Here is a 114034-nt window from a genome sequence, read left to right as displayed (position 1 = left end):
GTTCTCGTTCTCGTTCTCGTTCTCGTTCTCGTTCTCGTTCTCGTTCTCGTTCTCGTTCTCGTTCTCGTTCTCGTTCTCGTTCTCGTTCTCGTTCTCGTTCTCGTTCTCGTTCTCGTTCTCGTTCTCGGACTCGGGCTCGGACTCGGGCTCGGACTCGTTCTCGGGCTCGTTTTCCGGCCTGGGTTCGGAAGTCGATTCGGGGGCGCCGTTGCCTTTGCCCTCGGGGGACTCGGCGTCCTTTTCGGTGAGGTAGGTGTCGAGATCGGGGTCGGTGTCGACCTGTTTGGAGCGAGCGTCTGCGTACGGGGTGTCGGTGGTGTTGCCCTCCTCCAGGGAGGTGTGGGCGGTGCTGGGATCGATCATCGGGGCGGGCGTGGGCTCGTCGTCGTCAAAGGCGGAGCCGGCCGCGAGGACACCGGGGGCGCGACGTTTCTTAAGGGTGTATTGGGTAGAGACGATGGTGTTGTCGGCGCTATGACGCTGGACTGCAGGTAGTGATTCTTCGTCGGTTTTGTCTTTGTTTTCAATGGCTTGCGGGGCTTCGTTTTCGTCGCTTTGCGGCCCGTAGAGAGGCTCGGGCTCGGACATCTCGTCGAGGTTGACCTCGGGGGCGAAGTCCGGGTTGGCGAAGGCGTCGTCAGGTGCGTCGCTGCTCTCGGAGGAGAGGACACCGGTGTCTTCGGATGCGTTGTCTTCGAGCGCGCCGGTATGTTCCAGGTCGGCGTCTTCGAGGGGGTCTTCGGATGCGTTGTCTTCGAGCGCGCCGGTAGTTTCCAGGTCGGCGTCTTCGAGGGGGGCTCCGGCCGCTTCGTCTTCGCGAGCGTCGGTAGTTTCCAGAGCGGCGTCTTCGCTGGCCTGGCGGGCTTCTTCGCGAGCGCGTTTGATCTCGTCAGGGATGCGGATTCTGGCCGTCTCCCGCTCGCTGCGATCGGTGGTGTGGGGAGCGGTGGGTGTACGCTCCCCGCCGACGCCGGGCAGAGTGCCTTCGGGCTCGTCGTCGAAGAGGCCGAAGGCATCGTCATCTTCGGTGTCGCGATAGGCGTTATCGTCGCCAAAGAGGTCGTCGTCGCTTAAGGGGTCGCCGGTGGGGTCGGGGGCAAAAGCGTCAGCGCCGGAGGCGTTAGGCAGAGGCTCATCGGCCGCCAGTGCCTGGGCCGGCGAGGCGCTGGGGGTGGGGATGCGCTGGCGTCCGACCGGGGGCTTGCGGGCGAGCAGATCGGCGACGTAGAGCTCGCCAGTGGCATCGCTGGCGGGAATGTCGCGATCGTCGAGAGGTTCGGGCGGGAGTTCTTCGGAGGGGAGCTCGTCGGCGGGCGCGTCAAACTCGGCGGTGGGCACCGGTTCGCTGGCCTGGGCGGCCTCCATGGCTTCTTTTTGTTGGGCGAGGTGCCGGGCTTCGGCCTCGCGCCGCCGTCGTTCTTGATCTTCGAGCTCGCGAAGTCCCTCGGCCTGGGCCTCGTCGGCCTCATCGTTGGAGAGGGGAGCGTTGAGTGCGGTCGCCGGGAGCTCTTCGGTGTTGGGGCGCTCGTCGTCGTCATCCCAGTGGAACTTCCAGTGACCGCCGCCGGAGCTCTGACGCGTTTCGTTGCCCTCGTCGGCCTGACGGGGGAGCTCTTCGGTGTCGATCTCGTCGCCGGCGGCGGCCATGGCCCGCTCTATATCGCCGACGGCCGGTTTGCTGATGCGGTCGGTGGAGTCGGAGAATTCCTCCTCGGTGCTATGGGAGGGATCGTCGGCCGGGGCGACCACGCGACCCGAGGGAGTGCGCAGCCAGTCGTCGAGATTCGAGGGGGAAGGGTCGGCGGGTGCGGGTTGGCCAGCAGCCGGAATCACTTCGTGGAGAATGTCTTCGTCGACGAGCTTTAAGATGATTTGCAGAGTGGTGACATCGTCGAGCGGGCTGTCATCGATGACATCGCGCATGCGGCGGTAGCCGTCGAAGAGACGTACCAGGCGCTCGACCTCAGCGGGGAGCAGGGAGAGCATCGCCGGCAAACGCTGGTAATCAGCCTCATAAACCCGCTCCAGCGGCGGCATCGTGCCCATCAACTCGCCGAAGAGATCGACGCGCTTGAGCCCTTCGAGCAAAAGCTCGGAGGCGTCTTTTTCGATATGGTCGGTGCGCTGGTCGGTGTCGTGGTAGCGCACCACGAAGTCACCTTCGGGCCAGAGCATGATGCGGTAGATGGCGTGTTCGCCCTGGAGTTTTCCGCAGACCGCGTCGAGGAGGTTGCCCTTGCGGAAAAAGACCGCCGCCAGGCGCGAGCCGCGGCGGATGCGCACCGAGCCCGAGCGCTGCTCCTGCTCAATGAGCTGGAGCAGGTCGATCATGGTGATGTCGCGCAGGTTGCCCTGCATCTCGTCGCGCTCCGCGCCGCTGAGCTGCTCTTTGGCTCGGCGCTGAATCAGAAGCTCGGCGCGGGTGGTGATCTCTTTGATGTAGACCGGCTTGGTCAGATAGTCGTCGGCGCCCAGCTCAAAGGAGCGCATCTTCTCGGTGATGGAGCGCTCTTCGGTCAGAAAGATAAAGGGGATCTGCTCGGTCTCGGGCGTGATCTTTAAGTCAGCGCAGAATTCCAGGCCGTCGCCGTCAGGAAGCGTCGTCTCGCTGATGATCAGCGCGGGGGGCTCGGCCTCGATGAGCTCGTGGGCGCGGGCAATGGCGTCGCTCAGGACGACGCGATAGCCGGCCTTCTTGAAGCTGACCTCCAGGACCTTCTGGGACTTGGTGTCCGCATCGACAATGAGGATGGTATCGTTCGCCACGCGAACTCCTTGACCGTGCGCTGAGGAGAGGGTCTGAATGCGCCGAAGAGGAGACAGACCGCAGTCGTAAAAGATCGAGATTTAGGGCTGCCGGGAAGCTCAGAAAATGTCACGGCTGCGCGGGAATCTTAGACTCTGCGCGGCTGCCACACAAGGCTGCCCGGCTGGCCCGCCGGTGAGCTTAAGCCGGGTGGTGGACCTGGTTGGAAGCGAAGTGGTGGACCGGCTCAACGAAGTTCTGCTCGGCGTCGTAGAACTCGACGCTGACGTGATTGTGGGGGTTGGCCGGATCGACAAAGACATCGAACTCGGTGCCGGCGTGGTCATGAAGTCGGCTCATGCGCTCAAGAACTTTAGTATTCTGGAAATAGGGGTTGGCGTTGGTGATGGCCAGAGTGATCTTTTTTTCGAAGGGCTGCCCGCGGTGTTCAAAGGTGTAGTTGAGGTAGTAGCAGACCTGGGTGCCCTCGCCATAAGGTTCACGGGTGATGCCGGTGAATGTGGCTTTGAGGTTGAGCCAGTTCGCCGGAGGGGGCTGCCAGGCGTCGCGAATGTAGCGGGTAGCGAGAATACCCAGGGGCACCAGCAGCCCGACGATGCTCACGGCCATCGCCACGATGATGGGGAGTTCCAGGTTGGTGATCAGCTCACGGAGCACGAGAATAGCGCCGACAAAGCCCGCCCCCAGGATCACAAAACCAATCAATCCGGCCAGAAATGTCACCGCGGTGCCGGTGGCGTTGACGAGAGCTTTCTCGCGCTCGCGTTGGCGGCGGGCGATGTCGCGCTCAAGCCGGTCGATATGAATGAGCGTCTGGGCGCTTTTGAGCTGCTTGAGATCCTGGAGAAGATTTCCGGCCGAGGGGTAGCGCTCGTCGATGCGTGGAGCGCAGAGTCTGCGTAGGACGCGCTTGAGGTCGGTGGAGACGCCGTTGAGCTCCTCGATCATGGCCGCGGCGTCTTCGCCGTGCAGATCGGAAGGGGTGCGCCGGGTCAAACACTCCAATGAGGTGATGCCCAGCGCGTAGAGGTCGCTTGCGGGGAGCGCGCGGCCCATCAGCTGCTCGGGGGGCATGTAGCCAAAGGTTCCGATGATGGTGGAGCCGCCACCCATGGTCAGGCGCACCACCTCGCGCACCGCGCCGAAGTCGACCAGGGTCGGGGTCTTGCCCTCATCGCACATGATGATGTTGGCCGGCTTTAAGTCGCGGTGGACCACCGCCGGCTCCTGAGTGTGGAGGTAGTCGAGGATCTCGGCCAGGGCGATCATCAGATCCAGGAGGCGCTCCTCATCAAAGCGGACGTCGCTGTCGAGAAGCGCGCGCAGATCGCCCCCGCCGGCATACGCCTGCACGATGTAGTAGCAGACGGCGTCGCCCTCCCCCTCACAAAACGCGTCGATGTAGGCGGGCACCCGCGGGTGGTCGAGCTGCTGGAGGATGCGGGCCTCGCGCTCAAAGAGCTCAAAATCTTTGAGGGTGGCCAGGCGAGAGGGGTAGAGCGCTTTGAGCGCAACCTGCTGGCCGCTTTCGTGGTCGGTGGCCAGGTAGGTGCGGCCCATCGAGCCTTCGCCCAGGATCTCGCTGCAGTGGTAGCGACCGTCTTTGAGAGTGAGCATCGCGCGCAACTCCGCCGTTGGCAGGGGTGTGGAGGAGGCGCGATTGTAGGGGGAGCGTGTGGCCCGGGGCAAGAACCAAAGGAGGCCTCGAACGCCGCGAACCCCCGCGGCGTGTCAGCCTCGCAAGAATGCGGCCAGGGGGCGAAGATCGTCGATGTTCTCCGAGACCGATTTGAGCGTGGCCACAATCGGGATCGCCAGGAGCAGCCCCGGGGCTCCCCAGATCCAGCCCCAGAAGATTGCCGAGAGCAGCACCGCAAGGCTGTTGAGTTTGAGATGTCGGCCGATGGTAAAGGGGGTGACCAGGTTGCCCTCAAGTCCGGTGATGCTGCCGTAAATGAGCACGCACCAGAACACATCGGTGAGGTCACCAAACTGCATGTAGGCCACCGTGGCCGGGAAGACCGTGCCGATGATCGGGCCGACGTAGGGGATGAAGTTGAAAAGGCCGGCGAAGATGCCCAGCAAGAAGGCGAAATCCAGCCCGTAGATGTAGAGGGAGACGCCGGTGATGATGGCCACGCAGGTGTTGGTGGCGAAGCGGTTAAAGAGGTAGCGCTGTACGTCTTCGTTGACGTTGCGCAGGATCACGTCGATGGCGTGGCGGCTGCGCGGGCCGTTTCCGGCTGCTTCCAGCACCCGCTGGCGCATGCCCGGGCCCTGGGCCAGCACGAAGACGAGCACGAAGATGCACATCAGGGCCTGGGCCATAAAGCCCAGAAAACCGGTGATGCCGCCGGCGATAAAGGAGGAGGTTGTGCCCCAGAAGTCGCCGCTGCCCTGGTCGAGGAAGACCTGAACGCGCTCGGCGGTGTCGAGGCGATCGTCATCGCCGAGGGGGGCGGCGGTGGGGGAGATGGCCTCGTCTTCTCGGCGCAGGGGCTCCAGCGCGCTCTCCACGCGCAGCTGCAACTCGGTGATGTTGCCGCGCAGCTCGGTGAGGTTGTCGACCAGGCGATCCTGGTAGTTAGGCACCTCCAGCGCCAGACGTCGAACCTGGTCGCCGATGAAGGTGCCCACCACTCCGGTCAGCCCCACTGCCAGCACGACGATGATTAAGGCGGCCGCCCCGCGCGGCAAAAAGAGGCGCGTTCCCGGCAGGCGCACCCGCATCAGCGCGTTAACAAAGGGGGCGAGCACGTAGCTCAGGAAGAAGGCAAGGACGACCGGGATGAGGATGGTTTTGGCAAAGCTCAAGACCGCGATGGTGGCGGCCAGAGCGATGAGCACCAGCGCGATGCGCATCACGTGCACGTCGTGAAGCGCGGCGAAGGTGCCCGTGCGCAGCTCGTCGGAGCTGGCGGAGGCGTCGGGCGTGCCCGCGCTCGAATCACGGGGCTCGGTCTGGGGAGATTCGGGGGTCATGGCCAGGGGATGCGCCGAGAGAGGACGCAAAAAAGAGGATAAGACAAGGGGCGGCAACATGCCTGCCCCCAGGGCACGCTAGCATAGCCGGGGCGAAGGCGAAGTAAATACGCGCTCAGATCAGAAAATCACAGGGGAGTTTTCAGGCGGTGCGCATCTCCATGGGCTGCGAGAGCAACCAGAGGGCTGCCACGCTGAGCAAGAGCGCGAAGATCGCCACCGGGATCAGCGCCTTGATGGCCTGACGGCGGTTGCCGAACATGCGGTGCGTGGCGCGATTGACCAGCCAGAGCGTGGCCAGGTTGCCCAGGAGCACCAGCGTGAGCTGGGCACCCCAGAGCCACTCCAGGGGAACGACCATCGAGAGCGGGCTGCGCGCGGTGCCAAAAAGATCCCAGCCCCAGCCGAAGGGATCGCTGATAAGTCGCAGAAGTTTGCTGCCCTCGTAGAAGAAGTGCAGCGCATTGTGGGCCAGGTGGTAGGCCAGCGCCACAGGAAGCAGGGGGTAGGCATACGCGATGAAGAAGTCGCGCAGGCGGTAGAAGACGTTGCCGCTGGCCCATTTGGAGAGCTGGCATACTCCCAGGTAGAGCAACGTGGAGGCTCCGAAGAAGCCTGCCATGCCCAGGGTGAACGTGGTCAGGTAGCCCGGGTCTACTCCCAGCGTGGCTTCGAGCCAGTCGCGCAGCGGCGGGACGGTCTGGCGGGTCCAGACAGGGATCATCGCCAGGCCATGGAAGATCGTGACCAGGAAGATCGCCAGCAGCAGCCATGCTTCATCGAGGCGTTTGCGGTGCGGGCCTAAGAGGTCGGCAATGGGCGCGCGCACGTTGATGCCGATGTTGTCATGAGGGCAGGTTTTCAGGCACTCGGTGCACATGGTGCAGTAGCTGTTCTCATTCATCGCCCCCATAAATTCGCCGGTCGGGCAGGGCAGGCCGCGCTCGTTGCCGTGAAAGCAATCTTTGGTCTGGCAGGATTTGCAGATCTGGGCGTCGCGCCGGCGGATCTCCAGCATGCCGGTGGTGCCGTAGGCGCCGGTGACGCGCCCCACCGGGCAGACGTAACGGCAGAAGCCCTTGCGCTCGAAGATAAAGAGGGAGGCCGCCGCCATCGCCACCATCGCCAGCCCCATGATCGAGGTCAGCGCCGGGCGGTAGGGGGCCTCGTAGGCCAGCTCCAGCCAGGTCAGCGCCATGAACATGAGGATGGCCGGGTAGAGGTTGCGAAGCGCTTTCGGCCAGGTGCGCTCCAGGCCGATGGCGCGGTCGCGGCCCGGGAGTTTTGCGCTCAGCCGCTTAATCCAGTCCGGCACCGCCATCCAGGGGCAGACCGTGCACCAGATCTCGCCGGCAAAAAACGCAAAGAAGATCAGGCCCATCCACCAGATGTTCCAGGTGAGCACCGGCGCGATGTTGCGGGAGGGATCCTGGGAGCCGATGAGCCCGGCGACAATCACCAGGATGAAGAGCGCGACGACCGGCAGCTGCACCAGAGGTTGGAAGCCTCGCCAGGTCACAAAGGCCTTAAAGAAGGCCAGTCGCGTGAGCTCAAAGCGGGGGTAATCCCAGCGTTTGGAGGTCTTTTGCATGTTGCGCGTGGGTTTGCCCAGCGCGAGCAAGAGCGCAAAGGAGAGGGCGATGAGCAGGGCACAGCCCAGATAAAAGATCCAGTTGGGGACGCCGGGCATCAGCGCGCGCTCGGGGCGCTCGGCGATGACCTCGGCCTCGCTCATCAGCGCCTCACTGTCGAAAAATCCCCCCTCATCCAGCTCGCCGAACATGGCCTCATCACCCGGGGCGACGCGCCGCACGCGGTGGGGAACCACATCCATGCCGCAGATCGGGCAGCTGGTGAACTCCTCAAAACGAAGATCGTTGCACTCCATCGGGCAGATCCACTCCAGGACCTCCGCGGAGGCTCCGCCCTGCGGATCGGCAGGCGCATGCTCGCTGTGATCGTGGGCGGCATGCTCGTTGCTGGCGTGCGCCTGATCGGCGCCCTGGGCCCACGACGCCAGGGGAAAGACGCCCACGATCAGGGTGATGAGAAAAAGGCTGGCGAGCCGCAACAATGGGAGACGCATGGAAGGGACCTACGGCATACGGCTTGGGAGCGGTGGTGCTTGACGTCGAGTGCTGCGCTTGGAAAAGAGGGAAAGAGGTGCGTTGGATTCCCGGCGCGATCGCTATCAGGAGAAGTCGATGTCTGCACTCGAGATCCGCGACTATGTCGCCCGCGCCCGTCGCGAACCTACCACAGAGAACATCGAGGCGCTCTGGCGCGCGGTGTTTTTGCTCAAGGGTTGGTACTTTTTGCCCACCGAACGCCAGGACGGCCCATCAACGCCGATGGTAACCCTGCTGGAGGGGGAGCCCTGGCTTGTGGCCTTTACCAACGTGCGGCGTATCAAGGAGTTCAGCCGCCAGGTCGGGCGCGCCGCCCCCGATGGCTCGGTGCAATTATTGGTCCTCGACCCGCGCGAGTCGATGGAGCGAATCGTCGCAGTTCAGGAGCAGATCGTGGGCGTGGTCTTTAACATCGGCAGCGAAGAGACCTTTCGGGCGCCGGTGGCCGCCATCAAAGCCTACGCGGCCCGGATGGGGCTTGATGATCTGGAGTGAGGCCGGGGGGAGCGCGGTGCGACGCGATGCCGCACCGCGCGTTTGACGCGTCGGATCAGATGGAGATGTCGTGATGCAGTGCGGCCCTGAAGGGGGCCAGCTCGGCTTCAGCGGCAGGCTCACGGGCGCCGAAGTGGCTCCAAACCTCTTCGGTCTTCTGGCGGGTGCCGTTGCTGAGTTTGAGGCCCATCATGTCGATTTTTGTGCCTTCGAACTGGGTGCTGGAGCGGGTGATTTTGACCTCCAGATGTTCGGCGGGTTTGCCGACGATGTTGAAGAGCTCGGCCAGGGTGGTTGAGCCCTCGTTGAGGGCGCGGGCCAGATCGTCCGGGGTGCGGTCGAGGGCTTTTGCGAGCTCGGGCAGATCGTGAAGCGTGACCTTGAGGTGAAGCTCATGTTCGGGGCCGGCCAGATCGCCGGTGAGCTTGAGGTCCACCTCCAGGGTCTGGGGGGTGATGTTGTGGAACTCCACCGCCATCGTGGCCTCGGCGGAGAGGCCAGCCTTGAGCCCCACCTGCCCGCCGGTCTGGGAGGCGAAGATTTCGGCGAGTGTGCCGGAGACGGCGTCGGGTGCATTCTGGGAGAGGGAGGCGAAGACCTCGGGGGGAAGTTGGAAAAGATCTTTGCCCAGGGAGAGCTCCGGCTTGATGCCCATCTCGAAGCGGTGGATGGAGGTGTCGTTATCGCGGCGGTGCTCATGTGCGACGGTGGTGGTGGAGCCGATGTCGATGCCCAGGGGGAGGGTGAGGAGGGAGGCGGAGCCGGAGATGGAGGTGGCTAACTCCTGGCGAGTGGCGACGTAGTGATCTTTAAAGACATTGGCGAGGGTGTCGGGATCGACCGAGAAGAAGGCGGCGGTGGTGGACATGCGCGCGCGGTTGAGCTGGGCGGGCTCGCGGGTGTCGAAGCGCAGGGTGGCGCTGTCGGTGCGTTTGAGTCCAACGTCAAGCGAGGCGCCCTGGCCCTGCACGCTTTTGCCTAAAACCAGCGCTCCGGCGTCGGCGTCTTTGAAGGTGATCTCGATGAAGTTGGGGTTTTTGGCGTCGCGGGTGATCTCGATGGTGCGAGACGAGCTGACGCTGGCCCCGAAGCCGATGGAGAGCTTGGCGAGGAGCTCACCGCTGATCTCGCGGGTTTCGCCGGGCCGAATATCATCGAGCATCGCGTTGAAGTTTTCTTTCGAGGGGAGCGCTTTGGCGGCTTTAAGAAGGGCCTCTGCGGCGTCGGGCGCCACTTCGAGCGCATCGAGGACGACGCTGGCTGCGAAGGCTACGCGAGAGTCGCCGACGATGAGCTTTGCGGCGATCTGCGCAAGGCTGTCGTCGCTGAGGTTGACAGGGCCGGTGGCCCAGTCGTGGGCGGCTTCAAGGTGCCCGAGGGCGTCTTCGTAGGCCTCGCGCTCTTTGACGATGGTTTCGCCAACGCCGGTGACGATGCCGACGACGGCGTTACTCACCGCGTCGCCGGCCATCGAGGCGACCCCGACGATGGCGGAGTCGACGACGCGGTTGACCAGCTCGTAGGACTTGTAGGCCGCCACCGCGTCTTGCACGCCCTCTTTGATGCCTTCTTTGATGGCGGTTTTGGCCTCGGTGATCTCCTGATCGATCTTTTGGTCGATGGCGTCGGAGATGGCGTCGTGGGCCTGGCCGAGGGTTTTGGCGGCGTCGTTAATGTTAGTTTGGACTTCTTTGAGGTTGGTTTTGGCCTCATCGACCTTGTCGTCGAAGCGCTGCTCGACGGTGGTGGCGAAGGTGCTGAGGGCGTCTTTGCCCAGACTGCGGGCGGCGTCGACGGTGGCCTGGGCCTGGTCGATGGAGCTTTCGATGGCCTGCACGAAGAGCTCGGGGTTCTCGGCCAGGGTTTGCGCGGTCTTCTCGAGGGTCTCGGGATCGAGGTTTTCGGTGACGCGGGTGACGGTCTCTTCGACGGCCTGGCGAGCCTTGCTGATGGCCTCGGTGGTGGAGGGGGAGGGCTCAAAGAAGTCGACCACGGGCGCAAAAGCCTCACGGGTCAACGAGCCCGGGTCGCCCAGGGCATTGCGGGCGCGCTCCAGGCCGCCGGTGGCGGCGCTTTTAGCGCGCTCGAAGAGGGAGGGTTTTGAGGGCTCCTCCCAGGCGTCGGTCTGCGGAGATGTTTCGCTCACCGATGATGCGCCCGAAGCGCCGGCGCTTTGCGCTGGCGAGGAGGTGCAGGTGGGGGGAAGCGGGCCGACAAACTCCTCGTCGGTGGGAAGGGGGGCGGGGGCGTTGGAGCCGTCGATACGGGTCATGGGTTCTCCGGGAGGGCTGGGACGAGGGCAGGCGCACCTCGGCTTCGGTTCGGGTCAGGGTCACCCTCTTATTGTCGAGCGCCGGCGGAGAAAGTTGCGTGGCGAGGTGAATATTTTCGATGGTGGTCGCTGAGATCCGCATTAAGTCGTTGATCTTACTTGCATATTTCCAGTGGCGCGTCGGGGTTGAATAAATCATACCTCGCCGCTATGTTTTGTCGTGTTCGTAAATCCTAGTTTGCGGATAGGGATTGTATAAAACTGACGTCCGACGCGTAGTCGGGCCTTTTTGACGCAGGAAGGGTGAGCGATGAGCATGAGCGAAGCGACGAGAGCAGCAGGTCAGTGGTCGATGTGGGCCGTGGCAGCGGCGATGGCATTCTCGGTGGGCTGTGGTCAGGACGCCGCGCAGTTGGAGACGCCTGAGCGTTGCTCCGAAGAGACGGGGACCTGTGAGGCGGAGGTTTTTGTCAGCGCCGAGGAGTTTGAGTTCTTGCGTCGCCAGGGCGCGCTGGTGCTCGATACTCGCCAGGACACCACCTACGCCACCGGGCATGTGCCCGGCGCGATCAACATCGATTGGAAGGTCTTTGCGAAGCCGGAGTTCAACGGCATCATTCACGACGATTCTGAATTTCTGCAGAATGAAGCGCGCAAGCACGGCATCAACGACGATCAGCCGGTGCTGATTTACGGCGGTGGCGGAAGCTCGGAGTCGGCCTCGGGCCGCGTCTTCTGGACGCTGGAGTACCTGGGCCACGACAAGGTCTACCTGCTCGACGGGGGCTTTGATCAGTGGACGCAGGCGCGCTTTGACGCGATTGAGGCCGGGGTGAATGCGTCGGAGGCGGGCGACTTCACCGTGGAGCTGCAGCCCCAGCGCCGCGCCACGCTCGAGGAGGTTGAGGCCGCGATTGAGGATGAGACGATTCGCCTGGTGGACACGCGCACCATCGAGGAGTGGTTTGGCGAGAACCTCCGCAACAACGACTACGGCGGTCACATCCCCGAAGCCGTGCACTACCACTGGGAGAACGTGTTGTCGGAAGACGGCACGCTGCGCCCGGCCGATGAGATCCGCGCCGAGCTCGAAGCGCTGGGCATTGTGGATGGCACGCTGGCCATTCCCTACTGCCAGAGCGGCGTGCGCAGCGGGTTCTTTTACGCGGTACTCAAGTACCTGGACTACCCCGAGCCCAGGAACTACGACGGGTCGTGGTGGGAGTGGTCGCGTGACGAAGACACCGTGAAGGTGGTGGAAGAGCGCGACTAAGGCTCAGCGCCCGGTTTGTGGCTCCCGGTGAGCCGCGCACGGCGTATGAAGATCAAATAAAGCGCGCCGCTGAGACGTCCTACGTTAAGGCGGCGCGTTTTTTTTGTTCGGGATGTTGCGACGTTCAGAGTGAGCAGAGTGATGCGATCATGGCGCACCCTGCTGACGAGCGTCCATGAGGGAAGCGCGAAGGTTGAAGGTAGAAGGAGCGGTTTTGGCGACACAATACGGAAGATTTCGAGGTGTGGGCGGGGCGCTGGCAACGCTTCTCATGGGGGCATGGATACTCTGCGCAAGCGGAGCGATCTGCCCGGTGCAGGCGCAGGAATCGGCCCCCCGCGGGGACCTCTCGGGCTTCGGGGAGCAGGCCGTTGAGGTTTTCGTCGATGTGGAACGCGCCCGCACGCTGATCGCCGAGGGGGCGGCGGTGCTGGACGCGCGGGAGGCGTCGGATTTTCGCCGGGGCCATCTTCCGGGGGCGGCGAATGTGCCGTGGACGACCCTTGTGAGCGGGGAGCAGCAGGGGGCGTTGGCGGGCGATGCACATCTGGAAGTGCGGCTGCGCGAGGCCGGGGTGTCGAATGGGCGGCCGGTGGTGGTCTACGGAGGCTGGCGCGGGCCGGGGACCTGGGGTGAGGAGGGGAGGTTGCATTGGACTTTGGAGTATCTGGGGCATGAGCGTGTGTATGTGCTCTGGGGGGGCATCCAGGCCTGGGAGGGAGCCGGCCACGAGCTCGAATCCGGAGCGCAGGCCGACCGCAGCGCCGGACATTTCGAGGTGCGACGGCGCGAGGCCTACCGGGCCACAACGGCCGAGGTTCAGGCGGCGCTCTCCCGTGACGATGTGGCGCTGCTCGATACGCGCGAGGCCGAGGAGTACGGCGGCAAGGTCAAGTACGGGGAGTCGCGCGCCGGGCACATCCCGGGGGCGCAGCATCTCTGGTGGGAAGAGCTCTTTGAGGGGCGGAAGCTGAAGTCTCGTCGGGCGATTGAGGCGATGCTCAAAGCGCGCGGGATCGAGCGCACGGATGAGGTGATCGCGTACTGTACCGGCGGCATTCGTTCCGGCTTTGTGTATTCGGTGCTGCGGGCGCTCGGCTACGGGCAGGTCGCCAACTACGACGCCTCGATGTGGGAGTGGACCCGGCAGAGCGATCGGCCGGTGCGGGCACCTTAAGCTCATAGCAGGGGGGGAGGGCGATCGCCGGGGAACATTCGGGCGGTGATCTGCCGATGAGGGCGCCGGCTGACGGGTTTAGGGGCGTTCTGAGGGCTAAGTCACCGGAAAAAACCGAAAAGATCTGAAATTGAAACTGATTTTCATTGTTAGGGTGGAGTGATTACGCTATGGAAGGAACGTGGTTTGACGTCCACCGACGCGATGAGAGCAGCGATGACGCTTGGCGAATTGATGACAAATGGGGGATGGGCGATGGCCCCGATCTACGCCTGTTCGGCGTTGATGGTGGCCATTTTTGTCAAAAAAGCGCTGGAGTTTCGGGCGCAACGCTTAAGCCAGTTGCAGTGGCTGGGCGGCGTGCTTGAGGCCATCGACGAGGGGGATGTGTCCGGGGCGCGCGAGCGTGCCCGGGGCAGCGTGCACCCGGTGGGGCGCGTGATCGACGCGATGCTGGACACCTTTGAGCGCCGCCCGGATCGCGTGGAAGCCGAAGCCGCGCGCTGCGGCAGCCTGGAATTGCAGCGTCTGGAAAAACACGTCGGCGCCCTCTCGTTCATCGCGCAGGTCGCTCCGCTCCTGGGGCTTCTGGGCACGGTGGTAGGGATGGTGGAACTTTTCATCGGCCTGCAGGGCGCCGGCGCGGCGATGGTCGACGCCCAGCTCCTGGCCTCGGGCATCTGGAAGGCGCTTCTGACCACGGCCGCCGGTCTGATGGTGGCCGTGCCCTCCCTTGCCGCCTACACCTTCCTGAACGCGCGCACCGACGGCTTTCGGCTGACCTTAAGCGATGCGATCTCGCAGGTGCTCACCGCCCTCCCCCTGCCCCAGACCGAGCCCGGCCAGAAGCGCCCGGTCCCCACGCTGGTGCGTGAGGCCGCCGATGCAGTTTGAGAGTTTTGAGCGGGAGTCGCCCACGATCAACGTCTCGGCGCTGATCGATGTGGTTTTCATTCTGCTGATCTTCGTGGTGCTGGCGGCGAACTTCGATCGGGTGCGCGAGATGGGGGTGGTGCTTCCTCAGGCCGACTCGACGAGCGCGGCCTCCCCAGAGGCGCAGACGCTTACGTTGAAGGCCGATGGCACGATGCTGCTGGGCGATGCCCCGGTGACCCGCGAGGGGCTGGGTCAGGCGCTGCTGAAGAGCCGCGAGAGCTTCGAGGTGCTCGTGCTCGTCGGCGACAGCAAGGTGGCGCTCGAAGAAGCTGTGTTTGTCTTTGATGAGGCGTCGAAGGCCGGCTTTGAGTCCGTGTCGATCGCCACGCGCAAGGCCGACTGAGCGCGCGATGAACGAACCTTCGCAAAGGGTGGGGTGGGGCAGGCCGCTGGGCGTGGTGCTGGCGCTGCATCTGGGGCTTTTTGCGCTGCCGCTGAGCTTTGACTCCGCCGAAGAGGTCGATCCAGAGCCGATCACGCTCACTTTAAAAGCGCCCGAGCCGGTGGCCGAACCGGTGGAGCCCGAGCCGCTGCCCGAACCCGAGGTGGTGCCCGAGCCGCCGCCGGAGCCCGTCAAACCACCGCCGCGCAAGCAGGTGGAGGCGCCGAAGGTGGCCAGCTCGGAGGTGGTGGTGCCCGAGCCCGAGCCCGAGATCGTGCCGCCACCCGAGGATGCGCCGGTGAGTCTGGAGGCGCCGACCGACGTGGACCCCGAGGCCACAGAGCCTGTGGAAGAGACGCCTGTGGTCGATGAGCCCACTCCCGATCCGGTGCCCGCTGAGCCGCCGGCTCCCCTGGTCGATCCGGTGGATTGGGGCGCCTACGAGTCCCGCATCACCGGCGCGCTGGAGGCCGAGAAGCGCTACCCGCGCATGGCCCGGCGCATGGGCGTGGAGGGCGAAGCGGTGGTGCGCATCATCATCCGCCGCGATGGCACGCTGGCGCAGCCTCCTCGGCTGTTGCGCTCCAGCGGTAACAACCTCCTCGATAAGGAAGTACTGCGCATGGTGGAGGCCGCCGAGCCCTATGCGGGACTTCCCGAAGACGCGGTGATCGATGAGTTTGAGCTCGTCGTGCCCGTGAAATTTTTGCTCGAATAAGCCTGCGCCACGTCGGGCGCTGGCCGCGGCGAGGGGGCCGAGGCTCAGGCGCGAAGATCGCGGTGGATCTTGGCCACCGCACGCTCCACAAAGGTGGTGGGGGCGTGGTTGACCGGGGGCGCACCGAAGACGAGCTCCACGCAGTCAAAGCGGTTGGGGCCGCGCAGATACCATCCCGGCAGGTAGGCCACCGTGCGAAAGCCGATGGCGCAGAGCTCGTGGTAGGCCTGCTCGTGGTTAACCGGCAGGGTCAGGCGAACATCACGCACGCCTTTTTTACGCACCTTCTCGGTGAACTCTTTGATGATCTCGACGGGGAAGGCGCCGGCGGCGTTCTCGATGTAGATGTAGTTTCCGCGGGAGTGGTAGGTCGGCCAGATGCGCCCGGAGATCACCGGCGCACCCGTGCCCCGCGGGCAGCCCACCGGAAAACTTTTGGGGTAGGGCACGTTGCGCTCCGCCTCTTCGAGAAGATCGATGATGCGCATGGCAAAGGGCGTCGAGGTCAGCGCGTTATGCGGGGGCTCCGCGCGGCGATGCTGGCCTGCGGGGTTGATAAAGCCCATCAAGAGTTCGGCCTGGTCGATATCCTGGGAGCCGGGTGCCGGTCGGTAGCCCCAGCAGGTTGCGCCCATGTCGCGACCGCGGCGAAAACTCGACTCGGTGGAGGCCCGAAAAAACGCGATCCCGTACGACTTAATCCCCAGCCGGCGCAGGGCCTCAAAAAGCGCCTTCGCGATCTCCCCGCGCCTGGGATGGGCGGCCACGCTTAAGGTGCTGATCTCCAGGGACTGGTTCCAGCTGCGCACAAAGGCAAGCCCGCAGCCCAGAAGTTCACGCTCATGAGTCGCGACCACAATGGCGATCTCGCCATCGTTAAGCAGCTGCGCCAGCGTCTCGGCCTTGAAGAGCTCCTGGTGGGCGAACTCCGGACCGTGAATCGAGCGGTAAAACTGGCTGAGGCGCGGGGCCTGGTCGGGGCGCGCAAGTGAGAGTCGCATAGGCGATGGGGGGTGGCCTTAAGGGGGTGCCAGGGGCGTTGCCGGGAGCTCGTTTAAGGGTGGCTCCAGATCGGCCCGGCATTCTCGGCATCCCTTCAAAAGATGTCAATCGGGGGTGTAACTGGTTGTAGGGGCGTTGGGGGTACGCGGTGTGGGGAGGTTCGTGTGGGCGGCCGGGGGTTCGCTTTGTGGTTGGGGGGTACGCGGTGTGGGGAGGTTCGTGTGGGCGTGGGGTGGGGCGCGTTTTGTGGTCAGGTGGTTGAGTGGTTGGGTGGTTGAGGGCGTTGGGGGGTACGCGGTGTGGGGAGGTTCGTGTGGGCGGCCGGGGGTTCGCTTTGTGGTTGGGGTACGCGGTGTGGGGAGGTTCGTGTGGGTGCCTGGGGGGGCGCATTGTCTGAACATGTGGTGGTTGGGTGCGGCGCTGCCCATGTGGTCGTCGTGGGAAGTTGTTGCTAGGGTGCCGGGGAGGTTGCCGGTTGAAAACGTCAGTGTGGGAGTAGGCACGATGGCATCACCAGTCAGAGCGGCGGTTCAGGACATCAAGCGCCTGCGTACCATCTCCAGTGTGCTCACCCGGCACGGGTTCTCGGCGGTGGCGCGGCGCGCCGGGCTGGGCAGGTTTGTGGGCGACGGGGGGCTGCGCCAGGAGAGCGAGGGTTTTGAGGGCGAGGAGGGCGTGGAGGCGCTGATCGGACCGGATCGCTCGGAGGCGGCGGTGCGTTTTCGGCGCGTGCTCGAAGATCTGGGGCCGACCTTTGTCAAACTCGGGCAGGTGCTCTCCACGCGCCCCGACCTCGTGCCAAAGGAGTTCCTCGACGAGCTGCGCAAACTTCAGGACGCGGTCAGCCCGATGCCCATGGAGACGATCCGCCGGCAGGTGGAGTCCAGTCTGGGCATGACGCTCGAAGATGCCTACGCGAGCTTTGAAGAGAGGCCTCTGGCCGCAGCGAGCATCGGGCAGGTTCACCGCGCCACCCTCCATGATGGCACAAAGGTGGTCGTCAAGGTGCAGCGCCTGGGCATTGGCGAGCAGATTCGCGCCGATCTCGACCTCCTCTACTACCTGGCCCGCTTTCTGGAGGCGACCGTCGAGGAGATCGAGCTCTACTCGCCGACGGCCATTGTCCAGGAGTTTGAGCGCGCGATCCTGGCCGAGCTGGACTTTCGCCAGGAGGCCAGAAATGTGCAGGAGTTCGGCAAAAACTTCGCGGACGTCGACGCCGTCAGCGTGCCTTTTGTCTACGACGAGCTGACCCGCGCTGAAGTCATGACCATGGAGTTTGTGCAGGCCGGCAAACTCTCCAGCATCGAGGGGGGCAGCGAGCTGGCGGAGACGGTGCTGCACAACCTGCTCGATGCCATGGTCAAGATGGTGCTCTACGACGGGTTTTTTCATGGCGATCCGCACCCGGGCAACATCATGGTGCGCGAGGATGGCTCGCTGATCTTTATCGATTTCGGGCTTGTGGGGCGCCTCTCCGCCCGCCAGCAGGACGACCTGATCGGGCTGATTCTCAACGTGCTCACCGGCGATGTCGACGCGATCGCCCGCGCCCTCCTGGAGATGGGCGATCCGGTGGGGCGTGTGAACCTGCGGGAGTTTCGCACCGATGTGGAGCGGGTGCGCGATAAGTACATCAGCGCCACCGTCGGTGATTTTGATGTGAGCCAGTTCATCCAGGAGGTGATGGACGCGGCGCAGTACCACCGCATTCGCCTCAACCCCAACTACGCGGTGCTGGTGAAGACGGCGGCCACCATCGAGGGCATCATGCGCCGGCTTAAGCCGGATATGGACGTGATGGCCATCGGGCTTCCCTACGCCCGCGATCTGGCGCTGAAGAAATATTCGGCCAAAAAGCTCGCGCAGTCCGCGCTGAGCGCGGCGGTCGGGGTCTCGAGCTTTGTGACCAAGGTGCCCCAGCAGCTCGACCAGGTGCTGATGGATCTGGAGGGGGGCAACCTCACAGTGACGGTGCGCAACGAGTCGCTCGACCAGCTCGGGGAGGTGCTCAACACCCTGGGCACGCGTCTCTTCTTAGGGGTGATTGCCTCGGGGCTGGCGGTGGTGGCGGCGATGCTCTTGCGCCCCTTTGACCGGGAGATCTTCGGGGTGTCGGTGCTCCTGATCGTGGGGCTTCTGGCGGCGCTCTCGGCCACGACGCTCTTCTGGTGGTCGCTGGGCTGGCATGTGGCGGCCAGTCGCAAGGGTAAGAAACTGCGCCTGGGGCCGCTGATGCGGCTGATGCGGCGAGACTGAGGTGCGCGGGGGGCGAACGCGTGTTTTGGGAACTCAAAGGGTGATGTCCACGGTCGACCACGCGACGCGCTCGCCAGAAGCATACAAACGAGGGCCGCTGACGAGTTTTTGCGAGTGTTGAAAGCCCCAAAACGCGAAGTCGACGGTCGCTCTGGCGATGTCTTAGCCCAAACACATGAGATCGAGCGCCGATCACGCGTTTTGGAAACCCAAAACGCGAAGTCGACGGTCGCTCTGGCGATGCCCCGGCCCAGAACATGAGATCGAGCGCCGATCACGCGTTTTGGAAACCCAAAACGCGAAGTCGACGGTCGCTCTGGCGATGTCCCGGCCCAAAACATGAGATCGAGCGCCGATCACGCGTTTTGGAAACCTAAAACGCGAAGTCGACGGTCGATCGCGTGTTTTGGAAATCCAAAACGCGAAGTCGACGGTCGCTCTGGCGTTTTAAGCTGAAACGCGACCATCGCGTCGCTCGCGCAGGTGTTTTGAGCGTTGGGAGTCGACCGAGGCCCGGGCGGCGTTTTCTGCGCTTTGCTCCAAAACGCCGACGCTGATATGGCGAGTACGAGAAGTCGAGGGGCCGGCCGTGAGCGCGGGCCCGAAGCCGTACGAGCGAGTGAGCAGGGCATGAGCAAGACGATCGACGACGTGGTGATCGCGGGGATCGACGCGAACTTTGAGGGGTGGGTCGACCATGAGGGCCGGCGCGTGCTGGCGCCGGGCGTGGTGCCAGGCGACCGGGTGGATCTGGAGGTCGTGGCGTCGAGCCAGCACCATCCCCGCGATTTTGCGCGTGTGGCCCGGGTACACGCGCGCGGGGAGGGGTTTGAGCAGCCGGTATGCGCGCACGCCGGCCCGGTGCGGGGTCGCTGTGGGGGATGTCCGGGGATGCATGTGCGCGCCCCACTCCGAGCGCAGATCTTACAGGATCGCGTCACCGAGCTGCTCGGCGAACGCCGGCTTCGCTGGAGCTGGCACGAGGCCCCGCAACAACTCGGGTATCGCAACCGCTCCAACTTCGTGGTCACTCGCCGCGCCGGGCGACTCTTGCTGGGCTCGTATGCCCCGCGCAGTCAGGATGTGGCGGCGATGTCGGGCTGTCAGGTGGTGCGTCCGATGCTCTCCAGGGTGCAGGCGGAGCTGGAGGTGCGCCTGGGCGCGCTGAATGTGCCGGTGGGCGATGAGGAGCAGGGGCTGCGCTGGATCTCGGTGCGGGCTGCCGGGCTGCCGGGGGCTGGCGAGTCGGTGGTGGTCGAGCTTGTGGTGCGCGAGCCACAGGCCGCCTGGCTTGGCGCGGCCACCGAGGCGATCATGGCCATTGAGGGGGTGCAGGGTGTGGCGTTGACGGTCAACGATCGCGACACCAACGCCATCCGCGTCGACGCCTCCGGTACCCTGGCCGGGGAGTGCCAGCTGATCGAGCGTTACGGGGAGGTGGAGCTGGCCATCGACCCGGGGGCCTTTGCGCAGCTCAACGTGGAGGTGGCCTCGGCGATGTATCGTCAGGCCGCGCGCTGGGTGGAGGGAGCGCAGGTGATCTGGGATCTCTACTGCGGCATCGGCGGGCTGGGGCTCAACGCGGCGGTGGGGCGCACCAACGTGCATCTTTTTGGCGCGGAAAGCGTGGCCTCGGCCATCGAGAGCGCGCGCCAGAATGCGGCGCGCGCCGGCGTGACGGCGCGCTACCGCGTGGTGGACCTGGGCTCGGCAAACTGGCGCGCGGCCTGCCCCGATGAGGGCGTGCTGGCCCGGCCGGAGGCGATTCTGATCAACCCGCCGCGAAAGGGGCTCTCTCGCCCGATGCGCGAGGTGTTGAGCAAACCGGCCTCGCTGGGCGCGAAGATGCTCGTCTACATGAGCTGCGACGTCGCGAGCTTTGTCCGTGATGCCGACGCACTTGAGCAGGGAGGCTGGCACCTTGTCGAGCTTCAGGCCCATGACATGCTCCCGCAGACCACCCATGTGGAGCTTCTGGGGCGTTTTGAGAGGGCCTGATTTTTTGAACTCGCCGAATGCTTATAAGGAGCCGGTGCCAGGGGGGCTGATATGGCGAGTTCAGTCGGCCGACCAGGTGCGCTCTAAGAAGCCCTTTCGGCCGCTTCCCTGGTAGTAGCGCTGATAGGGCGTGGGGTTCGTTTTGTAATAATCCTGGTGGTACGCCTCGGCGATCCAGAAGGGCTGGGCGGGCTTAATCGGCGTGACGATGGGCTTATCAAAAGGCCCCTCGGCTTCGAGCGCCGCTTTGGAGGCCTCGGCCTGCTCGCGTTGCAGCTCGGTGTGGGTGTAGATGCCCGGGCGGTACTGCGAGCCGCGGTCGGCGAACTGCCCCCCGAGGTCGGTCGGATCGTGGGCGCGCCAGAAGACGGTGAGCAGCTCGTCGTAGCTGACCACGTCGGGGTTGTAGAGGATCTCCACGGCCTCGGTGTGGCCGGTCTGACCTGAGGAGACCTCGTTGTAGGTAGGCGCTTCTTCGGGGCCATCGGTGTAGCCGGAGGTCACCGAGACGACGCCCTCAAGGCGCTCAAAGGGGGGCTCCATGCACCAGAAGCAGCCCCCGGCGAAGGTCGCCCGTGCCAGCCCCTCGCTCTCAAGGTCGGGGGTGGAGAGCTCGGTGCCGCCCGGGCGCGCCCCGGCCTGGGCCCGGGTGTCGGAGGAGGCACCGGGTTGCTCGGTCTGGGCCACGTCGCCGTTTCGGTTGGCCTCGGAGGGCTGGCAGCCGATGAGCAGCCCGGCGAAGAGCAGGACCAGGGTAAGCAGTGCGGTCGGGAGGAGTTGGCGAGACATCAGGACCTCATGAATGTGAGAGTGTGGGGGACCATGACCATTCTCGAGCTGGGGGTAGCGCGCGGACGCGCATCATGGATGCGTCGCAGCGAGCGGCGCGCTACCCTGAGACTGAACACCGGTTGCGCTATGGCGAGTGGGTCTGGCGAGAACATCGAACTTCGATGGGAGTCCTATGAGAGCAGAGCGGATGATCGCGGCGATCGACCTGGGGTCGAACTCCTTTCATATGGTGATCGCGCGTAAGCAGGATGGCCAGCTTCAGGTCGTCGACCGTCTCAAAGAGATGGTGCGCCTGGCAGCGGGTCTGCGCGACGATAAGACCCTGAGCACCGAGGCCCGCGCCCGGGCGCTGGGATGTTTGCGCCGCTTCGGGGAGCGTCTTCAGGGCATCGATCCCGGCGATATTCGCGCGGTGGGCACCAACACCCTGCGTAAGACCCGCGATCCCCGCGCCTTTATGGAAGAGATTCAGGAGGCGCTGGGCGGGGTGCCCGTCGAGATCATCAGTGGTCTGGAGGAGGCTCGTCTGGTCTACCAGGGCGTGGCCCACGCCATGGAGCCGGGCCCGGGGCATCGTCTGGTCATCGATATCGGCGGGGGCAGCACCGAGTTTGTGATCGGCCAGGGCTTCGAGCCCCTGGAGCGCGAGTCGAAGTATATGGGGTGTGTGGAGTGGACGCGGCGCTACTTTCCCGACGGCAAGGTCAGCGAGGCGGCGATGGCCGAGGCGATTCTGGCCGCCAAGCAGGAAGTGGAGATGCTGGCCACGCGCTACCGCCAGGTGGGGTGGAGCGAGGTGGTGGGCTCTTCGGGGACCAATAAGGCGGTGGCCCAGGTGCTCGACGAGAAGGGCTGGAGCCGCGGCGCCATCACCACGCGTGGGCTTCAGAGGTTGCGGCGACGGCTGATCAAAGATGGGGAGGCCAGGCCCGATCAACTCCCCGGGGTGAGCGAGGACCGCGCTCCGGTGTTTGCCGGAGGCGTGGCGATCTTGAGCGCCGCCTTTGAGATCCTTCAGATCGAGCGGATGGTCCCCAGCGACGGCGCGCTGCGTGAGGGCTTGATGGTCGACCTTGCGGGGCGTTTAAGGCGAGAGGATATTCGCGAGCAGACCGTGGCCACCCTCTGCGCGCGCTACGGGGTGGACATGCCGCATGCCGCGCGGGTGGAGGCCACCGCGCTGGCCTTATGGGAGCAGGTCGCCACGGGCTGGAAGATCGACGATCCCTACCTGGCCACGGTGCTGGGGTGGTCGGCGAAGTTGCATGAGATCGGGCTGGCGATCGCGCATGCGCGCTACCATAAGCATGGCTCGTATCTGGTAGAAAACTCGGATATGCCCGGGTTTTCACGTCAGGATCAGCATATGCTCTGGGCGCTGGTCCGCACGCACCGCCGGGAGTTTAAGCCGCATCGTTTTGACGGCATGGCCGGTAAACTTCCGCGAGCGGGCAGGCGTCTGGCGGTGCTTCTGCGCCTGGCGGTGCTGCTCAACCGCAGCCGTGTCGATCAGGCCGTTCCCGAGATTCAGGCCGAGGTGCAGGGGCGAGTGCTGGTGTTGAGCTTTCCGAAGGGCTGGTTGCGGGAGATGCCGCTGACCCGCGCGGTGCTGCGCGAGGAGGCCGAGCGGCTGGAGGCGGCGCGCATTCGGCTAAAGATCCATTAGGTCTTTGGAGAGGCCTCGGCGGCGTGGTTTGCACGATCGCCGCCGGGCTGCGATAGATGGGGGGCTGGAGAAGAACTTTTCACCTGCGAGGCTTTGACCTCGGGCGCCGGGCGCACACACTTGCCCGGGCAGCGTGAAAGGCCTGCAAAAGTGTCTGGTGATGATGATGGTTTATTGCGTGAGGTTGGGATGAGAGGCAGTTGGCGTGGAGCGCTCCTGTCAGGGCTGCTCCTTGTGGCGATGGTGCTCTCGGGCTGCGGCCGGGAGTTTGCGCCCTACTGGAAGATCGACAAGCTGCGGCTGATGGCGATCAAGGCCGATCCGGTGGTGGTGGCCGGTCAGGGGCAGACCACGCTCTCGGCGGCGGTGTATGCGCCGGAGGGCCAGCAGGTGAGCTACGCCTGGTCGTGGTGTCCGCTGGAGAGCTCGGCGGCCGACGGCTATACCTGCCCCATCGGCGATGAGGAGCTGGCGGAGCTGGGGGTGCAGGGCGTCGACTTTGAGCTGGGGACTGAGGCGGAGGTGGTTTTTGAGAACCCCTTCACCGAAGCCCAGGTGCTGGGGTTCTGCGAGGCGATTCAGGAGGCGATCGCCGAGCGTTTCGACGATCCGGAGCTCGCGCGCTTCTTGCCGGTGACCGACTGCAGCCGGGGCTATGAGATCTCGGTGCGTCTGGAGGTGTCGGCCGGTGGCGAATCGATCGTCTCCTCGAAGTCGCTCACGCTCTCGACCGGAGGGGAGAACCCGAACACCAACCCGGTGATGATGGCGTTGGAGGTGCGGCCTGAGGAGCCGGGCGATCTCTCGGAGCTGCGCGATCGGGCGGGCTGGGAGGTGGCGGCCGATGCGGCGCATGACGACCAGTGGGTGGCCATCCCCGAAGACGCGGATCTTCGTGTGGCCAGCGGTATCACGATGGAGCTGCGCGCGGTGGTAAGCCCCGAGAGCGTGGAAACCTACCAGCCCCCGATCCCTGAGGGGGCCGAGGAGGCCCCGCCGGCACGGCAGGAAGCCTTTGTGTTCCGCTACTTCACGACCTCCGGCACCCTCGACGGCTCTCGCCGACTTTTTGTGCTGCCGGATACCACGCTGGAGGAGGCGCCGATCACCACGCTGGTGGTCTCGTCGAGCCAGGCCGAAGTGGAGTGCCAGGAGCCCGAGGCCGAGGGCTGCGGGGTGCGCCTGTGGTCGGTGGTGCGCGACGCGCGCCTGGGGGTGGACTTTATTGAGCGGCGCCTGCTGGTGGTGGAGTAAAGGATGATGCTGATGAAAACGCGATGGATGATGTGGGTGCTGGCGCTCTCGATGGTTGCGATGACGCCGGCGACCCTTCTGGCTCAACAGCCTCCAACCGGGGAGGCGCCGTCGGAGGCGCCTCAAGAGGAGGGGGGCGCGCCTGGCGAGGCGCCCGAAGAGGCGCCGGCGCCTCCGCCCACACAACGCACCGCCCGCGGAGAGCTTCAACCTCCGCAGCTCCTGCGCGAGGTTGCGGCGGACTACACCGATGAGGCGGTTGACGCGCGGGTGGAAGGCGCGGTGATCCTGGAGCTGACCATCAACACCGCCGGCGATGTCTCGAAGGTCGAGGTGGTGGAGGGCCTTGGGTACGGCCTGGATGAAGCGGCCGCCGAGGCCGCGCGCCAGTTTAAGTTTGAGCCGGCTCGCCTCAACGGGGAGCCGATCCCGGTGTCGTTGAACTTCACGGTGCGCTTTAGCCTGCCGATCTTGCCGGCGGAGTTTACCGGCGTGGTGCTCGACCCGGAGAGTGGCGAGGGCATTGAGGGGGCTGAGGTGCGCATCGTCTACACCGGCGATGACTATGAGCCCAAACCCGAGGCCAGCGCGCTCAGTGAGGCCGATGGCAGCTTCTACTTTGGCAACGTGCCTCCGGGTGAGTACCAGGTCTTCTTGCAGGTCGATGCCTACCTCGATTTTGAGACCGACATTGAGCTTCTGGCCGGTCAGCTGGTCGAGGTCGAGTATCGGGTGCCCCGCGCTCAGGACAACGTCATTGGCGAGATCCGCGAGGCGGGCTCGCGCGCTCCGCTGGCCGGGGCGGAGTTGCAGCTGCTCGACGCGCAGACCCAGCAGGAGGTTCGCCAGGGCTTCAGTGAAGGTGGTGGGCGCTTTGGTTTTGCCGGAGTAGAGCCCGGTCAGTACATCCTGCGGGCGGCCTCCTCGGGATATGTCACCTCGACCTTCGAGGTGGAGGTGGCCGCCGGAGAGGTGACCAGCGGTAATTACTATGTGCCCGCCGACGATGAGGGGACGTTTCGTGGCCGCACCGTGACGCGACGCCAGCGTCAGGAGGTCAACCGCCAGACCATTGAACTCGATGAAGTACGACGCATCCCGGGGACCGGTGGCGACGTGGTGCGCGTCGTGCAGAACCTCCCCGGTGTGGCGCGGGCGCAGTTCATCAGCGGCCAGATCATTGTGCGCGGCTCGTCGCCCAACGACACCAAGATCTTTTTGGAGGGTGACTCCATCCCGCTGGTGTATCACTTCTTTGGCGGCCCGGCGGTCATCAACACCGAGATGGTTGAGGCGATCGACTTTTATCCGGGCAACTTCTCCACCTACTACGGCCGGGCCACCGCCGGGGTGATCGACCTGCGCACGCGTTCGCCGCGTAACGATCGTTTTCATGGCATGGTCGAGGTCGATCTGCTCGACACCTCCGCGATCGTGGAGGGGCCGATCAACGAGCGGTGGAGTTTTGCGCTGGCCGGTCGCCGAAGCTACTACGACTTCTTCTTGCCCACGGTGTTGCGGGCGCTGGAGATCGATACGGTCGTCGCACCGCGCTACTTCGACTACCAGAGCTGGGTGACTTACCGCAGCGAGAGCGGCGCCCATAAGGTGGAGTTCTTCGTCTACGGCTCCGATGACCAGATCGATGTGATTCTTCCCGATGGGGAGCCGCAGGGGGATCAGAACATCCAGATTCGCGACGCGGGCTTTGGCAACTCCTTTCACCGCGGGCAGATTCGCTGGGAGTGGAAGCCCGAGGGCGGGGCGATTGAGAACACCCTGATGACCTCCTTTGGTCTGAACACCGTGGCGCTGGAGGCTGGCGAAGACATCTTCTTCGACCTGGACTATTACCAGTCGGCGATCCGCAACGATCTGCGCTGGAAGCTCTCCGAGAACCTGCGCCTGCGTACCGGTGTGGACGCGCAACTCTCCAACGTCGTGTACTCCTACGCGGTGCCCGCCTTTGATAGCTCCCCGGACGACGGTGTGTCGCCTGACGGGCAGGGCGACGCGCCGAATATCGGAAGTGATGGGCTTGTGGGCTCGCGCTCGACCCCCGAGATCCTTCCGGCAGTCTATGCCGAGGCGCAGTACAAGGCTTTTGATCGCTGGACGCTCACCCCCGGCGTGCGCGCCGACTATTTCGGGCCCGTCAACGCCGTTTCGATCTCGCCGCGCTTCTCCTCGCGCTTTGAGATCAACAAGGCGGTGGTGCTCAAAGGTGGGGTCGGACTCTTTACTCAGCCGCCGATTCCGGGGCAGACCGAAGAGGACTTTGGCAACCCCGATCTGACCTTCGAGAAGGCGATGCATTACGCGGTGGGGGCCGAGTGGCAGCCTCGCGCCCATCTGGAGGTAGACGCGACGCTTTATTATCGGGACGCCTTCGATCTGGTGAATGACACCCCGGCGCAGACCATCAACGAGCAGACCGGGGAGTCGGAGCCGTTGATCTACGAAAACGAGGGTCAGGGGCGCTCCTACGGCGTGGAGCTCTTGCTGCGTCATTATCCCAAAGACAAGTTCTTCGGGTGGCTGAGCTACACCCTTTCGAAGTCGGAGCGGCTTAACCTGCGCACCGGGGAGTGGGACCCGTACAGCTTTGACCAGACCCATATTCTGACGATGGTCGCCGGGTATAATTTGCCCTGGAACCTCGATCTTTCGGCGCGTTTCCGGGTGGTCACCGGCAACCCTCAGACGCCGGTGATCGGCGCGTCCTTCGATGCGGATAGCGACAGCTACCGACCCCGCTACGGGGAGCCTAACTCGGTGCGCTCGAAGACCTTCCACCAGCTTGATCTGCGCCTGGATCGTCGCTTTGTCTTCGATACCTGGACCCTGGCGGTGTTCCTGGATGTCACCAACGTCTACAACGCGAAGAATGAAGAGGGCACCCGCTACAACTACGACTACACCGACTCCGAGCCGCTGACGGGGTTGCCGATTTTGCCCACCTTCGGGGTGATGGCCCGTTTCTGAGTTTTTGGCTAAATGCGGGCCGCGGCATCGCGTTCCATGTCATAGAGCGTGGAGCGCGCGCCCGGGCGGGGTGCTGGCGTGTTTCAATCTTTTGCGATGACTATTTCCTCGCGCGAGCCGTCTCAGTTCTCGGGAGCGGATAGCACCCGGGCTCGATGCCGCTTCTGTTAGAGTGTTCGAGATGAACGCCCTGACCCAACCCCTTCACAGGCAGGAAGATCCTTATGACGACATTCAAACACCACGCTGGAGTCTACCTCGCGATGTGCGCGCTGCTGGTTGCGCTGCTGGCCGGGTGCGCCCACAAAAACACGTCCGAGCCCACCTCCACCTCCGAGCAGGCCAGCTCGCCGGAGCAGGATGCCTCCACTCCGAAGACGCCGCCGGAAGACTGCATCTGCCCGATGAACTACATGCCGGTCTGCGGTGAGGATGGCACCACCTTCAGTAATGCCTGCCAGGCGGCCTGCATGGAGGTCGCGGTGGCCTACGAAGGTGAGTGCGAGCAGAATCGTAAGGAGGTTTGCATGTGCCCGCGAATCTTCGCGCCGGTCTGTGGCGAAGATGGTGAGACCTATGCCAACGCCTGTCTGGCGGAGTGCGCCGAAGTGGACGTGGCCTCGGAGGGTGAGTGCGAGAAGCCGAGCGAGAAGGTCTGCGCGTGCCCGCGCATCTTTGCGCCGGTCTGCGGTGAGAATGGCGAGACGTACGCCAACGCCTGCCTGGCGGAGTGCGCCGAGGTGACTGTGGCCTCGGAAGGTGAGTGCGAGGCCACGAGCGAAGAGGAGCCGAGCGAGAAGGTCTGCGCATGCCCGCGCATCTTCCGGCCGGTCTGTGGGGTGGACGGGGAAACCTACGCCAACGTCTGTCTGGCGGAGTGCGCCGAGGTCTCGGTGGCCGCTGAAGGTCCGTGTGGCCAGGCGCAGCCCGGTCAGGAAGACTGAGTCTGAGGTCAGCTCGTCGTAGAGGAGGCTCCCCGAGAAGGGGGGCCTTTTTTTATGCGTTGATCCGATGCGTTCATCGCGAAGGCGCCGCAGCGCGTCCTCAGGCGGTGCGGGCCGGACAGGGTCGGCGTTTCGTTTTGTTTCACAGATCTTTGAGCGCGCGCTGTGGTTCGATGCCGAAATTTTGAGGGAGTGAGGGACGCGCGCGATCGGTGTGATGGGCCTTAGATGGCGCGTTTACTGACGATCCAACAGGTGTCGCGTGTCTGGCACAGGCATTGCTTTGATGGATGGGACGTTCGCAACATCAACCGATAACTGACCAGGGAGGTCAACATGATGACTAAAATGATGCATGGATTTGGACTTCGAGGCGCGTTATGCGCGCTGCTGATGATGGCTCTTGTGGGCTGTGGCGGCGAGGTCGTCCCCGACGACGCGGCCAGCGCTCAGGGGGCGGTGGAGAACGATCATATCGACAACCCCGATCCGAATGGGGAGTCGCCGGCCGACGAGCCTCCGCCCGGTGAGCAGCCCGAGGATTATTATGAGAATGAAGACATCGACGAGGACGCGTATCCGGCGGAGCCTCCGCCCGGTGAGCAGCCCGAGGATTATTATGAGAATGAAGACATCGACGAGGACGCGTATCCGGCGGAGCCTCCGCCCGGGGAGACGCCTCCGGCCCACTGCATCTGCCCGATGATTCATGCGCCGGTCTGTGGCGAAGATGGCACCACCTACGGCAACTCCTGCCATGCGGCCTGCGTCGATGTGGCGGTCGCCTACGATGGCGAGTGCCGCGATGACGGCCCGGGCGACTGCGTCTGCACCGAAGAGTATAGGCCGGTGTGTGGTGCCGATGGTCAGACCTATTCCAACGGCTGCAAAGCCGGCTGCGCCGGGGTCGATATCGCCTATGAAGGCGCCTGCCGACGGCTCCCTCCTGCGGACTGCATCTGCCCGATGATTCACGCGCCGGTCTGCGGCGAAGATGGCCACACCTACGGCAACTCCTGCCAGGCGGCCTGCGTCGATGTGGCCGTGGCTTACGAAGGGGCGTGTGGCGGGTTTTAAGATGTGCTGAGGGCAATTCGCCCCGCTGAGGTTGCGAACGACGCGTATGACGAAAAGCGGCGCTCCGAGAGGGGCGCCGCTTTTTTTGTGTGGCCCCGCTGAGGGGATGCACCGCTCTCGCGCAACATCTACACACCATGCTTAACAATGCGACACCTCACATCGATGAGGGGCACGGTTATAGTCTACCCACTTTGAGCGACCAGGGGCCCTTGCAGGGCACCCCATCGCCAGGGACGCGAGGGGCCCGGGCACAACGACGTCGGCGCAGCGAGTGAGGGCGCAACGACCGACGTCAGCCCGAGCCCCCGGCGCCCGTGTGCAGCACGCGTCTGCGGGCGCGTCTCTCTGGCGAGGGGGGGCACTGCAAGGGAATGCTCGCTCACGGCGTTGGACGCCTGCCCCGGGGGGCGTCTTTATCGGTTTTTGTGAATGGATAAAGGAGAGACGATGCGAATGATGTGGAAGTCATGGTGTGGCTCGCTGGTCATGGGGGCGTTGGTGGCGGCGGTGGCGGTGGGGTGTGGAAGCACCGAAACCGAAGAGCCCGCCGCCTCCCAGGGGGCGCTGGGCGGAGACTCGCTGAAGGAGGTCATTGATCTCGGGGATCGCTGCATGTGCCCGGCGGTGGTTGCTCCGGTCTGCGGCAAAGATGGTCAGACCTACGGGAACAGCTGCAAGGCCAGCTGTGCCGGTGTTCCGGTCGCCTATGAGGGGGAGTGTGAGCCCGAGGGGTGCTATTGCCCTCAGGTCTACGATCCGGTCTGTGGTGAAGACGGTCAGACCTACGGCAACAGCTGCGAGGCCGGCTGCGCCGATGTGGGTGTGGCCTACGAGGGTGAGTGTGAGCCCGAGGGATGTTATTGCCCTCGAATCTACGATCCGGTCTGTGGTGAAGACGGTCAGACCTACGGCAACAGCTGTGAGGCCGGCTGCGCCGATGTGGGTGTGGCCTACGAGGGTGAGTGCCGGTCTGAGGGGTGTTTCTGTCCTCAGATCTACGATCCGGTCTGCGGTGAAGACGGTCAGACCTACGGCAACAGCTGTGAGGCCGGCTGCGCCGGTGTGGCTGTGGCCTACGAGGGTGAGTGCCGTGCCGAGAAGCCGGAGTGTCGCAGCGCTCTCGACTGTAAAGTGGGCGGTTGCTCCGGTCAGCTCTGCGGATCGATCACCGACGATCTGATCACCACCTGTGAGTACCTGCCGGAGTACGCCTGTTATGATCAGGAGTACACCAGCTGCGGCTGCTTTGATGGCAAATGCGGCTGGGAGCAGACCGAGGCGCTGGATAGCTGCCTGGCCTCGGGCGGTGGCTTGACTCTCTAAAGCTGGCGAGCAGCCTGAGCGCGTCTCAGGCCCTTTAAACACGCTGCGAACGCCCTCACGCCGGCGCTCCGATCGGAGCGCCGGCGTTTTTTTCGTCCACGCAGTCCCACAGACCTGCCTTCGGATCCTGGTCCTCCGGCGATGCCCGGGAGCCGACGCCCTGTGGCATGCGAGTGTGCTCCCGGGGGGTGGAGAGCTCCCGACGACTTTTTCCCTGCGCCGCTGACGTTGTTATATTCGAGAGAAGGCTCTCGGGTGGTCATCCTACGATCGGACGCAACGATGAACGCATGGCGTACCAGGCAATGCGCGGTGGTCGCGACACTACCGGCAGCGGGGGGGGCTCCGAGCTCGGCTTCAGCGTGGCTTCTGGCCGCGGCGGCGGTGCTGCTGGTGATGACGGGTATCTGGCTTCGGCGTCGCGCGCGCGCTGCGGCGGGGCCCTCGACGCCTGATGCCTCCTCGGCGACCGCTCTGGACGTGGCGCGCACCCTTCAGCTCGAAGGTTCGCCGGCGCCTCATCATGCCCCGTCGGCGCGTCTGGAGGGCGGGGGCGCGGCCACCTCGGGTGAGGCCACCCGCGCCGCGCTCAAAGAAAACCTCCAGGAGCTTCTGGCCACTGGCGAGCCGACGCCTCATACGCGCGAATGCCCCGGCTGCGGACGCACGTTTCCTGCGCTCATGGAGCGCTGCCCCTACGATGGATGCGCGCTCAGGGTTGCGGCGGTGGACTCGCCGCAAGGCCCGCAGCGCGCCTGCGCGCGCTGCGGGCGACGCTATGAGACCGACGCGCGCTATTGCCCGCACGATGGCCTGGTGCTCAGCGATGAGCTCGTGGGGAGAGCCGCCCAGGCCACGTTTCGGGTCTGTCGCACCTGCGGCTACGAGGGGCCGCCCGATCAGACGCGCTGCCCCCACGACGACGAGGCGCTGGTGCCCCTGGAGAGCGTCGAGATGGCCGGGGTGATGCCCACCGTCCCGCTGCTTCGCTGCCGGCGTTGCGGGCGCTACGGGGCGATGGGGCAGGTGCGCTGCCCGGTCGACGGTACCCTGATGCTGCCCGAGCTCAACGTGCGCCTCACCGCGCTGCCGCCCACCGGGTTCGGGCCGCGCCGCAAGATCTGCACCCGTTGCGGGGAGGCGTTTTCGGCCCATTGCGACTTCTGCTGCTTCGATGGCGAGGCGCTCGTCGGGCTGAACTGAAAGGGCTCGTGCCTGCGCGCTGAGCATCTGCGTTGAAGTTCGGGGGGGAGATCAGGTAGCGTCGGCGCCGATGACTTCTCACCCGAGACAGATGGCTTGAAGCAGGGAGTGTGACGATGCGAAAACGCGTGGTGATGTGTGCCTCGATGATCGGCACGGGGATGATGCTTGTGGGCGGGGCGGCCTGGGCCTGTTCGGTGGTCTGCCCGGGAGGGGAGCAGGGCTTTTCGCTGGCCGGTGCCACCGTGCCTGCCAACATCAGCGCGGGCATCTACGCGGCCAGCTACGATGGAACGGCCCCGACCAACATGCAGCTCTTTAACGCTACGAGTGGCGAAGAGGTGCCCATCGCCATTCAGTCGGTGGCGCTGCCCGGTCGTGACGAGCGCTGGTTTTACGTCTACTTCAACGGGGAGCTGGAGCCGGGGCAGAGCTACCGCCTGGATCCCGGCCCGGAGTGCGACTTTTCGGAGCTCCCGGAGTTTGTCTTTAACGTGGTGGATGAGGCGCCGCTGCCCACCACGCTCGGCACCCTGCGCCTCTCGGAGCCTCAGACGGGCGATCTTCAGGTCGCGGTCGACGATGCGTGCAGCATCGAGATCGGCGCGAGCTGGGTGGAGGTCGAGGTGGAGCTGAGCGCGGAGGCCGAGCCCTGGGCCGACGCCCTCTTTTTTGAGACCCGCGTCGACGGGGAGCGCTGGTCGCCGCTGAGCACCGTTGGCGAGGAGCGCGTGCCGGGCTCAAGCTGGGTGGGGCGTGGCTTTGACCGCGTGTACACCGGCTGCGAGAGCGAAGGCACCGGCGTCAACGGCGGCGTGGAGGGCGGGGAGGTCAACGTCATGGTCGCCGCCTTCTTGCCCGGGGAAGAGTTTCAGGCCGTCGCCGGCGATGAAGACGTGGTGCTTGAGTGTGAAGCGCCCACCCCCGGTACCCCCGATACCCCCGGCGGTGGTGATACCACTGATGGCGAGCGGGTCGATGAGCCGAGCGAAGGCAGCCTTGATGAGGAGGGCGGCTGCGCTCAGGCACCTTTGACGGGCGGCCCGAGCCTTCCCTTCCTGCTCGGAGCGCTGGGGCTGGCCGCGTTTCGGGCGCGGCGAGAGATCGTGCTGCACTGAATCGAGTCGCCGGGACCTCGGGAGGCTCCACGCTCGGGGGGCATGAGGCGTATTAAGGCTTTTGAGTGTTCGTTTCTCTCCTTGATGGGAGGACCGAGGGCTCAAAAGCCTTTTTTTCGGGGTTCGATGATCGGGAAAAGTGTTCGTGAGCCCGCAACGCGTTCATCGATGATCGGAAAAGGTGTTCGCGAGCCCGCAACGCGTTCATCGATGATCAGAAAAGGTGTTCGCGAACCCAGAAATCGTTCATCGATGAAGGCGGAAGGTGTTCGCGAACCCAGAAATCGTTCATCGATGAAGGCGGAAGGTGTTCGCGAACCTTCCGACGCTTCATCGGATCGCGATGGAAGTGTTCAGGAACACTTTTCTCATCATAAATCTTGAAAGCCTGTTCAGTGCGTCGAGCTTTGAGCGGGTCGGAGGGATGGTTTTAGACCCCCAGCATCGCCTCCACGTTGAAGCCGTGGACGTAGAAGACATAACCCGAAGCCAGCGCCTGCGCGGCGGCCAGCGCCCAGACTTTGGGGGGCAGGGCGCGGCGGTCGAGCAGGGCGCGCAGGACGATGAAGAAGAAGAGCGCCAGCCCCCCCGAGGCAAAGCCGATGGCCAGGGTGGGCGCGCCCAGGGAGGCGGCGATGGTGATGGCCGGCAGCATCGCCGCGCCCTGCAAAAAGCGCTGCGGGGGGATCAGGCCGAGGATCAGCTCGTCGGGGTTATCGGCCTTCGCGGCGTTGTCGGGCGTTGTGGCGTTTTCGGCGTCGGGCGTCTCGTGCATTGCGCGCTCCATAAAGTCCGGGATGGGGTGCCTGCTAAGCCCTTATCGTCGTTGCATTATTTCCACCATCGTCACCGCTCTCCCTGATTAAAAAAATCACCGCTCTCCCTGATTAAAAAAATCACCGCTCTCCCTGAACGAAAAAATTAGAATAACGTGGGGAGGGTGTCGGTGTAGGGGGGGTAGACGACGCCGGCTTCGGTGATGATGGCGGTGACGAGCTCGGCGGGGGTGACGTCGAAGGCGGGGTGGGCGACGCCGACGCCTTCGGGGGCCATCTGGCGGCCACCGATGTGGGTGACCTCGGTGGGGTCGCGTTGTTCGATCTCGATGTCGTCGCCGTTGGCGGTGTTCAGATCGATGGTGGAGAGGGGGGTGGCGACGTAGAAGGGGATGTTGTGGTGTTTGCAGAGCACGGCCAGGCCGTAGGTGCCGATCTTGTTGGCGACGTCGCCGTTACGGGCGATGCGGTCGGTGCCGAGGATGACGGCGTCGACCTGGCCGAGCTTCATGAAGTGGGCGGCCATCGAGTCGGTGATGAGCGTGGCGTCGATGCCCTCTTTGACGCATTCCCAGGCGGTGAGGCGAGCGCCCTGGAGGTAGGGGCGCGTCTCGTCGATGAAGACGTGGTTGAGTTTGCCTGAGGCGTGCAGGGCGCGGATGACGCCGAGGGCTGTGCCGTAGCCGCCCGTGGCGAGCGCGCCGGTGTTGCAGTGGGTGAGGATGCGGGTGGGGCCCTCAAAAAGGGCGGCACCGTAGTTGCCCAGTCGCAGGTTGTTGTCGCGGTCGTCCTGGAAGATCTGGTCGGCCTCGTCAAAGAGGGCGTCGGTGAGCGAGGCGTTGTCGGCGTCGCGCAGGCGTTCAGCGACGCGAGCGCAGCGCTCCAGGGCCCAGAAGAGGTTGACGGCGGTGGGGCGAGTGCTGGCGAGGAGGGTGTGCAGGCGACCGAACTCGGAGGGGCGCTCGTGCAGGGGGCCCTCAAAGGCGCGCATGCCCATGGCCATGCCGAAGGCCGCGGCGATACCGATGGCCGGGGCACCGCGGATGACCATCTCGCGGATGCCGCGGGCGACGTCTTCGGCGCTGTGCATCTTCAGCCAGACTTCCTCGGTGGGGAGCAGGCGCTGGTCGAGCATCAGGAGGCGGCCGGTGGCGCGGTCGCCCTCCCAGCTCAAGGGGACGACGTTGGAAGCGATGGCGTCAGTCATGAGAGTCGCTCGCGAAAGATGGAGGTTAGCAGTTGAGGGTCGGGTTCAACCTTAGCGCGGCGCATGGCCTGGCCAATAAAGAAGCCCAGGAGTTTGGTTTTGCCCCGGCGGTAGGCTTCGAGCTGGTCGGGGTGGTCGCGTAGGACCTCGTCGACCAGGCGCCCCAGGAGCTCCGGGTCGCGACATTGCCGCAAAGCGCGCGCTTCGACAATGCGTAAGGGGTCGACTCCGGTGCGGGCGACCTCCTCACAGAGCGCGGCGGCGACCGTGGCGCTGAGCTCACCCTCGGCCAGCAGGGTGGCGATGCTGGCGAGGTGGGCGGGGGTGATGGCGAGCGCGTTTAGATCGGGGTGGTCGGTGTCGAGCAGGCCTAAGAGCGTGTTGATGAGGAGGTTGGCGGCTGCCTGGGCGCGGGCGTGGCGGGCCTGGTCGGGGAGGTCGGGCGGAAACTCTGCGGTGGCGTTTTCGAAGAAGGTGGCGCGGGCGCGGGACTCCGAGAGGGTGCGGGCGATGGTGGCGGGGAGGTTGAAGGTCGTGGCCAGGCGGCGCTCAAGGGCGTCGGGGTGCTCGGGGTGGCGCTCGCGCAGGCGCTTTATGCGGGCGGCGTCGAGCTGAAGGGGCGGAAGATCGGGATCGCGCAAAAATCGGTAGTCCGGCAGGGCGTCGCGCTCGCGCAGGAGCAGGGTCTGGCGCGCGCGATCGTCGTAGGCGCGGGTCTGGGAGCGGACCGGCTGACCCTTTTGGAGGAGCGCGATGTGGCGGTCGATCTCGGCGGTGAGCGCCTCGCGCACAAAACGAAAGGAGTTGAGGTTTTTGAGCTCGCAGCGCACCCCGGGCTCAGCGGAACCTGCGGGGCGTACGGAGATGTTGGCGTCAAAACGCATCGAGCCTTCCTGGAGGTTGCCATCGCAGATCTTGAGCCAGACCATCAGGCGGTGCAGGGCGCGCAGCGCGGCCTCGGTGGCCAGGGGGCAGTGCAGCTCGGGAGCGGTGACGATCTCGATGAGCGGGGTGCCGGCGCGGTTTAAGTCCACGAGCGTGTGGCCCGGGAGCTTCTCGTGCAGGGAGCGACCGGCGTCTTCCTCCAGGTGAATGCGTTGCAGGGGCAGGGTGTGGGGCTGGCCCTCATGCTCAAAGAGGATGCGCCCCTTCTGGCAGATGGGGCGCTCCTGCTGGGTGATCTGATAGCCCCTGGGGAGGTCGGGGTAGAGGTAGTGCTTGCGGTCAAAATGGCTGAGGGGGGCGATGTCACACCCGAGCGCGATGCCGGCGACGATCGCCAGATCGACGGCGCGCTCATTGAGCTGCGGCAGCGTGCCGGGGAGCCCCAGATCAAAGGGGGTGAGCAGGCTGTTGGGGGCTGTCTCGGTGGTGGTCGGGAGCGGCCCGGGGCTGAAGAGCCGGGTGCGGGTTTGAAGCTGGCAGTGGATCTCCAGGCCGATGTCGGCCTGCCAGCGGCGAGTGTCGTAGGTGGTGGTCGTCATGGTCAGGGGCGCGATTTATGCGGTGGTGAGGAAGGCTTCCAGGGCGCGGGCGATGGCAAGCAGGTGGGCGTCGTGGCCGCGGCGGCCGATGAGCTGGAGGCCGAAGGGGAGGCCGTCGGCGTCGTGGCCCAGGGGCAGGGAGATCGCCGGCAGCCCGGCCAGGTTGGCAGGCAGGGTGAAGCGGTCGCGGTGGTGCTCCGGATCGTCGGGGGCGTCGCGACGCGGGGCGGTGTCGGGGGTGGTGGGGGTGAGCAAAGCGTCGACGTGGGTCAGCGCCTCGTCGAGGTTTTTTCGGATGTGGGCGCGGGCGTTTTGCGCGTGGGCCAGGGTGGTCTGGCCGCTGAGCAGGCTGTGGCCCAGAAGCAGGCGGCGTTGCACCTCCGCGCCCAGAAGCGCGCTGCGGCTGTGGGTGGCGAGGGCCTCAACGGTGCTCGGGGCGCCGGAGGGGCCTGACGCGCGTTGGCCAAAACGAAGGCCCTCGTAGCGCGCCAGGTTGGAGGCGGCCTCCGCCGAGCTGATGGCGGTGTAGGCGGGACCGGCCAGCTCCAGGTGCGCGGGGGAGAGGTCAGGGAGGGTGGCACCGGCCGAGCGCAGGCCTTCGATAAGCGCGCTGAAGGCCCGGGAGATGGCGGGGTGTATCGGAGTATCTTCGATCAGGGCGGGGAGAAGGCCCAGTCGGAGTGCGGGGATGCGGGGTGTGGGCTGTGCGCTTGCTCGAAGGGGCGCGTCGCGCAGCGCGCTCGGGTCGCGGGGGTCGGGGCCGGCCAGCACGTCGAAAAGAAGCGCGGCGTCAGCGACGCTTCGGGTGAGCCAGCCGATGTGGTCGAGGCTTGAGGCGAAGGCGATCAGCCCGTGGCGGCTCACGCGTCCGTAGGTCGGTTTAAAGCCCACGAGCCCGCAGGTAGCTGCGGGCTGGCGCAGGCTTCCGCCGGTGTCACTGCCGAGGGCGGCCGGTAGCCAGCCGGCCGCCACCGCGGCGGCCGAGCCGCTGGAGGAGCCCCCGGGGCTGTGCGTCGGGCTCAAGGGGTGGAGGGTGGGCTTAAACGCCGAGTGCTGGCCGGTGGAGCCCATCGCGAATTCGTCGAGATTGGTTTTTGCGACGATGAGCGCGCCGGCAGCGCGCAGGCGCTCGACCACCGTGGCGTCGAATGGCGAGCGGTAGCCTTCGAGGATGCGGGAGGCGGCGGTGGTGGGCAGATCGCGGGTGCAGAGGTTGTCTTTGATGCCGATGGGCAGGCCGGCCAGGGGGCCTTCGGCCGAGAGCGCGGCGGTGGCGATGTCGCCGGGCGTGGCGCGGGTCAGGAGCGCGCCGAGGGGATCGCCCTGGCTCGTTTCAAAGACATGCGCGGCGGGATCGGGCAGCGCCCTGAAAGCGTCGAAGGTGCCGGGCTGGCTCATGGCGTGGGCTCCGACGAGGGGGAGGGGAGGGCAGCGGGCATGGCCAGAAAGCCCTGGTGGGTGTGCGCGGCGTTGTGCAGCGCCTCCTCGGTGCTCAGGGGAGCTTCGGGGATGTCGGGTCGCTCCACGATGGCGGGGGCGCCGGTGGGTCGGAGCTCCAGGGGCTCAAGGTCGGCCGCAGGTAAAAGGGCCGCATCAAGGCGCTGAAGGTGCGCCCGGAGCTGTGTTTCGGCGGTGGGTCGGAGCGCCAGAGTGGCGAGTTTTTCGGGGGGAAGGTGGGTCATGGCAGGGCGTCGGGCGAAGGGGAAGAGGGCAGCGTGCTCACTTTAGTGATGCCCGTATCCTTGTCGAGGGAGAGCCGGGCGCTTAGAACGTAGGGCAGCGATCCCGTAGACGCGCAGTTTTTCACCCTGGCTGAGGAGATGAGATGAACACACGACCTGTAAAGCTGACGATGAGCGCGCTGGCGGCGATCACCCTGGTGAGCGCCTGTGGCCCCTCCACAACACGTGCCTTCGACGCGATGAGCGCCACCGAAGTGCAGAACCTGCGTCGTGCCGGCGAGTCCAGCGGGTCGCTGAAGGTGGAGGTGAAGGTGGAAGCGGAGGCCCGCCATGCCAACGCCTCCTCGGCGCAGGATTATGAGACCGAGATCGAGGTCCGTGTCAGCCGCCAGGGGGTTCCGGTGACCGATGCCCGGGTGGTGATCGCGGCCTACGAGCTTGGCGAGTGGACCCTGGAGCACGATGAGGACGGGGAGTACGAGCACGAGATCGACGGCTACCACCGCGCCTACCGCGTCGACGTGATCGCCGGTGCCGATCGTGTGGAGGGGGTCTATCTGGCGGGGCCGGCCCTTCACACCTTTGATGCCCCCACCCAGGGCGCGCAGGTGCCCGGGGATCAGCCCCTGGATGTGAGCTGGCAGGCTGAGAGCGGCGCTGACGAGGTCTGGATCGAAGGCGAAGGGTTTGAGGATGTGCGCCTCGACGCGGCGGCCAGCTCGTATCAGGTGGCCCCCGAGCAGCTCGATCGCGAGCCTCATGAGCGGGAAGATAATGAGATTGAGGTGCTTCGCCTCAACCGCATGAGCATCGAGGGGGCCGAGGCGGGCTCTCAGATGAGCGTCAGCGTCAGCAATGAGATTGAGGTGTGGGTGGCACCCACCGCGCCCTGACCCGGGGCAGGACATCCCGATGACGAAAAAGCCCCCGGATCCCGGGGGCTTTTTTGATCAGCAAAGCCGGCGCGCTTCAACCTCGGCGTCGAGGTCAAAAAGGAGGGAGACGGGCCAGGGCGCGGTGGGTGCGGGGAGGGCCCATGATCCAACGTGAAGCGTGGCGAGCGTGGTTCATCCTGCGGAGGGCGTCGGGAGGGTTGTAGAGTGATTGACACTAGTGGCCAGGGGCCGGGGCGCGGCCGGTGAGCAGTTGCAGGGCGCGGTAGAGGTCGGTGCGGGTGATGATGCCGAGCACGGGGCCTTTCTCGGGCATGACGAGCACGCGGGGCTCGTCCTGGCGGCCCATCATCTCGAGCAGATCGGCGGCGGAGGCCTGCGGGTCAATGCGCTCGGGGAGTTCTGAGAGGTAGTCGCCGATGGGGGCGTCAGGTTCGGCGTTCTGCAGGCCTTTCAGGGTGATCATGCCGATGAATTCGCCGCCTTCATCGTGGACGGGGTAGGCATGGCGAGCGTCGCGCAGCATTCTGGCCAGCAGGTCGCCGACGCTCATCGTAGCGGGCATCGCGATCACCGGGCTGCTCATCAGCTCCTGAACGCGAAGGCCGCTGAGGAGCTCGTCGGCCAGCTCAAAGCGGGCCTCGGCGGCCACGGCGATGTAGATGAAGAGGGCGATGAGAATCAAAAAGATGTTCAGGCTTACGATGCCCACCACGCCCAGGGCAATGGCCAGCACGCGGCTGATGGTGGCGGCGATCTGCGTGGCGCGCATCCTCGGCATACGCATCGCCAGCAGCGAGCGCAGCACGCGACCGCCGTCCAGGGGAAGGGCCGGAATCAGGTTAAAGAGGGCCAGCGCGATGTTCATAAAGGTGGTGTAGGCGACCACAAAGAGCAGGGCTGGCCAGCGCTCCGGGACCACCCAGAGCAGCAGCCCGCCCAGGGCCGCGAGCAGCCCGCTTGTGATGGGACCGGCGATGGCGACGACGGCCTCGGCGCCGCGCTGGGTCGGCATCTTTTTAAACTGCGCCATGCCCCCCAGAAGCCACAGGGTGATGCGCTCGGTCTCAACGCCGTAGCGGCGCGCCACGATGGCGTGACCCAACTCGTGGATCACGACGCTGATAAAGAGGGCCAGCGCCGCGGCCAGCCCCAGCGCGTAGGGCAAGAGCCCTTCGTTTAAGGCTCCTGGCGAGACCGGCAGATGAAAGAGGGTGATAAAGGGCTCGATCTGTCGGGCGATGAGCCAGGCCAAAAGCGGCAAAATGATCAAAAAGGTCAGATCGAGGTAGAGCGGGATGCCCAGCAGGCGAAAGGGCAGGCGCAGGGCGTGCTTAAACATCGTCGACTCCCGGGCCGAGGTGGAACGCTAAGGATAAGGCGAAGATCGGCACGGGCGGCGATCCCCCAATGGATTCGGCTCAGGGATGAAAGGGGGCGGATCGTCGATCGGGCAGCGTTTATGCGCCTGATTGCGCGTGCTTCGGATTGAAATAAGCGTGATCAGGTGCGGAACACGTGTGTTTCAGCCGGGGAGGGTTTCGATCGGGTGCTGATTGCGTGTGTTTCAGCCGGAGAGGGTTTCGATCGGGTGCCAGGCCTCCGTACATGTTCATTCGAGGGTTTCGATCGGGTGCCAGGCCTCCGTACATGTCCTGGAGAGGGTTTTGATCGGGTGCCAGGCCTCCGTACATGTCCTGGAGAGGGTTTCGATCGGGTGCCAGGCCTCTGTACATGTGCATTCGAGGGTTTCGATCGGGTGCCAGGCCTCCGTACATGTTCATTCGAGGGTTTCGATCGGGTGCCAGGCCTCCGTACATGTCCTGGAGAGGGTTTCGATCGGGTGCCAGGCCTCCGTACATGTTCCTTCGAGGGGGGGATCGGGTGATGGGGAGGTCGTCTTTAGAACTGGCCGATGACGCCGGCACCGGCGCTGGCCGGGATACGAAAGCTCAGCCCGATGCTGATCGCGCTGTAGCCCGGCTGCGTTAGCCCGCGGGTGGCCTCCACAAAAACTCCAAAAGAATCTTCGCCATAGTTCAGGGAGCTGCCGCAGAAGAAAGACCCATCGGAGCGGGCCTCGCATTCCGAATTCACCGCGTCCGTAAAACTCGCCGACTCCAGGGTCAGGCGCAGGCCGAGCGAGGGGCCGCGCCCGACCCCCTCGCCGGCGAAGCGGTAGGCGGGCCGCGCGCTCACGATCAAACGCAGCGCGCGGCTGCCCCCGAAGGTGCCGCCCCCCTCGGTGCGCACAAGGGGGAGGTAGCTTAAGTCAAGATGCGGGCCGTGGACGGCCAGCGGATCGGCAAACAGAATATGCGCGCTGTAGCCCACGCCCGCATCAAAGCGGCGCGCCCCCTGGCCGTGAATCATCTGCAAGGGGTTGGCCGTGAGGGCCAGGGGCATGGAGATGCGGGCGTCGCGCTCGGGGAGCCCGGCGCTGGCGCCCACGCCGATCTCCATCTGCATGGGAGGGGTGACCCAGGCCACGGGCAGGCAGCCCGCGCTGAAGGTCAGGAGGGTGGCAAGGGCGAGTAGGCTGGCGAGTTGGTGGGGGCGCAAAGACAGCTCGGGGCGATGCGAAAGGGATGACGGGGTTACGAGGGGGAGCCTGCCCGCAACTCGCCAGATTGTCACGCGGTAGCTCGCTTTGTTATGCGTCAGCTCCACGGAGGCGTGGGTGATGAATTTAAACCCGAGGGTGAACGATGTTTGAGCGACGACTGGACGAACGCGTGGCGCTGAGGCTGCTGCAGATCGGCGATAAAGAGGAGCTCTTCGAGGTGGTCGACCGGGAGCGCGAGGAGCTGCGGCGCTGGCTTCCCTGGGTCGACGCCATCACAAGCGTCGATGATTACGACGGGTACATTCGCTCCACCCTCACGCAGCTGGCCGAGGGCAATGGTTTTCAGGCGGCGATCACCGTGGAGGGGCAGATCGCGGGGATGATCGGGGTGCACGGCGTCGATCGCGCCAACCAGAGCACCTCGATCGGCTACTGGCTCAGCTCGGCCTACCGCGGGGAGGGCATCATGACGCGGGCCACCGCCGAGGTGCTGCGCTGGGCGTTTGAGGATGAGGGGCTGGAGCGGGTGGAGGTGCGCTGCGGGCGCGAGAACCTGGCGAGCCGCAAGGTGGTCGAGCGCCTGGGGCTTGTGGAGGAGGGGGTGCTGCGGCGCGCCGAGCGTCTGGTCGATGGGTGGACCGATCTGGTGGTCTATTCGATGCTGCGCGATGCGTGGCAAGGCCAGACGCAGGGCGCGCAGGCTTAAAGGGGTTGGCGAGTAAGCCAGAGATCGGAGCCCTGGCGCTCGACGACCATGGCGAAGGGGGCGTCGGCGCGGCGCGCGCAGAAGGGGATGTCGTCGGAGAGGTACTCGGGGCGTGTGGGGTCGGCGAACTTCCGGGCGGCGCGGCACTCCCAGACCCGGCGGATGGCCCGGGTGTCGTCGGGCTGAGCGAGGCCGTGGAGCCGGGCTTCAAGCCACTGGGCGGTCGCCAGATCTTCATCGCCCTCGGGGTGGCTGGCCAGAATCTGCACCGTGGGGGAGGGCTCGGGGTGGGCGTTGAGATAAGCCCGGGTGGCCGCCACGGTGCTGCCGGCGTTGGCCAGGCCGGTGACGAGCAAAAGGCCCTCGAAGTCGTGGGCGGCGTGGGCCACGGCCTGCACGCCGTTGGAGGTCGTTAAGACCAGCGTGCGCCCCTGGAGCTGAGCGCGGGCGGTGAGCGCCGGGGAGTTTCCCAGGTCGAAGTCGGCGGGTTTTACGGCGTTGCGCTCCCCGGCCAGGAGCCAGCCGGGGTGCTGGCGCGCCCGCCGGCGCGCCTCGTCGATGGAGGCCACCAGCAAAATACGCTCGGCGCCGCCCTCAAACGCAACCTGGGTGTGGGTGAAGGCGCGGATGGTGTCGATGACGATGCGCACCGCCGCCGGCTTAAGCTCGGGGCGATGCCCCTGAAAGATGGCGACCTCGGGGGGCCGGCGAGCCTGGCTCATAGACCAAAAAGCCCGTAGAAGAGCATGGAGTCGTGGTTGCCGCTGGTTATCGCGCCCATGGCCGAGGAGACGGCCATATGCTCGGAGTTGAGCTGATCCTGGATGGCTTTTCGCTCCGCAGCAGGGAGCGCCTTCCAGGTCTCCAGCGTTTTGCGGTTGATGGCCCCGGTGATCAGCAAGAACTGGTTGGCGACCGCGTCGCTGTAGGTCTTGCGCTCCTCTTCGCTGAGGGAGGCCGGGTCGAAGTTTTCGTCCTGGGTGGCGTCGATAAGGATCTGGCGAACCTCTAAAAATTCGTCGCGCTGCGCGTCGTGATCGTCGAGCAGGGCCTGGGCGACGGCGTCGCTCCAGGGCTCGCTGCCTGCTTTGTTGCGGTTGCCGGCGGTGGTGACGCGGTTGATCAGGCGGAACTGTAAGAGTCGCTCTTCGAAGTCACGGCCGCCGTGCTCCTCGACATACGCATTGAAGGCGTTACCCAGCGACTGGGAGCGGTCCATGGTGCCCTTGATCGCGCGCAGCTTCTTAAGGCCGGCCAGCGCGCCGCCTTCGTTCTCGTCGAGTATTTTGTTGGTTTCAAACTGCTCGCTCATCTCGCGCACTTCGCGGGAGTTGCCCCATGCTTCGATGGCCTCTTTGAAGTCGCGGGCCTGGGCCCGGGAGATGGGTTGGTCGAGGGCGTCGAAGAGCTGATCGAGGCTCGCGGTGTCGCGCGAGCTGCGGCTGTTTTTCCCGGCGCTTGTGCCAGGGGAATCCTCGCCAGCGGAGGCGGACTCGCCCTCGCCAGGGGTGCCGCCGCCTTGTTGCATCGCGCCGAGGCCCTCGAGGGTCCCCATGACGCCGGCGAAGAATCCCTGAGGCTCTTCGGACTCAGAGGGGGAGCTGGCCTCCTCGCTGATCCGGGAGTAGGCCACGTAGCCCACGCCACCCAGGCCGAGGACGCCCACGAGCATCAGGCAGCCGCAGCCGGCAAAGACTTTAAACCAGGGAAACCCACCGCCGGAGGCGGTGGCGGTGACCGAAGCGGTGGGATCGACGCTGATGTGGGGTCGCATAGGAACTCCGCGGGTAGTCATAGAGATCGTCGCCGGAGCGTCCACCGGACCTCGCCACGTCGCTTTTAAGCGAGAATTGCGAGCCCGGGACGCGGGCATACCATGGTGAAGAGGCCGGGAGGTTAGCGCTTAATGACGTAGCTTTCCAGCGCCTGATCGATAGCTGCGCTGGCTTCTTCGTAGCGATCCTGGCGGCCGCCGGCTTCGATGAGGTGAATGCGCTCCCCGGTGATAAAAAGGGCCACGGTGTAGCGGTAGGGCGCGCCGTTCTGGTCGCGGCCAAACTCAAAGCGCAGGCCCTCTTCGCCGCTGGCCGCCTGCACCTCGGAGGTCGAAAGCAGCGCGTAGCCGCCGCGGGTGCGCATACGCTCCATCACCGCCTGCTCCCAGAACTCCAGCGATGCCGGGGGCGCATCAGCGCTGCGTGATTCGCCGACCTCGAAGGTCTGCGCGCGCATGACCACGCCGTGGTGGGTCATGGCCACGTAATCGGCGGCGGTGACTTTGGTTTTGGAGACCTCCACCATCTGATCGGGGGTGGTGATCTGGAAGTCGGCGCAGGCCATCGTGCTCAGGGAGATGGCGAGCAGGCTGCCGAGGAGCGCACGTTTAAGCAGAGTACAGGAACGAACGATCATCGCGTGGCCTCCGGGGCGCGCAGCAGCGACTCCAGGCCGAGCTCGTTGAGCCAGGGGAAGGGCAAGAGGTAGTCGTCGGCCGGAAGTTGGGTGTGGTGACGTTGCTGAAAGTGCACGTCGATGGTCGAGAAGGCGATCTGCTGGGAGAGGTTCTCGATCTGCGAGCGCAGCTGCTCGATTTCTTGCGTCAGGCGCGCGAGCTGGGCTTCGACTTTAAGGGTGTCTTCGACGCTCTGGGCGCGCTCGAGGATCGCGCTCATACGGGCGTGGACTTCCAGGGCGTTTTGCAGGCGGATGTTCAGGTCGCGAAAGCTCTCGGAGACGTCGTGGGCCTGCCACTGGGTGTGGGTGACATCACCGAGCTTCGAGAGGGCGTCGAGGGCCTGACGGAAGTACTCAGCGGGCACGCGCAGCGTGAGCTGGTTGGTGGTGCGGCGAGAGGCGTAGCCGCCGAGGTCTTCGACAATGTTGAGGGCGGCCTCCTGGGTGGGGTTCACCTCGAAGATCGCCATATGCAGAGACGCCGTATAGACGAGCAGGCGTGTGGGTCGGGCCTGTTCTTCGGCCGAGGGTGAGGTGGAGGCGCCGCCGGAGGTCTGTGCGGCGCCAGCAGCAAGGGGAGGCGGCGCTGGCGAGGCCGCGCCCCGGGCCTGAGGCCGAGCCTGTGGAGCCCGGGGGGCGCTGCGTGACGTGTTCTCGGAGGCGATCGAGGGGGCGGCGGAGTCGTAGGCGACGCTCTCCGCGCTCTCGTAGCCACTGTAGTCCGGCACGGCCCGGGCGGTGCTTGCGCAGCCGATGTGCGCGGCCGCCAGCAGCGCGGCGGCCAGTACGAGAAGGCTCTGGCGAACAAAGGTTTTCATGGTGCGTACTCCAGCTTCACGTCGAAGGGGCGGTAGGACTCGTCGCGCAAGAGCGCGGAGTTGCCGATCTGGCCGTACTGGTTGCTGCCCCAGCATTTGATGTTCTGGTCGTCGACCAGCACGCAGGAGAAGGCGTCGCCGGCGGTCATGGCCTCGCCGCGGACGATGTTGTCGTCGACATCGTAGTAGAGGTCGACCGGCATATTCCAGGGGTTGTTGGTGCCGTCGCCGACCTGGCCGTAGCTGTTGAGGCCGAAGCAGCGCACGTTGGTCAAGAGGGTGTCGGGCTGGTCAACGACCATGCAGAGGTGGTTGGCGCCCGCCTCGATGGTGAGGGCTTCGCCGGGGGCGGTGACCGGTGCCGGGGCACGGGAGAAGCGGTTGATGTAGGCGGCGGCCAGCGGGTACTCCGGGCGCTCGCAGCGGTTGTTCTCGGAGCAGGTGTAGCTGGCAGGGCAAGAGGGGAGATTCTCGCCACACGGGCCCGCCGATCCGGTGCGCTCGGAGAAGCGACCCACGGCCGGTCCGGAGGTGGGCCAGATAGCGCAGTTGGCGGCGTCGCGTCCGGTGGGCTCGTCACGCGAGTCGGTGTAGCCGTCGGGGACAAAGCAGGTGTTGCCCGAGCTGGAGGGGCGGTGGATGACGCCCCAGCAGGAGACCTGGCCTGTGGAGGAACGCACGCAGTTGAAGTCTTCGCCAGCGGTGATTTCGGCGCCATCGATGATATCGGGCACGGCGACGGGCGAGCGGGCGATGGTGATGAAGTCGATCGGATCGTTGGTGAGGTAGCCGTAGGCGCTGATGAGCCAGGGGCCGCCCGGAATCAAATTGCCGACCTGTCCGAAGCGATTGCGCCCCCAGCAACTGACGCCGCCGTTGTCGTGGAGCGCGCAGCTATGGTGACGGCCGGCGCTCACATCGACGATGCCGCTGGAGAGGCCGTCGGCCGGCGTGGCGACGGCGATATTGGTGCCCAGGCTGAGGTTGGCGTTGCCGATCTGACCGTAGTCGTTGGCCCCCCAGCAGCGCACCCCGCCGTTGACCACCGCGCAGCTATGAAACTCCCCACTGGCAATGGCAGTGGCACCGCTGATGATGGCGCGGCTGCCGGGCAGGGGGTTATCGACGGTGGTGCCCACGCCGAGCTGGCCACGATCGTTGGCACCCCAGCAAAAGACCTCGCCATTGAGGCTGAGCGCGCAGGTATGCTCGCCGCCCGGCGCTACGTCGACCAGGGTGGGGAGGTTGTCGATATCGACCGGATTGCGCTCATCGCGGGTGGTGCCGTTGCCGAGCTGACCATCGGTGTTACGCCCCCAGCACTTGAGCTTGCCCGAGCCGATGGCGCAGGCGTGGGAGGCGCCGGCGGAGACGCTCTCCACGCAGAATTCATCGCATTGGGTGGTGCCTCCGCAGCCGTCGTCGAGTTCGCCACAGAGCATCTGCGCGTCTTCGCAGGTGATGGGCGTGCAGCCGCAGATGTTCTCTTCGCCGCCGCCTCCGCAGGTATCAAAGAGGGTGCAGACCTGGTCTTCGGCGCCGCAGTCCAGCGTGCGCTCGGTGCCGCAGCTGTCGATGATGGCGATCTCGCCACACTCGGCCTGTTGCATGGCGCAATGCTCTTCGTCGGTGAACTCCGGGGTGCAGCCACACTGGCCTTCGATGCCCCCGCCACCACAGGTGTCAAACTCGCCGCAGACCTGCGTCTCGTCGCCGCAGTTGACGGTGCGCTCGGTGCCGCAGCTGTCCACGGCAGTAAGAGGCCCGCAGGCGTAGGAGCTGAGCTGGCAGAGCTGCGTGTCGGACTCAAGCGGGGTGCATCCGCAGAGGTTATCTTCGCCGGCGCCGCCGCAGGTTTCTTCCGGTGCACAGACGGAGGCTTCGTCGCCGCAGTTGACGGTGCGCTCGGTGCCGCAGCTGTCCACGACGGTCAGTTCGCCACATTCGGCGCCGTTATCGGAGCAGAGCGCGTCGTCACTCTCGGCCTCGCAGGCGTCGGGGTCTTCGACGTCGGGGCCGACGTCGCCCGTGTCGCCTGTATCCTCGACGTCGGGGCGATTGTCGTTGGGAGGAATCGTGCGCGTATCCGGGCCGTCGCTGCAGGCGATGAGCGCTGTGAGCAGGCCGAGGGTGAGCGCGTGGCGCGCCAGAAGGGTGAGGTTTTTCATGATTCGATCCGATCGTTATTACGCCGTGAGCGATCCGTTGACGCCGTGTCTGCGGCGTGGAGAGCACCTCGGGCAGCGTTGCAAAGCCTCGGCGACGCGAGGAAGCATCGCCCTACGTTTCGCGACGTGCCTGAGACGCTCTCGGTTCGCAGCCATCGACATCGGTTTCTGCTCATGGCGTCGTAGCCAGGGCGGTCAGATGGGGATTACAGACAGACACGGGGCGCAAAAGGGGGGAGAACCAACACATACCCCCGCCCGTCGACCCGGTGTGGACGGCACCCTAGCAAAAAGCGCGTGGATTTCTAGTCGATGGGATATCGGGCGAGCTCGCGCTTCGATCAGGGTGCCGGGGCGGTGAACATAAAATGGGGGTGGGAGCGCAGCGAGAGCTCAATCGGGTAATTGATGGTGCACACACCGCCCTCGGGCGCATCGAAGGTCGTGGCGCTGAGCGTCTCGGTGATGCAGTGGTTGGTGGTCTCATCGGCGATGGTGCTGGCGACCTTGATATGGGAGGTCGAGCCGTCGGGGATGATGATGAACTGCGCGAGCGCCGCGCCCACAAGCCCCGGTGTCCGGGAGAGGGCTTTGTCGTAGCAGCCGTTGATCGCGCCATGGGCCTCATAGAGCACATCGTAGATATGCTCGTTGTTGCAACGCCCCTCTTCGCGGGCCTCCGGCGGCAGCGCGTCGCGCTGGGCCTCGGCCCGGGCACCGCTCCCCAGCACAAGCTGAACCTCGCGCGCGCCGTGCTCGCGCAAGAAGGAGTAGCTCAAGATCACCTCGCGGCTCGAAGCGCCGCGCGCGTCGCTGTCGACGAGATGGGGGTAGAGCGCTTCGGCCACGCACTGGCTTAGCGCGGCATCCCCCACAGTATCGGTATGGATTTGCAGCCCCACCGGGGCGTTGGTTTCATCGAGCTGCCAGGCAAATTGCAGCATGCCCGCGAGCTCCGCGTTCTGCGCCAGAGCCTGACGGTAGCAGGTGTTGATCTCGGCCTCCGCAGCGCTCATTGCGCGGTGGAGAATGCGGCTGGGTTCTTTTGCCTCCCCGCTAGAAGCCGCTGCGCTCGCGTCGGCGTCCGCGCTGAGCGCGCCCTGACGTGGTGCCTCTACCGGTGCCTCGTCGGTGGTTTGCGGCGCGCTCTGGCAGGCGCCGAGCGCACCGGCAAGGGTCAGCGTGAGCAGGGCGAACGGGGCAGTCGGGCAGAGTACGCGCATGGCAGACCGGAGGCTCGGGTGGTGGGATGTGGCTCCGGACCATGTAAATATGGGATCGGGTGCGGTGCAAGGGGGATTTGCGGGTGGGGGGATGCTGATCATAAGGCCCTATTCTGCTCCCCTGACAATCAAGCTATTTTTATGACAAAGGTGTTTGGCCAGGCCAAACCTGTCAGAATCGGGATGGGTGCTGGCCAGAACGTGAGTTAGGAGGCTGAACGCTTACTAAATGCGTTCTTGCTTGCATGGATTCTTATGCCTTGTGGACCTTCTATAAAACCCCCGGGATCAAGTACTTCTTGCTGCCTGCTTGAGACCGGTTGGTCTGCATCCAGGCTGTTACAAGCGCAAGATGTTAGGATTATAATAAAGCATGCTAATGCGTAAATGGTTTCGTACGGCATATTTTTCATTGAACTTATCTGTTTGTTTGAGAGATGTGGAACGCTTTTTCGTTGTCTTTTAGTTGTTTGTCGGGGCATCATCCAGATGGAATCGCTCGCTGTTTGAGATGTCATAGACTTCAATGTATGATTTTCCCTCATAAAAGTAATAAATTCGGGCAACGTATCTAAAAGCATAGGACTCTCGTTCGGTCGCTGCAAAAAAAGACATATTGGGCTGGCTGTAAGGGTGAACGCGATGTGAGAAAGTTGTGTCTGAATTTGACGATGTTTTATTGAAATGTGTTGGTAGGTTTAATTCATTGTCGCCCAGTAAATATGTTGTGTCTGAGCACGTCCCAATGTCTGAATTTCCACACGCGATAAACATATTTCCGATAAAGATAATAGACGCAGTAGCGGTAACAATTTTGTAATAGATCACTGGTCACCTCCTTCTTCCGTCCTAAGATGCTCTTCCCAGTTTAAATGGCTTGAGATTGCAAAGTTCATCACCTCCTCTTCTCCGGTTTCTGTGTTAGTTACGCTGACATGGACTGTTTGGTAGTCTGGATTGTCATACGCGCGAAGTTCTAGGTTTTCATGTGCGCTTAGGTCATCAATTGATTTTCCATCAACAATGAGTTCGACCAACTCCATGTGTCGAACGGTGATTGGCTCGTTTCTGCACGGATTCTCTTCTGAGGAAAACCAGCCGGGCGCAAAACTAAGCGCGGCTGCAGCGAGCGTTATCATGGCGAGGTGTTTTTGTGACATAGAACACTCCAAGTTTAGGATGTGTGAAGTAGGTATTCGGGCGGCGAATGGTGATTTCAGTCCGTTAGAGCCCCCACTGACCCAGTATGAATGACGAGAGTTGGATTTTGGCAGAGAAGCGAATGGATATCGAATGATAAGGACTGTTTTTGTGCGTAAAAACTCCAGGGTGTTCTAAGTGGTTGAATTTGTTTGGTTTTAGAGCTTGTGGTGCTTGAGGATAACGTGGGTCGGGCCCGTTTGATCATAGCCGACCGGCCAGGACGATTTTCCAACACAAAAACCCGCCAGCCCAACTTCGGCTGGCGGTTTTTTTTGAACCTTGTCGCTCGTACCTGGTCATCAGGTCAACGACACGCTCACTTCATGAACTGAACATCGGGATTCACATCGACTAAACCGGGCCTGTCGAATTGCTCAATGGATTCAAAAGGTTAGTTGTCATTAAGATCCCGCACCATCGTCAAATACTTCAGCTTTCCGTCGTTGGATTTACCGCGGTAGGCGGTGTCGAAGCCATAAGCGCGGCAGAGGTCGAGGGCGGCGCGGTGAGTTTCGGGGAGGTCGACGCGGGCGCGGCGGAAGCCGCCCTGGCGGCCGCGGCGCAGGTAGTCTTCGATGAGGGTGTGGGAGAGGCCGCGGCCGCGGTGGTCGGGGTGCACGCCCAGGCGAGTGATGACGAAGTCGTTGTCTTCGAGGGGGGCGAAGAGCTCGCGCAGACGCTCGACGCGCTCGCGGAGCATGGCGTAGCTGCCCTCGCCCATATGGCGGGCCAGATCGAGGAGGTCGGCCTGGCGGGCGGTGCGCAGCTCGGTGCCGCTGAGTGCGATGTAGCCGCCGGCGATGCGGTCGTCGATCATGAGCAGGCGGGCGCGTTGGAGGGTGACTTCGGAGCTGTCGCGGAGCATCCAGCGGGAGAGGATCTGGTCGATGTCGGCGCCTTCGAGCAGGACGTCGTCGTAGGGTTGGCCGGCCGGGCGCACCCAGGTGAGAAGCTCGGCGATGCGGCGCTCAAGGTCGGGCGTCTTATGGCCCCAGCGCAGGGGTGGGGTCTGGGAAGGGTGTCGCAGGTTCATGATCACGTCCTTTTCGTCGTGGCGTCAGGTGATATGCGAAGTCGGAAGTTAGAGGTGTGTGGACGCTTAAGGGGGCGCCGGCGGTGGTGTGGGACCGGGGGGCGGCGGTGGTCGCGAGCGCAGGAGGGCGTGGGGGTCGGCCAGCAGCAGTTCGGTGGCGGTGTCGACCAGGCGCGAGGCGTCGACCAGCGTGAGTCGGGTGCGGCCGAAGGGAACCACGTGCAGGTGGCCGCGGGCGTGCAGGGTCTGGGAGAGGGTGATGGTGGAGAGGGTGATGGATTGGGGCAGGCGGCGCTGCTGAAAGAGAAAACGCCGCTCCATGCTTAAGCCCTGGTCGATACAGGGGCCCTCGATCTCGCGCAGGTCGAGGTAGGGCACGCGGGCGCGGGCTTCGGCGATGTGCAAAAGGGGTGAGTGCTGGAGGTCGAGGCCGATGAAGAGGGCGCGGGCGTTGAGGGCCAGAAGGGTGTCGAAGGCCGAGCCGGGGCCGAAGGCCCCGGGGGTATCTCGGGCGCATAAGGTGTGGGCGAGCGGCCCCTCGGCGCAGAGCGATTGCAGGGCATGCGAGGAGCGGTGGGCGCGGGGAAGTCGGCGCAGGTACTCGTTGAAGGGCGCGGCGGTGGGTGTGAGCTGGCGGTCAAAAGGGGTGCCGGCGGCGAATGCCGGCGAGTAGCTGGAGGTGACGAAGGTAGCGCGGGTGCCGGTGAGCTGGCGCAACGCGGCGTAGTAACGCGAGGGCAGTTCGTGGAGCGGGCAATCGCGCAGGTGGCCGGCAGCGAGCAGGTCGAGGTGGAGCAGAAGGAGCTCCGCCGGCCCCAGGCCTAAGGCGCTGAGTGCGTGTCGCAGGTGATTCAGCGTGAGGGTGTGCACGGCTCAGCTCCGCTCGTTTTCGAGGTGACGGGCGATGGCGTCGCGATCGGGCGTGCCGCAGCTCAGGCGCGCAAGCTCACGCACCGGGAGCACCCGATCGGGGACGAGGTGGGTGGGGAGCTGTCGGCGGCAGGCGGCCAGGATGGCCTGCACGTCGAGGGGTTGGTCGGCGCTGGCGACGACCAGCGCGATAAGGCCCGCAGGCCAGGCGGTGTCGCGGGGCCAGGGCACCACCGCGACGTGGCGGTGGCCGCAGGCCTGCTGCAGGGCGAGGTCGATTTCGCTCAAGTCGACGAGCTCGCCGCCCAGGTAGATCTGGTCGTCGAGGCGCTCGCCAAGCTCGATCTGGCCGCCTTCGAGGATGCGCGCGTTGTGGCCGGTGCGCAGCCAGCGCGAGGGTAGTGCGGCGCGTGCCTCCGAGGTGGCCGAGTCGAGCTCCACCAGGGGCGCGCGGGTGGAATCCGGCGACGTGCCGCAGGGGACCTGAGGGCCGCTGACCACCAGCTCGCCGGGCTCGCCAGGGGCGTTGGCCCGGAGCTCGTGGGTGATGGTGGCAGCCATATGGGCGTCGAAGAGGGTGAGGCGTTCGGCGTCGTTGCTTTTGGTGTCCTTCGTGTGCAAGGTGGTGTTTTTGTTGGTCTTTTTTGTGGTTATGTTGCGGCCATTGAGGGCGCGTGTCGCCAGCGCCGGTCCGGCCTGAGGCGGTCCCCACATCGAGGTGATGAGGCTTCGGGGGGCGGCCTGCTGCCAGGCGTGGGCGAGGTCGGCGTCCAGGGGCGCCCCGAAAAAGATGGAGGAGCGCAGGTCGGCAAAACCCCCGTCTCCGAGCTCGCCGGTGCGCCAGAGCCCGGCGGCCAGCGCCGGCCATCCGGCCAGACGCGTGAGGCGATGGGAGCGGATGCGCTGGCCGAGCAGGCGGCGCTCGCTTCGCCCCAACGCCACCAGCGTGGCGCCGGCCTGCCAGGTCGAGAAGATGTCGTGCAGAGATTGACTCAGGCGCAGATCGAAGATCTGCGAGACGCGATCGTCGGGATCGAGATCGAGGCTGCGCGTGACCTGGTCGATATAATGCACAAGCCCCTGATGGCTGAGGCTTAGAGGACGCGGTCGCTGCGCGCCGCCCACGTAGGTGAGAAAGGCGGGGCGGCCGGGCATCGCCGGGGCCTCAAGCTCGGCGCTGCATTGGGCCAGCGCGCGGGCGTCGACGAAGCGGTGGCGGCGATGACGTGCGGCCAGCCCGCGCAGCTCGTCGAGCTCCGGGGTGAGGATGAGCAGCGGGCGGCCGCTGGCTTCCAGCAGGCCGTCGAGGCGGTCGGCGGCCTCCGCGCCCACCACCAGGGCCTCCACGCCGCTATGCGCCAGGATGGCGTTGATGCGCCGGGGCGGATCGTAAGGGTCAAGCGCCAGCAGCGTGCGGGCGCAGCCCGGGGCAGCCAGCGCGCCGGCGTAGGCGCTTAAACTGTGGGTGGCGTACACTCCAAGAATGGGCGTCTCGCCAGGGGCGTTGGCCTTGACCCGGGCGGCGATCGCCCCGGCCAAAGCGGCCAGCGCTTCGTAGGTGAAACTCTCCCCTTCAAGGCGTAAAGCTGTGCGTGTGCAATGAAGCTGTGCGGCTCGCACAAAGCCGCGAAGCAACGATGCCATGGGTCCCCCCCGGGATATCGGAAGCTGTGTGTGCGGTGCGCCATGCCGTGATGATGTGCCGTGCTGCTCATGGCGTCGTACGCTAAAAAAGTAGACGCAGGCTTCGGGGTGGAAAGGTTCTAACCCGCAGAGTTTTCGCAGATTTTTAGCCCCTTGACCCACTGTTGGAGAACGCCGCCATGCTCACCATCGATGTGCTCACCCACCGCGCTGAACATCTGGGAAAATCGTTTAAAAAACGCCTCAAGCTCTTTGCCCGTCAGCAGCCGGAGCTCGGTGAGGACGCTGCTGAGGTGTCGGCTGTGTCTGTTAAGATTGCGAAAGATAAGGAGAAAAAGGGGAAGGTTAAGAAAGATAAGAAGGCAAAAGCGCTCGCGCGGGAACGCGTGGAATGGGAGAGCTTGAGGCGGCAGGCGGTGGAGGTGGCCGACCTTGAGGTAACGCTCGGCGGGTGGGGCGACGGACAGACCCGCGCGCTGGTGGTCGACGGGGAGGTGCTGGCCGCCGGGTTGACTGTGGGACAGGCCGTGGCGCTCAAGAAATGGCTCAAGCGCCTGCGCCAGATGTACGTGAGCGTCGGGCGCAGCGCCGAGGTGGAGCGGGTGGAGGCGGTCGCCGGGGAACTCGATGATCTCTTGGAACGCTGGCGCAGCGAGGAGGTGCCCACGGTGCGGGTTGGCGAGGCGGTGGTGGCGTTTGTGGAGCGGGGGGAGTAGGGCTTCAGGCTCGCTACTGGCCGCGTCGCTCCACCAGCGGCGTTGAAAAGTGCAGCTCCATATCCCAGGGGAAGCGAATCCAGGTGTCCTGGGTGACGGTGCGCACGCAATGGTCAACGAGCGGGCGCCCCTCGGGTTTGGCGTAGACGGTGGCGAAGGTGGCGCCCGGGAGCATCTCGCGCAGCTTGTGAGCGGTGGCCCCCGTATCTACAAGGTCGTCGACCAGAAGCATGCCCGTGCCATCGCCGGCAGCCCTCTTGATGACCCGAAGACTCTCGGAGCGCTCCTGCGCCTCGGTGCCCTCGTAGCTGGCGATGCAGACGGTGTCGATGAGCCGAATGTCGAGCTCGCGGGCGACGATGGCCGCCGGGATGAGGCCGCCACGGGTCACGGCGATGATGCCCTCGAAGGGGTAGGATGCATCATCCATCAGCATCGCGCAGAGCTGGCGGGTATCGCGGTGCAGTTCTTCCCAGGAGACGAAAAAGTCCTGATTGTAGGCGGCGCTCATGGGCATCTCCAGGCAGCAGGTGAGGGGTTAGAGAAGGTGCTGCCGGAGATCTTTAGCACTCAGCAGCCCCGGTCGACCAGCAGCGCTTCGGCGGCCTGTCGTCCGGATTGCAGACAAAGGGGCACGCCGCCGCCGGGGTGGGCGCTTCCGCTGGCAAGGTAGAGGCCGTTGAGCCCGGGGGCGCGGTTGGGCGGACGCTTGAACGCGGCAAATTTGGAGTTGGAGGCCGCTCCGTAGATGCTGCCGCGGCTTCCCACAAAGGTGTTGGCGAGGTCTTCGGGGGTGCGCGTCCAGACCGGGGTGTCGTCGGCGTCGATGAGCCCCGCGCCGATGAGGCGCTCGGTGACAAAGGAGGTGTGCGTCTTCCAGTCCACGCCGGTGCTGCCGTCGGGGGCGGTGGCCGGGGCGTTGGTCATGGCGAAGACGGGCTCATGATCCTCCCAGCCCTGGGCCCGGTGCGCCTTTTCCTGGGCGCAGAGGTAGATGGTGGGCTCACGCGGGGGGCGATTGTGGTCGAAGATGTCGACGAATTCTTCCAGATACGCGCTCTGTGGGAAGAGCACCTGGTGGGCGGCGCGCTGGCTATCGGAGCGTCGTCGAGCTTTGAAAAGCGCGGTGTAGCCGGACATCGAAGGGGTGGGGTCGGGCTGGAGACCGTGGGGAGTATGGGGAGGAAGAAGATCGGCGACGAGGTGGGCGACGTCGGCGTTGATGATGACCCGATCGGCCTTGAGGCGTTCTCCACGCACCAGAAGCTCAAAGCCCTCGGAGGTGGTCTCAATGCGCTCAACGGGGCTCTCAAAGGCAAAGCGCGCGCCTTTGTGCTCGGCGGCCCGGTGCAGGGCCCGGGCGAGCTGACGCATGCCGCCCTCGACGCCGTAGCAACCCATGCCGAGCTCCACCCAGGCGATGCAGTTCAGCGTGGCCGGGGCCTGGCGCGGATCGGAGCCGTTATAAGTGGCGTAGCGGTAGAAAAGATCGCGCAGGTGCGGCGAGCGGATCTGTGCGTCGATGGCGCCCTTCATGGTGCGCATCGGGTCGACGGCGCGCATCTTCGCGAGCGCCGAAAACCCGAGCTTCAAGACGCCGCCCAGCGAGGGAGCCGGGCCCATCACGAAGTTGGGGGCGGCCGCCTCCCAGATGCGGCGGCAGTAGGCCAGAAAGCTTTCAAAATCATCGGCGGCGTCTCGCCCCAGAGCTGCGGCGATTGAGGCTGAGGTGTCGGCCGGGTCGACGTGCACATCGAGCGAAAGATCGCGGTAGATGTAGCGAAAGAGGTGTTCGGGGTGCACGAGCCTGAGGTGATCTTCGAGGCGAAGATCGGCCGAGGCAAAGAGCTCGTGAAGTACGTCGGGCATCGTGAGCACGCTGGGGCCGGTATCAAAGCCCACGCCCTGATGGTGAGCGGTGCCGACTTTGCCGCCGGGGCCGCTGAGCGCGTCGAGCACGAGCACCTCCAGGCCGGGTTGCGCGCTCAGGCGCAGGGCGCTGGCGAGCCCGCCCATGCCGGCACCTACGATGATGACCCGTTCGTTTGAGGCGCTCATCGTTGCTCCCTGGTGCGAGGTGCGGGCTGCTCCTGCTGTGCGGCGTTTACGCCCGGCAGGAAACTTGTCACCAACCGGCTCACTCGCCCCTGACGCGGGCCGGTGAAGAGGGGAAGCCACATGGAGTTGGGACGCGTGTTCTGCATGACGCGCATGCGCACAAGGGGGCGGTGAATGTCGAGATCGATGCGGGCCGGGTCGCAGACCTCGCTGATGCCTCGGGCTGACTCATCTCGCTCGAGATCACGGGCGTCGGCCGCAGAGCGAATGTAAAAAGGTCCGCTGTCGAGGCGCTGGCGGTTGTCGATGGTGATGACGGCCTGGCCCTCGCGCTCAAGCACCTGCTCGGGCCACCAGCGCAGCCCACCGAGGTTTTTGGCAGGACGGCGCTCGCGCAGCTGAAGATCTGGAACCAGGCGGGCCTGACCCCCGGCGTCGATCTCCAGCACCAGGGTTTGCGCCGGTCGGGAGGCGTCGGTGGGATGCAGCACGTAGTAGATCAGCTCGCGGGAAGGGAACGCCAGCCGCCCCCAGGTCCACACGTCGATGCCCAGCTCGTGCATCGGGCGCTGACCCCCGTTGCGGTCGTGGTAGACCCGCCCCTCAAAGGTCGAGGTTTGACCGTGGGCGTGCAGGGTGGCGCTTGCGCGGGCGTTGCAGAGAAGCGGCACCCAGTCGTGATCGGGGAGCGGATCGATGATGCGGTGGGCCGCATCGGGCTTTTGGCCGGAATGATGCACCGCCAGCCCCCGGGCCTCCATGAGGGCGGTGGCGATCTGGCCGTCGGGCATGCGCAGATGCAGGTCGAGTTTTACCCGGCGCTCCTCGCCATCCTGGATGCTCTCGAGCGTGCTCTGTCCGAAGGTCCAGCGATCGCCCTCGGCGGCGGCGTCCCAGAAGACCTCCTCGGGCTCGAACTCCTGGAGGACGTAGAAGTCGAGTTTGCCGCCCTTAAAGCTCGCCAGGTTGAGGCTGGGGCGGTGTTCGGGGAGCTGGGGTTGACCGCGGCGCGAGGCGCTGGCGTAGCCCGGTAAGAAGGGCAGCCCGAAGCTCCAGATGCAGACCAGCCCATCGCCCTGCTCGTCGATCAGATCGAGGTACCACCAGGCAAAACCGCCGGCGCTTTTGAGAAGATCGGGGTGGACGCCGCTTCCGGCCGGAGAGAGGTGCAGGAGGTTGCTCATGACTGAATACCCGGAAGTCCGCGCAGCTCGCGGTGAAGATCGGTGTTGTGTGAAGGCAACCTCTCGCCAGGGCTGCCGAGGGTGCCCAGCCAGGCGACGCATCCCCGAGCGGCAAACCAGAGACGCGCGAGGGGAGCGACCACCGTGCGCCCGAGCATGGGGTTTGCGCCGCGGGCGCGCAGCTTTTCGCCGATGGCGTGGTAGACGCGGCTGGCGACCATGATCGCCGCTCTGGAGCGGGTCGGAATGTAGATCATGCCCGCCTCGCCACTGAGGTAATAATGCTCGGCCAGGTCGAGCAGGTCGGTGACCACCTCCGAGAGCGCGTCGGTGTTGACGCGTTCCTCCAGCAGGTGCTCCGCGCGGATGCCGCGAGCCTCCAGGCGGCGAGTGGGTATGTAGATGCGGCCCATGCGCGCGTCTTCGAGCACATCGCGGCAGATGTTGGTCAGCTGCATGCCCACGCCCAGGTCGATGGCGTGGGCGATGGCGCGCGGATCGCGCACATCGAGCACCGCGCACATCATCACGCCCACGGTGCCGGCCACCCGGTACGCGTAACGCAGCAGGTCGGCGTCGCTCTCAAAGCAGACTTCGCCAAGATCGCTCTCGACGCCTTCGATCAGCTCGAAGACGTAGTTCAGGTCGAGCGCGCGGCGCTCGGCCATCTGCAAAAAAGCCGCGACCAGGGGGCGCGCCGGCCGCGCCCGGCGCAGCTCTCGACGCAGCTCATCGAGCCCGTGCCGGGCCGCTTGAGGGGTCACGGCCTCATCGGCCGTGTCGTCGATCAGGCGGCAGAGCGCGTAGAGGTGGGCTGCATCGCCGCGGCAGTCCACCGGAAGAAAATAGGAGGCCAGCCGAAAGGAGCGCGACCCCACCGCCAGGATCTGCTCATGGGCGCGCACCAGGTCGGTGGAGGTGGAGAGCTGAGAGCGGGGTGCGGCGCTCATGCGGATACCTTTCTCCGGGAGGAGGCTGTGGGGATGGGCAGGTGGTCGGCGGGGTTTTGCGCGGGCACGATCTTTTCAAGCACTTTGGAAGAGGTCAGCACGCCGGGCAGGCCAGCGCCCGGGTGCACGCCTGCACCGACAAAATAGAGCCCTTCAACGTCTTCGGAGCGGTTATGGTAACGGAACCAGGCCGACTGCGTAAGACGCGGCTCCGGGCCAAAGCCCGCTCCGCTGGCCGAGCGAAGTTCGTGCTGGAAGTAGTTCGGGCTGGTCCAGAACTGCGTGGTGATATGCTCGCGAAGTCCCGGCATATGGCGCTCTTCCAGGCTTTTGAGGATGCGCTCCATGTACTCGGGGCCCTGGGCCTCCCAGTCGATGCCGCTCTCATTGTTGGGCACCGGGCTGAGCACGTAGAAGCAGTCGTGGCCCTCGGGCGCCAGCGAGGGATCGGTAGCGGTGGGGCGGTGCAGGTAGAGGGAGAAGTCGTCGGCCAGGACCTTCTTATTGAAAATATCGTCGAGAAGTCCCTTGTAGCGCGGCCCGAGCACGATGGTGTGGTGCTTGATGTCCTCGTACTTTTTGTCGGTGCCGAAGAAGCCCACAAAGAGACCCATCGACTGTTTGACGCGCTCGACGCGGCGGTCGGAGTTTTTGCTGCGATGCTCCGGCGCGATCATCTTCTTATAGGTCATCGACGGGTCGGCGTTGCTGACCACAAACTGGCACGCAATGCGCTCGCCGGATTCGGTGCGCACGGCTTTTGCCTTGCCGCCCTCAACCTCGATCTCGGCGACCGGGGTGTTGAAGCGAACCTCTACGCCGATCTCGTCGAGCAGGCGCATCAGCCCGTCGACGATCGCGGTGGTGCCGCCTTTTGCGAAGTGCACGCCCCACTTGCGCTCCAGCCAGTGGATGAGCAGGTAAATCGAGGTGACGTTGAAGGGGTTTCCGCCCACCAGAAGGGGCTGGAAGGTGAAGACCTGCCGCAGGCGGTCATCTTTGATGTACTTGGCCACCAGGCTGTAGACCGAGCGGTAGTTCTCCAGCTTCATCATGTCCGGGACGACCCGCATCATGTCCATGATGGTGTCGAAGGGCTGGTCGGCGAGCTGGGTGTAGCCCACGTCGAAGATCTTGCGAGAGTGCTCGGCCAGGCGTTTGTAGCCCTCAACATCGTCGAGGTTGAACTCGGCGATTTGCGAGAGGAGGCGGTCTTCGTCGCCGACGTAGTCGAACTCCGAGCCGTCGGTGAAGGTGATGCGGTAGAAGGGGTCGACGGGCATCATCTCGACAAAGTCGTTGATGTCGCGGCCTACCAGCTCAAAGAGCTCGTCGAAGAGGTAGGGGGCGGTAATCACGGTGGGACCGGCATCGAAGGTATAGCCGTCGCGTTTGAACACGCTGGCGCGGCCGCCGGGCTGGTCGCGGGCTTCGAGCAGGGTGACCGGGTAGCCCATGGCGCGCAGGCGAATGGCCGCCGAGATGCCGCCGAAGCCCGAACCGATGACGATAACTGGGGAGGGTGTGGACACGGTGATGCTCCGAGGTGCAAGGGTGGTCAGATAGTCAATAAAGACGACGCCCGTGGCAGCGGGAGATGCGTCAGCGTTTGGAGTGTGTACACCGCTCAGACCTGTTCAAGTATTCTGAACAGGTTTTGAATAACTTTTTTAAAGACGCTGAACGTGACGCATACGTGGCAGATCCCACCAGGGGATGTCGGGGCGCTCGTGATGCTCCCAGTGGTAGCCAAAGTGGTAGCAGGTCAGAAACGAGAGCCAGGGGGCGAAGTCGTTGGAGCTCGCCCGATGGTGGTCGGTGTAGCCGTCGGTCGGGGCACGGTGGGGAAGGTAGGTGCCGAAGTAGAAGAGCTGCAGGGTGCTCAAGAGCGAGGGCAGCACCCAGAAGATCAGCAGGTTGGGGAGGGCAACGCCGACGAGGTGGTGCAGGATGTTGAAGACGATCGCCATGCCCACGAGCTGCCCGACGCTGACGTAGCCTTTTAAGAAGTTCAGGTACCAGCGCGCCGGATCGGGGTGTTCGCCGTCATGAAAGTCCGGGTCATCCTCGGAGGCCGGGTGGGCGTGGTGCTGATGATGGCTTTTGAGCAGTCTGGCGTAGGAGAAGAGTGCGTAGAGCAGAACCGCCAGTCGGCCGATGGCGTGATTCAGGCGGGGGAAGCGCGGCGCAACGGTGCGGTGCATCGCATCGTGAGCGGTGATGAAGAGGCCCGTGTACAGGAAGGTCTGAAGGGCCACAAGCGCCAGTGTGGTGAGTGCTGCGGCAGGCGTTATGGCGAGGGGAACCCCTAAGGCTGTGGTGAGTGTGAGTGCCCATAATGCGATGATGATCGCGGCGCTCAGAAGCCCTCGGGTGGTGTGGTATGCAGGGCGGTGAAGGGAGGTCATGAGATGTAACCTCCTTCTTTTGAAGATGAATTGAACATGGTTTGAAGGGTCTTCGGAGCGACACGCAGGGCATGGCGAGCCAGGTGCAGGCGGAGCGGGTTGGAGGCCTGCCCGAAGACGCGCCACATCACCGCAGCCAGCTGCGAAGGGGGGAGTGTGGCGGCCATATAGCCCCACCAGTCGGCGTCGGGCAGGGCGAAGAAGGATGTGAAGAAGCCTGTGAGACGGGCGGTGTTCATCGCCAACACGGCTTCCTGTCCGAGCGCGTAGAGGGCGCGGGAGCGGCGCGCGGGGGCGGGCCAGAGCAACTTCAGGGAGCTGCGGGCGATGTCGGCCGGGGCTGCGTCGCTGGCGAGCGCGTCGGCCAAAAGGTCGGCCAGGGGCGCGCCTGTGCGCAGGGTGTGGGCCAGGGAGTAGCCGGTGGCCGGGTGCACAAAACCGGCGGCCGCGCCGAAGGCGATGATGGGAGGGACATGTGCGTCAAGCGAGGGCGGATCGCCCCCCATGGGGATGAGGCAGCGTTCGACTTCCAGGATCTCGGTGGGGAGGGCGTCGCGGGCGTTAAGGCGGGCCCGCAGGCGAACTTCGAGCTCCTCGAATGAGAGAGGCTTGCGGGTGACGAGGGCGGTCTCTTCGACAAAGTAGAGATCCTCGCCAAGGTGCATGCCGTAGAGAAAGGTCGGGATTTTATGGGCCTCGGAGGTCGGTGGGGGCCGAAAATCCATCATGACGAAGGGGTGGCCTTCGAGCGGGTCGCGCTCAAAGCGGGCCAGCCACCCCAGCGCGCTTTGCACCCCCGGCGCTTCGGGTGGCGTTGGATCTGCACCGACCGCCGCCGCGGCGCGATGCCTCAAAACCCCGCGGCCGGTAGCGTCGACGATCGCTCGTACGTCGAGGTTGCGACCTCCCTCCAGGGTCAGGCGAAGTGGGGCGTCCTCGCTATCGTGCGACACGCTGCTTGCGGCCTCGCTGATGAGCGTGGCGCCGCGGCTGCGCAGCTCGTCGAGCAGGCGCTGGCGAAACGCCTGCGGGTCAACACGTACGTACGCCCGCTCCAGGAGCGTGGGGTTCTCGGGGTGAAGCCAGACGCTGGCCTCGTTGAAGGTGGCAGCCGTTGGCACCTCGATCTCCAGGCCCTCAAGCTCATCGCGCCAGACCCCGTAGGTGTTGGGCCAGGGGGCGTCGAGCTGCGGGTCGATCACTGCGAGCTCCACGCCGCGGCGCGCCAGATGCGCGGCCAGCCACAAGCCGGCAGGGCCGGCACCGACAACAACGATGGGAAAGGATGAGGTCACGGGGATGCTCCGATACAGCCGTCGACGAGGGGGCGGTGGCCGGGACTGAACGTCCGGGCAGAGACGAAGCATCGAAACGGATCGTCAGGCGTCAAGCTACTCCCGTCGATCGGTTCTGATGAGGTGCGCCGGGAGGATGGGAGCTTGCGCTGGATGCCCCAAAACCCGTGAGGGCGCGGTCCTCTCGGACCGCGCCCTCATCAGATGCAAACGCTTTAAGGTGTTGAAAAAGCCTTATAGATCAGGCGTTTGTGGACGTGTGCTGGCTGCCGCTGAGGCTTACGCCTCGGCGGCCACCGGCTGGGTAATGCCAGCGATGATGGTGTTGAGCGTGGAGCTGGGGCGCATCGCGCGCGCGGCCAACTCTTCGTTGGGGAAGTAGTATCCGCCGATATCGATCGACTCGCCCTGCACGGCGAGGAGCTCGTTGATGATCGCCTCTTCGTTGGCGGCCAGCTCTTCGGCGACCAGGCCAAAGCGCTCGGCGAGTTGGGCGTCGCGCTTCTGGCGGGCCAGAGCCTGAGCCCAGTAGAGAGCCAGGTAGAAGTGGGAGCCGCGGTTGTCGATCTGCCCCACCTTACGGGCCGGGCCCTTGTTGTTCATCAGGTAGGCGGTGGTGGCCTCATCGAGGGTTTCGCCCAGGACGCGGGCGCGCTCCACGCCGAAGGCGTCGGCCAGGTGCTCAAAGCTCACGCCCAGGGCCAGAAACTCCCCGAGCGAGTCCCAGCGCAGGTAGTTGACCTTGTTGAACTGCTGGACGTGCTTGGGTGCGGAGCCCCCGGCGCCCGTCTCAAAGAGGCCGCCGCCGGCCATCAGGGGCACGATCGAGAGCATCTTCGCGCTGGTGCCGACTTCCAGGATGGGGAAGAGGTCGGTGAGGTAGTCGCGCAGCACGTTGCCGGTCACCGAGATGGTGTCCTGGCCTTCTTTGATGCGCTCCAGGCTCACGCGGGTGGCCTGCTGCGGGGACAGGATGCGGATGTCCAGCCCGCTGGTGTCGTGGTCTTTGAGGTAGGTGTTGACCTTGGCGATGAGGCGAGCGTCGTGGGGACGATCTTCGTCGAGCCAGAAGATCGCCGGGGCGCCGGTGGCGCGGGCGCGGGCCACGGCCAGTTTGACCCAGTCCTGGATGGGGGCGTCTTTGGTCTGGCACATCCGCCAGATGTCGCCCGGCTGCACGCGGTGCTCGGTCAGGGTGTTGCCCTCGGCATCGACAACGCGGACCACGCCGGCGCGATCGATCTCAAAGGTCTTGTCGTGGGAGCCGTACTCCTCAGCCTTCTGCGCCATCAGGCCCACGTTGGGGACGCTGCCCATGGTGCGCGGGTCGAGTGCGCCGTGGGTTTTGCAGAAGTCGATGACCTCCTGATAGACCGCCGCGTAGCTGGAGTCGGGGATGACCGCCTTGGCGTCCTGGGTCTTGCCCTCGGCGTTCCACATCTGGCCGGAGGTGCGGATCATGGCGGGCATCGACGCGTCGATGATCACGTCGCTGGGCACGTGCAGGTTGGTGATGCCGCGGTCGGAGTCGACCATGGCGATGTCGGGGCCCTGCTCGTAGGCTTTTTTGAGGTCGGCTTCGATCTCGGCCTGCTGGTCGTCGGGCAGAGTTTTGATCTTCGCGAGAAGATCGCCCAGGCCGTTGTTCACATCGACGCCAAGCTCCTCAAAGGTGCCCTGGTGTTTGGCGAACACATCTTTGAAGTAGGTGCGCACGGCGTGGCCGAAGATGATGGGGTCGGAGACCTTCATCATGGTGGCCTTCATATGCAGGCTGAAGAGCACGCCTTGCTCGTTGGCGTCTTCGACCTGAGCATCGAGGAAGTTCAGAAGCTCTTCGCGCTGCATCACCGAGGCGTCGATGACCTCGCCTGCCTGCAGAGGAAGGGACTCTTTGAGGACGAAGGGCTGGCCGTCGTCGGCGGTCAACACGATCTTCGCCTCGGTGGGGGCGTCGAGGGTCAGGGAGAGCTCAGTATGGCGAAAGTCGCCCGCGCTCATCGTCGCCACGTGGCTCTTCGAGGTGTTCGTCCACTCGCCCATCGAATGGGGGTGCTTACGGGCGTATTCTTTGACGGCTTTGGGGGCGCGGCGGTCGGAGTTGCCCTCGCGCAGCACCGGGTTGACCGCGCTGCCTTTGACGCGGTCGTAGCGAGCGCGGGCGTCTTTTTCGGCGTCGCTCTGCGGATCTTCGGGGTAGGCGGGGATGTCGTAGCCGGCGGCCTGCAGCTCGGCGATGGCCGCCTTGAGCTGGGGAATGGAGGCGCTGATGTTGGGCAACTTGATGATGTTGGCCTGCGGCGTTTTGGCCAGCTCTCCGAGCTCTTTGAGGTGGTCGCCGACCTTTTGATCCGCGGTGAGACGGTCGGGGAAGACGGCCAGGATGCGGGCAGCCAGCGAGATGTCGCGGGTCTCGACGTGAACGCCGGCGGTGGCCGCAAAGGCCTCCACAATCGGGAGGAAGGAGTAGGTGGCCAGAGCCGGGGCTTCGTCGGTTTTGGTGTAGATAATGGTCGGTTTCTGAGTCATGGCGTCACCGTGAGGGAGTATGTGGGAGCGCGTAGCGTCGAGCAAAGTCCTGTGAACCGCTGCGCCTGAGTCAAGTGCACGCAGGGGTTTTGGCAAAGATGTCGCGCTGAAGTCAACGCGCAGAGTCTGGCATGTTCACCAGCCATAACGCGTCAGGGCGCGTACTTGTGCCCGCGCACGCCGAAAACTCGCCGAAGGAGAAGCCCGGGATCGATGGAGGTTCAGAGGGCGGGGTCGGCCTCGTGCCCGAACCAGATGTGGGCGTACTGACCGGCGATGCCGACGCCGATGGCGCCCCAGGCGGTCGACCAGTCGTCTTCGTTGAGGAGTACGGCGTTATGGTCCGGGGATTCTTGCCATAGTAGCAGGGCGCTTTCCGGGGTCATTGAGGTGGACATCGCCGAGATCTCATAGCCGTTTCCCGGGTAGTCGGAGAGCTCGCGGGGTTTATCCCACATGCAGCTGGCTTCGGCGTGGTCGGGGGTGTAGCAGCAGGCCGTCCAGCTGCCCTGATCGGACCAGGAGTGCAGGTTGCACTCGCCGTCGGTCGTCTCGGGGTGCTCGTTGAGGTCGGCGACGTGGGCGTCGGCCACCGCGCTCAGAGAGGGGGAGAGGGGGATCTCGGGGAGGCCGTTTTCGACGCGGTAGGCCATGATGAGCTCGTAGAGCTCGAAGGCCTCGGCGGTGGTCCAGGCGGGATGAACGGAATCTTCGCCATCCTCGCCATCTGCCGAATCATCAGGATCTTCTGGATCGGTCGAATCGCCAGTATCTGCGGGATCTTCGGCGTCTTCGGGCTCGCCGGTATCTCGGCGATCTTCGGTGTCGCCCGGATCGTCGGCGTCACGACCGGTGGGCACCCCGCGGCGCGGACCGTCGTCGTTGCTGCAGGCCGGGGTCATGATGAGCGCGGCGAGTGCAAGCATCGCGACGAGCGGGCGAGATGAGGTGATGCGCAACATAGACCCTCCAACCAGAAAGGGGGCACCCGCTGTGCGGCGCCTGGAGGCGCCGCCGGGCATCATCGTGAATTCGATAGATCAAAGATGCTCCGAGTTCCGGGGAGGGCCAGCCGAAGTTCCACGTCGCCTCAGGTGGCCTTGAGAGGCCAGGCCTCGGCCAGCAGCTCCAGAGAGCGGGCGCGACTGGCGTGCGAGGAGGTGAAGGTGGCGATCATCAGCTCATGGGCGCCGGTTTTTTCGGCGAAGGCCCGAAGATCGTCGCTGACATGCCGGGCGGTGCCGATGAACTGCAGCTGGCGATGCCCCTCAATGAGGCGGCGGTCCATGGGGGTGTAGGGGTAGGCGGCGGCTTCGTCGGGGGTGGGAAAGGGGCCGGGCTGGCCGCGGCGAAGGCGCACCATGGCCAGATCCCAGGAAGTTGCCAGGCGTTGGGCCTCCTCGTCGGTGTCGGCGACGATGGCCGCGGCAGCCACAATGATATGGGGCTCGGCAAAGTGTGGCGAGGGGGTGAAGTTGTCGCGGTAAGCGTTGAGGGCGGGGAGCGGGTCGGTGGGGCTGAAATGGCTGGCAAAGGCGTAGCCCACGCCGAGCTGCCCGGCCATCGTTGCGCTGGCGCCGCTGGAGCCCAAAAGCCAGATGGGGGGAAGTTGCACATCGTCGGGCATCACCAGGATGTGCGCGAAGGGGTGAGCTTCGGGAAGATCGCCGGCGGACAACCCCTGCAGCTCCTGGAGCTGGGAGGGGAACTGGTTGGCATCAAAGGCGCGAAGCGCGCGCAGGGTGGCCTGATCGGTGCCAGGCGCCCGGCCGATGCCCAGGTCGATGCGGCCCGGGTGCAGGGCTTCCAGGGTGTGGAAGCGCTCGGCGACCTGCAGGGGCACGTGGTTGGGGAGCATGATGCCGCCCGAGCCCACGCGAATGGTGGAGGTATGCGCGGCGAGGTGAGCGATGAGGATCTCGGGGGCGGAGCTTGCCACCCCGCGCATGCCGTGGTGTTCGGCGACCCAGTGGCGTTTGTAGCCCAGGGTTTCGGCGAGTTGAATGAGTTCTACCGACTGAGCCAGAGCCCGGGAGGGGGTGATCTCGGAGCTTACGGTCGCCAGATCGAGCACGGAGAGGGGGATCATGTGCGTCATCCTTTTTACGCCGTGAGTTATCGTTGACACCGCGTCTGCAGCATCGAGAGCACCGCGTACATCGTTGCAGCGCTTCGACGATGGTAGAGCATCGCCTTAGTGCGCCGTGTCCGGTTTCGTCACGCGCGACCTCGTATCCAGCGGAATCAACGTCTACTCACGGGGAAAGAGCAGCGTGAGGTGAAGTCTGTTTCGCCAACCGCGTCTCAGCGTCGGGGTAAGGCGGAACGTTTCCAGACCCACAAGGTGTGACGCGGCGGCGATCTTCCCGGAGGAGCTCCAGCCTCAGCGAAGAGTTGCGTCAGCGAAGGGTGGCCCCCCGGGCGTTGAGCCAGCTTGCGGCGCGCTCGCGCTGGTCGCCCTGCAGCACGATGGTGTCGTCTTCGAGGGCGGCGCCGCAGCCGAGGGCACGCTTGAGCTGGCCGACGAGGTCTTCGAGCGCATCTTTGGGCGGGGTGCCTGCGCCTGCCTTAAAGCCCCCCAGAAGGGTGACGGTTTTACCGCCGCGCCCTTTGCGCTCCACACGCAGGTGCAGGTTTTTTTGTTGATGGAGATCGAGGGTGGCGGTCCCGGAGCTTGCTTCGGTGGAGGATTCGGCGGTGTTCTGGGGGGAATCGGTGGGTTGGGGGGAGGCTCCAAAATGGGCGGCGAAGGGGTTGTGCCCGAAGCCTCTGGCGTCGGCGTCGGGGGCGATTTTTTTCGAAGTTTTGCGCTTGCCCATGGGGTCGCTCCGGGGGGAGGGGGGGAGGTGCATTGAGACTGTTATGGCGCGGAACAGGGCGAAAATAAAGGGGCATATGCCGGAGCTTCGGGGATGCTCGGGGGTAGAGAGCTGCGGAAGCAGGGCAAGGGGTAAGGAGGGGCACGGTGGGGTGGCGAGCGTGGTTGTTTCCGACATTGAGGCAGGGGGAGGGGGGCCACAAGGCGTTGGGGCGCGACGTGCTGGCCGGGATGACGCTCTGGATGGTGATGGTGCCCGAGGCGATGGCGTATGCCACGATCGCCGGGGTGGCACCGGTGGTGGGGCTTTATGCGGCGGTGGCGGCGCTGGTGGTGTATGCGGCGCTGGGGCATGCGCCGCAGGTGGTGGTCGGCCCGATGGCGGCGACGGCGGCGTTGAGCGGGGCGATGTTGAGCGCGTTGGGGCCGGTGAACACGGAGGAGGCCGTGGCGTTGACCGCCGGGTTGGCGATCGTGGGTGGGGTGGTAGCGCTTCTGGCCGGTCTGCTGCGTCTGGGCTTTGTGGTGACGATGATCTCGCGGCCGGTGCTCAAGGGATTTGTGGTGGGGCTGAGCCTGGCGGTGGTCTGGGGGCAGCTTCCGGTGCTTCTGGGAGCGGAGCATGCCTCCGGCGGTTTTTTTGGTGTGCTGCGTCTATGGGGCGATGTCGGAGCCTGGTTCAACGGTATCAGCGCGGCGCTGGGCGTGGGGGCGCTGGTGGTGATGCTGGGCCTGCGGAGCTTTGCGCCGCGCGTGCCCGGTGCGATTGTGGCTGTGCTGGCGAGCGTTGGGGGGGCGTGGTTGCTGGGTCTGGGTGAGCAGGGGGTGGTGATGGTGGGCGCGCTCTCACAGACGCCTCTCGAGGTGGGCTTGCCGGGGCTGAGCGCGCAGCGCTGGGGGGAACTCATCGGGCCGGCGCTGGCGGTGGCGCTGATCGGTTTTGCCGAGACCGTGGCAGCAGCGCGTGCAGTTGGCGAGAGGGTGGATGGCAACGCCGAGCTCATCGCCCAGGGGGGGGCCAACCTGGGGGCGGGCCTGCTGGGGGGAATGGCAGTCAACGGGAGCCTTTCAAAAAGTGCGGTCAACCGCGACGCCGGCGCGCGCACGCAGCGCAGTGGGCTGGTTGCGGCGCTTCTGGTGGCGATCACTCTTTTGTGGCTCGGTGGTGTCTTTACCTACCTTCCTTCGGCGACCCTGGCGGCGGTGGTGATCGCCGCTCTCTGGGAGCTCGTTGATTTTAAGGGTCTGCAAGCGTTGGTGCGCGCCACGCGTCACCATCATGTGGCCGGGGTTGCTGTCTGGGCGGATGCGGCTGCGGCCTGGGCGACCTTTGCGGGCGTGGTGCTGGTCGGTGTGTTGGAGGGGTTACTTGTGGGGGTGGGCCTCTCGCTGGTGCTGATGCTCTACCGCTCGAGCTGGCCGCATATCGCCGAGTTGGGGCGGGTGGGGGATGATGAGGAGGCGCCCTTCGGGGAGCTGACGCGCCACCCGGGGGCGCAGCCTGTCAGGGGGGTGGTGATTCTTCGGGTGGAGAGCGGGCTCTATTTTGTGAACGCCGATCATGTGCGTCGGGCGTTGCGTGAGGCGGCGAAGCGCCCGGAGGTGGGCGCCGTGATCCTGGACGGGGAGTCGATGCCGGTCATCGATATGAGCGCGGCGCATATGTTGGTGGAGTTGGCCGGGGAGTTTCGCAAGCGGGGGCAGCATCTGGCGATTGCCCGGGATGTTGGTCAGGTGCGGGATCTGCTCGCCAGCGAAGCAGAGCAGGCCTCGATGTTGCATTTTACCTCGGTGGAGCAGGCGGTGCGGGCGCTTGCTCGAACGTGATTGTGGCAAAATTATGTTTTAAATCAGTGGCTTGCGTCTCTCGTGGTGATGCGGTTGCGGCGAGGGCTCCGATGTGGCGATCGCCTCATTCGGATGGGAATGTGTTGCGCATATGGGCGGCGACCCGGTCGAGGGCCTGGTCGAGAAAACGGCGTAGTTCGTCGTTGTCGACCTGCTCGTCGAGGGCCTGGCGCATGCAGAGCATCCAGGCCTGGCGGGCGTCTTCGTCGATGATAAAGGGAGCGTGACGCATGCGCAGGCGCGGGTGGCCGTGCTTTTCCATGTAGAGGGGCGGGCCGCCAAGCCAGCCGGTCAAAAAAAGCACGAGCTTTTCGCGGGAACTTTTGAGGCTCGGGGCATGCATCGCGCGGATGGTGGCAGCCTCAGGCAATGTGTCCATCAGGTCGTAGAAACGATCGACGAGGGTTTGCACGGCTTCGGCACCGCCCAGGACGTCGTAGGGGGTGGGTTGTTCGGGGGGCTGGGTCATCGGTATCAGGTCGCAAAAGGAGAGGTTGGGATGCGGTCGCCGATAGCGATAATAACGACGCGGCTTGCGGTCAACGAGGCAGGCGCGTCGGGTATTCTCCCGGGGTGGGTCTGGAGAAGATGCGGGGCCGATCAGGGGACGTTTCGCAGATGATCGGCGATGCCATCGAGGGCGTCTGCCAGGTGCTCGCGCAGCGTGACATCGTCGACGTGTTCAACGAGTGCCTGCCTCATGCAGAGCATCCAGGCGTCGCGGGCATCTTCATCGATGCGAAAGGGGTGGTGGTAGGGGTCAAGCCGAGGATGCTCGTGACCACGAATCTCCTGATAGATCGGAGGGCCGCCGAGCCAGGATATGAGAAAGCGCGTCAATCGGAAGCGCGAGACTTTGAGATTGCGGGCATGCATCGCGCGGATGGTGGCGGCTTCGGGCAGCGTATCCATCAACTCATAGAAGCGGTCCACCAATCGGACGACGCCTTCTTCTCCGCCAAGACGATCAAAGGGAGCGTCATGAGAGCTATCGGTTTCGAGTTCGTGCATCATTCACAACAGTATTTGAAACATCTTTTTGGGGAGGTCGATGAGGACGGGGCTGGCCTCAGCGTTGCAGCACAATATCGAAGCGTCCCTGCTTCTCAAAGCCCTCCGGGCCGTCGCTCAGCTCCATGATGAGGGTGGGGTCGTCGGAGGCGCACACACCGCAGGAGTCGTCGGGAGCGAGGTAGGGATCGCCGGCGAAGTAGAGCTGGGTGGTCAGCGGGGTGAAGCCGGGCCGAGTGATGGTGAAATGAATGTGGGCAGGGCGAAAGGCCCCGGCGTTGAGGTAGTGGCCCGGGCGAATCGTCTCGATGCGGTAGTTGCCGGAGGCGTCGGTGAGGATCTGGGCGCGCAGGCGGTAGTTGGCGCCGCTGTGGTAGTTGCCCTCGGCGTCAGCCTGCCACACATCGATGAGTGCACCTTCGATGGGAGTCTGACAGTCGGGTTCAAAGACGGTGCCTTCAATGAGAATGCGCTCTCCGGGCTCCTCGGCGCTGGCGAGTTGGATGCGCTGGGGGGCGCCGGGCTCGTAGAAAGGGCCCTGGATATCGGAGCCGGTGGGCAGGCATTGCTCGGGATCGACATCGGGGTGCCCGGTGTCCAGGGCGGCATCAGCCCCGCTATCCGGGCCGGCGTCGGGCGAGTTGGAGCCGGCGTCAGGGGTGCGGCTGGTGGAGGTCTGGCCGCAGGCCAGTGCGCCCACGCCCACAAGCCCCACCACCGAGCTCCGGCTGAGAATTTTCAGAAAATCTCGGCGCCCCAGGGCGGGGCGACCCGGGGCGGCGGCGTGGGGAGTATCGTCAGACATCGGGGCACCTCATCATGGGGAGTTCAGGGGATCGTCGCCTTGCTTTGACTCGCGCCAAAGGCGTGGCCGAGGACTCCAGGGCGACTCAGTGAATCCAACTCCATGAAGATAGGGCGTTGAGGTGCTGAACTCCATCGCAACGTTTGGAGGAGAGTGTTTCGTTTTTGCTACGAGCAATGCGATGTCAATCAGGTCGTTGGAAGGATCGGCGCCGCGGCTCCGAGGGCTCTTATTTCAGAGCATTCTCGGAGCTGCAGCACCGCCCTACGAAACGAAAAAATCACGCGTGGGGCTGCACACTCTCATGAAGATCATCCATATCGCCGCGGCGGTAGCTCTCCAGGGCCTTTCTCACCAGGCGGCCGTAGTTCGGGTCGGCCTTATCGAAGAGCTCAAGCTGGCGTTTGATGATGTCTTTGCGGCAGCCGCCCATCGACTCGACGATGTTGACGGCCAGACGCACCTTCTCGTCGCGATCCATCAGGCGGAAGAGGTTGCCGGCCTGGGTGAAGTCGTCGTGGTCGACGCGGGAGTCCCAGCGGTCCACGGTGACATCGCCCAGATGCCAGGGGGGCTCGTTGTAATCGGGGTTGGGGCGTGGGGCACCCTTGATGCTGTTGGGGTAGTAGTTGGGAAAACCTGTGCCCTCGTCGTGCATGCCGCCAAATTGACCATCGCGCAGGTAGTTATGCACCGGGCAGCGGGGTTTGTTGACGCTCAAATCGCGGTAGTTGACGCCGACACGGTAGAGGTGCGCGTCCTGGTAGGAGAGCAGACGAGCCTGGAGCATCTTGTCGGGGCTGGGACCGATGCCAGGGACAAAGGCGCTGGGGTTAAAGGCCGATTGCTCCACTTCGTGGTGGTAGTTTTTGGGGTTGCGGTTGAGCTCCAACTCCCCAACCTCGATGAGCGGGAAGTCGCCGTGGGGCCAGACTTTGGTGAGATCGAAGGGGTTCCAGCGAAACTCGTTGGCCTCCTGTTGCGTCATGACCTGAATGTAGGCTTTCCAGCGGGGGAAGTCGCCGGCGTTGATGGCCTCGATCATGTCGCGCTGGTGGCTCTCGCGATCGTGGGAGATGAGCTCGGCGGCCTCCGCGTTGGTCAAACACGCGATGCCCTGCACCGTCTTAAAGTGAAACTTGACCCAGACCCGTTCCCCCTCGTCGTTGATCATCGAGTAGGTGTGGCTGCTGTAGCCATTCATATGGCGGTAGGTCTTCGGGATGCCGCGATCGCCAAAGAGCCAGGTGACCTGGTGGAGGCTCTCGGGGCACAGGCTCCAGAAGTCCCACTGCATGTTGGCGTCGCGCAGGTTGGTCTCGGGGTGGCGTTTCTGGGAGTGGATGAACATCTGGAATTTGTAGGGGTCGCGCACGAAGAAGACCGGGGTGTTGTTGCACACCAGATCCCAGTTGCCCTCGTCGGTGTAGAACTTCATGGCGAAGCCGCGCGGATCGCGCTCGGCATCGGCCGCGCCGCGCTCCCCGGCGACGGTGGAGAAGCGCACGACGCATTCGGTCTTTTTGCCCTTCTTCGAAAAGATCGACGCTTTGGTGTAGCGGCGGATGTCGTTGGTGACCTTAAAGGTACCGTAGGCGCCGGTGCCTTTGGCGTGCACCACCCGCTCGGGCATGCGCTCGCGGTTGAAGCGCTGGATCTGCTCGATGAGGTTCACATCCTGCATCAAGAGCGGGCCGCGAGGGCCGGCGCTGAGCGCGTTCTCCTGGTCGCCCACCGGGGCACCATCGGCGGTGGTGAGCAGGGGGCCGCGACCGTTGCCGCTGGAGCGCCCTTTCCGCCCTCCTTTGCTCGATGCTCTGGGGGAGCGGGAGGCGCGCGTCGACTTCGAAGATTTTGATGAGCTCGAGGAGGTCGATACGGATGACGTTTTTGAGGGCTTCGTAGCTTTTGAGGATTTCGAAGCCTTCGAAGCTTTCGAAGTTTTCGAAGTTTTCGAAGTTTTCGATGCTTTCGATGCTTTCGAAGCCTTCGATGCTTTCGAAGACTTCGAGGATGAGCTTTTAGAGGCCTTCGATGCGGAGGAGGCGCGGGCGGTGGGAGGGCCTTTGGATGAGGCGCTCGTTTTGGAGGATTCGGCGCCCTTCGAGGTATCGGGAGATGAGGCGGGAGCTCGGGCCTTCGCGGCCTTTTCGAGCTTTGCCCCCCGGGAGGCAGCCGCGTTGCTGCCGGATCCTGTTTGAGAGGTGGAGGGTTTGCCGGATGAGCTACCTGCGCTGCGCGGTGATTTCGTGTCGTCTCTGGACGAGCCAGCCATGGGGCCTCCTTCAAGATCGGGGGGACGTCGTTGGGGTTCGGTCGCGAAAACGTCTACGGCCAACTACGTGCCTCGTCCCGATGAGGAGACGGCATAAAAGGGCGCGCCGGGCGCGCGTCTGGATGAGGCGTGGGGGGAACTTTAAACACGCCGTGTTGAGTGCAAGATGCCTCTCAAAAAAAGATCCTGAAGGAGGGGATCAGACCGATTTTTCAACGTCTTCGAGCTCTTCGCCGTCGACGTAGAACCAGCGTTCGGAACCTTTTTTCGCGGGATCGGCGCGGCGCACAAAATGACTTCGCTCCACAAAACTGAAGGGCAGGCCGCCCTGAACCAGCGTCACCTTGAAGGTCACATATCCCTCGGGCTCGCCGACCTCCCATTCGGTGCTCAAGATTCGCAGCTCAACGAAGTCGGTGGCTTTGCAGTAGCTCAAGAGTTCGCGGCGCCAGGCAGCACGATCGGGATTGGCGCGTGGGCCCTCGGGGTCGGTGGTGGCGATGAGGTAGTCGACCTGGCCAAGGGCGAAGGCGGCGAAGCGTGAGCGCATCAGCTCTTCTGGCGAGCTTGCGGGAAGGCCACGATGAAGTTTGCCGCAACATATGGCGGTGGGTTTAGCGCTGGAGCAGGGGCATGTGCGTCGTTTCATGGTGTGTAAGTCTTTGAAATTCAGTTGGAAATGGGCTCAGGGGCCTAGCTTTCGGGGCAGGCAGGTGCATCGCGCTGTGGTGGTGCGGTGGGGCGTAGTGCTTCAAGATCCCTTAGCCCGGAATGCCCGGGAGGAGAAGCGATGAAACAAGCGCTGATTATTTATGAGTCGATGTACGGCGACAATGAGAAGGTCGCCTACGCCATCGCTCAGGGGCTGGCCACGCAGATGCGTGTGGATGTGATGGAGGTGAGCTCGGCACCGCCACGGGTCGATATGTCGATTGACCTGCTGGTGGTCGGCGGGCCCACGCATATGATGCGCATGAGCAGCGAGAAATCGCGCGAGCGGGCTGGCGACGAGGTGGATGACGAGGACTGGGAGCCGCTCTCGGAGACGGGGGTTCGCGAGTGGCTCACTCGCATGCGCGCCCGGGGGGAGATGGGGCGAGGAGCCGCGGCGGCCTTTGGCACCAACCTCAATGAGCCGCGGTGGTTCTCCAAGCTGGGGCAGGCCTCCCATGCCATTGCCCGACGACTCAAACGCCTGGGCTTTCAGCTGATCGAGCCGCCGGAGACCTTCTTTGTGGATGACCCGCAGGGGCCGCTCAGTGAGGGGGAAGTGGAACGCGCGCATCATTTCGGGGTGCAGCTCGCGCGTCATTTTGCCGAGGCGCCTCGTCCCCACGCCTGAACTCAGGCGCACCTCTGAGCGCGGCGCTCTCGGTAAAGGCGCATCACAAACTCGCCAGCGGCGGTGGCGCGGAAGTCGTCGATGAGGCGTCGAAGATCGTCGGGGGCCGTAGCCAGCGGGGGGAGCGGAGCGCCGTATTCGGGCGGGGCGACCAGGGGACCGGCCAGACTGGCGAAGGTCAGGTCGGCGGCGCTGAAGGTGTCGCCCGCCAGGTAGGGGCGGCCGTCGGCCAGGGTCTGAGCAACGCGGGCGAAGAGGTCGTCGATGCGACCGCGGGCGCGCTGGTTTCGCTCCGGCGTGATGTTGTAACTCTTTGAAATCGCTCGGCGAACAGCCCCGAAGCCAAAGCGCATCACCGGGGATTGCCAGCCTTTGCCGCTGCTCACCATGAAGTCGCGGGTGTAGCTCGGGTGCTCAAGCAGAACCGCGTAGATCGCCAGGCGTACCGCCGGGCCCAGGCGGCAGTCGAACTCCTCTTCCCAGGCTTCAATGGCGTCGGGCTGGGCCTGATCAAGCGGGGTGGGAGGGAAGAGGCGAGTGCCGCGGCCGACCTGGTCGCAGAAGTGGAGGATGTCGGTGGAGTCACCCACCGTCTTCTCGCCAGCCTGGAGGATGGGCACCGAACGCTGGCCGGCGGGCATCGCGCCGGCCAGGTGCAAGAGGGGCAGGTAGGCCCGCTCCTCAAAGCCCAGCCCGTGGTGGTCGAGCGACCACCGGGCTTTTTCGCAATAATGGCTGAAGGGGATCGTGATCAGCGTGTAGGGCATGGCGAGGTTTATCTGGCGAGGAGGTTCGCGTTGTCGGGGCGCTCAGTCACGCTCGCTTAAGGGGCGGCGATCGCGGCGTTCCCGGCGCGGGGCGCTGGTGGTGGCGTTGGATGAGGATGGGTTGGACGACGAAGCGTCGGTGTTTTGCGAGGCGTCGCGGCGCTGCGCGCCACGGCTGCGACGACGATTCGACCCCCGGCGCTTCGATTCTGCACCCCGGGAACTCCGACCGGAGCCCTGGTTGGCTTCGCCACCGCCCTGCTGATCGCTCTTTTGTTGGCCACGACCCTGCCCGCTGCGGCTCTGCCCCTGAGTGCGGGAGTCTTTCGCACCCGAGGTGCTCTGTTCGCCCTGATTCGAGCCCCCTCGCCGGCCGCGGCCGGAGCGCCGGCGGCGGTTGCGCTGGCTGCTGGAGCGCTCGTTCTTCTCGGAGCTGCCCGCCTCAGTGTTCTCGCTGCGTGTCTCCGACGAGCTTTTCTGCGAGTTGCGCGCGTTGCTGTTGCGACTGCTACGGCTGTTGCGTCGACGGTTATTGCCCCCGCCGCGGCTCTTGCGACCTCCGCTGCGTCGACCGCCGCCGCTGCGCTGACCGCCGCCACTGCGTTGACCGCCGCGGCTCTTACGTTTGCCGCCGCCGCCAGACTGCGCCGCCTTCATGGCCTGCTCGCTATGAAAAGCCTGCTCCGTATCCACCGGGATCGACTCGCCGGTGATCTTTTCGATGTCCCGCAGGTAGTCGCCTTCGGAGTCGTCGCAGAACGCAATCGCGGTGCCGCTGCGCCCGGCGCGTCCGGTGCGGCCGATGCGGTGCACGTAGCTTTCGGGCTCATTGGGAAGATCGTAGTTGAAGACGTGCGTCACGCTCTCCACGTCGATGCCGCGGGAGGCCACGTCGGTGGCCACCAGGATGGTGATGGAGCCGTCCTGAAACCCGTCGAGCGCACGGCGGCGCGCGTTCTGGCTCTTGTTCCCGTGGATGGCCGCGGCCTTAAATCCGGCGCGCTCAAGCTTCTTGGTCAGGCGGTTGGCACCATGTTTGGTGCGGGTGAAGACGATCGACGAGTCCACCTTCAGATCGACGAGAAGTTCGCAGAGGAGCTCGGCCTTGTCGGATTTGTCGACGAACATCACACGCTGATCGATGGCCTCCACCGTGGTCGATTCCGGGGTGATGTCGATGCGCACCGGGTCGCTCATAAAGGTGTTGGCAAGCTTCGCCACCGAGGGGGGCATCGTCGCCGAGAAGAGCAGGTTCTGGCGCTCGCTGCGCATCAACTTCAGGATGCGCCGCACATCCGGCACAAAGCCCATATCGAGCATGCGGTCGGCTTCATCGAGCACGAAGAAGTCGACGTCTTTGAGATCGACAAAGCCGCGGCCCTGCAAGTCGAGCAGGCGCCCGGGGCAGGCCACCAGGATGTCGACGCCGCGCTCCAGCGCGCGGATCTGCGGCTTTTCGTTCACCCCGCCAAACATCACCAGGTGGCGCAGCGGCAGGTGCTTTCCATAGAGCTCGATCGATTCGCCAATCTGCGCGGCGAGCTCGCGGGTCGGCGAGAGGATCAGGGCACGGATGGGACGCTTGCCTTTGGGGGGCTTCTGCGCGGCCAGGTGCTGAAGTACAGGCAGCGAGAAGGCTGCGGTCTTTCCGGTGCCCGTCTGCGCGCATCCGAGCACATCGCGGCCCTTGAGCAGCGCGGGAATGGCCTGAGCCTGAATGGGGGTGGGGGAGGTGTAGTTCTGGGCAGCGATCGCCCGTTGAAGAGGTTCGATCAGGTCGAGCTTAGCAAAGTTGTTCAAGGAGATACCGTGGTAAAAGGGGGCGCTCCAACTGAGCGCCACGATATGTTTGGGGCTGGTTAACAGATTGAGCATCAGCGCACCAGCTCGCATCAATGCCGGAGGACGTTGCATCAACAGCCGGAGGACGTTGCATCAACGCCGGAGGACGACCCCAGCATCGTCGCTGCGGGCTCGCGGTGGCGCTGCCACAGCTTCGCCCTGGCTCCTTGCTGGATGCCGCCCTCCGGCGTTGATGGTTGGGGGGTACGCATGGACGGGGCATTGATGGTTGGGGGGTCTATGTTAGATTCGCTGATGGTCGGGGGTGTGCGGAGCACGTCTCGGGCGGGGAACGCAGAGAAGAGGGTGAACGTTCCCGGAGGGCGTGTGGCGGGTATGGCGTGGGTTCACGCACGCGTCGCATCTCGATCCGGCTGAGCGTGCGGGTTAGGCTGCCCTGGGCGCTCGTGTCTTTCGGTGTGAGGAACGACCTTATGAAGATGATCCACCTGACCTGCTTTAGCTGCGGCCGTGAGGCGGAGCTCCCCGGCGTGTTTCGCTCGACGACCTGCCCGGGGTGTGATGCCGATATGCGGGTGTGCAAGAACTGCCGCTTTTACGACACCAGCGCCTCCAAAAGCTGCCGGGAGCCGGTGAGTGAGCCGGTGCGCGATAAAGAGCGGGCGAATTTTTGCGACTTCTTTCGGCCTGCCCCCTCAAAGGGGGGGGGCGCTGAGGTGCGCAGCGAGGCCGATGAGGCGCGCGCCCGACTTGAGGCGCTGTTTAAGAAGTAGGATGTTTTTGCAAAAAAAAGTGGGGGCCAGAGTGCACTTTGCGTGACACGCCGCTTCAAAGTCAGTAGCGTCCCGGCTTCGTTTGTCGAGTTGTGTTTGGAGGGGTGGCTGTGCGTCCGGTGGTCGGTATCACAGCGCCGTGAGGTCGAGGTGTTTTGCACCTCCACAGGTCGAATGAGGATAGGTATGGTTCGTCGTTGGAAGGGGTTGGTTTCTGTCTCGCTGACGTGTTGCGCGCTGGCAGCGGCTGTTGGATGTGTGGAAGACAAGGGTGAGGAGGGGACCCCGGATGAGCCCATCGAGCTCAGCGGGACGATCGACGCCGACCGCAGTTTCAGCGGGGAGGTCCGGATCACCTCGTCGATCGATATCGCCGCGAGACTCACCTTTGAGCCCTGCACTCGGGTGACGATCGCCTCGGGCGCCTTGATTGCGGTGGTGGAGAACGGCGCCATTAACGCGGTGGGTGAAGAAGATTGCCCGGTGATCTTCGAGAGTGCCAACGCCAACCCGGCAGCGGGAGACTGGCAGCGCATCGATATCTACAACCGTGCGGATAACGCCAATGTCTTCGAGCACGCCATCATTCGCCACGGCGATGGCGAGAACTACGGCATGATCTGGGTGGAAGAAGGCGCGCAGATCAGCATGAAGAACGTGTCGTTGGAGAAGAGCGCGTACAGCGCCATTCAGATCAACGGCGATGCACGGATCGACGCCTTCGATGCGGTGTCGTTTAAGGATATCGGCGGGGCGCTGGTGGAGGTCGCAGCCGAGCGCGTGGCGGCCCTGGCTCCGCTGACGCTCAGCGGCACAAACCCCAGGCCCTACGTTCGGGTTCCTTTCAGCGAGGTCATGTCCGATGTTCGCTGGAGCAACCTCGGTGTGCCCTATGTCAGTGAAGGACTCGAAGCGCAGGCCGGACTCACGCTGGAGGCCGGCGTCACCATGAAGCTCGCCCCCGAGGCCTATGTTCGCCTGCGTGATGGCGGGCAGTTGGTCACCGAGGGAACCGCGGAGGCGCCGGTGGTGATTGAGAGCAGCAAGTCGAGTCCGGCGGCCGGAGACTGGGCGACCATTGAGATCTACAGCAGCGCCGGCAACGGCTCCAGCCTTACGCACACGACGGTGCGCCACGGCGGTGGCGATGGCTACGGGGCGTTCTGGGTGGAGGATGGGGCTGCGTTGGCCCTGGACAACGTGACCTTTGAGCAGAACGAAGGCTGCGATATCGATGAACTGGGTTCGATCGATGCCAACAACACCGAGTTTGTACCCTGTGGCGGGTAAGCGCGAAGGTCGCAGGCTCTGTATAAGGTAGGTAAAAAGCCCCCGGAGTTCCGGGGGCTTTTTTGTGGTATGGGCCAAAGGCGGTGCCGCGCTCAGCCGTACACCAGCCGCCTCATTCTCCCTGGGACGATGGCCATCAGGAGCAGTGAGAGTGCCGCAAGCCAGAGCACGCTCACCCCCACCTCCGGCGTGAGCTCGCCAGAGGCCAGCCCCCGCATCAGGCGCACCCCGTGGTAGAGAGGTGTGCACCAGGCGATTTCCTGGCCGAAGGGAAAGCGCTCTACCGGAAAGAAGATGCCGGAGAACAAAAAGAGGGGCGTGATAAAAAGGGTGTAGAAATACGAGTAGAGATCGATGGTGCGAATGAAGGTCGAAAACCACATCCCGATGAGGCCAAAACATGCGCCGATGAGCATCACGCCCGCCGGCATTAAGAGTGCAAAAGGGCTGGTGAGGATCGGATAGCCCACAAGCCCCATGCCGGCCAACACAATCAAAAATCCCGCACCGTAGATCGAGGCGCGGGTCACCGCCCACATCAATTCGCCAGCGGCGACATCCTGAATCTGGGCCGGAGTGCAGAGGTAGGCGTCGTAGAGGCGGTCAAAGTTGAGCTTGATAAAGAGGTTGTAGGTCACCTCAAAGACCGCGCCGTTCATCGCTGCCGAGGCCAACAACCCCGGGCCGATAAAGGCGATATAATCCTGCCCGCTGATGCCTTCGCCCACATAAAAGCCAAGGCCCAGGCCCATGCCCACCAGGTAGAGCAAGGGTTCAAAGAAGTTCGGCAGAATATTCTTAAGCCAGGTGCGGCGGTACACGGTGGCGTTTCGCCACCAGACCGCCAGGGCCATCTTCACATCAATGTCGCCGGGAAGTCGCATGGGTTTAATCCTCCAGGCCGCGGCCGGTGAGCTCCAGAAAAACATCCTCCAGCGAGGCTCGCCGCACCATCGCCGGGTGGTCGGGTAGTTCTCGGGTCAGGTCGCCCACAAGCGCCTCGGGCGTGTCGACGTAGAGGAGCACGCGGTCGCGCAGGTGCTCCACGCGCAGCGCACGATCGAGCAGGGGTTGGGCCCGGTCGGGCAGCGGCCCGCGGCGCAGGCTGAGCTCAATGACCTGGGGGGCGCTGCAGCGGGCAATAAGCCCGGCCGGGGAGTCGCAGGCCACGATGCGCCCCCGGTCCATGATGGCGATGCGGTCGCAGAGGCGCTCGGCCTCGTCCATATAATGGGTGGTGAGCACGAGCGTGACGTTGTCTTCGCGCAGCCTGGCGAGCCCGTCCCAGACGTTCTGGCGGGCGCGGGGATCGAGCCCGGTGGAGGGCTCGTCGAGGATCACGATGCGCGGGCGGCTGATGAGCCCGCGGGCGATCATCAGCCGGCGCTTCATGCCCCCGGAGAGGGCCTGCACCCGCTGGTCGGCTTTTTCGACCAGGCCGGCAAACGCCAAAAGCTCGTCGGCGCGCCGGGCAGCCTCGGTGCGTGAGAGGCCGTAAAAGCGGCAGAACACCAGAAGGTTCTCGCGCACCGTCGTTTCAGTGTCCAGGTTATCTTCCTGGGCGACGACGCCCATCTGTGCCTTGATCTGGCGGTCGAAGTCGCCGCTGGCCGCATCCAGCCCCAGCACCTCCAGGCGGCCGGCGTCGACCGGAGAGGCCCGGTAGATCATACGCATCGTGGTCGTCTTGCCCGCGCCGTTCGGTCCCAGAAACCCGAAACACTCTCCGCGCTCGATCTCGAAGTCGATGCCGTCAACGGCCACAAACTCGCCGAAGGTGCGGCGCAGTCCCCTGGCGAGTACGGCGGGCTGCTCGTTGTTCATCGGGGAGGGAGATGAGGCGTCAGGGGACATGGCGGGGGCTCCGGATGGATGGTCGTGTGCGAGAGGGGTTGTAGCAGAGCTGCACGGGAGGGGCGATACGGGAAGGGGAAGATCGACGAGAGGTGCGGAGGATGGGGTGTGCGCAGAGGGTGAAATGCGTTAGTTCTCTGCGACGCGGCGTCCGGGCGCGGCGAGTGATAACCATCGACGCGATTCCGCGGGAAAAAGCGCTCCAGAGGGAGCCTCAGCATCGAGGAAGGTTATGAAGGGACGATCCGGTAAGAAAACCCTGACGGGCATCGCGCTTGCGGTGGGATTGATGGCATCGCCACCACTGGCGAGCGCCGAGGAGGTTGCGGCGTCGGAGCAGGAGGCGGAGGGGATTGTTTTCGGCCTGGATCTCTTCCCCTACGTGGGGACGTCGTCGGCGCTGCCGGAGGCGCCGCGTGTGTTCTCGTTCAATCTGGTCGGAGGCTTGAGCGGGGGCATTCGTGTGTTTGAGTTCGGCGGGGCGCTCAACCTGAGCACCGGGGATGTGCGCGGGGTGCAGGTGGGCGGGGCGGCCAATATCAACCGCGCACGCCGCGCCGGGGTGCAGGTGGGCGGGGCGTTGAATGTTAACGGCGGCGACGTCAGCGGCGTGGGAGTGGGCGGGGCGGCCAACATCAACGGCGGGGATGTACGCGGGGTGCAGGTGGGCGGTGCGCTCAACCTCAACGGCAAGGGGTTTGAGGGCGTGCAGGTGGGCGGTGCGCTCAACCTGAATCGCGGCGATGTGGAGGGCGTGCAGGTGAGCGGGGGGGCCAATATCACCGGCGGTGACTTTCGGGGGCTTCAGGTGGGCGGGGCGCTCAACCTGACCCGCGGCGATATGCACGGCTTGCAGATCGGCGGGGTCAACATCACCGGTGGTGAGGCGCGCGGATTTCAGGTGGGCGTGGTCAACGTGGCCCGTGGCGAGCACGCGGGCATCGCCGCGGTGGGCATCTACCGCGGGGGCTATGTCTACCCGGAGGTTGACCTCTCGGATGAGGGGGTTGTGCAGGCCGGCGTACGTCACGGGGCCGGGGCCTTCTACCATAGCTACAGCGTGGGCACGCAGGCCTTCGGCCGGGACGAGGGCCAGGGACCCGGCCTCGCGCTCTCGATTCGCATGGGGTGGCGCGCAGCGCTGAGCGAGGCATTGGAGTTCTCGCTTGATGCCGGCGCGACCTCTCTGATTGGCCTGGACGGCCAGAACCCCTACTCGCTCTTTAAGGTGCGGCCGATGGTGGCGGTGGGGCTCGGAGAGCACCTGGCGCTCTTCGGCGGTCCGACGCTCACGTTGGATGTGGCCAACGCATCTGGCGAGGCGCTCCCGGAGGGCCTCATCGGCGGCTGGATGTTGGGCGATCAGGTTCAGCTGCGGCCCGGGGCAACGGTGGGGCTGCGGGTGTTTACGCGCTGATCGTCGTGGCAACGCGCCAGGCTCGTCAGCTGGTGAGGGCATGTAGGAGCGCGCGGTCCGGAGCATGTTCGATGCTTCGGACTGCGCTTTTTTCGGATCGAAAGGGATGAGGGATGGCCTCGGGTGGGGAAATAGCGCGTCCGAAACGATGGCATGTCGCAAACTACCACGGTGGGGGTGGGGGGAAGGGTGATGAGGTGTGCCAGATTGTGGGAATTTGGGGGGAGCGTTTTGAGCCTTGGGAGCGACCTGCTACAAGGGACGCGTTATCTGCACATGGTTTTAGGAACGGGAGCGCGTCCGGCCGACGATGTCGGCTCGGGATTCCGACCGTAGCTCGCCCCGACCTCGGTCCGAAGAGGTAGAACGACATGAGCGTGGTGGCAGGTGCGATGGTGGTGGCCCATGCGGACGATGCCGAGCACGTCGGGGAAAATGACTCTCAAACGAATATGCTGGCGCGCATCGACCGGGGGCCGGGGGAGAGTTTTGGGAGATTTCTGGCGAGCAGCGCAGGCCTGTGGCGCTGGATCGCGTATCGTGATGCATGACGTCAGACGTGAAGGAGGTCAGTATGCAGGATGAACCTGCGCTCTATGAGACGCTTTTTGCTGCGATTTCTTTGGTGGTGATGATCGGGGCGATTGTTTTGGCGCTTTGGTTTACGGTGGCTTCGGATTTTGTATGGGAAAAGGTTCAAAACAACGCTCGCGTGAAGTTCAAACGAGTGGATGACGGGCTGTTGTATGAGAATGGACGGGGTATGATCCGTTTTCATGTCTTCACTCAGGGGCTGGGGCACCCTTCGCGAGAATCGGACCGTCGGTTTTTCTGGGGCGTCACGATGGAGTTTGATGAGCGCTTTCCCCGCGAGCTCGAGATTGAGCCGAGGACATTCTGTCCTGGGATGGCGGTGGATGAGCGGCTGGGGGAGGCGCGGGCTGAGTTTTTTGAGGCGTTTCAGGTGCGGATGGTGGGGCGTCAACGGGTGGAGTCGCCCGTGATGCAGCCCCGTCTGGGGGAGTTGTTTCTGGCGCTGGGCGCGATGAGCGATCATGTGGTTTTAAACAGACGTTGCATTCAGTTGCGGTACCGTAAGGAAGACATGACGACGGAGGAGCTGGAGGCGTTCGTTGATCGTTGTTTGCAGATCGGGGAGGAGATCGAGGAGCTGGCTGGTCTCAGGCACGACGAAAAAGAGGGGGAGGTGGATGATGCGCTGGAAGAGGCGCAGCGTGCTCGCGAGGTTCGAGAGTTGGAGGAGGCGCGATCGGCGGTGGAGTGGTGATGAGTTTAAACGCTATGTTTTTATTGCATGGAGGTGGGTATGCATGATCCGATGGACACCATCGCCAATGTGATTTCATGGATCTTTGGAATCGCGTTATTTGGAACGATTTTCATGATGCTCTGGAGCGTCTGGAAGTACGACGATCCCCTTCGGGATATTCGTATTGCGCGGGGATGGAAACTTGTGGAGATCGAGGAGGGAGACGCCACGTGGATGATCGTCATTCGCCAGGGGGTAATGCGTTTTCGCATCGGAATGGTGCGTGTGAAAAACGAGTCTGATCCGCGACGTCACTGGTATCGCTGGGGGGTTGAGATGGAGTTCGATGCGCCCTTTCCCGGTGATCTCGTGGTGGAGCCACATGGAGCCGATGTCGGCAAGAGGGTGGATTTTCGTCTTATGGAGACCACCGACGCCTTTGTTGAGGCGTTTAGCGCCGGGGGAGGAGCGTTGGAGTCAGCGCCGGTGAAGGCGCGTTTTGCGGAGCTACTCGAGGCGTTTGAGCGGGACGGTTACCTGCTGACGTTGGACCGCCACAGGATTCGGGTGGTCACCGAAGAGGAGCTGGTTACCGACGAGCTCCTGGAGGCCCATATCGATCGCTGTCTGGAGGCCGGAGAGGAGATCGCGGCGCTTGCCGGGTTCACGGCCGCGCGTGGCGAGGAGCCAGGGCATGCGAGAACGGATGTGGTCGCGGGGGATACGTGGGAGCGTGAGGAGGCGAACTCGAGCGTGGAGTGGTGAGTGAGAGCATGTCGCCGGAGGGGGGAACGCTGAAGACGATGGGGGAGCGCGCGGGTAGTGAAACGGGCGGGTAGTGAAACGGGCGGGTAGTGAAACGGGCGGGGAGCGGGCCGAGGGGGCGCTGGAGGTGGTGAACTCCAGGGGGGCGTGGTGAGAAGAACGTGAGGGGAGCGGTTTGAATAAAGAGGAGGGGAGCTTCGTCTAAGCGGGCGATGCCATACAATGTGTTCTTTTTTTGAATGTTCCGAAAGCAAACGCCAGGGAACGTGGATTGTATGTGTGGTCTTCGGGGCCGTGACGTGAGTCTTTACATGGTGCGGGAGGTCAGTGGCTTCGCGTGGGAGTTGTGAGTGTTTTTTGGTTTGGTGCTAATAACAGGTTGGAGTGGTGTGATGAAAATGAGTGCACACGGTAAAGGTTCACTTCTTTCGCTCATGGCCTCAATGGGAGTTGTGCTAACACTCGCCGCGCTGGGGGCAGGCTGTGAGGGCTGCAAGAGTTATTTTGAGCCCGAAAATAACCTGGAAGTCTATGAGGGAGCGGCTCCGGAGGAGGTGGCTTACCCCTCGTATTGCCAGGGCGTGGAGCTTTCGCGACAGGGGGCGGAGCCTTTTGAGCGGGTGGATATCGACCTGCAGGTGTTTGATGTGGATGTGGAGGGGCCGAAGCCTCGGGAGGAGCTCTTTGCGGTAAAAATAATCTTTGGCGAGGCACCGGAAGAGAGCTATGTGCTGCCGGTTTATTACGATGTTGAGGCGGGGCATCATTTCTTCATCTCGCCCTTCCACCCCGATCTTCGGTCAGGCGGGGAGGTGACGCTTCGTTTTGACGACGGGGAGACTTCCTGTGAGGAGGAGTTTGTCTGGGAGGTCTCGCCGCTGCCCCCGAACTTCGGGGCTCTGGAGGCGATGCTGGAGAGCTCCACAGCACTCTCGATCGAGCTGTTGGCGACCTACGGGCTGACGGTGGATGAGGTTCTCAACGGGGAGCCGGAAGAGATTCCGGTGATGGCGATTCCGCTGGCTGTGCAGGCCTGGTCGGTGGGGCATCCCGATAACCCGGAGTCGCTGCTGGCGATGATGCGTCGGGGGGAGTTTCCGGGCGATGTGAGCGCGGAGGATCTGGAGCTGGCGAGCGCAGTGATCGCCAAGAGCGGCATGGGGGAGGCGATCGAGCAGGCGCGGCTGGATCTCGCGCAGCTCGAAGCAGAGAGTGAGGTGGAGCTTCGCTTTACGGAACGCCGCCCCAGCGAGGGGATGGTGTTGGGCGAGGATTTGGGCCAGCGGCGGCAGCCTCTGTGCAACATGCTGGCGTCGAAGATGGAGGTCGAGATCTCCAACGCGACCGAGCTTTCCTATTATATGCGTAAGGCGCAGATCTCGGAGGCGATGGGCGCACGAATTGCGCCGGTGGCGGGAGCCGTTGGCGTGATGTCGGTCGTGCCCGGACTGGCTGGGGCCGGAGCGGTCGTCGGAGTGGCGCTTGCCGTGGATAAGTTTATACGGGACTGGCACGCAAAGACGTATCCTCGCCATCTTATTAATGGTGAGGTGCGTACGTATGTGGCGAGTTTTAAAGAGGATTTTCAGGCGGCAGAGGTGTGGGATGGGTATTATGTGGATGCCCATGCTCCCGGGTGGGATTTTACCTATGATTTTCTCAAGGGTGTATTTGATCTCGCTCTGGCCATCGTTGGCCCGGGTCAGGTTCTTGTGAAAGGTAAGTCTGCGATCGCGCTTTTTAAAGATGATTTGGATAAATTTTCATCTTATGCGGATGCGTTTGGGCAGAATGCTGTTGACTTTCTGGGTGGCCAGCTGGCGGGGTCGCATTATTTAAAAGAGGCGTTTCATAGGAGCGGGATTTGCAAAGTTAATCCCGGTCCCTGGGAGGGGATCAAGCTCAATCCAGAGAGTACCCAGGTTAATAGTGAGTACCGGGGAGGCATTGGTTCGAGGGCAAACGGGCCGGATGTGGCGGCGGGATTTTGCTCGGATGGACCGATGGTGACGTCCAAACAGATGTATGAGCCCCGAAACTCTGAAGGGGGCATGATCCGGGTGTCAGCGAGTGGGGCTGCATCGGACTTTCCGCCGATGAGCAATGAGCAGACCTCGCGTTGGGAGGGGGCGGTGAGCATCGTGCCGATCAGGGTGGTGATGGAGACGCCGAATGTGATGGGTCTTCCCGGCCAGCGGGTCAGGCTTGAGGGGCATATTGAGAACGCCAACGACCCGTCCGGGATCTGGGAGGTCGTGATGGGGGAGGCAACCCTGGAGAACGAAGGTCGGGAGGAGAATCGGCACTGGGTGGATGTGGTGCTCCCTGAGGATGAGGAGGCGTTTCCAGTGGTCGTGGAGCTGCGGAGTCGGTCGAGCCGAGGGCTGCGTAGCCCGACCTGTGATCCCGTGCCGCGGTCGGCGACCGCGGTAATTCGCGATGAAACCTATCTGCGCATCAATCCGCGGGTGCGCTGCTTGAGTGAGGATGAAACCCATCAGTTCGAGGCGGAGTACGCCAGCGCCGACCCGAGCGCGCGGCCGGTGTGGTCGGTTACGGACGGGAGCATCTCACAGAACGGTCTTTTTGTGCCCGGGGAGGCCGAGGAAGTGACGATCACCGCGCACCTTGAGGGCACGGATGTGACCGATTCGGTGCGGGTGCGGGTGGGGCATTGCGAGTGTTTTTATGACGTGTCTGTTGCAGGCCTGGCCAACGGGACGATGGGGGATTTTATGGGCATCACCGCGCTCTATGCAGACGGGATGCTCTTGATTGAGTTCGACCATGAGAGCAATCCCTACATCCACAATATCGTGGCCGAGGTCCCCGGGCCCTTTCCCACGGTCGTGCCGGCGAGTGGGTCGATCTGGCTCAACGAGCTCTACTATGGGCCGGGGCCCCTGGCCACGATGTATGATGATTCGACATCGGTGCTGACCATTACACGTTGGACACCTCAGAATTACATCGAGGGGGTGCTACGCGCATATGCTCCGGTGGGGGTGTTGGGTCTGCCGCCCAACGAACAGATATTTTCAGCCGCCACCTATGTGGAGGTGTATTTCATGACGCCGGTCCGCACCGTGGGAAGCCCTTTGCGCGGTCTCTTTGTGAAGTGTCCGCTGAGACGTGAAGAGGGCTCGTTGATATGACGCGGAGAGAGCATGCAGGCTCGAGTCTATGGATTCGATCCCGCCAGACTGACGACGTGCGTTTCATGCGCCTTTGCTCGTCAGGATGAAAAAGGCATTGGACGCGGCGGAGTGAGCACCTATGCTGGCCCGACCTCTGTAGCTGTGCATCGAAATAAGTGCTTCGCCGTGGAGCGCGTAGAAAGGGAGTGTGTGTGGCGATGAATACAAAGAAAAAGGGCGAAGAGTCGACGCTGAAGGAGATCGGCATTCTGGTGCTCTGCGGCGTGATGTTTGTTTTGGTCATCGCCAGCGCTCTGACCAAAACGGTCTCCGCAGAGCTCGAGTGCGTGGGGTCGAGGTGTCGCGTTGCGCACACCTCGCGCATCGGCACGACGAGCTATGGCGATGTCTTTGACGTGAGCCAGATCACGCGGGTGGAGCGGCGCTACTATCAGTCCAGCAACCGTTCGAACCGTCGTGGGTTGTCTAAGGATGACAAGTACTACATCACGGTGACGATGCCCGGTGAGTATTCGGGCTCGACAGTCAGCGAGTCGATGGGGGAGGAGCTGGTTGACCCACTTATCCAGCGCATCAACAGGATGCGCGCGATGGGCGGGCGCTGAATGCTGCGACGATTGAGAAGAATCAGCCGCGCTGGCTGCGGGTGATCCAGCGATCGAGGGCGTTGGCAAAGGCCTGTTTTTGAGACTGACCGTAGGGGGGCGGGCCGCCGGTCATCACGCCCAGGTCGCGCAGCTCTTCTTTAAAGTCGCGCAGGCTTAAGGCCTCGCGCACGTTGTCGGCGTCGAGCGCGCGGCCGTAGGCGGTGATCACCTCGCATCCGCGCTCAATCACGCGGTCGGCCAGGGGGATGTCGGCGGTGATCACCAGATCGCCTGCCTCGCAGTGCTCCACGATATAATCGTCGGCCACATCGGCGCCGGCCGGCACCACGACGGTCTGCACGCGGGCGGCCCGGGGCCTGGGGAGCCAGCGGTTGGCGACGAGCATCACGTCGACGCCGCGGGTCAGGGAGGCTTTGGTCAGGATGTCTTTGACGGCGCCGGGGGCGGCGTCGGCGTCGACCCAGATGGTCATGGGGGCTCCGAGATGGAAGGGGTAACAGGGGGGCAGGTCACAGGGTGCATGCAGGGGTGTAGCGCAGCCTCGGGTGACTGTCAGCGCTCTTCTGGCCTGGAGGGGCTCGGGGCGATGCCTTGAAATCATGCCGGGTGGCGTGCACCTTTGGGCGCGTTGGTTGGAATCAAAGAGCGCAGCGAAGGCAAGAGACGATGGGCAGCGAAGACGATTTAGAGGTTGGCGATGGCGTGGTGATCCCGGGCTGGGAGCTCTACTTTACGAGCACGCGCTCGGGGGGGCCTGGGGGGCAACATGCGAACACGTCGAATACGCGGGTCATTCTGCACTGGCCGGTGGCGCAGACCACCGCGCTTGATGAGGCGCAGAAGCGGCGAGTGATGGCGCGTTTGTCGGGATACATCAACGAAGAGGGGGTGATGATGATGGCGTCGAGTGAGACGCGCAGTCAGCATCGGAACAGGGAGGACGTGCGAAAGCGCATGGCTGAGCGGGTGCATAAAGCCTTGCAGCGCCCCAAACGCCGGGTGAGCACCAAGCCCTCGCGCGCGGCCAGGCGTCGGCGAGTGGAGGAGAAGAGGCGCCAGGGGGAGAAGAAGGCGTTGAGGAAGGCACCCAAGCGTCGGGACTGGTAGGGGACCTCGGGGGGAGAGTGGGTCAGGCATAAACGCTGCGGGAAGAGAGCGGGCTGCGCTGGCTCTTATAGAGGTGGTCCGTAATGCGGGGGCGGCGCGTCTGACGCTGGCGCAACGATGGAATGAAATGACTCGGGAGGATGGCATGAAAGGTGGCAGAGGATGGTTTGGCGTGGCGCTGCTGATGACGGTGGTCGGCGTGGGGTGTGCGGCGGACCGGGGCGGCGATGATGGCACGAGTGAGGTCGCCTCGGCACGCGCACCGGTTGAGGATGAGGAGAGCCGTGCGGCCAATGCACGCTACGCGGTCACCGTGGTGAGCGATGGGGAGTTGGAGACCCGCGTCTACGACGGGCTGGGCTCCCAGCACTCGGCCTTTGCCGGACTGGTGGTGCCCGGGGCTACCGGGATGTGGCGCTGGGAGGAGGGCTCCCGCCAGGTGGCGCAGCCCGACTGCGGCTGTGTCTCCGAGCAGATGATGGAGGGGGCCGAGGCGGCCGACCCGAAAGCCTGCATGACGGACCGGGCGGCGATAACCGGGCGTTTTGTCAATGACACCACCGGCGAGTCATGGGCTCCTGAAGAGACGACGATGGCCCCCGATGATCGCTGGTGGGAGGTGTCGATGACGCCTGTCGGTGCGGTCGGAAGCGTGGGGCTGGTGACGCTGTGTGTGGATTCGTACTACTGCGGCGCGGCCCACCCGGGGGTGGAGTGTGAGCAGATCGCCATGGACTTCAGCGGCGGCCAACCGGTGAAAGTGGAGATCGAAGCGCTGAGCGCGGCGCTGGGGGCGGAGAGCTTTGAAGGGTTGAAGCTCGGTCTGGAGGAAGACGTGGAGGTTGCCGCCGAAGACGCTGAGCTCGTGGCGCTCTCGCCCTCCTGGGACGCCGAGGAGGGCCGTCTTATGGCCGAGCAGCATTACGCCTTTGGCGCCTGCTATGCGTGCAGTGATGGGGAGTGGTCCTCGTATACGGTCTCCACCTATGTGGCCGAACGTCCGCTCAAGGCGGAGGTCGCCGGGGAGCGACCCCCGCAGGGGCTTCGCGATCTGTTGAGCGCTTCGGGTTGGGAGGTGCGCTCGGTCAGCCCGGTGCCCCGGATGGCGGTGGCGACGCCTGCGGTGGATTGAACATCATCCTGGCGTTTGTGAAGGGGCAGGAGGTCGAGTTCACCTCCTTGACATGAACAAAAAAAACCGGCGCGGAAGCGCCGGTTTTTTTATGGGCTGTGAGCCATCCTTGAGGTCATGTCTGCACCTTCGATGGCATCACTGAAAACTCACAGCCGCAGCTCCCTGATTGAAAACATCAATCGCGCGGGGGCTTGGGCCCTTTGCGATGGCTGAACTTTTTACGGGTGCTGCGCGAGGCGTTGCGCCCGGAGCTCTTGCGACGCTCGCTGTGCGAGGCCTTGGCGGCATGTGAGGGTGTCGAGGTGCGCGAGGACTTCGAGCTGCGCGAGCCGCGACCTTGGGAGCGGCCGCGATGCTTCGAGGAGCGGCTCTTTTTGTCGTTGGAGGCGCGATGCGAGCTGGGGGTGATGGCGTTGAGGTCGGCCATCGTCGGGGGCTGCAGGGCGTCGCCGGCGGCCAGCAGCGAGGCGGCTGCGGCGACCTCCGTCATGTGGAAGCCCTCATCGACCAGGGCTTTGACCAGGTCGTAGTGAGGGGAGAGCTCCTGGGGCTTCTCGCTGAGGATCTTTCGCAGCTTGCCGGCGTGCTCTTCAACGGCACGGCGCTCCACATCGGCCGCCGAGGGGATCTGCATCGGGGTGACGTTGACCTTCATCTTGCGTTCGACCTGGCGAATGAACGCCATCTGCCGGTTGGAGATCAGGCTCACCGCCATGCCTTCGCGCCCGGCGCGGCCGGTGCGGCCGACGCGGTGGGTGTAGGTATCCACGTCGAAGGGCAGGTCGTAGTTGACGACCAGGCTTAAGTGGTCAACGTCCAGACCGCGGGCGGCCACGTCGGTGCCCACGACCACATCGAGCTGGCGCTCCCGCAGGCGGTTGACGACCAGCTCACGCTGATGCTGACCGAGATCCCCGTTGAGGGCTTGAGCGCGGTGGCCGAGCTCGTTGAGCTTTTGGGCGATCTCTTCGGTGTCGGCGCGGCGCTGGGCAAACACGAGCACGCCCTCGTGGTCGCTGGCGCGAAGCAGGCGGTCGAGCGCGAAGAGTTTCTCCGGGTAGCGCAGGCGAATAAAGCGCTGCTCGATGGTCGCCTCGGCCTGCGAGGCGATGGTCACGCTGCGGGGCTGCTCCAGGTGCTTCTGGGCCACGGCCTCAATGGCGCGCGGCATCGTCGCCGAGAAGAGCGCGGTGCGGCGCTCTTTGGGTGTGGCCTCCAGAATCGCCTCAACGTCGTCGATAAAGCCCATGCGCAGCATCTCGTCGGCCTCATCGAGCACCAGCGCGCGCACCTGGTCCAGGCGCAGGCTCTGGCGACGCAGGTGATCGAGGACGCGACCCGGAGTGCCCACCACCACGTGCACACCGCGACGCAGGTCATGGAGCTGACCCACGATCGAGGTGCCTCCGTAAACCGGCAGAATGCGCAGGCCGGGGCGGTGGCTGGCGTAGGTCTCCATGGCCTCGGCGATCTGAATGGCCAGCTCGCGCGTCGGGGTCAGGACCAGGCCCTGGACCGCACCCACGTTGAGATCGATGGCGCTGAGCATCGGCAGGGCAAAGGCCGCCGTCTTACCGGTGCCGGTGCGCGCCTGACCGATGATGTCATGGCCGGCCAAAAGCAGCGGAATCGCGCCGGCCTGAATCGGGGTGGGCTGGTCGTAGCCGGCCTCGCTGACCGCGCTCAAAATAGCGTCGCTCAGGCCCAGCTCGCGAAAGGTAGACGTGGGGGTAGACGCCGAAGCGTCGACAGAGGTGCTCATAGAAACTCCCGTGATGCCGTAAAAGGAAATGACGCCGTGAGCTGGCGTGGATGGCGTGTCCGCTGCGTTGAGAGCAGCAGCACCATCCACGTCTGTTCATGGCGTCGGAACGAGCCAGATCCTTTTTTTGGCGATGTCGCTTGCGGGAGCATCGGAGCAAAAGGATAGCGCGCCCGGGAAATCGGCAGGTGTGCCCGGCGCTTAGCTCTCTGGAAGACTCGAGCGACGCGTGATCGCGTGCTCGGCAGAGGCGGCTTGTGACAGCGTTGAGCTCAAAGGTCAAGCGCGATACATCTTCAGGTTGCGAATCCGGCCGGTGGCCGACCTCTTCAATCTACGTTTTGGAGCAAAAACGCCTGTGGAAGACGACGATCTCAAAATCCTTCGCGAGCGCCTCACCGCTCGCCGCGCCGAGCTGATGACCCAGGGCGACATCGGCGTCGACCCCAACCGTCCCTCGGCGGTGGAGCACGCCGATGAAGACGAGCAGCCCCTCAACGAGATGAACCAGGTGATCGCCTCGAAGCGAAACCGCATGCGCGTCGAAGAGCTGCGCAAGATCGAGGCGGCGCTAGCGCGCATGGCCGCCGACCCCGAGGAGTTCGGGCTGTGTCTGGACTGCGACGAGCCGATCCCCCTGCGCCGCCTGGAGCTGATGCCCTGGGCGACCCTGTGTGTGCCCTGCCAGTCCAAGCGCTCCGGGCCGCGACGGGACGGGAGAAGGCGGCATTTGCGGGATTTTGATGAGTGAGGGGCAGGGGGGGGGGACGATTGTAACTTTTTTTGGGGAATTGCGTAGAGTTCGGCAGCCAGTTGGGGTACGAATATGTGCCCCTTTATACCCTGCTCGTTGCGAACGCGTATGTCGCTTTCGCGTCGGGGGCTCGTAGAGATTCACACGTTTTGCCACCCTTGATGCATGATGTGAGGGGCTTTTTACGTTTGTTTGTTCGATGTGTTCGGCTCGATAGTAACGGACGAAAATTTGAGTTAAGGGAAGCCTATGTGGGCATGCGGTATTACGAGTTTTTTATTTATTTCCGGCTATCTCTATAAGGAGTTGGGCGCTAAAGGCTTGGCTCTTTCAGGGGTGGGGGCGGCTATTGTTCTGTTGTTGGCCGGGCAATGGGAGGTTGTTCTGGGGGGCGTGTTCGCAGTGATGTGGATCTTCGCCTGGATCTATGCTCTTGATACGCCGGACACGGGCAGCGATGTGGATCCTGAAGACGATGAAGTTGAAGACGTCTTTGGGCGAGATGTCTGGGCGGCCCGTCGCGCTACAATAAAAGCAATCTTGGTCCTAAATGTGGCGTTTCTTATAGGGGCGCTGGGCCTGGCCCTTAACATCGGTATGGATGGCAACTTGCCTGGCGCGTACGTCATCGCCATCGGGGGGTTGCTGGTCTTTGGTGCGCCCACATTTGCGTTGCAGAATGAGGTGCGTCTGGCTCGCGAACAGCTCGAAGCGCCACAGCTTCTTGAGGGCGTGGAACGTCGGGTGCTGAAGCTCGCGCGCAAACGTAAGGGGCTACTCCGGGCTGGAGAACTCGCCATGGCGACCTCGCTCAATCTGGAAGGTTGCCGTGAGGTCCTCGAGCATTTCGAGGCGCTGAGCATCGCGCGCTCGCAGGTCGACGGGGACGGAAGCCTTGTGTTTATCTTCGAAGAGTTTCGCGAGTCCACGGTGTAAAAGATGGGTCAGGGATGCGCTCAGTATGCTCCCTGGTTTTGATGTTTTTTGCCATGATAGCGTGACCCTATATCCCAGAGCTTTTTATGTTGCCACGCCCCGAACATCAAAAACGTCGCGCTCGCGTCTGGATGGCCTGGTCGGTCACACTGGTCCTGGCCGTCTCGCCCTGCCTGCTTGCTTCCGTGTACGGCTTTATCGACAGCGGGGGAAGCGACACTGGAATGGTTGGCGTTGCTGCCATCGCATTCGGTGTGCTGCTTGCGGCTGTCGCTCTGGGTATGAAAGCTCGCCAGAGCGGGCAGGCGGAGGAGCGTCTGGAGCTTCCTGAGGATCTGGAGCGTTACGTGCTTCAACTCGCGCAAAAAGGGGGGGGCGAGCTCAGCGCGACGATGCTGGCTTTAAAGAGCAAACTCAACCTGCAGGAGTGCAACAGGGTGCTCGCTGAATTCGAGCAGCGCGGCCACGCGTACTCGACGATCGTCGGGGAGAATTCTCGGCGTTATGTCTTCCCTGATCTCAAAGCCGGTCAGCTCGTGGATGCGCGCTCTGCTGATGCCGACGACTTCATGCGCCGGTTGGCCGAGTCCAATATCCTCGACGAGCAGGACGAGGAGATGGAAGTCTATTAAGTTGAGCTCGGTGTATCCCTGAAAATGTCGGTAGGCGGCAGACCTTTCAAAAGATCATACCCGAAAGGGGGCAATGGGGGGGGGGGCAAAACGCGCGTTGTGTCTCCGGCGAGGGGAGAGGTGTGCTGGGCAAGGGGCACGAGGCCGCGCGTGAGGTGCGTAGCGTGGGCACACTCTTCTGGCCATTCGCCCCCTGCACACGCCCCCCATCTCCGCTATACTCCCCCATTCAACTCACGAGGACGGCGACCACACGGGGCACGTATGCGAGGCGCACACCACTGGCTGGTGATTCTGGGATTGGGAGCGATGCTGAGCGCTACGGGGTGCGAGCAGGTTCGCGACCTTATCGAGGGGCCGGCCACCTGGCAGGCGCATGTGGTCAGCGTTCCGGCGCGGGGAGAGGTGGAGCGGGAACGCCTGATCCCCGCGGTGGTGGCTCCGGGGGAGCGGGTGGAGGCGGTCTACGGATCGACGCAGCACCTCACCTTGCCCGGGGGCCAGAAGCTGGTGCTTTCCGCCGGCGCCGCGGTGGTGTTGGGCACCAGGAAGACGCCGACCGCGGAGGTGCTCGACGGGGGCGTGTGGGTCGACGCTCTCGACGCCCCGCTTGAGGTGAGCCTGGGGGAGGGGAGGGCGCTGACACTTGCAGGCCGCGTGAAGATCGCGCGCAACCACGACATCTCCGAGCTCACGCTTCGCGAGGGGCAGGCGACTGTGCGCACCGCAAAGGAGGAGCGCGCGCTTACGCGCGCACTCCCTCTGCGCATCGAGGCCGATGGCAGCCTGGTGGAACTTCCGCCGCTGCACCTCGATCACATCTTCGCCGGGCAGGAGCGCGAAGAACCCCTGGGCTCGCAGGTGCGCCGCCTCGGCAACCTGCGCACCCTCCATGCTGGCAAGGTGCTTGAGCAGCCTCCGGTCGAGCACCTGAAGATGGAGGTGCGCGCCGGCATCCACGGGCCGGTGGCCTACACCGAGGTCGAGGAGACCTTTGCCAACCGGGGCCGCGCCGCGCTCGACGCCACCTACACCTTTGCGCTTCCCCCCGGAGCGGTGCTCACGCGTATGGCGATGAAGGTCGGCGCTGATAACGCCTGGCGCGAGGCGCGCATGGAGACGCGCGAAGAGGCGAAGAGGACCTGGGCAGCCGCAAGAGCGCTCGGGCTGCAGCAGGCCCAGCTCGACCAGGGCACCACCTCCCGCGGAGAGCTGCGGCTGGGCAGTGTGCCACCTGACGCTCAGGCCAGCGTGCGCATCGGGTTTTATCACCGCCTGGAGCCCTCGGCCGGCGGCTACCGCTATGCTTACCCCATGGGCATCGCCCAGGATCCCATCGAGGAGGTCGGCTTCAGTCTTAAACTCTACGACGTGCCCGCCGACGCGGTGCAGGTCTCGGGCTATGAAGCCGCGCTCAACCCTTCCGCCAGGCCCGGTGGGCCGGAGTATGCCCACGTGACGATGATGCGTGAGGACTTCTGGTCGGAGGGCGACTTTGTGGTGGAGGTGCAGCACGCCGAGCGAAGCGAGGCGATCAGCGGCCGGGTCTTTGTCGAGCCGCGTCAGCCCGACGAAGACGCCTATATGCTCCTGCGCGTGCGTCCGCCCCTTCCCTTGAGCGTGGCCCACGATCCGGACGACGTGCTGCTGGTTTTTGATGCCTCGTACCGCAGCGAGGCGACGCTGCTTACCGCACAACAACGCCTGGGCCGAGCCCTTCTCACCGAGATGGAGGCTCCTCGCCGCGTCGCCGCCCTGAGCTGCGCGGAGGCCTGCGAGGTGCTGGGGGAGGGCTGGACCACCGCGGCCGATGCGTCCTTGCGCGAGGCTCTAAAAGAGATGAAGCAGGGCGGTGCCCAGAACACCCTGGAGACCCTTCGCGCTATTCTGGAAGTGGCGCGGGCGCGCTCCGGTGAGGGCAGGGCCACGCCGCCGATGAGCGTGGTCTACATCACCGACGCGCACACCAGCGTGGGGCCGCTCGAAGTCGCCACGATCGTCGATGAGCTCGCGCCCACCTTTAAAGAGCTCGGCGTGCACCTGCATGTGGTCGACCCGGGCGGGGCGGTCAACCGCGACGCCCAGCGCCTGCTCGCGCGCAGCCTTGGTGGCGGCGAGCCGGTGGTGCTGGACCCGAGCCGCGGCCCTACTGCCAATGCCTGGCGGGTGCTCGAGCGCCTGCTCGCCGAATCACTCCGCGACATCGAGGTTCACGTCAGTGCTCCGGCCGAGGTGATCCCTTTCCCTGCGCCCCCCTCGCTGCGCGCCGGCGAAGAGCTCGTGCTCTATGGTCGGCTCCCGCTCAAGGCGTTGCAAAACGATGTGCCCCTTGAGGTGCGCGTCAGCGGTCAACGTCGCGGTGAGCCCTGGGAATGGACCTCCCAGCTCCGGCCGGCCCGCTGGCAACACTCCGCCGCCCTGCACCTGCCCGCCCTCTGGGCCAGCGAAGAGATCGCCCGGCTCAGCGCCATGCGCCCCGACGACCCCGAGCGCAGTGACGCCCTGACCATCGCGCTCTCCAAATACCACAGCGTGCTCAGCCCCCTGACGACCTGGGTCGTGCTGGAGAGTGAGATCGAGACGCAGGCGCGCCGTCGCGAGCAACCCCGCGCCGTGGAACCTATCGAGTTTGTCCGCGGAGATTCAGGTCAGTTCCCCGGGTTTCGTCCCCCGCCTCCAACGCCATCAGGCACCCTTACACTGGACGTGTTCCCCTCGCGGCAAGCTCCCTCTACGAGCACGTCGCGCGCTAACATGGCCGCGTCCGGTAACATCGCGATGTCCGGTGGAACGCCAGCCGACCTCGGCATGCGCGGCGGCTCCCGCGCCGAGCCGAAGCAGGCCAACGCCGAGCCACAACAGGCTGCGCCAGGGCCCCCCAACACGGTGAAGGCACGCCGCGCGCACGACACACCCAGACGTGAGCGCAGCGCTCGCCCTGCGCGCACGATCATGCGCGGCGGTGCTCTTGAAGAGCCCGCCACCGGCGACAACGAGGGCGTTGATTTCATTCCTCTCTACGGCAGTCAGCCCACATCGCGTCGGCCCACGTCCTCTCCTCCTGTGCACCGTCCCCCCGAGCCCACCTCGCCGACTTCGCCGACCTCGGAGGTGACCCTGCACATGGACCGGAAGTTGCGAGCCGGCGGTGCCCCCCGGGGGCGGCGATCCGCCTTGTCTCGCACCGCCGGCGAGCTGGCCCGGGACATCACCCGCGACCGCAGCCGTCGCGACCTGCGGCGCCGCCTGGTCGATGATCACATCCGCTACACCGGAGGCCGCGCGCGTATCGAGCTCGGAGACTGGTTGGAGTACGACCGCCTCGATCCCGACGCGCTCCTCTTCTACAGCCACTACCTGACCTGGACTGGCGAGGATGAACGCGCCCGCACGGTGCTCTCAGGCGTGGTCGACAGCGCCCCGCAGAGCGTTGACGTTCAGGAGCTGCTGGCCCGCGGACGTCTCTTCAGCGGGCAGCCCGCCCGAGCCTGCGCGCACCTCCAGAGCGTGCGCAGCCTGCGGGCGAGGGCAGGTGAAGGTGCCCGCTCCCGGACCAGGATAACCCCGGAGCCCGGAGTGGCCGACTGCCCGCGCATCAGCGATCTAGGCGCGCTGGGCGTCGCGCCCCCTGCGGCCGAAGTCTCACTCGATGCCTTCGCGCCCCCCTCGCCAGCCGAGCACACCCTGAGTGAGACGCAGGCCCGCGTGATCCTCAGCGCTCCGGTCTCCTCGGCGGGCGAACCGGAGCTGCTGGTCGTCTCCCCCGACCGGTTTGAGATCAGCCGCGCCTCCTACCCGATGCGCATCGTGGCCATGGAGCGCTCCACCAACGCCGAGGGCCAGGCGGTGCTCGACGCCATCGTCGAGCTAAGGAGGAGCACTACGCTCCTCGTGTATGCACGCGCCCCCGAGGGGACCCGGGCTCAGGTGCTTACGGCTGACGGCACCAGCGAGCAGGTCATCTTCCCCGAGGTCCTGAACGGGTTGGCCTACGTCATAACGGCACGCCGGTCCAGGTGAGGCGCAGGGGAGGTCGGAACGCGGGTTTCGCCCCGGTGGAGCCGACGCATCGCCCACTCAGCGCGCTTACCTGCGCTTCTCGATACCCACATCGCCCACTCAGCGTGCTTAGCGGCCCTTCTCGACGTCCAAGTCCTGCCACTCAGCGCGCTTACCTGCGCTTCTCGATACCCACATCGCCCACTCAGCGCGCTTAGCGGCCCTTCTCGACGTCCAAGTCCTGCCACTCAGCACGCTTACCTGCGCTTCTCGATACCCACATCGCCCACTCAAGCCCCCTTACCTGCGCTTCTCGATACCCACATCGCCCACTCAGCGCGCTTACCTGCGCTTCTCGACGGCTAAGTCCTGCCACTCAGCACGTTTACCTGCGCTTCTCGATACCCACATCGCCCACTCAGCGCGCTTACCTGCGCTTCTCGACGGCTAAGTCCCGCCACTCAGACCCCTTAGCTCTCGATGTCTCTGCCTGAATCCAGGGAGGCCAAGAGGTCCGCAGCAACGTTGCTCCTCGCCATCTCCTTGATACACTCCCCGCGCAAAGGGCGCGGGCGGTGACGCCCCACCGCCGGCCCCCCTGTGGAGACGGGAGCACATGACATCAACCTCACCGAAGAAGCGGTACCTGGCAGGCATCGTGCTGGTCCTGGGGGCGCTGGTCCTGGGCGCGCTTATGCTGCGCGCGCTCGGGCCCGACGCCGAGCAGGCACCGCCACGCGCCCAGACCGAGCGCGCCGCGCTGCGCGGGCGCGTGCTCACCGACGAGGGTCGCCCCCTGGCCGGGGCGACCGTGGAGGCCGGCACGCAGCGGGCGACGAGCGATGCGCAGGGGCGCTTTGCGCTGGCTCGCCGGGAGGCCGACGCCACAACTCTGGACCTGACCCACCCGAAGTATGTGCGGGGCGGCGTCGGGACGCTGGGGGCCGTGCCGCTGGCCGCACACGATCAGAGCGCAGAGCTGGAGCTCGTGATGCACCGCCCGGCCCGGCTGGCCGGCCGCGTCACCCTGGAGGGACAGCCGGTGGTCGGTGCCGACATCGGGCTGGTCTACACCGGGGCCCGCGGGCTCCGCGGCGAGGAGCTGCCGCCGCATACGTTCTCCAACCTGACGCAGACCCATGCCCGGGGGCACTTTGAGCTCCCCCGGGTGGCCGCCGGGGAACTTACGATCAGCGTGGAGACCGCGCTGACCGACGTCCCTTATGCCGAGAGCCAGACGCTCACCCTGAGCCCTGGCGAGTCGGTGACCGACCTGCAGATCGAGCTCCGCCCGATCACCGGCCTCCGCGGAGGGGTGCGCACCGACCAGGGCGATCCCCTGGTGGCCGAGCTCACCCTTGTGGGCCCCGGAGGCTCCCGGCAGGGGCGCTCCCAGAGCGACGGGAGCTTTCGCTTCGAGGGGCTAGAGCCCGGGGCGTACACGCTCAGCGCCTCGGCCCGGGGACACTTCCCAGACACGGTGGGCCCCTTCGATGTGGAGGCCCGCGCGATGGCCGACCAGGAGGTGGTGCTGGAGCGCGGTCAGGGCCTCTTCGGGCGCGTGCTCAACCCCGAGGGCCAGCCGCAGAGCGGGTTTGTGATCGCGACCTACGCCCGGGACTCCCGGAGCCTGCAGGCTGATCGCAACGGCGTCTTCATGTGGCCTGACGCTCCCGACGAGACCTTTACCCTGCGGGCGACCGCCAGCCAGTACACCGCCTCCTTTGAGAAGCGCGCCCGTCTCGGCCAGGCCGTCGTCCTGGAGCTGCGCCCCGGCGGCGAGTTTAGCGGCACGGTTTTGGGCCCACGGGGCCGCCCCTTAACCTCGTACACCATCGCCATCGCCGAGATGGAGGTGCCCCCGCCCCATCCCTTCAACGCGCGGAATATCGCGCCGGTGGAGGTCAACGACGCCGCGGGACGCTTCACCATCGGCCCTCTGGCCCCGGGGTTCTACACCCTGAAGGCCTCGGCCCCGGGGCTGGCCTCGGCCACCTCCGAGCTGCTGGAGGTCCGCATCGGACGCACCACGCCCCGGGTGAACCTCCAGCTCCACGAGGGCGCCTCCGTCGCCGGCGTGGTACGCGACGCCATCACCGATGCGCCGGTGCCCGCGGCCGAGCTTTTGCTTCTGGAGAGCTCCACTGTTTTGGCCCCTCGCTCCACAATCGCCAACCCCTCGGGGCGCTTCGCGCTGGCGGAGCTTCCCCCGGGCCGCGTCACGCTGCGCGTGCGAGCCCGCGGCTATGGTACCGAGCTGGTGGCTGGCCTGGAGCTGGAGAGCGGAGAGGAGCTCATCCACGACATCGTGCTCACCCCCACCGATGAATTGGAGCCGGCGCTGGCCTTCTATGGTATCGGCACCAGCCTGCACCGCGAGCGGCGCCACATCATCATCAGCAGCGTCATGCCCGGCTCCTCGGCCGAGGAGGCCGGACTGATGCCCGGCGACCGCATCACCTCGGTCGACGGGAGGTCCACCCAGCGCCTGAGCCTCAACCAGGTCATCGAGCTTATCCGCGGGCAGGAGGGCACTCCGATCACCCTGGGCATCAGCCGCCTGGGTGAAGGTGACTTTGTGGTGGGCATCGCCCGCCGGCGCGTGCAAGTACTGCACTGAGCAAACTCGCCAGCGGTGCGCAACGCTCCGGCCGGTGCAGCGCCCCCCCGAGCGTCCCCGCCCGGGCCTTCGTGTACATCTTGACCCTTCGCAGGAACGAAGCGCGCGCGATCGCCGGGTGCAGGCTGGCGTGCCTGTAACGACCTGCGTTAGAGTGCTCGCCCCCGGAATACGCGGCCGATGCCGACAAACTTTCCACGAGAACGACCATGCTTGAACACGCTCAACGCCAAAAAAAGCGGCAGGCCCGTGTGCTGTGGATCTGGTCCTTCGCCATGACCCTTTTCAGTCTGCCCTGTATCCTGAGCTTTGGTTACGATGTGCTCATCGGCGCATCTCCCGAGGGCACTCTGCTCCTGATGAGCTTCTTTGGGCTGATTCTTGCTGCCGGTATCGTCCTGGGCATCAAGGCCCGTCAACTCACCCTGGAGTCGCGCCGTCTGGTCGTCCCCGAAGACCTGGAACGCTTCATCCTGCAGCTCGTCCGTAAAAACGACGGCGAGCTCAGCGCGGCCACCCTGGCCCTGGAGAGCAAACTTAACCTCGATCAGTCCGCCCACGTGCTCGCCGAGTTCGAGAAACGTGGCCATGCCTACTCGGTGGTGGTCGGGGAGGCCTCGCGCCGCTACATCTTCCCCGACCTCAAAGCCTCCCGGCTCCCCTCAGACGCTGGCGCGACCGACGCCGACGACTTCATGCGTCGCCTCGCGGAGAGCGAGCAGGTCGAAGAGCCGCACTATCACACCCACGAGAGCTGAGCCGCAGCGCGACGCGTCGGGCCTCAGCCGGCGCTCGGGCCTGAGGAGTGAACCTCCTCAGGCTTCTCTACCGCCGGCCGCACAATGATCTGGGAGACGTCCGGTCGCTCCCGCTGCTCCACCGGCGCAAGCGTCACCGCCTCCCCGAGCTCCGCGGCAAGGTAGATCGCTTCGATGATGCGCACATCGGCAAGCCCTTCATAGCCGTCGGGCTCCGGGGGATGGCCCCCGGCGATGCAATCGGCAAAGTAGCTCAACTGTGCCCCGAACTGGTCGTGTTTGGGAAAGGTGCGTTCAAAGTGCTCCGGGGTGTTCACATGCATCGTGATGGGGTGAGCGTAACTAAAGGCCGGGCTTAAACGTAAGAGCCCATCTTCCCCCAGAAGCTCCAGCTGACTTATCGACGCGCTCCCCAGGCTGGAGATAAACGTCGCCAGACGTTCTCCCTCAAAACGCAGGGTGACGCTGGTAGACTCATCGCAATAATCAAAACGCGGGTCACCCGGGCGCCGCTGGCTTGTCGCGATCACCTCAATCGGCTCCGCCCCAAAGAGGTAGCGCGCGGCGTTGATGCAGTAGATCCCCATGTCGTACACGCTGCCTCCCCCTGTATCGAGCGGGGAGAGGCGAATGTCCCCCTCGACCACGTTCTGTCCGAAGGCCGCGCGGATGTAGCGAAGTTCTCCCAGATCCCCGCGCTGCGCGATGTCGACCGCATGCAGGTGCGCCGGATCAAAGTGCAGGCGGTAGGCCGTCATCAGGTGCACCCCGGCCTCCTCACAGGCGGCGATCATGGTGCGGCACTCCTCCTCGGTCACCGCCAGAGGTTTCTCGCAGAGCACGTGCACCCCGGCGCGGGCCGCACGTAGGGCGTAGTCGCAATGCAGGTGGTTGGGGAGCGCGATGTAGAGGGCGTCGATATGCCCCGCGTTAATAAAGTCGTCGAAGCTCTCGTAGTCGATGCAGTGGGGCACGTCGTAACGCTCCCCCAATACCCGGAGCTTCTCGGCATCGCCGGAGATCAGGGCGTTGAGGCTGGCGTTTTTGGCGTTACCAAACCCGGGCAAGACCGCGACCTGGGCGATATGCCCGAGCCCGATCACCCCGTAACGAATCGGTGTGCTGGTGGTGCGCATAAACTCCTCGGCACTGCTGGTGGAGGTCGGCTGGCAGGCGTTGCCTCAAATCTGAGCACAGCTTGCAGGCCGCGAAATCCTCCATCCCCCGACGCCGAACACACCCTCACCCGGGCACACCTCCCCCCGGGGGCATCCGTCTTCGTACTTCGTTCGAGCGCAACACCCTCTCGACCGCGTTCTGCACCGCCTCCGCATCAAAACGCGCTGCGATCACCTGCGGCGTCTCGGTAAAGGTCCTTGCGAGCTCCTCATCGTCCGTAGACTCGCCAACCAACACCAGCCCCAGCCCGGGTCGCAGCTTCATCAACTCCGAGGCCAACTCCACCCCCGAGGCCTCCGGGAGGTGTCGGGAGCATATCAACACGCCCAGCGGCGCATCGATATGCACCAGACAGCGCGCCTCATCAGCCAGCGCGCAGTCGATCACTCGGAATCCTCGCCGCTCCAGCACCTTGCGAGCCAGACGTCGGTCCTTCTCGCGCTCCAGAACCACGAGCGCCGTGGGCTGATGAGGGCGCAGCGGTGAGAGGCTCCCCGAAGGTCGCCTCTTCTCGGTGGAGGGCGCCTGCTCGTCTGCTATCTCCCTGGCTCCGCCGAGGTCGGTGGTCGTGGTGTCCACCTCCTCCGGCTCACCCTCGAGAAGCTCTCCAGCTCTCAACCATACCCGCACCTCCGTGCCCTCCGCGGGGGACGTCTCCAGCTCCACGCGTCCTCCCGACTGCGAGACCACACCGTAGACCGTTGCCAGCCCCATCCCCGCCCCCTGCCCGGGGGTTTTGGTGGTATAAAAAGGCTCAAACGCCCGCTGCGCCACCTCCGGGACCATCCCCCGGCCCTCATCGCGAATGCTCAGCAGAATCACCACCTCCCCCTCGCGCACCACCTCCTCGGTGCGCACGACCACCCGGCCCTTGCCCTCCATCGCCTCGCTGGCGTTGACCATCAGGTTGAGCGCGATCTGCTCCAGCTGGCTGCGATCCGCACGCACCCCGTAGCGCAGCTTCCCCGGCTGCCAGTCGAGGGTTACCTCCGGCATCAGCGCTCGGAAGAGTTCTCCGAACTCTTCGAGCATCGCGTTGAGGGAGAGTGAGACCGGTGCCTGATGCTGCACCTTTCCTACCGCGAGCAGGTTCTGTGTCAGTTCCACGGCCCGCTCCGTCGCCTCCCGAATCTCCAGCAGGTCGGCGCGCAGCCCCGGCTGCTCCCCGTAGTCGGCCAGCACACAGTCGGTCTGACTCAACACCACGCTGAGCAGGTTGTTGAAGTCATGCGCGATCGCCGCGGCCATGCGCTCGACGGCCTGCATCTTATGCTGCTCCCGCAACCGGGCCTCCACCTCGGCCAGCGCCTGGCGGGTGAGTTGCAACGCCGAGACATCGATGAGCGTTGTGAGAAGCCCGATGACCTCATTCCCCTCGTAGAGCGGATGGCAGCTCAGACTCACCCACACCGGCTCCCCCTCGGCCAGTGCCACCCCCGCAAGTCCCTCATGGGCTCGCCCCGTGCTCACCGCGCGCCGCCCCGGGAGCTGCTCCGGTGCAAAAGGATGTCCCTTCTCATCGAGCAGGCGCCAGGCGTAGCTCTGCGGCTCCACGTCCATGAGCGCCTCGGCCGACATGCCGAAGAGTCGCTCCGTGTCGCCCATGCAGTCGCGAATCGTGCCGTACACATCCTGTACAAGCACCACCGCATGCTTATGCGCGCAGAGATGCTCCACCGTGGAGCGCTCACCCAGATACGTGCGCAACACTTCGATATCTCGCTCCTTCATACGCATACTGCTCTCGCTATCCTGAACACACCGGAACACGTCCCCTCGACCTTCTACCTTCCCCCAACAGTGCCGCCCCGACGGTAGGAACGACCTCTCCTCCGGGCAAGACCACCGCCCTGTGTCGTCGTGGTGCCACGACGGCACAGGTGCGCCGACTTGACATCCCCTCCCGGCCATCCCTACATTTCGGCCAGTGAGGTGCCGTGCTATGGCAGCCTCAAAGGGGCCCCTTGCCTCATCACGCCGCGCGCGTTGAACGCCTACCCCGGCCCGACGCCGCGCGCCCACTTGATGACGACGATGATCGATCTATTCCACATCCGCTTGCGCTGAGCGCGCCCCCCGCGTTGAGCGGGCGCCTCACCCTTCGTTCTACACCCCGGCTCCAGAGCAGGGCGTAGCAACGAGGATATGTATGCGCGTGCTGCGCCCCTCTCAGGGCGACGTCACCCGGCTATCTTGCCCGGACGTCCGCCCCGGTGGGCGTCGATGTGGACGTTTTCGGAGTCAAGATGCCGGCATACCCCTGTCTTGCCAGGCTCGCGTGGCCCGGAACCTCCGATCACCCTACGCCAGAATCCTCGTCATGCTCCCCCTCTCTGCCGGTACGTTCACCTGCAAGGAGGCCCTATGCGCCATCACGACGACACCACTCCCGACGCCGACGAGCGTCGCGAACCATTCTCGACCCACGACATCACCCCGACGCCTGAGCGGGCGCTGATCCTCTCGGTGCAGCTCTCACACACCGATGATGAGGAGCTGTACAGCTCGGCCCGGGAGCTCGAACGCCTGGCCAACACCCTGGGCATTGAGGTGCTGGGCTTTCACTCCCAGCGCCGTAGTAGCTCCAAATCCGCAAAACTCCTGGGCACCGGAAAGCTCGAAGAGATCGTGCACGCCATCGAAGAGCTCGGCATCACCCGCGTGCTCTTCGACGGGGAGCTCACCCCCCGCCAGCATGACAACCTCGAAGAGGCCCTCGGCCTGAAGGTCACCGACCGCTCCGGCGTGGTGCTGCGCATCTTCGAAGAACGCGCCCAGACCCGTCAGGCCCAGCTTGAGGTCGACATCGCCCGCATCGCATACGAACTCCCCCGGGTGCGCCGTGGCCACGTCGCCGATGACCGCCGCGGTGGCGGTGGTCGCGGGGAGAAGGGGCACACCAACGTCGAGCTCGCCAGGCAACGCCTGCGCGACCGCCTGGTCACCCTGCGCCGCGAGCTCACCGACCTGCAGCAGCACGCCGCCACCCAGCGCGCGCGTCGCTCCAGCGCCTTCCAGGTGGCCCTGGTGGGCTATACCAATGCCGGCAAATCCTCCCTGATGCGCGCGCTCACCTCCAGCGAGGTGCTCGTCGAAGACAAACTCTTCGCCACCCTCGGCACCACCGTCCGCAAGCTCGACCCCCCGCTTCAGCCCGAGGTCGTGGTCAGTGATACCGTCGGCTTCATCAAGCGCCTGCCCCACGAGCTCGTGGCGTCGTTTAAGTCCACCCTGGATGAGGCTCACGACGCCGATCTTCTGCTCTACGTCCTCGACGCCTCCGACCCGGAGTGGCCCGAGCATCTCAACGTCACCCGCGAGACGATTCAGGACATCGGCGCCAACCCCCACTCCCGCGTTGTCTTCAACAAGGTTGACCGCCTCGACGACGCCGAGCGCGCCAGCCTGCGCATGCGCATGCCCGACGCCTTGCAGGTCAGCGCGATGCGCCCCGAGCTCGTCAAACTCCTGCACGCGGAGATCGCCCGCATTCAGGAGACCTCCTTCGTCGAAGAATCCCTGCTCATTCCCTTTGAGCTCGGTCATGTTTTGGGCGCCGTGCATGAGGGGGCCCGCGTCGTCGAGCAGCACCACGGCCCCCGGGGCACGGCCCTCAAAGTCCGCGCTCCGGCCCACGCCATCCCGCTCTGGCGCGCCGAGCTCCCCGACCCGCCCCTCTTCGATGACGTCGACAGCCTGCTTGAGCGCGCCGCCGACTACGGTCTGGAGCTGATGGTGGACGACGCCCACGACCCCTCGGCCGGCGTCTTCGATGAGAGCGGCGCTGATTATCGCGTGCTGCATGCCATCGACCAGGAGGGCGACCCCTGGATTGTGCGCACCCCCCGACGCTTAAGCCTCTACGAGGCCGCGCGCCAGGAGGCCCGCGCGCTTCGCGCGCTCAGCGATGAGCTCCCCGTTGAGCTCCCACGCTGGGAGCTCCACACCCCCGAGATCATCGCCTACCGCCGCCTTCAGGGCAGCCCCGGCTGGCATATCTCATCCACCGGAGAGTTCTCCTGGCACCCGAGCAACCCGCAGAACCCCTCCGAGGCTTTTTTGCGCTCGGTGGCTCGCACCATCGCCGCCATGCATCGCTTACCGGCCTCCCGGCTTGAGGCGGCAGGCATCCCTCAACGCTCTCCGCATCAGGAGCGCGATCACCTGAGAGGTATGCTTCCCCGCGTCCTCTCGGTGCTCAAACCCTCCTCCGAGGTCCGCGAGCGCTGGGAGCGCTGGCTGGACGCCGACCATCTCTGGGCCTGGGAGCCGAGGCTTGTCCACGGCGACCTTCACCCGGGCCACCTCCTGCTCGATGAGCGTGGTCAGGTCATTGGCATCATCGACTGGTCGGAGGTCCACCGGGGCGACCCGGCTATCGACCTGAGCTTCTTTATCGGCGCCTTTCCCCCCGGCACGCTCGAGCGCCTGCGCGATCTTCTTGATGAAGAGGGCGCAGAGCCGGGCTTCGCCCTTGTGGAGCGCTGCCGGGAACGCTGGGCCTATTACGCAGTTATCGCCGCCGACTGGGCCCTCGACAACGACCACGACCAGGCGCTGGCCCATGCCCGCAATCTTGTAAAAGCGCTGGAATCTCAAGCCTGATCCTCTCCGTTGCGGCCCGACCTTCGCGTTCACCTTTGCTTCACCCCTCCGGGCCGCACCTCACCCCCGGTCTGACCCCAGAGCATCACCCCCGAATGAGTGGTTATCCCTCATTCGGGGGCATGTTCCACCCCTCCGGGTGGGACTCGACCCTCAGCCGGACCCCTCCACCACCCCTCCGGGTGGGACTCGACCCTCAGCCGGACCCCTCCACCACCCCTCGGGTTGGGACTCGACCCTCAGCCAGACCCATAAAACAGGTCGAAGAGCCGAATCCGATCTTCAGGTCGACCCCGGCAGCACCTCCGGCGCCGCTACGGGAGTGCGACCCACAGAGGTCGACGAGGGGAGGGCGCCGCACCCGAGCGCCAGTGACATCTCCGCTGCGCCCAACGTCATCACGTCATCACGCCAAAAACATCAGGGGCGCACCCACGACGCCAGCCACCTCCCGTGCTGAAAACTCAGATGCCGGTAGCGCTGCGCCTCCACCGCCGCGTCCGCCGCATAGATGCGCCCGATTCCCCAGACCCCCGACCAGGCGCTGGCCTGATGCAGATGCCCGCATAAGAGCACGTCGCAGCGGCTCGCCAGCAGGTGCAGCAAGGCCTCGGCGTCGTGCAACTTCAACGACGCATCGTCGTTCACCGGATGATGATGCATTGCCACCACCACCTGATCCCCCCGCGCTTTTGCCCGCTGCGCAGCCGCCGCCAACGCCATGCGCTGGGTGTAGCCAAGCTGCCCCGTCGCCAGGGTGTTTTCTCCCACCGTCGTATCGCAGAGCAGCAGCGTCAGCCCCGGCGCCCCATACTCCCGAGGCCACGCTTTTGCGCTCTCCGGGGCGCCCCAGGTCGTCGTAAACCAGCGCTGCGCCATGGCACGGTCGCCTGCGTTGGCCCCCAGCCCCATCCAGCCCACGTCGTGGTTCCCCGGACACCCCACCACGGCCACGCCCGCATCCTGGAGAAGCGCAACGAGTGTTTCGGCCTCCCTCCAGAGCGCGCGATCGGGGGTGTCGACAATATCGCCCGTCAGCACCACCACCGTCTTTTGAGCTGCACCGTGACGCGTCGCGATCGCCTGAACAAGCCGCCGAAGGCGGCGCAGGCTCTCGTCATCGCGAAGATGCAGATCACTCAGGTGAATCAGATCGGGCACGCCCGTTAAGGGCAGCATGAGTGGTGTATCGTTCGGTCTCATAACGCCTCGCTATCGCTGCGAACTTCGAGTCGACGCTGGCCTTCCTGGAGCATCGCCACCTCCACCTGCAGGCGGCGGATGGTTTCATCGCGGGTATCCAGCGCGCGTTTGAGCACGAGGCGCTCCGACTTCATCTGCTCCAGCTCCTCACGCACCCGGCGCAGCTCCTCGCGCGTCTCCCGCAACTCTTCGCGTAGCTCGTCGCGCAGCGACTGCCCGGCCAGAAGCTCGCTCTCGCGATGCTTGCGCCAGGCCGCCATCACCGCGCCTCCCAGCGTCACCAGCGCGCCCAGAAGTGCGGTGCCCAGGTGGGTCAGCAGTCTCTCCCATTCCATCATCCCTCTCCGGTAATACGGCGGTCCTTGCCGCGTAGCGTCTGTTTGTTGGCGCTATAACCTGAGGCCGCCAGCGCCCCGGCCCCCACGCCCACAAGCACCGCCGCGCCCACGCCCACCTCCCCGGCCCAACCCACCTGTTCGACCAGCGCGTCGACCACCACCGGCCCCGTCACCCCTCCCAGCACGAGCGGCATCAGGGGCTGCACCCGCGCCCAGCCCGGATGATCCCGCACGCCCGGCACCCGCCAGACGGCCTCGATCACCGCATAGATCGCCGCCGACCACACACCCACCATCATCAATGCCTGCTCCATCAGCTCACCTCCTCCATCCGTTCAAAGTCTTCAACATGCTCGAAGTGCTCCGAGCTCAACCGCAGCCCCCCTCGCACATCGCTCCGCAGACGCCGCCTGCGCACCACCCCTCGCCCCGGCCTTTTATCGGGCCCCAGCATGCCGCTGGCGTTGGCCTCGACGGTGTGCACCAGGCTCCCTGCGCCGTACTCCACGATGGCAACGTGGTCCCCGTAGGCCTTCGCCCCTTCAGCGCGTGTGCGCAGGGTGATGATGTCACCCGGCTGCAGATCGCCGGCGCCTACCGGAGTGGGCATCGCCAGGCCTGCCCGCGCCCAGTGGGCTGCGCTCTGAGCCCGGTAGGTCGAGGGCAGCACGAACTCTGCGATGGCCGGCTTGAGCCGCACCGGCACACAGCGGATGGCGTGCAGGTAATTGCCCACCTGCAGCCCGCACCACCCCACAAAAAGCCCACAGTACTCGAGGTGTGGGGTGGCGCGGCGGATGTCCTCATCGAAAACACCGCCCGAGTGCTGGTCGAGATGCCACTGCCAGCCGCACGCGCTGAAGTAGCGGCTGATGCGATCGGCGTCGCGCCGGCACTCGATGCCCCCTCGCCATTCTTCGAGCGCGGCGGCGAGGAGCGCACGGCGGAGCTGTGCGCCTTCGGTGGGGATGAGGGGCATGGGGGCCTCCGGGGGGGGGATTGGGGGTTGAGTGAGGTGCAAGAAATGAAAAAGCCCGCCGGAGGCGGGCTTTTTGCGACGTTGCGTTGGGTGGGCCGGGCTAAAGGCTCCAGTCCTGGTGGAGGTGGGTGCGGACGATGGGCACTCAGTCGTCCGTTATGCGCATCGCGATCGTCATGTCACTTTCTCAAAAGATGCCCGTCATCATACCACGCCAACCCAGCCAGCTTTCCACATAACCTAAGATCTCAGAAAGCGTGCCGAGCTCATTTCGCTGGCATCGCATCAGGACCGGCCAGGCAACGAGATCGTCGGCGAGGTAGGCGGAGCCCAGGCGCAGCACGCCCGGTGGGTTCGCTCCGGCTGAAAATGAAGCGACGAGCTTGCCGTCGAACCAGCAGAATACATCTGCCACACTTGTATTTGCGTCATTCGGCACCCACGCCACGGTCACGTCGAACCAGGTCGTGGGCTCCCACGTGCCGACCTTTCCAATCCCTGACAACTCGACGTCTCGGGTGGGCCCGGAGGCGTCGATCAACTCCAATGAGATCACATCTGTCGACCAGATAGCGCCGCTGTTGTCGGGGTGAATGTTAAAGGGCGCCATAGACAGCGAGAACACCCACGCGGTGTCCGAAAAGAGTCCGTCGCTCGTCGGCGTCATCACCGTCGATTTCGGCGCAGCCGCCGCCACGTGCATGCTGGGGCCCTCAAGGCGAACAAAGATAAAGCCCTGGTCACTGGTCTCCCACTGCGCGCCGGAGGTGTAGCCCTCAACATCATGCGTCAGATCGCTGGCTGGCCACGGCTTGAGCCTACCCCCGGAAAGCAGAGGGGCGGGCGTCATATCACCCACCGCCGGGTCCCGGGCGCCGATCACCACATCGCCTCCCAGCGTTGGATAGTCCATGCCTGAGGGCATCGTGGCCACTGTGCTGATGGATGAGGTCGTGGAATCCACAGGAGCATCACCACCGAAGCGGCAGGGGGTGATTTCAATCTGCTCCAGGTAGCCGACTTTGCCCGGCGCGCGCACCTGGGTCACCCACGCCAGCACGTTTGCCGTGTCTCCGGTCGGCAAACGCACGAAACGGCGAGAGGGATAGGTGTTCGCGCCGTTCTCATAGGTGCCCAACACCAACTCCACGGGCTTCTCACCGTCGACGCCAATCATCAGTCGCACTTCGATGTTGGAGCCACGCAGGCGCACCTCGTAGGTCTGTGTGGTGTCCAAGAACGTAATCGTGCGATACGCTCCGAGGTCGGGGCGTCCGGGGCCGCCCTCATACGTGCACTCCGTGGCGAGCGTGGTCTGGTAGGAGCTGACGGGTTCCTTGCCAGGGGTGATGTTTGTCCATGATGGGTCGCCAAACACCTCGCCCACATGAATCACCGAGGTGTCTCCAAAGTGGTACGCCCACAGATGCGCGGATTGCTGGTGCTCTCGGTAGGTCAGACCCGAGCGCATGACTTCTCCGAGTGCGGGGCGGTATTGCGTCTCATCGGGCCACAGATCGTGTGTGTAGAGTATCATCAATGCCTCCAGTCTGTTTAAGTCCAAAACAAAGCAGCCGCACTGAAGAAAGTTTTTCTTCAGTGCGGCTGCTTTGCTTGTCGAAGGTTATATTAAGGTTGCGTAACCACGAGTGGTCATCGCACAAAGACACCGAACGTGCGTTATATTGCGAGGCAAAGGGTGGACGACTCCCACCGCGTTTAGGTAGGGTCTGCGAGATCAACGACGATGCCCACGGGGACACACAGGAGCTACTTATGCGCACACTCATAATACTACTCGCACTCGCTACTCTCACTGCCTGCGGTCCTGGTGAAGAAGTCGAGCAGCGCGACCCGCGTTGCGACTACGAGGATGATCGGGAGTGGACGTTGCTCAAAGCCTCGGAATCGGAGACAGGATGTCGCGGAAGCTATCTACCTGATGAGTGCAGCGGTGCAGGATGTCCTGTTAGGTGTGGCGGTTTTTATCCCGATGAGCGTCAGACGATTGGCGGTTTGGTTGATGTCTTGGTCGCCCCAAATATGACTATTTATGTCGAATGTGTCGACGAAAACGATGAGGTGGATCGGTTCGCCTGCAAGGAAAGCGCCGTGGTCCTCGTCGGGTCGGAAGGTTGCGCCATATCAAGCTATTTTGTCCCGACAGCCCCATGGGATCAGAGTGTTTATCGCACCCCAGGTCGATATAGTGCGGTCTGGAAGGTTCCCGCAGAATAACCCGCGCATCCACCACCACATCCCTCCCAGCATCAAATAATCTATGTTTGAGGGCATCGTGTTCACCAGGGCATCGGACGTCGGAGTGGATTCCACCGGGGCATTTTCATCAATGCAACACAGGATGATTTCCACTTAATTCAGATAGCCGTCACTGTCCAATACATACCTCTCACAGCGACTCAAATCACCCTGTTCTTAATGTCGTCCCGCGAAATATTGGAATGGGAAAGTGTTCGCACCTTCCTCACATAGATGCCCAGCAGTATAATGGACGCCTGGTCGAGCGCGGTGCGGTATTGCGACACGCCAATCTACAGGTCGTGTGTACAAAGAATCATGAGGATACCCCCTCAGGAACGTTCCAGATGGAGTAGCCGAAGACATGAAGACGGCAGAGACCACGTTTGGGTACGCGAGTCTCCCCATTTTGCTCGCCAGGCCTGTCGGAGCCGGAGCCATCCAACCACTCTAGCTCAGCCTCTTCGGGGACAGTGATTTCAATACGATGCGCGTCCCACGGAAGTTCGATCTCCACCAGGTCCCAGAAATTACCGTCGCGAGCGCGAGGGCCGAAGTCGAGCATGCCCTCGCGAAAGCACTGCTCAGTACCATTTAGTCCTGTCGGCTCTATATCACCGGGCAGGTTGTGATACTGGCGATGTTTCATTTCCAGCATATGCGAACCACCCACACAATAGGGCACAAAAACAATCTCGTGTTCCTCGCCGTTCACCAGGATGGTGCCCCGTGCTCCGGCCTGCCGGGCTTCCTCGTAGTCTGTGTATGTTGTAGCTGTGTTCTCATAGAGACCCGCCACCATGATGCGCGCGACGCGCCTCTGTGGCACCGCCGGAACGATCGACGGCGCAGGCAACTCCAGCGTCACCGGACTTTCATCCAGCACCTCAATATGCGGGTGATGCTGCCGGTACTTTCGATCGGAATACCAATTGGAATAGATGGGTGCCTGCACGCCCGGCGTGCCCGCCCACAACAGACGCGGGCGCCGCGCCGTGGACTCCATCGACTGACGTATGGATTGAAGCGCTCGCGCGTCGGGAGACTTCCGTGCTTGCAGCGCCTCTCGCCGCACGCTCTCCAGTCTCCCGTAACGCTCACGCACCCCGATGCTGCGGAACTGCGCGTAGCTGCACCACACCTTGGCCACGTAGCGGATGTAGCTGTTGCCATCCTGCCCGGTGAGCTCGGGCACGTGGGGGTAAATGCGCATCACCCGGGGCAAAAACGCCCCGACGTGGTCGACGACCTGCACACCCTGAGCATACCACCGGGGAATCTCGTTGGTGGTGATGAGCGCTGCGCACGTGGTGTGGTTGGAGTTGGGATTAAACTCCGGGCC

The 114034-nt window shown here is 64.6% G+C and carries 94 protein-coding genes; 40 read left to right on the top strand and 54 right to left on the bottom strand.

Going from position 1 to position 114034, the window contains the following annotated elements:
• The 4 genes from EA187_RS18350 to EA187_RS18335 form a co-directional block, all read right to left on the bottom strand.
• Positions 1-2766, bottom strand: a 2766-nt coding sequence (locus tag EA187_RS18350; RefSeq protein ID WP_127781206.1) for a response regulator, incomplete at its 3' end; no start/stop codon positions are given.
• A gap of 181 nt (positions 2767-2947) precedes the next feature.
• A complete protein-coding gene (locus tag EA187_RS18345) occupies positions 2948-4384 on the bottom strand; it encodes a serine/threonine protein kinase (RefSeq protein ID WP_127781205.1) in 1437 nt (478 codons plus the stop codon).
• 114 nt (positions 4385-4498) lie between these two features.
• Positions 4499-5809 carry an AI-2E family transporter gene (locus EA187_RS18340; RefSeq protein WP_127781204.1) on the bottom strand — a complete coding sequence of 437 codons (1311 nt, stop codon included), beginning with the start codon at positions 5807-5809 and terminating at the stop codon, positions 4499-4501.
• Between the two features lie 82 nt (positions 5810-5891).
• Positions 5892-7835 carry a 4Fe-4S binding protein gene (locus tag EA187_RS18335; protein ID WP_127781203.1) on the bottom strand — a complete coding sequence of 648 codons (1944 nt, stop codon included), beginning with the start codon at positions 7833-7835 and terminating at the stop codon, positions 5892-5894.
• Positions 7836-7953: 118 nt separating this feature from the next.
• On the opposite strand from EA187_RS18335, the gene EA187_RS18330 reads away from it, so the two are divergent.
• Positions 7954-8373 carry an SseB family protein gene (locus tag EA187_RS18330; protein WP_115607357.1) on the top strand — a complete coding sequence of 140 codons (420 nt, stop codon included), beginning with the start codon at positions 7954-7956 and terminating at the stop codon, positions 8371-8373.
• Positions 8374-8428: 55 nt separating this feature from the next.
• Here EA187_RS18330 and EA187_RS18325 read toward each other — a convergent pair whose 3' ends face one another.
• Positions 8429-10645 carry a hypothetical protein gene (locus EA187_RS18325; protein WP_127781202.1) on the bottom strand — a complete coding sequence of 739 codons (2217 nt, stop codon included), beginning with the start codon at positions 10643-10645 and terminating at the stop codon, positions 8429-8431.
• A 316-nt stretch (positions 10646-10961) separates the two neighbouring features.
• Here EA187_RS18325 and EA187_RS18320 point away from each other — a divergent pair, with 316 nt between their 5' ends.
• From EA187_RS18320 to EA187_RS18300, 5 genes are all read left to right on the top strand, one after another.
• Positions 10962-11918, top strand: coding sequence for a sulfurtransferase (locus tag EA187_RS18320; protein ID WP_164856393.1), 957 nt, complete (start codon positions 10962-10964; stop codon positions 11916-11918).
• A gap of 214 nt (positions 11919-12132) precedes the next feature.
• Positions 12133-13095: a sulfurtransferase gene (locus tag EA187_RS18315; protein WP_164856392.1), complete on the top strand. Its 963-nt coding sequence runs from the start codon at positions 12133-12135 to the stop codon at positions 13093-13095.
• A gap of 255 nt (positions 13096-13350) precedes the next feature.
• On the top strand, positions 13351-13989 hold the full coding sequence (locus tag EA187_RS18310) for a MotA/TolQ/ExbB proton channel family protein (protein ID WP_164856391.1): 639 nt from the start codon (positions 13351-13353) through the stop codon (positions 13987-13989).
• The gene (locus EA187_RS18305; protein WP_164856390.1) at positions 13979-14374 is read left to right on the top strand and encodes an ExbD/TolR family protein; all 396 of its coding nucleotides are present in this window, start codon (positions 13979-13981) and stop codon (positions 14372-14374) included. Before EA187_RS18310 ends, EA187_RS18305 begins: the two co-directional genes overlap by 11 nt.
• A gap of 7 nt (positions 14375-14381) precedes the next feature.
• Positions 14382-15131 carry an energy transducer TonB gene (locus EA187_RS18300; protein ID WP_127781199.1) on the top strand — a complete coding sequence of 250 codons (750 nt, stop codon included), beginning with the start codon at positions 14382-14384 and terminating at the stop codon, positions 15129-15131.
• A 44-nt stretch (positions 15132-15175) separates the two neighbouring features.
• On the opposite strand, the gene EA187_RS18295 is transcribed toward EA187_RS18300, so the two are convergent.
• The gene (locus EA187_RS18295) at positions 15176-16132 is read right to left on the bottom strand and encodes a hypothetical protein (protein WP_127781198.1); all 957 of its coding nucleotides are present in this window, start codon (positions 16130-16132) and stop codon (positions 15176-15178) included.
• Between the two features lie 505 nt (positions 16133-16637).
• Between EA187_RS18295 and EA187_RS18290 the strand changes: the two genes are divergently transcribed.
• Together EA187_RS18290 and EA187_RS18285 are read left to right on the top strand one after the other, a co-directional pair.
• Entirely contained in the window at positions 16638-18392 is a 1755-nt protein-coding gene (locus EA187_RS18290; protein ID WP_164856389.1) for an ABC1 kinase family protein, read from the top strand.
• Between the two features lie 630 nt (positions 18393-19022).
• Positions 19023-20390 carry a class I SAM-dependent RNA methyltransferase gene (locus EA187_RS18285; protein WP_127781196.1) on the top strand — a complete coding sequence of 456 codons (1368 nt, stop codon included), beginning with the start codon at positions 19023-19025 and terminating at the stop codon, positions 20388-20390.
• Between the two features lie 60 nt (positions 20391-20450).
• On the opposite strand, the gene msrA is transcribed toward EA187_RS18285, so the two are convergent.
• Positions 20451-21179, bottom strand: coding sequence for a peptide-methionine (S)-S-oxide reductase MsrA (gene msrA, locus EA187_RS18280; RefSeq protein WP_127781195.1), 729 nt, complete (start codon positions 21177-21179; stop codon positions 20451-20453).
• Between the two features lie 175 nt (positions 21180-21354).
• On the opposite strand from msrA, the gene ppx reads away from it, so the two are divergent.
• The 8 genes from ppx to EA187_RS18240 all read left to right on the top strand — a co-directional run bounded on the left by ppx (position 21355) and on the right by EA187_RS18240 (position 32755).
• Entirely contained in the window at positions 21355-22848 is a 1494-nt protein-coding gene (gene ppx, locus EA187_RS18275) for an exopolyphosphatase (protein WP_127781194.1), read from the top strand.
• A 189-nt stretch (positions 22849-23037) separates the two neighbouring features.
• The gene (locus EA187_RS18270) at positions 23038-24102 is read left to right on the top strand and encodes a hypothetical protein (RefSeq protein WP_127781193.1); all 1065 of its coding nucleotides are present in this window, start codon (positions 23038-23040) and stop codon (positions 24100-24102) included.
• Between the two features lie 3 nt (positions 24103-24105).
• The gene (locus EA187_RS18265; protein WP_127781192.1) at positions 24106-27087 is read left to right on the top strand and encodes a TonB-dependent receptor domain-containing protein; all 2982 of its coding nucleotides are present in this window, start codon (positions 24106-24108) and stop codon (positions 27085-27087) included.
• Positions 27088-27311: 224 nt separating this feature from the next.
• Complete coding sequence (locus tag EA187_RS18260; protein ID WP_127781191.1) at positions 27312-28031, top strand: Kazal-type serine protease inhibitor family protein; 720 nt, start codon at positions 27312-27314, stop codon at positions 28029-28031.
• Positions 28032-28367: 336 nt separating this feature from the next.
• The gene (locus EA187_RS18255) at positions 28368-29108 is read left to right on the top strand and encodes a Kazal-type serine protease inhibitor family protein (protein ID WP_127781190.1); all 741 of its coding nucleotides are present in this window, start codon (positions 28368-28370) and stop codon (positions 29106-29108) included.
• Between the two features lie 450 nt (positions 29109-29558).
• Positions 29559-30434, top strand: a complete 876-nt coding sequence (locus tag EA187_RS18250) for a Kazal-type serine protease inhibitor domain-containing protein (protein ID WP_164856388.1) — start codon at positions 29559-29561, stop codon at positions 30432-30434.
• 282 nt (positions 30435-30716) lie between these two features.
• Positions 30717-31637, top strand: coding sequence for a hypothetical protein (locus tag EA187_RS18245; protein WP_127781188.1), 921 nt, complete (start codon positions 30717-30719; stop codon positions 31635-31637).
• Between the two features lie 116 nt (positions 31638-31753).
• The gene (locus tag EA187_RS18240) at positions 31754-32755 is read left to right on the top strand and encodes a hypothetical protein (protein WP_115607329.1); all 1002 of its coding nucleotides are present in this window, start codon (positions 31754-31756) and stop codon (positions 32753-32755) included.
• A gap of 430 nt (positions 32756-33185) precedes the next feature.
• On the opposite strand, the gene EA187_RS18235 is transcribed toward EA187_RS18240, so the two are convergent.
• The 5 genes from EA187_RS18235 to EA187_RS18215 all read right to left on the bottom strand — a co-directional run bounded on the left by EA187_RS18235 (position 33186) and on the right by EA187_RS18215 (position 37904).
• On the bottom strand, positions 33186-33530 hold the full coding sequence (locus tag EA187_RS18235; protein ID WP_127781187.1) for a hypothetical protein: 345 nt from the start codon (positions 33528-33530) through the stop codon (positions 33186-33188).
• Between the two features lie 146 nt (positions 33531-33676).
• Positions 33677-34726 (bottom strand): S-methyl-5-thioribose-1-phosphate isomerase, encoded by a 1050-nt coding sequence (gene mtnA, locus EA187_RS18230; protein WP_430687903.1) that lies wholly within the window; start codon positions 34724-34726, stop codon positions 33677-33679.
• Positions 34727-34734: 8 nt separating this feature from the next.
• Entirely contained in the window at positions 34735-36222 is a 1488-nt protein-coding gene (gene gatB / locus EA187_RS18225) for an Asp-tRNA(Asn)/Glu-tRNA(Gln) amidotransferase subunit GatB (RefSeq protein WP_127781185.1), read from the bottom strand.
• Between the two features lie 15 nt (positions 36223-36237).
• Positions 36238-37620 (bottom strand): amidase family protein, encoded by a 1383-nt coding sequence (locus tag EA187_RS18220; protein WP_127781184.1) that lies wholly within the window; start codon positions 37618-37620, stop codon positions 36238-36240.
• Positions 37617-37904 carry an Asp-tRNA(Asn)/Glu-tRNA(Gln) amidotransferase GatCAB subunit C gene (locus EA187_RS18215; protein ID WP_115607322.1) on the bottom strand — a complete coding sequence of 96 codons (288 nt, stop codon included), beginning with the start codon at positions 37902-37904 and terminating at the stop codon, positions 37617-37619. The genes EA187_RS18220 and EA187_RS18215 overlap by 4 nt, the downstream gene beginning before the upstream one ends.
• Positions 37905-38047: 143 nt before the next feature.
• Here EA187_RS18215 and EA187_RS18210 point away from each other — a divergent pair, with 143 nt between their 5' ends.
• Positions 38048-38797, top strand: a complete 750-nt coding sequence (locus EA187_RS18210; protein ID WP_127781183.1) for a hypothetical protein — start codon at positions 38048-38050, stop codon at positions 38795-38797.
• Positions 38798-39014: 217 nt separating this feature from the next.
• Here EA187_RS18210 and EA187_RS18205 read toward each other — a convergent pair whose 3' ends face one another.
• Together EA187_RS18205 and EA187_RS18200 are read right to left on the bottom strand one after the other, a co-directional pair.
• A complete protein-coding gene (locus tag EA187_RS18205; protein ID WP_127781182.1) occupies positions 39015-40139 on the bottom strand; it encodes a site-2 protease family protein in 1125 nt (374 codons plus the stop codon).
• Positions 40140-40699: 560 nt separating this feature from the next.
• Positions 40700-41359, bottom strand: a complete 660-nt coding sequence (locus EA187_RS18200; RefSeq protein ID WP_127781181.1) for a hypothetical protein — start codon at positions 41357-41359, stop codon at positions 40700-40702.
• A gap of 146 nt (positions 41360-41505) precedes the next feature.
• On the opposite strand from EA187_RS18200, the gene EA187_RS18195 reads away from it, so the two are divergent.
• Complete coding sequence (locus EA187_RS18195; protein ID WP_127781180.1) at positions 41506-42069, top strand: GNAT family N-acetyltransferase; 564 nt, start codon at positions 41506-41508, stop codon at positions 42067-42069.
• On the opposite strand, the gene EA187_RS18190 is transcribed toward EA187_RS18195, so the two are convergent.
• The 10 genes from EA187_RS18190 to EA187_RS18145 all read right to left on the bottom strand — a co-directional run bounded on the left by EA187_RS18190 (position 42066) and on the right by EA187_RS18145 (position 53482).
• Positions 42066-42791: a 2-phosphosulfolactate phosphatase gene (locus tag EA187_RS18190; protein ID WP_127781179.1), complete on the bottom strand. Its 726-nt coding sequence runs from the start codon at positions 42789-42791 to the stop codon at positions 42066-42068. The two genes, EA187_RS18195 and EA187_RS18190, sit on opposite strands and share 4 nt — an antisense overlap.
• A complete protein-coding gene (locus tag EA187_RS18185; protein ID WP_127781178.1) occupies positions 42788-43843 on the bottom strand; it encodes a hypothetical protein in 1056 nt (351 codons plus the stop codon). The genes EA187_RS18190 and EA187_RS18185 overlap by 4 nt, the downstream gene beginning before the upstream one ends.
• A gap of 122 nt (positions 43844-43965) precedes the next feature.
• Positions 43966-44481, bottom strand: coding sequence for a hypothetical protein (locus EA187_RS18180; RefSeq protein ID WP_127781177.1), 516 nt, complete (start codon positions 44479-44481; stop codon positions 43966-43968).
• A complete protein-coding gene (locus EA187_RS18175) occupies positions 44478-45341 on the bottom strand; it encodes a DUF4349 domain-containing protein (RefSeq protein WP_164856387.1) in 864 nt (287 codons plus the stop codon). The genes EA187_RS18180 and EA187_RS18175 overlap by 4 nt, the downstream gene beginning before the upstream one ends.
• Positions 45338-47509, bottom strand: coding sequence for an RCC1 domain-containing protein (locus tag EA187_RS18170; RefSeq protein ID WP_127781176.1), 2172 nt, complete (start codon positions 47507-47509; stop codon positions 45338-45340). Before EA187_RS18170 ends, EA187_RS18175 begins: the two co-directional genes overlap by 4 nt.
• A 341-nt stretch (positions 47510-47850) precedes the next feature.
• Entirely contained in the window at positions 47851-48732 is an 882-nt protein-coding gene (locus tag EA187_RS18165) for an AgmX/PglI C-terminal domain-containing protein (protein ID WP_127781175.1), read from the bottom strand.
• 824 nt (positions 48733-49556) lie between these two features.
• Positions 49557-49892: a hypothetical protein gene (locus tag EA187_RS18160; RefSeq protein ID WP_127781174.1), complete on the bottom strand. Its 336-nt coding sequence runs from the start codon at positions 49890-49892 to the stop codon at positions 49557-49559.
• 434 nt (positions 49893-50326) lie between these two features.
• A complete protein-coding gene (locus tag EA187_RS18155) occupies positions 50327-50968 on the bottom strand; it encodes a GNAT family N-acetyltransferase (RefSeq protein ID WP_115607300.1) in 642 nt (213 codons plus the stop codon).
• 66 nt (positions 50969-51034) lie between these two features.
• Positions 51035-51838, bottom strand: coding sequence for an AAC(3) family N-acetyltransferase (locus EA187_RS18150; RefSeq protein WP_115607299.1), 804 nt, complete (start codon positions 51836-51838; stop codon positions 51035-51037).
• 3 nt (positions 51839-51841) lie between these two features.
• Complete coding sequence (locus tag EA187_RS18145; protein ID WP_127781173.1) at positions 51842-53482, bottom strand: AMP-binding protein; 1641 nt, start codon at positions 53480-53482, stop codon at positions 51842-51844.
• Between the two features lie 179 nt (positions 53483-53661).
• Between EA187_RS18145 and EA187_RS18140 the strand changes: the two genes are divergently transcribed.
• On the top strand, positions 53662-54198 hold the full coding sequence (locus tag EA187_RS18140) for a hypothetical protein (protein ID WP_127781172.1): 537 nt from the start codon (positions 53662-53664) through the stop codon (positions 54196-54198).
• Between the two features lie 13 nt (positions 54199-54211).
• Here EA187_RS18140 and gpt read toward each other — a convergent pair whose 3' ends face one another.
• From gpt to EA187_RS18085, 11 genes are all read right to left on the bottom strand, one after another.
• Complete coding sequence (gpt, locus tag EA187_RS18135; RefSeq protein WP_115607293.1) at positions 54212-54709, bottom strand: xanthine phosphoribosyltransferase; 498 nt, start codon at positions 54707-54709, stop codon at positions 54212-54214.
• Positions 54710-54768: 59 nt separating this feature from the next.
• Positions 54769-56256 carry a phytoene desaturase family protein gene (locus tag EA187_RS18130; RefSeq protein ID WP_127781171.1) on the bottom strand — a complete coding sequence of 496 codons (1488 nt, stop codon included), beginning with the start codon at positions 56254-56256 and terminating at the stop codon, positions 54769-54771.
• Positions 56253-57440: a hypothetical protein gene (locus EA187_RS18125; RefSeq protein WP_115607290.1), complete on the bottom strand. Its 1188-nt coding sequence runs from the start codon at positions 57438-57440 to the stop codon at positions 56253-56255. The genes EA187_RS18130 and EA187_RS18125 overlap by 4 nt, the downstream gene beginning before the upstream one ends.
• Positions 57437-58390 (bottom strand): phytoene/squalene synthase family protein, encoded by a 954-nt coding sequence (locus EA187_RS18120; protein WP_127781170.1) that lies wholly within the window; start codon positions 58388-58390, stop codon positions 57437-57439. Before EA187_RS18120 ends, EA187_RS18125 begins: the two co-directional genes overlap by 4 nt.
• Positions 58387-59922 (bottom strand): phytoene desaturase, encoded by a 1536-nt coding sequence (locus EA187_RS18115; RefSeq protein ID WP_206524420.1) that lies wholly within the window; start codon positions 59920-59922, stop codon positions 58387-58389. Before EA187_RS18115 ends, EA187_RS18120 begins: the two co-directional genes overlap by 4 nt.
• Positions 59923-60060: 138 nt before the next feature.
• Positions 60061-60798, bottom strand: coding sequence for a fatty acid desaturase (locus EA187_RS18110; RefSeq protein ID WP_115607286.1), 738 nt, complete (start codon positions 60796-60798; stop codon positions 60061-60063).
• Entirely contained in the window at positions 60795-62093 is a 1299-nt protein-coding gene (locus EA187_RS18105) for a lycopene cyclase family protein (RefSeq protein ID WP_164856386.1), read from the bottom strand. The genes EA187_RS18110 and EA187_RS18105 overlap by 4 nt, the downstream gene beginning before the upstream one ends.
• Positions 62094-62372: 279 nt before the next feature.
• Positions 62373-64622, bottom strand: coding sequence for an NADP-dependent isocitrate dehydrogenase (locus tag EA187_RS18100; protein WP_127781169.1), 2250 nt, complete (start codon positions 64620-64622; stop codon positions 62373-62375).
• Positions 64623-64843: 221 nt separating this feature from the next.
• Positions 64844-65584, bottom strand: coding sequence for a CAP domain-containing protein (locus EA187_RS18095; protein WP_127781168.1), 741 nt, complete (start codon positions 65582-65584; stop codon positions 64844-64846).
• Between the two features lie 128 nt (positions 65585-65712).
• A complete protein-coding gene (locus EA187_RS18090) occupies positions 65713-66711 on the bottom strand; it encodes an LLM class flavin-dependent oxidoreductase (protein ID WP_115607280.1) in 999 nt (332 codons plus the stop codon).
• A gap of 310 nt (positions 66712-67021) precedes the next feature.
• The gene (locus EA187_RS18085; RefSeq protein ID WP_115607278.1) at positions 67022-67441 is read right to left on the bottom strand and encodes a translation initiation factor; all 420 of its coding nucleotides are present in this window, start codon (positions 67439-67441) and stop codon (positions 67022-67024) included.
• Positions 67442-67587: 146 nt separating this feature from the next.
• On the opposite strand from EA187_RS18085, the gene EA187_RS18080 reads away from it, so the two are divergent.
• Positions 67588-69267 (top strand): SulP family inorganic anion transporter, encoded by a 1680-nt coding sequence (locus EA187_RS18080; RefSeq protein ID WP_127781167.1) that lies wholly within the window; start codon positions 67588-67590, stop codon positions 69265-69267.
• A gap of 85 nt (positions 69268-69352) precedes the next feature.
• On the opposite strand, the gene EA187_RS18075 is transcribed toward EA187_RS18080, so the two are convergent.
• From EA187_RS18075 to EA187_RS18060, 4 genes are all read right to left on the bottom strand, one after another.
• On the bottom strand, positions 69353-69757 hold the full coding sequence (locus EA187_RS18075) for a group II truncated hemoglobin (RefSeq protein WP_127781166.1): 405 nt from the start codon (positions 69755-69757) through the stop codon (positions 69353-69355).
• A gap of 131 nt (positions 69758-69888) precedes the next feature.
• Positions 69889-70299 carry a group II truncated hemoglobin gene (locus EA187_RS18070; RefSeq protein WP_127781165.1) on the bottom strand — a complete coding sequence of 137 codons (411 nt, stop codon included), beginning with the start codon at positions 70297-70299 and terminating at the stop codon, positions 69889-69891.
• Positions 70300-70357: 58 nt separating this feature from the next.
• Positions 70358-71104: a dioxygenase family protein gene (locus EA187_RS18065; RefSeq protein ID WP_115607274.1), complete on the bottom strand. Its 747-nt coding sequence runs from the start codon at positions 71102-71104 to the stop codon at positions 70358-70360.
• A gap of 280 nt (positions 71105-71384) precedes the next feature.
• Positions 71385-72866 carry a catalase gene (locus tag EA187_RS18060; protein WP_241250214.1) on the bottom strand — a complete coding sequence of 494 codons (1482 nt, stop codon included), beginning with the start codon at positions 72864-72866 and terminating at the stop codon, positions 71385-71387.
• On the opposite strand from EA187_RS18060, the gene EA187_RS20865 reads away from it, so the two are divergent.
• Positions 72769-73305: a hypothetical protein gene (locus EA187_RS20865; RefSeq protein ID WP_164856383.1), complete on the top strand. Its 537-nt coding sequence runs from the start codon at positions 72769-72771 to the stop codon at positions 73303-73305. The genes EA187_RS18060 and EA187_RS20865 overlap by 98 nt on opposite strands.
• Positions 73306-73578: 273 nt before the next feature.
• Here the strand turns inward: EA187_RS20865 and EA187_RS18055 are convergent, their stop codons facing one another.
• Positions 73579-74028: a YchJ family protein gene (locus tag EA187_RS18055; RefSeq protein WP_127781164.1), complete on the bottom strand. Its 450-nt coding sequence runs from the start codon at positions 74026-74028 to the stop codon at positions 73579-73581.
• Between the two features lie 141 nt (positions 74029-74169).
• Between EA187_RS18055 and EA187_RS18050 the strand changes: the two genes are divergently transcribed.
• Entirely contained in the window at positions 74170-74721 is a 552-nt protein-coding gene (locus EA187_RS18050) for a flavodoxin family protein (RefSeq protein WP_115607270.1), read from the top strand.
• A gap of 2 nt (positions 74722-74723) precedes the next feature.
• Here the strand turns inward: EA187_RS18050 and EA187_RS18045 are convergent, their stop codons facing one another.
• Positions 74724-75488, bottom strand: coding sequence for a glutathione S-transferase family protein (locus tag EA187_RS18045; RefSeq protein ID WP_127781163.1), 765 nt, complete (start codon positions 75486-75488; stop codon positions 74724-74726).
• 42 nt (positions 75489-75530) lie between these two features.
• Positions 75531-77363, bottom strand: coding sequence for a DEAD/DEAH box helicase (locus EA187_RS18040; RefSeq protein WP_127781162.1), 1833 nt, complete (start codon positions 77361-77363; stop codon positions 75531-75533).
• A gap of 401 nt (positions 77364-77764) precedes the next feature.
• On the opposite strand from EA187_RS18040, the gene EA187_RS18035 reads away from it, so the two are divergent.
• Complete coding sequence (locus tag EA187_RS18035; RefSeq protein ID WP_127781161.1) at positions 77765-78064, top strand: hypothetical protein; 300 nt, start codon at positions 77765-77767, stop codon at positions 78062-78064.
• Positions 78065-78250: 186 nt separating this feature from the next.
• Positions 78251-79354, top strand: coding sequence for a hypothetical protein (locus EA187_RS18030; protein WP_127781160.1), 1104 nt, complete (start codon positions 78251-78253; stop codon positions 79352-79354).
• A gap of 92 nt (positions 79355-79446) precedes the next feature.
• Here the strand turns inward: EA187_RS18030 and EA187_RS18025 are convergent, their stop codons facing one another.
• Together EA187_RS18025 and EA187_RS18020 are read right to left on the bottom strand one after the other, a co-directional pair.
• Positions 79447-80238 carry an ABC transporter permease gene (locus tag EA187_RS18025; RefSeq protein WP_115607263.1) on the bottom strand — a complete coding sequence of 264 codons (792 nt, stop codon included), beginning with the start codon at positions 80236-80238 and terminating at the stop codon, positions 79447-79449.
• Positions 80239-80242: 4 nt separating this feature from the next.
• Positions 80243-81208: an ABC transporter ATP-binding protein gene (locus EA187_RS18020; RefSeq protein ID WP_206524417.1), complete on the bottom strand. Its 966-nt coding sequence runs from the start codon at positions 81206-81208 to the stop codon at positions 80243-80245.
• A 232-nt stretch (positions 81209-81440) separates the two neighbouring features.
• Here EA187_RS18020 and EA187_RS18015 point away from each other — a divergent pair, with 232 nt between their 5' ends.
• From EA187_RS18015 to EA187_RS17990, 6 genes are all read left to right on the top strand, one after another.
• Positions 81441-82625, top strand: coding sequence for an LA_2272 family surface repeat-containing protein (locus EA187_RS18015; RefSeq protein WP_127781159.1), 1185 nt, complete (start codon positions 81441-81443; stop codon positions 82623-82625).
• Between the two features lie 371 nt (positions 82626-82996).
• The gene (locus tag EA187_RS18010) at positions 82997-83176 is read left to right on the top strand and encodes a hypothetical protein (protein ID WP_127781158.1); all 180 of its coding nucleotides are present in this window, start codon (positions 82997-82999) and stop codon (positions 83174-83176) included.
• A 23-nt stretch (positions 83177-83199) separates the two neighbouring features.
• A complete protein-coding gene (locus tag EA187_RS18005) occupies positions 83200-83913 on the top strand; it encodes a hypothetical protein (protein ID WP_127781157.1) in 714 nt (237 codons plus the stop codon).
• A 39-nt stretch (positions 83914-83952) separates the two neighbouring features.
• Positions 83953-84660, top strand: a complete 708-nt coding sequence (locus tag EA187_RS18000) for a hypothetical protein (protein ID WP_115607255.1) — start codon at positions 83953-83955, stop codon at positions 84658-84660.
• 392 nt (positions 84661-85052) lie between these two features.
• Positions 85053-87815, top strand: a complete 2763-nt coding sequence (locus EA187_RS17995) for a hypothetical protein (RefSeq protein WP_127781156.1) — start codon at positions 85053-85055, stop codon at positions 87813-87815.
• Between the two features lie 194 nt (positions 87816-88009).
• Entirely contained in the window at positions 88010-88423 is a 414-nt protein-coding gene (locus tag EA187_RS17990) for a hypothetical protein (RefSeq protein ID WP_127781155.1), read from the top strand.
• 22 nt (positions 88424-88445) lie between these two features.
• On the opposite strand, the gene EA187_RS17985 is transcribed toward EA187_RS17990, so the two are convergent.
• Positions 88446-88898, bottom strand: coding sequence for a YaiI/YqxD family protein (locus EA187_RS17985; protein WP_127781154.1), 453 nt, complete (start codon positions 88896-88898; stop codon positions 88446-88448).
• 194 nt (positions 88899-89092) lie between these two features.
• Between EA187_RS17985 and arfB the strand changes: the two genes are divergently transcribed.
• Together arfB and EA187_RS17975 are read left to right on the top strand one after the other, a co-directional pair.
• Positions 89093-89533: an alternative ribosome rescue aminoacyl-tRNA hydrolase ArfB gene (gene arfB, locus EA187_RS17980; RefSeq protein WP_115607248.1), complete on the top strand. Its 441-nt coding sequence runs from the start codon at positions 89093-89095 to the stop codon at positions 89531-89533.
• A 145-nt stretch (positions 89534-89678) separates the two neighbouring features.
• Positions 89679-90665, top strand: a complete 987-nt coding sequence (locus tag EA187_RS17975) for a hypothetical protein (RefSeq protein ID WP_127781153.1) — start codon at positions 89679-89681, stop codon at positions 90663-90665.
• A gap of 178 nt (positions 90666-90843) precedes the next feature.
• On the opposite strand, the gene EA187_RS17970 is transcribed toward EA187_RS17975, so the two are convergent.
• Positions 90844-92430 (bottom strand): DEAD/DEAH box helicase, encoded by a 1587-nt coding sequence (locus tag EA187_RS17970; protein ID WP_115607245.1) that lies wholly within the window; start codon positions 92428-92430, stop codon positions 90844-90846.
• Between the two features lie 316 nt (positions 92431-92746).
• On the opposite strand from EA187_RS17970, the gene EA187_RS17965 reads away from it, so the two are divergent.
• From EA187_RS17965 to EA187_RS17940, 6 genes are all read left to right on the top strand, one after another.
• Positions 92747-93181, top strand: coding sequence for a TraR/DksA family transcriptional regulator (locus tag EA187_RS17965; protein WP_127781152.1), 435 nt, complete (start codon positions 92747-92749; stop codon positions 93179-93181).
• A 252-nt stretch (positions 93182-93433) separates the two neighbouring features.
• Positions 93434-94120 (top strand): hypothetical protein, encoded by a 687-nt coding sequence (locus tag EA187_RS17960; RefSeq protein ID WP_127781151.1) that lies wholly within the window; start codon positions 93434-93436, stop codon positions 94118-94120.
• 86 nt (positions 94121-94206) lie between these two features.
• Complete coding sequence (locus EA187_RS17955) at positions 94207-94752, top strand: hypothetical protein (RefSeq protein ID WP_115607240.1); 546 nt, start codon at positions 94207-94209, stop codon at positions 94750-94752.
• 264 nt (positions 94753-95016) lie between these two features.
• Positions 95017-98772 carry a VIT domain-containing protein gene (locus EA187_RS17950; protein ID WP_127781150.1) on the top strand — a complete coding sequence of 1252 codons (3756 nt, stop codon included), beginning with the start codon at positions 95017-95019 and terminating at the stop codon, positions 98770-98772.
• Positions 98773-99367: 595 nt separating this feature from the next.
• Positions 99368-101371 (top strand): carboxypeptidase regulatory-like domain-containing protein, encoded by a 2004-nt coding sequence (locus tag EA187_RS17945; RefSeq protein WP_127781149.1) that lies wholly within the window; start codon positions 99368-99370, stop codon positions 101369-101371.
• A 209-nt stretch (positions 101372-101580) separates the two neighbouring features.
• Positions 101581-102129 carry a hypothetical protein gene (locus EA187_RS17940; protein WP_127781148.1) on the top strand — a complete coding sequence of 183 codons (549 nt, stop codon included), beginning with the start codon at positions 101581-101583 and terminating at the stop codon, positions 102127-102129.
• A gap of 23 nt (positions 102130-102152) precedes the next feature.
• Here the strand turns inward: EA187_RS17940 and EA187_RS17935 are convergent, their stop codons facing one another.
• Both EA187_RS17935 and EA187_RS17930 read right to left on the bottom strand, forming a co-directional pair.
• Positions 102153-103265: a Gfo/Idh/MocA family protein gene (locus tag EA187_RS17935; protein ID WP_127781147.1), complete on the bottom strand. Its 1113-nt coding sequence runs from the start codon at positions 103263-103265 to the stop codon at positions 102153-102155.
• A 106-nt stretch (positions 103266-103371) separates the two neighbouring features.
• The gene (locus EA187_RS17930; protein WP_164856385.1) at positions 103372-105045 is read right to left on the bottom strand and encodes an ATP-binding protein; all 1674 of its coding nucleotides are present in this window, start codon (positions 105043-105045) and stop codon (positions 103372-103374) included.
• A 627-nt stretch (positions 105046-105672) separates the two neighbouring features.
• On the opposite strand from EA187_RS17930, the gene hflX reads away from it, so the two are divergent.
• Entirely contained in the window at positions 105673-107913 is a 2241-nt protein-coding gene (hflX, locus tag EA187_RS17925) for a GTPase HflX (RefSeq protein ID WP_127781145.1), read from the top strand.
• 420 nt (positions 107914-108333) lie between these two features.
• Here the strand turns inward: hflX and EA187_RS17920 are convergent, their stop codons facing one another.
• The 5 genes from EA187_RS17920 to EA187_RS17900 form a co-directional block, all read right to left on the bottom strand.
• Complete coding sequence (locus EA187_RS17920) at positions 108334-109092, bottom strand: metallophosphoesterase family protein (protein ID WP_164856384.1); 759 nt, start codon at positions 109090-109092, stop codon at positions 108334-108336.
• 20 nt (positions 109093-109112) lie between these two features.
• Positions 109113-109451, bottom strand: coding sequence for a hypothetical protein (locus tag EA187_RS17915; RefSeq protein WP_115607225.1), 339 nt, complete (start codon positions 109449-109451; stop codon positions 109113-109115).
• Entirely contained in the window at positions 109451-109768 is a 318-nt protein-coding gene (locus EA187_RS17910; protein WP_127781143.1) for a hypothetical protein, read from the bottom strand. The genes EA187_RS17915 and EA187_RS17910 overlap by 1 nt, the downstream gene beginning before the upstream one ends.
• Entirely contained in the window at positions 109768-110433 is a 666-nt protein-coding gene (locus EA187_RS17905) for an NlpC/P60 family protein (RefSeq protein ID WP_127781142.1), read from the bottom strand. Before EA187_RS17905 ends, EA187_RS17910 begins: the two co-directional genes overlap by 1 nt.
• A gap of 187 nt (positions 110434-110620) precedes the next feature.
• Entirely contained in the window at positions 110621-111970 is a 1350-nt protein-coding gene (locus EA187_RS17900) for a hypothetical protein (protein WP_127781141.1), read from the bottom strand.
• A gap of 239 nt (positions 111971-112209) precedes the next feature.
• On the opposite strand from EA187_RS17900, the gene EA187_RS17895 reads away from it, so the two are divergent.
• The gene (locus EA187_RS17895; protein WP_127781140.1) at positions 112210-112671 is read left to right on the top strand and encodes a hypothetical protein; all 462 of its coding nucleotides are present in this window, start codon (positions 112210-112212) and stop codon (positions 112669-112671) included.
• 337 nt (positions 112672-113008) lie between these two features.
• Here EA187_RS17895 and EA187_RS20480 read toward each other — a convergent pair.
• Positions 113009-114034, bottom strand: a 1026-nt coding sequence (locus EA187_RS20480) for a hypothetical protein (protein WP_206524416.1), incomplete at its 5' end; no start/stop codon positions are given.

The sequence above is a fragment of the Lujinxingia sediminis genome (genome assembly GCF_004005565.1).
Lineage (GTDB): Bacteria > Myxococcota_A > Bradymonadia > Bradymonadales > Bradymonadaceae > Lujinxingia > Lujinxingia sediminis.
Note: the sequence above shows the minus strand (reverse complement) of the source record. Positions and strands in the feature narration are given on the sequence as shown.

Coding starts and splice junctions, on each gene's coding strand:
- EA187_RS18345 (WP_127781205.1), bottom strand. CDS start 4,384: ATGCTCACTCTCAAAGACGGTCGCTACCACTGCAGCGAGATCCTGGGC.
- EA187_RS18340 (WP_127781204.1), bottom strand. CDS start 5,809: ATGTTGCCGCCCCTTGTCTTATCCTCTTTTTTGCGTCCTCTCTCGGCG.
- EA187_RS18335 (WP_127781203.1), bottom strand. CDS start 7,835: ATGCGTCTCCCATTGTTGCGGCTCGCCAGCCTTTTTCTCATCACCCTG.
- EA187_RS18330 (WP_115607357.1), top strand. CDS start 7,954: ATGTCTGCACTCGAGATCCGCGACTATGTCGCCCGCGCCCGTCGCGAA.
- EA187_RS18325 (WP_127781202.1), bottom strand. CDS start 10,645: ATGACCCGTATCGACGGCTCCAACGCCCCCGCCCCCCTTCCCACCGAC.
- EA187_RS18320 (WP_164856393.1), top strand. CDS start 10,962: ATGAGCGAAGCGACGAGAGCAGCAGGTCAGTGGTCGATGTGGGCCGTG.
- EA187_RS18310 (WP_164856391.1), top strand. CDS start 13,351: ATGGCCCCGATCTACGCCTGTTCGGCGTTGATGGTGGCCATTTTTGTC.
- EA187_RS18305 (WP_164856390.1), top strand. CDS start 13,979: ATGCAGTTTGAGAGTTTTGAGCGGGAGTCGCCCACGATCAACGTCTCG.
- EA187_RS18300 (WP_127781199.1), top strand. CDS start 14,382: ATGAACGAACCTTCGCAAAGGGTGGGGTGGGGCAGGCCGCTGGGCGTG.
- EA187_RS18295 (WP_127781198.1), bottom strand. CDS start 16,132: ATGCGACTCTCACTTGCGCGCCCCGACCAGGCCCCGCGCCTCAGCCAG.
- EA187_RS18290 (WP_164856389.1), top strand. CDS start 16,638: ATGGCATCACCAGTCAGAGCGGCGGTTCAGGACATCAAGCGCCTGCGT.
- EA187_RS18285 (WP_127781196.1), top strand. CDS start 19,023: ATGAGCAAGACGATCGACGACGTGGTGATCGCGGGGATCGACGCGAAC.
- msrA (WP_127781195.1), bottom strand. CDS start 21,179: ATGTCTCGCCAACTCCTCCCGACCGCACTGCTTACCCTGGTCCTGCTC.
- ppx (WP_127781194.1), top strand. CDS start 21,355: ATGAGAGCAGAGCGGATGATCGCGGCGATCGACCTGGGGTCGAACTCC.
- EA187_RS18270 (WP_127781193.1), top strand. CDS start 23,038: ATGAGAGGCAGTTGGCGTGGAGCGCTCCTGTCAGGGCTGCTCCTTGTG.
- EA187_RS18265 (WP_127781192.1), top strand. CDS start 24,106: ATGATGCTGATGAAAACGCGATGGATGATGTGGGTGCTGGCGCTCTCG.
- EA187_RS18260 (WP_127781191.1), top strand. CDS start 27,312: ATGACGACATTCAAACACCACGCTGGAGTCTACCTCGCGATGTGCGCG.
- EA187_RS18255 (WP_127781190.1), top strand. CDS start 28,368: ATGATGACTAAAATGATGCATGGATTTGGACTTCGAGGCGCGTTATGC.
- EA187_RS18250 (WP_164856388.1), top strand. CDS start 29,559: ATGCGAATGATGTGGAAGTCATGGTGTGGCTCGCTGGTCATGGGGGCG.
- EA187_RS18245 (WP_127781188.1), top strand. CDS start 30,717: ATGAACGCATGGCGTACCAGGCAATGCGCGGTGGTCGCGACACTACCG.
- EA187_RS18240 (WP_115607329.1), top strand. CDS start 31,754: ATGCGAAAACGCGTGGTGATGTGTGCCTCGATGATCGGCACGGGGATG.
- EA187_RS18235 (WP_127781187.1), bottom strand. CDS start 33,530: ATGCACGAGACGCCCGACGCCGAAAACGCCACAACGCCCGACAACGCC.
- gatB (WP_127781185.1), bottom strand. CDS start 36,222: ATGACGACCACCACCTACGACACTCGCCGCTGGCAGGCCGACATCGGC.
- EA187_RS18220 (WP_127781184.1), bottom strand. CDS start 37,620: ATGAGCCAGCCCGGCACCTTCGACGCTTTCAGGGCGCTGCCCGATCCC.
- EA187_RS18215 (WP_115607322.1), bottom strand. CDS start 37,904: ATGACCCACCTTCCCCCCGAAAAACTCGCCACTCTGGCGCTCCGACCC.
- EA187_RS18210 (WP_127781183.1), top strand. CDS start 38,048: ATGAACACACGACCTGTAAAGCTGACGATGAGCGCGCTGGCGGCGATC.
- EA187_RS18205 (WP_127781182.1), bottom strand. CDS start 40,139: ATGTTTAAGCACGCCCTGCGCCTGCCCTTTCGCCTGCTGGGCATCCCG.
- EA187_RS18195 (WP_127781180.1), top strand. CDS start 41,506: ATGTTTGAGCGACGACTGGACGAACGCGTGGCGCTGAGGCTGCTGCAG.
- EA187_RS18190 (WP_127781179.1), bottom strand. CDS start 42,791: ATGAGCCAGGCTCGCCGGCCCCCCGAGGTCGCCATCTTTCAGGGGCAT.
- EA187_RS18185 (WP_127781178.1), bottom strand. CDS start 43,843: ATGCGACCCCACATCAGCGTCGATCCCACCGCTTCGGTCACCGCCACC.
- EA187_RS18180 (WP_127781177.1), bottom strand. CDS start 44,481: ATGATCGTTCGTTCCTGTACTCTGCTTAAACGTGCGCTCCTCGGCAGC.
- EA187_RS18175 (WP_164856387.1), bottom strand. CDS start 45,341: ATGAAAACCTTTGTTCGCCAGAGCCTTCTCGTACTGGCCGCCGCGCTG.
- EA187_RS18170 (WP_127781176.1), bottom strand. CDS start 47,509: ATGAAAAACCTCACCCTTCTGGCGCGCCACGCGCTCACCCTCGGCCTG.
- EA187_RS18165 (WP_127781175.1), bottom strand. CDS start 48,732: ATGCGCGTACTCTGCCCGACTGCCCCGTTCGCCCTGCTCACGCTGACC.
- EA187_RS18160 (WP_127781174.1), bottom strand. CDS start 49,892: ATGTCACAAAAACACCTCGCCATGATAACGCTCGCTGCAGCCGCGCTT.
- EA187_RS18155 (WP_115607300.1), bottom strand. CDS start 50,968: ATGAACCTGCGACACCCTTCCCAGACCCCACCCCTGCGCTGGGGCCAT.
- EA187_RS18145 (WP_127781173.1), bottom strand. CDS start 53,482: ATGGCATCGTTGCTTCGCGGCTTTGTGCGAGCCGCACAGCTTCATTGC.
- EA187_RS18140 (WP_127781172.1), top strand. CDS start 53,662: ATGCTCACCATCGATGTGCTCACCCACCGCGCTGAACATCTGGGAAAA.
- gpt (WP_115607293.1), bottom strand. CDS start 54,709: ATGAGCGCCGCCTACAATCAGGACTTTTTCGTCTCCTGGGAAGAACTG.
- EA187_RS18130 (WP_127781171.1), bottom strand. CDS start 56,256: ATGAGCGCCTCAAACGAACGGGTCATCATCGTAGGTGCCGGCATGGGC.
- EA187_RS18125 (WP_115607290.1), bottom strand. CDS start 57,440: ATGAGCAACCTCCTGCACCTCTCTCCGGCCGGAAGCGGCGTCCACCCC.
- EA187_RS18120 (WP_127781170.1), bottom strand. CDS start 58,390: ATGAGCGCCGCACCCCGCTCTCAGCTCTCCACCTCCACCGACCTGGTG.
- EA187_RS18110 (WP_115607286.1), bottom strand. CDS start 60,798: ATGACCTCCCTTCACCGCCCTGCATACCACACCACCCGAGGGCTTCTG.
- EA187_RS18100 (WP_127781169.1), bottom strand. CDS start 64,622: ATGACTCAGAAACCGACCATTATCTACACCAAAACCGACGAAGCCCCG.
- EA187_RS18095 (WP_127781168.1), bottom strand. CDS start 65,584: ATGTTGCGCATCACCTCATCTCGCCCGCTCGTCGCGATGCTTGCACTC.
- EA187_RS18090 (WP_115607280.1), bottom strand. CDS start 66,711: ATGATCCCCCTCTCCGTGCTCGATCTGGCGACCGTAAGCTCCGAGATC.
- EA187_RS18085 (WP_115607278.1), bottom strand. CDS start 67,441: ATGGGCAAGCGCAAAACTTCGAAAAAAATCGCCCCCGACGCCGACGCC.
- EA187_RS18075 (WP_127781166.1), bottom strand. CDS start 69,757: ATGACCCAGCCCCCCGAACAACCCACCCCCTACGACGTCCTGGGCGGT.
- EA187_RS18070 (WP_127781165.1), bottom strand. CDS start 70,299: ATGCACGAACTCGAAACCGATAGCTCTCATGACGCTCCCTTTGATCGT.
- EA187_RS18065 (WP_115607274.1), bottom strand. CDS start 71,104: ATGTCTGACGATACTCCCCACGCCGCCGCCCCGGGTCGCCCCGCCCTG.
- EA187_RS20865 (WP_164856383.1), top strand. CDS start 72,769: ATGAGGTTCACATCCTGCATCAAGAGCGGGCCGCGAGGGCCGGCGCTG.
- EA187_RS18055 (WP_127781164.1), bottom strand. CDS start 74,028: ATGAAACGACGCACATGCCCCTGCTCCAGCGCTAAACCCACCGCCATA.
- EA187_RS18050 (WP_115607270.1), top strand. CDS start 74,170: ATGAAACAAGCGCTGATTATTTATGAGTCGATGTACGGCGACAATGAG.
- EA187_RS18045 (WP_127781163.1), bottom strand. CDS start 75,488: ATGCCCTACACGCTGATCACGATCCCCTTCAGCCATTATTGCGAAAAA.
- EA187_RS18040 (WP_127781162.1), bottom strand. CDS start 77,363: ATGCTCAATCTGTTAACCAGCCCCAAACATATCGTGGCGCTCAGTTGG.
- EA187_RS18035 (WP_127781161.1), top strand. CDS start 77,765: ATGAAGATGATCCACCTGACCTGCTTTAGCTGCGGCCGTGAGGCGGAG.
- EA187_RS18030 (WP_127781160.1), top strand. CDS start 78,251: ATGGTTCGTCGTTGGAAGGGGTTGGTTTCTGTCTCGCTGACGTGTTGC.
- EA187_RS18025 (WP_115607263.1), bottom strand. CDS start 80,238: ATGCGACTTCCCGGCGACATTGATGTGAAGATGGCCCTGGCGGTCTGG.
- EA187_RS18020 (WP_206524417.1), bottom strand. CDS start 81,208: ATGTCCCCTGACGCCTCATCTCCCTCCCCGATGAACAACGAGCAGCCC.
- EA187_RS18015 (WP_127781159.1), top strand. CDS start 81,441: ATGAAGGGACGATCCGGTAAGAAAACCCTGACGGGCATCGCGCTTGCG.
- EA187_RS18010 (WP_127781158.1), top strand. CDS start 82,997: ATGAGCGTGGTGGCAGGTGCGATGGTGGTGGCCCATGCGGACGATGCC.
- EA187_RS18005 (WP_127781157.1), top strand. CDS start 83,200: ATGCAGGATGAACCTGCGCTCTATGAGACGCTTTTTGCTGCGATTTCT.
- EA187_RS18000 (WP_115607255.1), top strand. CDS start 83,953: ATGCATGATCCGATGGACACCATCGCCAATGTGATTTCATGGATCTTT.
- EA187_RS17995 (WP_127781156.1), top strand. CDS start 85,053: ATGAAAATGAGTGCACACGGTAAAGGTTCACTTCTTTCGCTCATGGCC.
- EA187_RS17985 (WP_127781154.1), bottom strand. CDS start 88,898: ATGACCATCTGGGTCGACGCCGACGCCGCCCCCGGCGCCGTCAAAGAC.
- arfB (WP_115607248.1), top strand. CDS start 89,093: ATGGGCAGCGAAGACGATTTAGAGGTTGGCGATGGCGTGGTGATCCCG.
- EA187_RS17975 (WP_127781153.1), top strand. CDS start 89,679: ATGAAAGGTGGCAGAGGATGGTTTGGCGTGGCGCTGCTGATGACGGTG.
- EA187_RS17970 (WP_115607245.1), bottom strand. CDS start 92,430: ATGAGCACCTCTGTCGACGCTTCGGCGTCTACCCCCACGTCTACCTTT.
- EA187_RS17960 (WP_127781151.1), top strand. CDS start 93,434: ATGTGGGCATGCGGTATTACGAGTTTTTTATTTATTTCCGGCTATCTC.
- EA187_RS17955 (WP_115607240.1), top strand. CDS start 94,207: ATGTTGCCACGCCCCGAACATCAAAAACGTCGCGCTCGCGTCTGGATG.
- EA187_RS17950 (WP_127781150.1), top strand. CDS start 95,017: ATGCGAGGCGCACACCACTGGCTGGTGATTCTGGGATTGGGAGCGATG.
- EA187_RS17945 (WP_127781149.1), top strand. CDS start 99,368: ATGACATCAACCTCACCGAAGAAGCGGTACCTGGCAGGCATCGTGCTG.
- EA187_RS17940 (WP_127781148.1), top strand. CDS start 101,581: ATGCTTGAACACGCTCAACGCCAAAAAAAGCGGCAGGCCCGTGTGCTG.
- EA187_RS17935 (WP_127781147.1), bottom strand. CDS start 103,265: ATGCGCACCACCAGCACACCGATTCGTTACGGGGTGATCGGGCTCGGG.
- EA187_RS17930 (WP_164856385.1), bottom strand. CDS start 105,045: ATGCGTATGAAGGAGCGAGATATCGAAGTGTTGCGCACGTATCTGGGT.
- hflX (WP_127781145.1), top strand. CDS start 105,673: ATGCGCCATCACGACGACACCACTCCCGACGCCGACGAGCGTCGCGAA.
- EA187_RS17920 (WP_164856384.1), bottom strand. CDS start 109,092: ATGCTGCCCTTAACGGGCGTGCCCGATCTGATTCACCTGAGTGATCTG.
- EA187_RS17915 (WP_115607225.1), bottom strand. CDS start 109,451: ATGGAATGGGAGAGACTGCTGACCCACCTGGGCACCGCACTTCTGGGC.
- EA187_RS17910 (WP_127781143.1), bottom strand. CDS start 109,768: ATGGAGCAGGCATTGATGATGGTGGGTGTGTGGTCGGCGGCGATCTAT.
- EA187_RS17905 (WP_127781142.1), bottom strand. CDS start 110,433: ATGCCCCTCATCCCCACCGAAGGCGCACAGCTCCGCCGTGCGCTCCTC.
- EA187_RS17900 (WP_127781141.1), bottom strand. CDS start 111,970: ATGATACTCTACACACACGATCTGTGGCCCGATGAGACGCAATACCGC.
- EA187_RS17895 (WP_127781140.1), top strand. CDS start 112,210: ATGCGCACACTCATAATACTACTCGCACTCGCTACTCTCACTGCCTGC.